Origin of the sequence: Paenibacillus sp. alder61 (assembly GCF_020179875.1) — a bacterium.
GTDB classification, from domain to species: domain Bacteria; phylum Bacillota; class Bacilli; order Paenibacillales; family Paenibacillaceae; genus Fontibacillus; species Fontibacillus faecis.
The window spans coordinates 115,344-230,686 of sequence record NZ_JAIUDG010000005.1 but is presented as its reverse complement, the minus strand read 5'-3'; the positions used below and the strand labels follow the sequence as shown (position 1 = coordinate 230,686).

Genomic DNA, 115,343 nt, shown 5'->3' with positions numbered 1-115,343 from the left:
TTTCTCGCCTCTCGGGTATCCAGCAAATCGTCCAAATCCGGCTTGACCGGAATGCCGTCATGGCAGTCCAGCATCGTAAACTGTTTATGCGGCCGAGTCTTCAAGTATTGCTTCAGCGGTTCGCCGGTTTTATCGATTAACGCCTCCAGTATGCGATAAGGCAAAATGAAATCGTAGATCCAATAGCCGTGTTCCGCCAGCTTATACTGGATGGAGTAATGAGCGTGTACTTCCGGAAGCAATTCAATGTCCAGGGAATCGGCAAGCTCCTTGATCCAATCGAGAAATTCGTAGATTTCCGGCTCCACGAAGAAGCAGCTCGTCCCCAACTTTTTAATGACATAACCGACAGCGTCGAGACGCACAATTTTTACATGATGCCTTTTAAAATGCATAAAGAAGTCGGTAAACAACTGCTTGACCTTCGGCGAGTTGATATCCAAATCGATTTGTTCGGAAGGATCGGTTTTTCCAAATGTCGTCCACACCTTTTCTTCCCGGCCGGTTTCTTCGATGGTAAACGTGGAATACGGCAGCCGTCTGCGCAAGAACATTTTTTCAATATCCGCTTGGACCGGTTCCCCGTCTCGCCAAATCTTATCCAGCGTAATAAAATAATCAGCGTACTCGGATTTCCGGCCTTTTTGGAGAAAATCCTGAAAATACTCCGACTGCCGCGAAATATGATTCACCATCAAATCGACCAATACGTCAGACTTCTCGCCAATCGCTTTCACATCGTCCCAGGTACCGAAATTCGGATCGATTTCCAGATACGTAAGCGGAGCAAACCCCCGGTCTCCCGAAGAAGGAAACGGCGGAAGGATATGAATCCCGCCTTTAAAAATATCCGAAAAATACGTGGAGAGAACGCGGTTGAGCGTCTTTAAATCACCTCCCAACGAATCCGGATACGTGATCAGCTGCACTTGGTTTTGGACTGTCACTTGTTTTCCTCCTATAATCCATACATGTTTTTAATAACTTCCAGCCTTGGCAAATCGACAATGGCGCCGGTATATTTCAACTTATAGGCGCTGACCGCAAACCCCAGGGCCAAGGCTTGTCTGATGGGATAACCTTTTATAGCCGCCGCGTAAAATCCCGACCAAAAAGCGTCTCCCGCGCCCGTCGTATCCGCCACCTCGGTAGCCAAGGTGTCGAAGCGGACGGTTTCCGTACCGTTGGAAACCACGGCGCCGTCTTTTCCCAAGGTTAGGATGACGAGTTTCGCGCCTAGCTTCAGAAACGTTTCCAGATAACGTTCTGGAGTTTGTTTTCCAAACAATCTTTCCGCATCGTCTTCGGACGGTTTTACAATATCCACCTTCCCGATGATCGACTTCACATATCGGACGCCATCCTCACCGTCTTCCCACAGCATCGGATGATAGTTCGGATCAAAACAGACCAATAAATTATTCATTTTGGCGGTGGCTATGATCTTTTCAATCGTGTCTCTCGCCGGTCTTCTGGATAGGGGCCAGCAGGAAAAATGTACGATTTTGGAGTTTTTCAAACCCTCTTCAAGCTCCGGGGTGTAAGACAGATGATAATCCGCGCCCCGGTAAAAAATAGGAATCGGTGTGGAGCGGCTTTTGGTTACGACAACCATGCTTGTGGAATAATCAGCCGCCCTTTGAACATATCCCGTATCGATTCCGGCGTTTTCTAATTCATGAATTAGATAAGAACCTAGCCCGTCTTCCCCCGTAGCCGAGGCAACAACCGCCCGTATCCCCAATTTCTTCGCGTTCATCGCGATATTGGAGGGCGACCCGCCAAAAAAACGATGATAAGTACCGCTTGTCGAATTATCATTATAATCCGCGGAGATCATATCGATCAGAATTTCTCCCGCCATGAACAGATCGTTTACGCTGTTTCTAAGCTCGATGCGATGATCAAAATTAAACATGCCAGTCCCCCCGGAATCCGATTACTTTGCCCATATTCTTGTTGAAGTTCTTACTTCTTGGTTCGGATTTTTAAGCGCCGTGTCCATCATCAAAGAAATATAAGTATCTTGCAGCGCTTCTTTTAAAGAATAAAAATCGGTCCCCGTGGCCAGGTATTCACCCATCCGATCCAGGCATGTGGACACGGCAATTTCATCATCGTTCAATCGGGCATTCGCAAACGGATTCCTGTACACGAACTCTTCGCCCAACATGATTCCGTTGTGGGACCATTCCTGATTATTGTATTTACCTAAGTCGATACGGTTTAATTCCTGAGTTACCGGCACGTTATCGGACGTGAGGTACCGAACGGTCAAGTCGTCGATCTCGCCTCTTACGCCTTGCACGGTCAGTTGGCGGGTACGGATAAACGAGTGGTATTGCGCCGGATCGGAAAAATCAAAAAACGCGACTTTCCCGTGGTCGAATTCCAAAGTCAAACGGTCCCTGGTACAGGAAAAAATCTTCCCGTCCAAGTCCATACCTTCACGTCCGTAGGTTTCCGTCACCTCGAAGGAAAACCTTTTCCCGTAGATCATGCAATTTTCAAATCCCGCGTCCAAAAACTTCCTGATGATGCTGACGCCGTGATATCCATGCAGGGACGATAGATTGATATTGCTGATTTCCCCGAGTTTACCGTCCCGGATCACTTTTAACCAAGCGGCATACAGCGGTTGTACGAAGTACTGTTCGGCGATCTGAATCCTAGCGTTATATTGATTGGCTTGTTCCCACAGTTCTTCCAAGGCCTCTACCGTTTCTCCCGGCGGGGTCTCGCACAAGACGGGGATTCTCTTTTTAAATATATCGATTAAATAATCGGTAACAATCCCTCTTTTGACGGATAACACCACAAAATCAGGCTCGCCCTTCATTAGCTCGTCCAGCGACTGGACGACGTTAACTCCAAACTTCCGCGCGAATGCTTCCCCTTTTTCCCGGCTGCGGATCAGCACCCCGGTTAATTCGAACCTCTCGGGAAGGGCCTTTGCGATCCGAATGTAAAATTCGGCTCTCCATCCTGAACCGATAAGACCAAATTTAATTTTACTCATCCTCATTCTCCCTTTGCTGTTTTATCCTTTGATTCCCCCGGAGGTTAAGCCGGCGATGATTTTCTGCTGGAAGATTAAAACCAACACGATAAGCGGAACCGTGACCACAATCGATGCCGCCGCCATGTCACCCCATGGCAGTTCATAATTGCTGGGAAACAACGCAATCCCCACCGGTACCGTGCGCATGCTGTCATCCGTCATGAAAGTCAAACTATAAATATACTCATTCCAGGAATTGATAAAAACCAACAGGCCTACCGAAAAGGTGGCGGGTTTAATGAGCGGCAGCATAATTCTGAAAAAAGTTTGCAGTCTGGAACAACCATCGATGGTCGCCGCTTCTTCGAACCCCTTCGGCAGTTGGCTGAAGAAGTTCGTTAATAACCAGATCGCCATTGGCAAGGCAAATGTGGTATAAGGGATAACTAGCCCGGCATAAGTATTTAGCAGATTCATATTTTTCAAGATTAAAAATAATGGGCTGACTGTGGAGATCGTCGGAAACATGGAAATCGTCAGGATCGACAGCAGGATGACTTTTTTTCCTTTAAAGCGCAGTCTCGCCAAAGCATAGGATGCCGATGCGCCGATTAAAATGCTTACAACCGTGGTGATCGTCGCAACAACCGCACTGTTCAATAAATACCTGGCAAACGGATGTTTCTGGAATACATTAAAATAGTAATCTACGTTCATTGTGCTGGGTATCCATTTGGCGGGAATAGCCGATATCTCCGCAAGCGGTTTGATTGACGTTAAAAATTGCCAGATATAGGGCAGCAAAATAAAGGCTAAAAACAATAAAACCAGCACATATAACAAGCTTGACTTAAACGTTCTCGATACCTTAAGATCCACCGTAACCTTCCCCCTTTCCGAATATATTTTAGGCAAGATTTTTGCCGATCGATTTCATATAAATTAAGCTAATGGCAAACACAACTAAGAAGATCAGAACGGACAGCGCCGAACCATAGCCGAAATTCAGGAACTTCATGAGGTGGGTGTAAGCATATAAAGATACGCTTTCCGAACCGTTTGCCCCGCCGGTCATGACGGAAACCAAATCGAATACCCTGAACGCGTCGATCGTTCTGAAAAGAAGAGCGACGAGCACGGTGCTCTTGACCATCGGTAAAGTAATTTTTACGAATGCCTGAAAAGAATTGGCGCCGTCGATTTTTGCCGATTCATACAAATCGCCGGGAATCATTTGCAGCCCCGCCAAGATAAGCAACGCCATAAACGGAGCCGTCTTCCAGACATCCGCTATCACCAGCGCCATAAATGTACCGCTTTCCGTGCTTAACCAAGCTCGGTAGCCATCGATCAGCCCGAGTCTGTAAAGCACATCATTAAACAAACCGTACTGGTCGTTATATATAAATTTCCACATCAGGGCCGATACGGTAGTCGGAATCGCCCATGGAATAAGAATCGCCGCTCTAACCAGCCCTCTGCCTTTAAACGTTTTGTTCATAATCATCGCCGCAGCAAAGCCGACGACTAATTCAAAAAAAACGGTCGCTATCGTAAATTTAAAGGTGAAAAAAATCGATGCTCCCGCTCTCCCATCCCGAAATATATCCGAATAATTTTTTAAACCGACGAATGGATATCCTGAGCCCGGATCTGTTAACACCATTTCATGCAGACTTAACCAAAATGTCCTTAAAATCGGATAAACCGCAATGACCAATAAAATAATTAGCGCAGGGAACATCATCAGCCAGGCATCTCTAGTTTCCTTTCTTTGCTGTAAACTCTTCATTCCCTCATTAACTCCTTCTGATGACATGGGCTGCGGAACATCCGGTGCCATCCCGCAGCCCATGCAGGTTTAATTTCTTTATTTGCTCAATGCTTCAAGATCGCTTTGAATGTTGTCCAATGCCGTTTTTATATCGATATGATCCGACAATGCCGCATGGATGTTAGTTTGAATCGAATCGGAAACTCTGGAATATTGAGGAGACATCGGTCTTGCCTTCCCATTCATAATAATGTTATAGAAATCCGCGTAGAATGGATTCGCTTTCAAAACTTCGGGATCTTGATAAACCGCTTTCAATACCGGTGGTTGGGCAGCGATCAAATTCATCTTCTTCTGTACGCTTTCGCTGGACAGATATTTGATAAAGTCGACGGCGGCTTCTTTATGTTCATCATCAATGTACTTATTGATCACCAGATTCAGACCGCCCAAAGTGGAATGCCCCTCTGTACCCTTAGGACCAACCGGTAAAGCGGCAACGCCCACTTTATCCTTGACTTTGGAACCTTCCTTGTTGGCTTGGCTCCAGAATCCGGACCAATCCCGGATAAACAGCGCTTTGCCGTCCAGGAATACCTGTTCGCTTTCCGGCTCCGTATAAGTCGTTACCCCTTCGGGAGCATACTTTTTGACCATATCAAGCATGATTTGGGTCGCTTCGATATTATTCTCCGAATTGACAACCGGTTTGCCTGATGCGTCCAGGACCTCTCCGCCGTTGTTGGCTATATATTCAACCCAGTTGCATACCAACGCTTCGGACAGCGCCGCTTGAAAAACCCCTGTGTATTGAATATCGTTCTTGCCCTGCACTTTGCTTTGCAGATCCATCCAACCTTGATACGTAGTAGGCGGTTCTACCCCCAATTGATCGAGTACGTCTTTACGGTAAAAGAGAGCGCTTGCATTTGTAAACCACGGAAAAGCGACAAGCTTGTCGTTGTACGTCGCCGTTTCAATCGTACCCGGCAAATATTTATCCTGCGTTGCCTGATCAAAATACGGGGTTAGATCGGTTAACCACTCGGCAGCCGCAAACTCCGCCACAAAGACCACGTCCAAAGCCATCACGTCCACGCTTTTATCGCCCGAGGCCAGCTTATTGACAAAATCATCGTGGACCACATTGGCGTCCTGCGGCAAGATTTTCGTTTTGACGACGTATTTATCTTGGCTTGCGTTATATTCATCAACAAGCGTTTGCGCCGGCTTTCCGATTCCTTGGTCAAATGAAAAAGTGATGGTCACCGGTTCCTTGGTGTTTGTTGATTCCGACTCCGACTCAGCCGAATTCCCACCGCAACCCGCCAATGAAAAAACGAGAGAAGCTGCAATCAACGGCATCCATATTTTTTTTCCTTTTAACAATGTCATGAAAAAACCCCCATTGAAGTAAAATTGTTAGTTTCCAACAAATAGAGCGCTTTCTTAAACGTTTAAAAAAATTAGCCCCCTTTAAATCATTGTTCAGGAAAACCTTTTCCCGTTAGACAAAAAAATCACCACACATTTTTACCTCTAATTCCCCCTTGTTTTAGTTAAAGTCTAGCTTTTTAATCCACATCAGGAAAACCTTTTCCTGATGTGGATATATTATACCCCGGATTTTTACTAAAAATCAATAGAAATTATCCATTATATTTTTCGCACACTAATTCTTCTAATGATTTTATGGGGAACAAATTGGGTTTTCGGTATGGCTTGCTGGTTATGATGAATCAGCTTGAACAGGGTCTTGATCGCTTTAAGGCCCTCATCAAAATAAGAAATCCGTACCGTTGTCAATTCGGGACTGAAGTATTTTCCGAACTCCAGGTCGTCAAACCCCATAATGGAAATATCGGCAGGGACCGAAACTTTTGCCGTTTTTAGAAATCGTATGGCCCCGATCGCCATCACATCGTTGCAGGCCATTACCGCGGTTGGCAGGGTACTATTTTCTTCATATATTTTTCTCATGCAATCGTACCCGGAATCGAAGGAAAAGTTCCCATGTTCGATATAAGAAGCCGGAACTTCAATGTTGTGTTCTTTTAGGGCCTGCCTATATCCCTTTAAACGTTTCTGTCCGGAGGAATAGTCGTTTTCCGGCCCGCCTATAAACGCTATTTTTTGATGTCCGTTTTCAATTAAAAAGGAAACCGCATCATACACGGCCTTCACATTGTCATGAGTGACCGTATGAATGATATCTTCACCTTCCGAAGCTTCTTGTGTCACCAATACGATAGGGTATCCTTGCCTTTTCATCTCTCCTACCAAAGCAGAATTAACATCAACTCCCGCAAACAAAACGCCATCTACTTTTTTATCGGCCAAAACGCCTAATAATTCAACCTCCTTTTCCTGCTGCCCCCCCGATTCACAAACCATTAAGGTATACCCTTTCTGTTGGCAAAAGCTGTTGATCCCCCTGGTCAATGCCCCGAATACCGGATTCGAAATGTCGGGAACGATAATCCCGATAATGTTTGTTTGATTCGTGATTAACCCTCTTGCCAAAGAATTAGGCTTGAAATTTCTTTTTTGAATCACATCATTGACTCTTTTTTTCAGCTCCGGACTGACCGCCTTGGAATTATTGATGACCCTTGAAACGGTCGCGACCGAAACCTGCGCCTCTTTGGCGATATCTTCAATCGTAACTGACATGACACCACTCCTAAAAACTCGCTTATCGTCTTGTCGCCCGGATAATTCCGAACGCCATCTAAACCTAATCTTGACAATATTTTAACATTAAATCAACTTTAATTCTCCCCCCCTTCAAAACCACTGCCGAATGATTCATTTGCGTTTCCCGCCGTCTCTTATATGATTTGCGGAACGCAGAGAAATCGTGCCTTGAAAAGTAAAAGAACCTCAAACGCCGGTTCAACTCAAACGTTTGGGGTTCTTTTATGTGATAGCTTAAAGCCTGCGCAGCTTAAACAATCTCAGAAAAATGATTATTACTTGGACTCCAAAGCCTCCACATCACTGCTGAACGCCTCGCTGTACTGTTTAAACGGACCGGTATCGAACTCATAGCTCGGATCCTCGGCTTTAGGCGGGTTCTCTTTCAGCTTGGCATACAGCGTGTCGATTTCGCCGGAAAGCTTGGTCCATACCTGTTTAACATCGTCATACTTGGCGTCCAGCCCTTGCACATAGGTGTCGTACTCCGCTTTTTTCTCCATGGCCTTGCCGAGACGCTCAATGACGAAGTCGATGTCCAACGTCTCCCCGGTGCTGCCTGTCCCGCTGTTCGCATACCAGCTTATGTTGACGAAACCTTCATTCCAGATATCGGAGGTAACAAAGTTCTGAATCTCGCCGAGTTTGGACTCCACGCTAGGCGGCTCCTCCGCGGTTGCGGCCCCTTCGGCCAGCGAAGTTTCAAGCGATTTCTGAATCGCTTCTTTCAGTTTTTCTTCATCGGTCTTTTCCTTACCCGCACATCCGGTAAATACCAGAGACATGGCCAAGACCAGACCGATCCATAGACTCCCTTTTGCCATTTTGAACACGTTTGACTACTCCCTCTCTGTTATATATTTCCTTAGTTATATCGGGTTTGGTTTCCAAATTTTGAAGATGCGCTGGCCAAATAACGCAAAAAAGCAGCTTTCCCAGCGGCCCCGCCATCCCTCTGGCCGCTCGTCGAAATAGCGGCCGTTTGGGGCGCTATTTCGGTCGAATTCCGCTCCGCGGGGGAAATAGCGGCCAAAAACGGCCTTATTTTGCGGCGGCGGGGCCCAAAAGCGGGTTTCTGCCCGCTTTTCGCAAAAATAAGGCCTCAAAAGACCGCTATTTCCTGGCGAATGGCCAAATTCGACAAAATAAGGCCGTTTTGGGCCCTTATCCCGAGGGCGACCAACCGCCCCCGCATTTTTCCCACCCCGCACCTCGCATTCCCACGCCACACATTCACATCCCACATCCCACATCCCGCAAAAAGAACCCCGGACGGATTCCAAAAGAATCAGCCGGGGTTCAACCCTCCCTTATTCAGCTACAACTTTACGCAAATTGAATCTCGCGGATCGCGACCGCTCCCGACAGAACCAGATACACGTCCTGCCGCCCGGCAACACCGTTCAGCTCGCAAGTGTACTCCTTCCACTCCCGGGAACCGCTAGCGTTCGCGTTCGAGTGCCACGCCAGCTTGCCCGCAAGCACTCCTTCCGGTGAGCCGAGGCGCACCTCGACGGCGGAGTCCGCCGCGCCCACTGCCGCGCGCACGCGCAGCGTCCCTGCGCCGCTTCCGAATTCCGCGTCCGCGAATGCGATCCATCCGCCGGTGCCTTTCAGCTCGACCGCGCTGCCGCCTTCCGCGCACTCCCCGATCCATACGCCTTCGTAGTCGTCGTAATTGATCGCTTGGGTCGGCTGCTTCAAATCACGCGGCGGGATCGTCTCGCCGTCCACCGTCAAGCCGGCCGACAGCGGCAGGTTCTCCGAGGATGCACCGGCCAGGAACGTGTAAGTGCCGCTTTCAACGCAATAGCGCTCGCGCGTCACGTCCCAAATCGCCAGCTGCGAAACCGGGACGGCGAATTCGACTTCGGCCGTCTCACCCGGCTGCAGCATCACCCGGCGGAACCCGAGCAGCTGCTTGCGCGGGCGTTTGACCCGGGATTGGTTCGCACTTCCGTAGATCTGCACGACTTCCTCACCCGCCAGCTTGCCGGTATTCGTGACGCGGCAGGTCAGGCGGACCTCCGCTTCCGGAAAGCCGGTCGCATCCAACCGCTCCTCGGCAAGACGAAGCCCGTCGTACCGAAACGTCGTGTAAGACAGACCATGGCCGAACGGATACAATACGTCGCCCTCAAAATACTGATAAGTTCTTCCGCCCTTGATGATGTCGTAGTCCATAAACTCCGGCAACTGGTCCACGGATCTGTACCAGGTCATATTCAGGCGGCCCGCCGGATTGGTATCGCCGAACAGTACGTCGGCCAGCGCATGGCCAAGCTCTTGTCCGGCATGGGACGTGTACAGAATCGCCGGCACGTTGGCGTCCGCCCAGTTCAGCGCGTACGGATAACTGCCGACCACGACGACGACCGTATTCGGGTTCGCCGCGTAAACTTCCCGGATCAGCTGCTCCTGCGATTCCGGCAGCGTAATATCCGGACGGTCGATCGTTTCCTTCCCGTTGATCAGCGGATGGTTCCCGACGAACACGACCGCCAGCTCGGCATCCGCCGCGGCTTCCTTCGCCGCTTGTAGCTTATCCGTCACGATCTCCAGTTCGAACTCGTCGGCGTGGATGACTTTGGCTTCCGCCCCGGAGACTTCGGCCGCTCCCGCGACATTGATCTCATTCGCCGTTTCCGCCGCCTGGCCGTCCCCGACCAGCAGTTCGCCCGTCGCTTCGTTCACCGTCACCGGGGTGCCGTTCCAGGTCGAGAACGTGACGCGATCCGGCGCATGTTCCTTCGGCTGCACCAGGAATACTTCCTTCGTGAACCACTCCCAAATCTGCTCGGCCGAGGCTTTGACGATCTTGTCATCCGTGGTCCAGTAGCGGCCGTTCTCTTCCGCGATCAGGGTATGGCTGCCCCAGCCCCAATCCGTCATCTCGAATACGGCGGCTTCTTCCGCCCGCTCGGCCGTGGCCGCCAGCGCCGCAGACTCGCCGGCCTGGATCACGACGTAGCGGCCGGTCTTCTTCGATTTCAGGCGGACGCGGTCCGTTCCGGCGGCAAACCGGGTCTCCGCCTGCTTGCCGGCCGCCGACAATTTCTCGCGGATGCCCTGCAGCGGCGTAATCGCGTAAGGCAGCGATCCGCTGTACCAGTCCCGGTAGACGATGTCGCCGAGCGGTCCGATCACGGCGACCTTACGCAGCGCGTCCGCCTGAAGCGGGAGCAGGCCGCGGTCGTTCTTCAGCAGCACGGCCGCTTTCGCGGCGGCTTCCCGCGACAGCTCCGCATGCTCGGGCCGCAAAATGACGGACTCGTCGATCGCCGCGTACGGATTGCCCTCTTCCGGATCGAACTCGCCGAGCCGGAAGCGAACGCGGAACGTGTTGCGCAGCGCGGTGTCCAGGTCGCTTTCCGCCAGCAGCCCTTCTTCGAGCGCTTCGCGCAGCGCCTGCTTGATCACGACCGAGTCGTCCGTAATGCTGTCGATGCCGCCCTCCTTGACGGAGCGGGCGACCGCTTCTTTGTACGTGTCGAGGTAGCCATGATCACGGACGGTCCCCGTCACATCAAAGGCGTCGCTTACGACAAAGCCGTCCATCCCCCACTCCTGCTTCACGATCGCTTTGACGTCCGGACTCAAATTGGCCGGCACGCCGTTGATGGCATTATAAGCCGTCATCATCGACTGGGCGCCGCCTTCTTTAAACGGAATTTCAAACGCTTTCAAGTAATATTCCCGCATGTTGCGCGGATCAATGCTGACCGAAGCGTCCCCCCGGCCCACCTCATTGTTGTTGGCGATAAAATGCTTCAACGTGGCAACCGCTTTCAAATAAACGGGGTGATCCCCTTGTATCCCCTGAATGAGTGCGGACGCCAGCTTCCCGGTCAGAATCGGGTCCTCTCCATAGGCTTCCTCCGTGCGTCCCCAGCGCGGATCGCGCTCCAGATCCACCGTCGGCGCCCACAGCGTCAAGCCGTTGATTTCGGGATTCCGCCGATAGAAGCCTCTGGCTTCGTCGCCGATCACGCTGCCGATCCGTTTCATCAGCTCCGTGTCCCAGGTACAGCCGAGACCGATCGGCTGCGGGAACCCGGTGGCCTCCCCAAGCCAGGCCATGCCGTGCGCCGCTTCCGTTCCGTGTTTATACGCTTTCACACCAAGCCGCTCGACAGCTGCCTGATACTGAACCATCAGTTCCACTTTTTCTTCCAAAGTAAAGCGGGAAACCAGATCATTTACCCGTTCCTCTAACGGTAAGGATGTATCTTGAAATGGATAGCCGGTTTGTGCTGACATCGTTATCATCTCCTTCAGGCGTATTTTAAGCCAGATCCGAATGGGGGGATACCCGTAAAATTAGAGGCGTTTTCATATAGAATTCATTGGTGTTGATTGGAGAAAAGATAGGTTTGGCAATACTGAGATCTATGCGCGAGAGGAGGTGAACCCGGTGGACGATCAGACCGAGAAAGCCAAGGAACGGCTCGAACAGGCGCGGGCCAAAGATTCGACCGATGAAGGGCGGAAAGGCGCGTTTATGACAAAAGACGCGTGGAACCAGGACGGCAATCCCGCCGCGGCCGAAGACGAATTCGGTCCCGAGATGGAGCAGGAGGCCCCGCCCACGCTCAACGGCAAACCGCTGTAAAGCGCTGTAAAGCGCACGAAAGAGGGGCATCCCGCCCCTTTTCCCCGTATTTTCACCTCCCCTTCCAAACCTCCTTCCCCGCCATGTTGACAAAATGAAAGCGACATTCTAAGATGTGGGGTAATCGTTTACGCTGTATGCAGCGTAAGAACTATTCCATCGTCTACGGAGGCAGCAGGAATGAAGCCAACCATTAAAGACGTCGCGTCCAAAGCCAACGTCTCTATTGCGACGGTGTCCCGAGTTTTGAACAATTTGCCCGGGTACTCCGATAAGACCAAGCAAAAAGTATATCAAGCCATTGAAGAGCTCGGGTATCAGCCGAACGCGATCGCCCGCGGTCTCATAAATAAACGTACCCATACCCTCGGCGTGATGTTTCCCAACGTTTCCAGCGATTTTTCTTCCGAGCTTCTGCGAGGGGTGGAGGATTTCGCACAGGATAACGGATATAGCGTGATCGTGTGCAATACGGATTTCGACGGCAAAAGAACGCTGAAATATTTGCAGGTCCTGCGGGAAAAGCAGATCGACGGGCTGATTTTTTCAAGTGAAGTGCTGAAACAAGCGTATTACGAAGTCCTGGAGGACATGCAAATTCCCGTCGTCCTGGTCTCCACCGAGAGCAAGTATCCCGTCCCGTATATCAAAGTCGATGACTTCCAGGCGTCCTTTGATGCCGTGGAGTACCTGATTCATTTGGGGCACCGAAACATCGCCCTGATCAGCGGGACAAAAAGCGATACCCTCGCCGGTATTCCAAGGGTGGAAGGATACAAGAAAGCCCTGGAGAAGCATGGAATTCCGCTAAATCCATCCTATATCGCCTACGGTGATTTCATGTTTGAGAAGGGCTGCGAGGCGATGGAGACTCTTTTGCACAACAACTCCGACTTTACCGCGGTTTTCGCCACCAGCGACGAGATGGCCGTGGCCGCCCTTGCGACCGCTGCCAAGCATGGCATCAAGGTCCCCGAGGATTTGTCCATTATGGGCTATGACGATCTGAAGCTGGCCCGGATGGTCGTCCCTCCCTTGACCACGGTTCGCCAGCCGCTGTACGACATGGGCACCATCGCCGCCCGGAAATTGATTCGGATGATCGAAACCGGAGAAAGGGAAGACAGCCAAATCATTGCTCATTCCATTGTGGAGCGACGGACGGTGAAACCTTTTCTATAGAAGACGGGGGCTGAGTTTCCTCGGCATAAGCGATACATCGGTCTACAAACTCCAATGCCTCTTGGGAAACCGGGTATAGCCCGGTTTCTTCGGCAGGCCGCTTGCGGACTTCCCAGAATTTCTCCTCCAGCTCGGCATCTCCCTGAAACGTTTCCTTCGTGAGATGTATGACATCACGGCCAATCTCATACCCTTCTTCCGATTCCGGAGGGATCCGGTGTTTCATGCACCGCTCGATTCGCCGCAGCAAAGCCATATACCGCCGGGTGGTCTCATTATTTTGGCTGATATTGGGGAGAGCCTCTTGCAGAAGCGCCTTTTCCTCCTCTTGAAAATAATCCGTCCATTTCTTCGCACCGGTCTGCGTCGACACTCGCACCAGTTGCGCCACCTGTTCCCAAGACAACGATTCTTCCAAATCGATCATATTGATTAGCGATGTGGTATTCGAAATGCTGGTTTGCAGTTTGGAGAGTTGCTCCTGCAAGTAATTATAATGCGAAACCAGAATTTGTTTATAAGTCAGCTTATCCAGCAAATCGCGCATGTCCTCCAAGGGGAGAGAGAGCGATTTGAGAATCATGATTTTCTCCAAATGAAACAAATCTTCTTCGGTATAGAGCCGGCGGCCGGAATCATCCTTAAAACTCGGCTTCAGGAGATCGATCTGATCATAGTAACGGAGCGTGCGAACCGAAATATTGCGCTGCTTAGCCACCTGGCCTGTCGTCCATCGTTTCATTTTTCTCCTCCTTCTGAAAAAAAGGCATTGAAGGTGACGTAACGTCATCCAATATGCTTAGTTTATAACATCCGCAGAAAGAGGGGAAAGAAGCAAATGAATGTCCAAAAAATAAGTTGGAAGGAACAGGATGCTTGGGGCCGGAAAGAATTTGTACTGCTAATGCTCCTTGAGTTTGGATTCGTCATAGGCTGCATTAAATTCGTCCTTCACCCCATGTATTCCCGGTGGCTGCATAATGATCTGTATGCCGGAACTTTAATGGGGCTGACCATAGCGGTTGTCCTTATTTTAGGGGTCTATGCGGTGGCCCTCCGCCCCAAAGGGCTCTCCTGGACGGAAGTGGGGCTGAAGCCGTTTGACCGGAAAAATTGGAAACTGATTGCTCTATCGAGTGTTGCCCTTTTGGTCGGTGCCGTGATCATTATGGAGCTTACCAGCTTTTTGGGGAATACGTATGAGAACAGCAAAACCGTGGCCTTACGGGAAAATACCACCTTCTTGGCGGTTCTCATCGCTTTCATCACCGGGGCCGTAATCTCGCCGCTTTACGAGGAGATCTTTTATCGAGGTTTTTTGTACCGCTGGCTGCGGACGCGGGTAGGTTTAACCGGCGCTCTGCTGCTAAGCGCATCGATCTTCACCCTTATTCACATTCCGACCTATAATGTCATGCCGGCGAATTTCTGGAGCGGCGTTATTTTTGCGTATGCCTACGAGCGTACGGGTTCCATCTGGCCTTCCGTGATCATTCACGGGGTAACCAATGGAATTATGGTTTTGTTGACGGTTATGGTGGGGTAGGGCGAAAAAGATGCAAATCTGCAGGTATTTTAGACCGGTAATCGAGCGGATGCGAAAAAAGATGCAAATCTGCAGGCATTTCTAGCGATTTCAGAGAAACGAGCCGGTTTCGTCGATAATTCCTGCAGATTTGCAGGAATTTTCAAATTTGGGGCCCGAACAAGAAAAAAACATGCAGATTTGCAGGAATTCGATGTTATCCAGGTTGTTGATGGGCACCAGCCCAAAAAAAAGCCTATTAGACAGAGGCTTGTCTAATAGGCTTTTGATTAATAGAACAAACAATCATTTTACGAGCCACCATGCTGTGTAAAAGCCGTCACTATTGTAGATGAGTTTTGAACCACATTACTTATGCTTGGATTAAAAATTATTAAGGATGCAAGTAAAGTCGCTACAATAACTAATTTTTTCTTCATACTAACAACGCACCTCACTAATTATATTTCTGTACTGTAAACACGTTTCTTCCGTGGCCATGTGTCTGGCCTGTTCAAAAAGCAACATAAACTTAATAATACTGCCTTCGTTATTAATCGATACTGAATTTCTCAGACCGGGTATAATATAATTAAAAGCATTACTGTAGTCTCTTTTACGCACATAGTAATTGGAAAACTCATACAAAAACTTGTCATAGTGGTCGGGGATTACCTGATACAGATAGAAATCCTTGGACTGACTCTCATAAGCTTCTATTTCCAAACTAAATTGTTGAAGGATATGATCCACATCAAGTTGGTATCTGTTAGCGGCAAACAGAATATTAAGTATACCCTGCAAGATCTCCTCCGGGTGTTCCCGGAGATAATCTACATATTCGGTGAGAACACTAATATCTCCTCCCAAAAGTTTATTAACATAGATATTAGCCTGCGACCACTTTTTGTACTGACTCAACCAGTGTTTGGTATCCTCGTCCGTTTCCCTCACCCAGCTTAAATCCGCGTATTCATAGGTGTATTGCAATGCCCCTTCATAGTCGTACCTCGAATCACAGGCATCCGCACATAACAGTTTTGCGTACGCAATGTAGACAAATAACGGCCTGCTTAGTTTGCTCTGTATTTCCTGGAATTCCCTATCAGACCTCTTATCACTATAATATATTATTTTTGCCTTATGTTCCATCTCTTTTGCTAATGTCTCCACCCGGTCCCATTCCCGCAGAGCGCGATACAAGTTAGCCAGATCCTTAAGCGCATCCAATTGCAGAATTTCGTCCAACCGGTCAACGAAGGGCTCAAATTGATGCGCATATTTTAGATTTCTCGCTTGATCTTCACCGATTCGAATTTTGAACAGCCTGTACTGACATAAGGCCAAACGCTCGGAATACTGCTTCTTCTCGCTCATCGCCACATTTTCATACAGGATTTCCGCTGCTTCGAAGTTGCCATTCTTAAATAGCTCTTCCGCCAGCTCAAATAAAGGGGTGGAATACATTAAATCATCCAACAGCAAATTTACGATTTGCCGAACACAATCCAACTTTCCCAGCGTAGCGCATTTATGAAGGAAGGGGCCAATTCGGCGCCAATCCGGGTTTATATCCTGCAAATATTCTTTGATATATCTTTCATAGAAATGTCCTTTAGGAAGTCCTAATACCTCTGTCATTCGATCCAGATGATCCACGGTTAGCGTCCGGTTTCCGTTGATCAGGTAGCTGACCGTTCCGACGTTTATCTCCAGCTTCTTGGCGAACTGGCTGATGTTCAAGTCATTCTGTCTGATGTATTGCGTAACTTCTGCAAGTATCGTAGATGAACTCAACCCAACCACCCCATATAAATTCTAATTAATAGCTTCAGGATTACATCTACAATATTGTATATGATGGTATTTTCTGTATATTAAAGACTATATCCTTTTTTTGTACTCCGGTCAATTTATTGAAGCCAAAGTTCCCTCGCAAGAAACAATTTTTGAGCGAGGGCGTTTATATATACAGGAAACTGAAACAACAACAGACTTTATAATGAGGTGAATGATGAAAATACTAGACGGCCTCTAGCTTCCCGTAAGGAGGTTAGAGAATACAATGAGCAGAAGTGTCAAGAAATCCCCCGTATGGACGGATCACCGTACTCCCGGTACGCGATGGAGTAAGCGACAGGCCAGCAAGGCCGTACGCCGATTTGCGGGCGATATTAAAAAAGGAAAGTGGTACCGAAAGGTGTATTGCTCCTGGAATATTTGCGACTATCGTTTTTTTAAAACGCGACAGCAGGCGATCGACGAATGGGAAACATCACCATGGCGTCAAAATCGCTATTTGACCCGGGCCGAAGTTATCCAAGATTGGGAAAGGGTATATAGAAGAAAATAAGCTCACGCGTCGGTAAGGGAAGCCCGGCGCTTGAGCTTTTTATTCTAGGATGTTCCGGAGCTCGGGATTGCAATCATACTTTATCTCATCCCTTATAGATGTGGGCAGGATGTGATTAGCGATCATGATCGCTACACAGCGCCTACGGCAAATAGAACATAAGCCTCTTTGGTACAACGCAATTAGAATCTTTTGACATGAAGGAGTCGGATTCTTCTCAAAGATCTCCAATATACTGAAGCCAACGGTATGAAACGAGTCCTTGTTACGTCTTTTAAATACAACGCGCTCCAATAACTGTAGATCGCTTTCTATAAAATTATGAATAAAAAGAACCAACGCTTCAATTTCGGTGCTTTGTTGACCCATAAGCTGGATAGCAAGCCTATGAATGCGCTCATCCTTCATATTATGAAGCGCACGAATAGCCGCCGATCGAATACGGGGATGCCTCGATTGTACCAATTCCATTATTTTTTGCGGGTCAAGCGGGAATGCCCTTTTACCAAATATAGTTAAATACACTTCGAGCTTTTTGAGACTTCTCTCTTTCAGCAGATCACGGGCCGCTCTCAATAAGTCTTCTTCCGAGGCCTTCATGCCCCATTTAAGATAAGAGTACAGGGGGCGCTTTAAGTTTTCCAGAGATACCTTCAGCTCATCATAGGACATGTCGTAAAGCGGCTTTGAGGACAAGTCCTCCTTTGATTCCCGGGTTGCCGAACGCAAAAAAGCCTGTATATTCGCATCTTTCCGGCTCCCCAATAACCTATTTACGTTGTCTTTTCCCAAGTGCTCATAAGCAAAATCCAAAAGAAATTTATCCGCGATATAGTCTGAGGACATGACTTCCTTACCGATTTGTTCCGCAATAAATATTAAGCCTTGTTCACCGCCAGCTTCAATAATCTCCTCCCCGCCAAGGAAATCATTCCAGTCTTCGCGGTAACGGAACGCATTTTTCATGGTCGCCAGAGCCGTCGGGTTGCCATTTAAAGCAAAAAGCTTTGCTAACCGAAACACCTGCAAGAAGTCCCAATCGTCTTCTTCAATATCGCTCTCCAACGTTCCGAGAATTCTTACTTGCAAGGAATCGGACGCATTGGATAGCTGCATGACCTCCCAGAGATAGCTCTCCCTGCTTACATCACATTGAGGATCGTAGGCCGTATTTTTTATGCAAGCCTCATATATAGCCTCAACGTACTTATCGGAAAGTTCCGGTGATTGCTTCAGATAAAGGATAATACTCCCCAGGCCTCGGGCTAAATCATGGCGAAATTGTTTGATATTCATAGACTCCCCCTAAAAGCAAAAACCCCTCTATTCCTTGTAATCGTCTTCATCCCAAATGGAATGTTCCCCGTACCCCAGAAACTCCCGTACCTCGAGCACTTCCTGGCCCTTGAGGATGATTTCAATTCCATCTTCATAATCCCATTCCATTCCGGCGGAAAGGACAGCTCCAAACCGGGGATCCTGTGGATCATAGGGATTTCTATAGATATGAATGTCGCTTATAGAAATAAAGGGTAAAATACTCCTCCCCTTGGCCTCCAACAATCCCTCGGCTCTCCCCAAATTGGGATAAGTCTCGGTCAGGACTTCATCTTTCCAGGCACACATCTTATCGCACAATTGATCAACCGCCTCATCAGGCAGGGCATTTAAACCATGTTCGATATATGACTCCGCTTCCTCTAGGCACATGTCCTCCTCTCTGAAATGATACTCCACTCGATCATTCGTCAAAGCAAACAGGCCAAAGCCTGAAATGGCCTCGCCATTTGGCGCGTAAATGTCTACCTCTTTTCCGACACTCTCTAAATGAAATTTGCTGATGATGGATATTCCCTCCCAAAAAGTTGATTTGCAGTGAGGTGCACGATAAGTATGAGGCTTCGCCCCCATAGGCATTCCTTTGGTATTTAGCCCAAGCCAATCTAGGTGCCTAGCTCATACTTCCAACACTTCAAATTGCAAAAAGATGCAAATCTGCAGGTATTTGAGCCGGTTCACGAGCAATATACGAAAAAAGATGCAAATCTGCAGGTATTTCTAGCGATTTTAGAGAAACGAGCCGGTTTCGTCGAAAATTCCTGCAGATTTGCAGGCATTTAGAAATTTTGGTCTCGAACAAGAAAAAAACATGCAGATTTGCAGGAATTCGTGATAATCAAGTCGTCTGATGGGGCATCCGTTACCGCAACCTCCCCTTTTGGCTTTGATGATTTCAGAACGGGCAGTGGTTACTTACTTTTCGACTGGACGAAGTTTTTTGCTCGGCTGCCACTTTCCCCATGCCTTAAGCTTCTGCTCAATAAGACCTCCATGCCAATAATCGACCTTAAATTGTTCCGCTTCCTTCTTGGCCGGGGCGGTCAAATCGGATGTAGTGACGAGCAAGGATAAAATACAGTCGTGGTTACGCTTGGCCGCCACCAGTTCCCGTACAGTCATCACCTGAACAAGATTATGGTCGGCATAACATTTGGCTTGGACTGCCGTTTTTTCGCCGCGACGGTTGATGATTACAAGATCCACCCCGCCGTCATTGCCACCTACGCCTACTTCTTTAACTGTATAGCCCTGATCCCGGAAATAAAGAGCAAGCAATCGCTCAAACTCCGCTCCCGATAAATCATCCAGTCGGCTTGTCAAAATAATCTCATCGGATCTAACTGATTTGCTTGAGCGTCTTGAAGACGGCGGGGTTGTTTTTTTTCGTGTTGTCGCGGGTTTCATCTGCTTTTTCTGATTACGTCTTTTCTTTGTCCACAACATACCGGCGATCTCTGCCACAAGAACGGAACCAACTACAATCCCGATGAAGAACCCCCAATGCAAACCAGGAAAACTAAAATACAGAGAAAATCCTCCAATAAGAATTAAGCCTCTTAGGATGCAGGCTATTTGCCTGCCTTCAGCCTTATAAGTTCTAGCCATGCCGATTTTTCATCCTTCCTGTTATGTATCCATTCCAATTTTCGACAATTATCCCTACTTTCCTCTTTTGAGGTAAAAGAAAAGTCCCGCTATGGCCTAACTCTTACTGAAATGTCCCGCAAATCCTGTTCATTCATAGCAGTGGATACGCTGGCCTATCAAAAAAAGAAGGGCTGAACCCAGCCCTTTAACTACATAAATACCCCATGGCTACGCGCTCTTTATCCGCAATCTCGAGCAAAAGCTTGGAAGCCTGGTTTAACTCCTGCTTGTTTCCCGTTCTACCCGCAAAGTCGATCAATGAAGAAACGTTAACCCACATTGGAGCGATTTCAGTAAACATCAGGTATGCCTGTTCTACTTTTGGGTCTCCAAACAGATCGACGCATTCTTTAAGAAAATCCCGATACAGATTTCGAAACAAAGCGCCGCCCGTTCCCGCTCTTTCCATCAATAACGCAGTCAAGCATAGATCATGCTCAAAATTTTTGCTGCGCGAAGGCCACTTCAGGATTTCTTTGCTCATTTTCACAATGCCTTTATTCCCGATATTGCGAATGGGCGGATTCAAGTAGTCTTGGGCATTCCGGGTTAAGGATGACCGGATGGCGGGGATAAGCGGTGGAAAGGTGCCGATCGGCTCGATCGTAAAGGAACGATTCCTGGAGCTCATGGGTCCCTTTGCGTTTCTAGCCATCGCCAAATGGGCCAAACTCGTCTTCACAAGTCCTCCCTGTTGTCTGGTATCCGCCATGTAGGCGTATTCGTCATCCATGCCATAAATCACTGCATAGTGGCCGGCGAAGTGCACTTTGTTCGTGAAATAATCCAAATAATAGGAGTCCAGCTTAAGCCCCACGGGAATTCCGCTTTCGATGAAGCTCCGTACGTTCCGCCACGCTTTTTCGACGGACGAGGTTTCTTGCGTCTTGACGGTGATGTTGAGCCGGGATGCTAGGCAAGCAGTGATTTCATCCGGCTTCACCCTTCCCCCAATAAAAGGAAAGTCCATTCCCTTCGAATCCCAATAAATGAAGCCCAACCCTTGCCCAAGACCAAATAACATCGGCTCCGATAGTCGGACTCCTGCAAATTGAAGTAAATTGCCCATGGTTGTCGTCTCGCAATGTTCCCCTTGAAAAGGGCTGAAGCCTTCAATGATCTTAGTCATGATCCCTCGTCTCCTCCAACAATTCGTTGATTATTTTTGCAACGAACGCTTGCTCGCTCTCGATAAGACTCATCGGATGAAGGAATAGCGCCCTTACGTACAGCGGTAATCGAATCGAGCCTTGCGATTCGTACTTCTGTCTTATATGTTGTAAAGCCTCCCCAAGCACAACCTGCCGTTTCCGCAAAGCTTCAATCGCTTCATCCTTATCGATAAAAGGTAAAGCGGCAAGCCCGAGATCGAATCGGTTATCGCGCTCTCGCGAAGAAGATAGGCCGTTGATGATTTCATTTCTCAGCGTTGCCATCCCGGCTTCCGTGATGACAAATCGGATCGGCATAGGTCCCTTGCCGGACTTCTCACCTGAATCCTCGGACTCGATCAATCCTTTATGGTTCAATTTCTTCAATCCAGCGTAAACCGAAGTCGTGCCGATATTCGCCCATTCCCGAAAGCCGCGTTGATCGATTAACTTGTTAATGTCGTAACCTGACGCTTGATTGCATTCCGCGATAAGTTGCAACAGCATAAATTCAACATTCGAAAGTTGGTTCATTGCGAGACCCCTCATAATTAATACTTCATATCTGTAATATAACATTAGTGTAATATAAGAGCAATCACGTCGCTTCCATATCGTGGACTTTATCATGGACTTATTTAGACGAGGATATTTGCTTGGAAAGGCCACAAGACATGTCCTGCCACAATCCTGTAAAATAAGAACTTAGAATATATACATAGGAGCGAATAAAAACCATGAGGAATCATTTTAAAGGCCTATTCCGCAAAAACGCCGAACCGCCGCAGCCGAGCGAATTTATCCAAACCGTCAACAAGCTGCTGGATGAGTATAAGGGCTTGTACCAAGGGGAGTTCCCCTATGTGCTTCATGAAAGATTATCGGAAAGCCAGGTGGAACAGTTTGAGGCGGCGGCCGGCACCCCGCTCCCGCAGGACTATCGGGATTTTCTGATCTATATTGGAGACGGAGCCGCCAAGAAGCGGCAATTTCCCTTATCCCTGTCTCATGCCAAGGCTTGCTTGGAATATTGCTTGCAGGAGGAAACGGAACCGGATTATATAAGCCGCCCTTTCAGCGCGGACAGCTGCAACCGGGCGTTTCATGAGGATTACGAGGATGGGGACAGCGACATGGATGAGGATGCGGCGGACGAGCACTATAACCGGCTCTATAGCGAAGCGCTGCAAGGGACGATTACCCTGCACCATGACGGATGCGGATATTATATCGTGATGATTGTTACCGGTGAATTGGCCGGTCAACTCTATTACATAGACACCTGTCATGGACAAGGTATACGTAAAGTCAGCGATTCCTTTGCCGAGTATTACCTGAAATGGCTGGAGCGCCGGATATTGGAGAGACGAGCGGAGCTGGAGCGGAATGATCCATTCGATTGCGTCATCACCAAGGTCAAGCTGGGCGGCAATGTGAGGGATTTGACGGTAAAAAAAGCGGAGCCCCCTTTTGAATTTCAGTTTGAGTATTTCTGTCCCGGCGATTTTGCCCTTGAAGGGGGACATACGGAGCTGACCCAGGTTCATGACCGATTGGTCGTCTCCTTGTATATGGAGGATAGGTCGTTTAGTCCTGTGGTGTACAAAAAGCTGGAGGAAAGCGCTAGTCCGGTAAGTCCGACAAGTCCGGCGCCACCCCAGACCGGTAACTCCTCCGGTCCGCCTATGAATCTCATCGGAGACCGGTCCGAGCATATCGTGATTGGCCAAGTCCGGAGATTATTCAAGTATGATACGGGCGAGCTCGCCTTCCCTTTGTATGTGGAGGGGCTGGAACAAGAAATTCTGATCCGGGGGCTGGACATTCCCGATTTGGCGGTAGGAGACCGACTGCAAATTCAAGGCAGATTGTGCGGAGAGGTGTATCGGATTCGACGCTAGGCCCGTTGAAAAGAAACGGGGGAACGAGCCCTGCTCGTCCCCCTCCTCTGCATTGAACAGGCGTAGGGAGAGACCCTGCCCCCTAACACCGTACATATTTTCGTTTAAATCCAAGCTTTCCCCGGTCCAAGGTCTTCTGTATGTTTTCGGAAGCCTTCAGGAAGCTGCTCTTTTTGTTGTCCTTCTTAAGTTCCACCGGTCCGACGGCCTTGGCGGTCTCGACCGCCTGATGGTGGAGCGGCAAATACGATACAGCTACGGTGTAGATAAAGTTGTTCATCGCGGACTTCGTTCGTTCGGGAGCCCCGTGAATCGTTTTTTCCACAGTTTCAAGCATATGGGCAAGTTTGCTCTCGGAAAATTCATCATCCGGCCGGCTTCCCAACAGCCAGCAGTAACAGCTCCACCCCGCCGACATTCTCAGCTCTTCGCCGCTGGCGATCCACTTGTCGGCCACTTCTTGGGCGATCTCCGTTTCCGCCAAGGTTACCGCCACCACATAATCGGACAGCATATAGAAATAAGCCCCGTCCATCCAGCGCTCAAAGTCCGCCTCCGTCATCGCCTTGGGATCGGCAATGATGCCGGCAAAATACATCGCGTCGTAATTCCCCGTCGCGTACAACTGCTCGGCCAACGGCTGGTTGATTTTGATTTTCCTGAAGAGAGGCTTCATCTCTCCGGTCGCCACGCCAAACAGCGGTTCACGGGCGCCATTGGATACGTACATTTTTTTGAGCCGTTCCTTGCCGAGCGCTTCGAGCTCCTGCATCACCGATTCCAGATCCATGGTTTGATCTCAAGCCTCCCTAGAATTCATTTGAGTCTTCATTAAGCTTACTACGCGGAGCACCCAAGGCTCAAGCTCGGATCAGGTCCAGAACTTAAGGGTAAACATGACACCGCCGTCCTTGTTCTCCACCTGGTATTCACACTCGTGCAGCTCCAGAATCCGTCTGACGATGGCGAGTCCGAGGCCCGTCCCACCGCTTTTGCGATCCCTCGACGGTTCTGCCCGGAAGAATCGCTCCCAAATTCGTTTCAGGTAAGCGTCGGGAAGCGCCTCGCCTTGGTTATGGATGGAGTAGACACAAGCCTCGCCTTCAGCCGAAACGCGGATCCGAATCGTGCTGCCCTCTTCGGCATGGCGGATGGCATTGGTCATCAAATTCATCACGACCTGTTCCATTTTGGCGGCATCCGCCATAATTTCCCGTTCTCCATCCCGAATGACCCGGGCGGTAAGCCTCTTTTCCCGCAACTGATAGACGAGCTTCTCCAGCATATCCTCCGTAAGTTCGCCGAGCAGGATCGGAGATTTGTAGAGTTTAACGGTAGGCGACTCCAGCCGCAGCAGATCCAGCATATCCTGAACGAGCCGCTCCATTTTCCCGCTTTCCTCCAGAATGACGCCGACATAATGATCCTGCCGCCCCGCGCTGATTCCGTCCCGCAGGCCTTCCGCGAATCCCCGCACAATGCTGATCGGCGTCTTGAGTTCATGCGAGGCGTTGGCGAAAAAGTCTTTCTGCAGCTGTTCCAGCTCCTTGTTCTGCTCGATCTCCCTCCTTAAGCGGGCATTCGTTTCATTCAGCTCGCCCAGCGTCCTCTCCAGCTTGCTGGACAATTCAAACAAGGTATTCGACAGGCTGCCCAATTCGTCTTTCCGTTGAACGGGCTGTCCCCCGGAAAAATTCAAATGCTTCATTTCCTCGGCGCGCTTGTTCAGCAGCAAAAGAGGACGCGTGAGCATGCGGGAATAAAAAATGGAAAGCAGCATGATCAATATGAAACCGCCGAGGCCCAGATACCCGTAGAACAGGCGCAGCGCGCTATTCGTCTCCTTGATTTCCTGCAGTGAGGTCACGAGAAACAGCACTTCAATCCCGCCGTTCCGGCTGAGCACCGGCTGCATGATAATCCCGTTGCGGCTTCCGGTCCACGGATCGGTCCACCTCTGCTCGATCGGCTCCATTTGCTTTAACCGTTCCGTATAGGCTGTCGACAGCGGGAAAAATTCGTCCATCGCCGAATACAGCACACCGAGACGTATCCCCGCTTTGCTAAGATTGGGGACGCTGATCTTCTCCACTTTGCCTCTCACCACATCGGATTCCGTCCCCCCCGCCTCGATCCTTCCGATTTCTTGGAAGGCGCCCGGATGGGTCCCGTCGATTTTTTTGAGATAATGCGGATAAAAGGTGACGCTGCCCGTACTCACGCTGCCAGCACCCTCGGCGAACTCTCCTCGCACTTCCACTTCTTGTCCGACCTTAATATTCATGCGCTTGAAATCCCGCCGGTAAGCACTGACGAAATAAGACAGCGAGACATCAATCACCTTGCCGTCTTCGCGGAGGATCCGCATCCGAAAAGGATCATTGATCGACACATTGCCCGCAAAATCCGTCAGCGCGAAGTCGGCTTCATTCTTGTGCATCTGCAGCCAGGTCTTCGAGTACGGTTCGCGGGCCGCTTCCGGGTCCTTTTGATATATGGACGCTAACGCCGTCGCCGCCCGTTCCAGCTTGTTCATCTTCCGATGCTCATAAAACTCGGGAAAAACCAGCAGCTGACACAGGAGCACGATCACATAAAAAAGAATAAAGATGACGGCCGTAGCGATAAAAAGCTTGGTCGTAACGCCGAACCGCTTCATGGCGCCTCCTCATAGATGTACCCGATGCCGAAAACGGTCCTGACGCAGTCTGCCGCCGGCCCCAGCTTGCTTCTCAGCTTCTTGATGTGCGTATCCACGACTCGGATATCCCCTTCGTAATCCGGCCCCCAAGTGTGGCTTAATATCGTTTCCCGCGGCATTACGATCCCCCGGTTGCGCAGCAGTAACTGGAGGAGTTCATACTCCTTGGGCGTCAGGTCGATCGACTCCCCCTCCCTTTCCAACCGCCGATTACGGATATGCAGCATCACGCCGCATCCCACCGGCGCATAGGGATTGGGCGTGAGTTGACCGTCAATCCGCCTCATCAGCACTTCCGCTTTCGAGACGAGCACTTTGGGGCTGAAAGGCTTCGTTACATAATCATCCGCCCCCAACTCATAACCTTCAATCTGACGCTCATCCCCGGACACCGCGGTCAGAATAATGATCGGGACCCCGGAACGCCGGCGAATCCGGCGGCACAATTCCCAGCCATCCATTTCGGGCATCATCAAGTCGAGTATCACCAGGTCCGGCACTTCCGTTTCGAACACGTAAAGGCCTTCTTCGCCATCCGCCGCCTGGCATACCTCCCAGTTTTGCGCAGCAAAATAATCCGAGATCAGCTCCCGGATGCGATGTTCGTCCTCAACAATCAATACTTTTCTCGTCAAAACCGCGCCTCCTTCCCGACGGCCCTTCATTTTTCGTTGGCAACGCCGTTGATTCTTAAATAAAGATACCAACTGTCCGTTAGTGTGCATACCCCAGAATTCTTCCCGCCATGATAAAAATCAAACACCAAACAAAGGCGCCGATGGACGCAAACAGACAGTATTTCCGCAGCGGCATTCGGCTTATTCCGCACAGGTAGCAGGTGACATGCCGAAGTCCGGGAATAAAATAGCCGATCACGATGGAGAAAGGGCCGTATTTATTCATCCATCTTTCGACCTTGGCGATCCGGTGCTGCTTTAACCCCACCCATCTCCCGAAACGGTCCAGAAAGGGACGTCCGGCTCTTTTGCCGATCAAGTAGCTGATGAGCATGCCGCTCAGCGCGCCGACAAAGCTAAAGAACAGCGCATAGGGCAGCTTCATTGTACCGATCAAGGTCAAATACCCGACCGCGGTCATCAGCAGTTCATCCGGTATAGGCAAGCCGACGATCCCCAGCGTTAAGAGAAAGAGTATAGCAACGTACCCGTAATCCGACAGAAATTGAAGCGCCGATGCCATCAGCAGTCCTCTGCCACTTCGGGCTTTATTTTTTTCAAACTGGGAAAAGAAATTCTGCTGACCATCAGCAAACTAAGCAGCAGCGTTCCGAACGCCACGAACAGCGGCGGCAAAGACACGCTCAACAGCAGAACGAGCAGAGCCGCCAGCGGGATCGGCATCCCGACAAAGCCCGGCATATGGCTCTGCGCAGCATTAAAGCGCGCTAGACGCAGGGCACCGCAGCAGACGTAAGCCAAGCAGCTGACCGCTCCCCATACGCGAATCTCTTGCAGCGAAGTGACGTAGGCCAGTGCGGCGGGTGCGATCCCGAAGGTGACAAGATCGGCCAGCGAATCCAGCTCCTTGCCCAGCTCCGAGACGGCATTCAGCTTTCTGGCGCAAAAACCGTCGAAAAAATCACAGAACAACCCCAGCAAAATCAGCATCATGGAGGCTGCGGTTTGGCCCTGATATACGAATAAAATAGCGGAAAAGCCCAACAATAAATTGCCCAGCGTCAATACGGACGGAAACACTTTTTTCATTATAAATCACTCCACATCATTCGGCTTGATCTCCGGCCTGTCCAATTTCTTCCGACCGTTTGACAAGTATAGACAAAAGTTGTGTTCTTCTTGTGTTTTCCGCGAGGCATGCAAAAAGCCCTTCTCCGTCAGAGGAAGAAAGGCCTCAATATTACTATAAAACACCTATTTCAAAAACTTCGGAGCCCGTCTACTTGCTGCGACTTACCCGAAAACCCTGATCGGGGCCAAAGCCGCTCGCTTCGAACTTGCCCCGGAAAGACAGCTCGCTGCTGCTAACGTCGCCGATCCAACCGCCGCCCTTCACCACGCGGAACGCACCGCCGCTGCTTGCCGAATCTTCTCCATACCAATCCCAGCACCATTCCCTGACATTGCCCGACATATCATAAAGTCCCAGCTCATTGGGTTTCTTGAGACCGACGGATCGGGGTTGGCTGTTGTTGCTTTCGATGCTGGACCAGTTCCAATCTCCGGATAGGTATCGCTCTCCGGCGTTCCGCCAATACCATGCCGCTTCCTCCGCCCGATCGCTTCCGCTGTAGGTGTAGCTTTTGCTCATCTGCCCCCCGCCGGCGGCATATTCCCACTCCGCTTCCGTCGGCAGCCGGTAACCGTTGGCCCCCTCATGGATCGTTACCGTCCATTTCAAAGGGTCGTATTCGCTCTTGTTGTTCGGGTCCTTCGTCTGCTTATCTATATCGTAAACCGGGGTTAACCCCTCTTTTAGACTCCTTTGATTGCAATACTCGATAACGTCGTACCAACTTACCATTTCCACCGGCAAATCGTCGCCTCTGAATTGGGAGGGATTGCTTCCCATAATCTCCACCCACTCTTGCTGCGTCACCTCATATTTGCCGATATAGAAGTCGGCAAGGGTTATATTTTTCCCATAGAAACTGGACTTTGTGTTTTTAAAAGCCCCGCCTTTGACGAAAACCAAGTCACCCTTCTTCTCGGCCGGTTTTTCCGATGAACAGGCGCTTATGACAACCAAGATGACCAGCAATGGAAAAATCAATAGCTTTCTCATCGATAGATCTCCTTTAGAACTAGGAATAGCCCTCTTTCCGCAGTATGTAGTTTAATAAGGCCGCCCGGCTGAGAGGCCGAAGCGGCCTCAGCAAAATGAACTTCTATCCGGTTACAGCGATTACCACACCGTTACGTTGGAGCTGCCGCTGCTTTGGTACCCCTCCGTCGCCAGCACCTGGTAAGCCCAACTGCTTCCCAAGTTCATGCCTTTACTTCTCCACGCGTTGACATGGTTGCCAAAAGTGATGGCCACGTTGCTTCCGGTCGGTCTTTTCGACTGCCGGACGCTCCAGAACTGTTGGAACGTCTGCGTTCCGTCAATCGAAGGTGCGTTGTATCGCATCGTCGTATAGATGTCATAAGTACCACCATCACTGGTCACGGTGCCTTTATATGTTCCGGTTGGTCTGTAAGTCCCCCAGCTGTCAACGACGTAATATTCGATCAGCGAGTTCCGCGTCCATCCATAAAGCGTCAAATACGCATTCCCGGACGGGGCCCAGACGCCGGCGTTATAGTTGATCGTTCGATTTGGCGATCCGTTGGCCCAGCCTTTACCGACCACAAAATTCCCGGTATTTTGCCATGTCACACTGTAATTGCCGCCCGATCCGTTGACCGCGTTCACGGTCCCGCCGCCGTCGGTCCAATTTTGCCAATACGTATTCGCGCTGGCGGTAACCGAAAACAAGCTAAGACTCATGGCAGCCGCCATAAAAGTTGCCAGAACTTTCTTTTTAAACTTGAACATGCATTGTACCTCCTGAAATGTTTTGGTCTTCCCCCTGGCGTCTCCAGGGAGTAACTAACACGCACTGTCACCTCCTTTTACTTGAAATGTATAGGAAGGAAGCGCATACATTAAACTTCACAAATTAAAGGTGTTATCACCTAATATTTTACAATTGGCTGTTTGGAGTGATCTGGTCGCATGGGGGAAAAGTATAAAAAAGAGCTATCCAATGGATAGCCCTGCATGCGTATAACGCATAGTTCTTAATTGTCCCCGCTATTTGTCTTTCGGCAATACTTCCACCGCTATCTCCGCCCACTTCATCGAGCCGTACGGCGAAGTCATTCCCCCGACGAACACGTCCGGACTAAGTATATTAATCAAATAATTGCCAGGCTCATTGATCGTGACCGACCCGTTAAACTCCTTATTCTCGTTCATCTGAACGAGTGTTTTCTCGCCGCTTGTTTGATAGTCTCCATGCTGAAACTTCGTCAATTGAAATCCAAGAACCTGACTCTGAATATATTCCGTTATGACAGATCCGCTAATCTCTATGGCTTCTCCAGCCTGTACCCGCAGGTAGCCTTGTGTTGGCTTATTGAACACAATATCTTTCTTATACTCATCATAAACATATCGGATAGGAATCAAGGACGGATCCTTAACGATCCGATGGACGACGATGTCTGCAGATGGATTGTCATTGGAATGAACCTGCAGCGGATTCGGTCCTGGACGGAGATCAACGGTAAATTCAACCCGGCTAAACTCACGATTTCCCATTTTAATCGACTTGTCGATGGTCTCTGGCCCTTTTAAAACACTAACGGCGGTCATGCCGCCAAATCCCATGCTATGCATTAAATAAACGTCTCCGTACCCTTTTTCGACCAATGAACTGAACGTAATACGCCCCGCTTCTGTCGTATAGACAGGGTGCAGGACCTTCGCTGACATCTCATTCCACGTCAACTGCAAAGTTCCCCGGCTCCACTTGTAGTTGATGTTCATCTTCGGCAACATTGAAACCGGAATGTACAGCGTATTGTTTTTCATAAACGGCGGCAGAATTTTCTGGGCATCCTCAAGCACGGTAAGTTTGCCGTTCCCTTCAATATATAGCTTGGAGCTGTTAGCCCTGAAATGAAGGTTAGAAAAGGTGGTCGGATGACCTGGACTAAAATCGACCCAATAACTATTCGTTTTTGTACTTTTCATGATCTTTCCCACATGCGCTAGCTCCAGCCATTTGATCGGTAAGTAAAGGTTGCCGTTCTTCCTAAGCAGCGGAGATGCCTTGAAGGACTCCGAATCCAAGGTGATGGTGGACTTGTTCAATTTTGCTGATATTTTGTGCGGGTTCACTTGAAACACGGCTGCGTCACTTTCCATGATCGGCAGCTCGGATTTCGCTGCCTGCGCAGAGCCAACCTGTAACGGAAAAGCAACAGAAGCAAGCAACCCGGCACATAGCCATAATATCGTAATCATTCGTCGCACGACGCGATCACCACTTTCCATTTTTTTGTATAGACGTGCAATGTTGAAAAATGTTGTGGTGCAACTGAAATAGGAAAGAGCGCTCAAGAACATAAGCCCCTTGACTTTCCCATTGTAGGATAGTTTATGATCGCTTTGCATAACCAATAAGGGAGTGAAATCATTGGAAGCTATTACGGTGAGAGAACTAAATAAGACATTCAAAAACGGAAAAAAGGCTTTACACAATTTCAACTTAACGGTCTCTAAGGGAGAAATCTTTTCGCTGCTTGGTCAAAACGGGGCGGGGAAATCAACATTGATTAACATTTTGACCACTTACATCTTACCGACTTCCGGGGAAATCATAATTATGGGGTATCATTTGAAGAATGATAGCCAAAGCATCCGAAACTGCATCTCCTGTGTCGCACAACATACATCCATAGACAAACATATGTCGCTTAAGGAGAATTTGCAGTTTCAAGGCAGACTGTTCGGACTGGACTCTGCCACGATCCAAGCTCGCAGTGAAGAACTAATTCAAGCCTTTCACCTAACCGAATATTGTGATTATAATGTTTCCGAATATTCTGGAGGGGTGGCAAGACGGCTCGATATTGCCATGAGTATGATATCCCATCCCAAAGTTTTATTTTTGGATGAGCCAACCGTCGGTTTGGATATAGAATCAAGACAAATTTTGTGGCAAATGATGAAGACGATTCAAGAGAAGTTTAACACGACCATATTTTTGACAACTCATTATTTGGAAGAAGCCCAATTACTAAGCGATACCATTTGTATTATGAAAGACGGGCAACCACTAATTCAAGGTAGTATGGAAGAACTTAGGAAATATTTCAGCGAACCTGTTATTCGAGTTGAGCTTAATACCGTTGATGATATTGCTGCAATCGTAGAACGTTTGAATGCTCAGGACGTTATCAAACACGTAAGAGTCGAGGAAAAGACATTATACATCTCTGTAGATGACAGCTCCGAAGGCTTCGCCAAAACCAATTTATTATTAACCGAGAATCATGTTGGATTTTGTGCCATAGAGATTCAAAATCCTTCATTATCCGATATTTTCCTGAAATTCACTAGTCAGCCCATAAAGATGAACTTATAAATTGATTATACGGGGAGGAAGTAAAATGAGAACCTTCAGCATTGTCATGAGAAATGTAAAATGGCGGTTTAAAAATATGGAAACTATAATTATGACACTCATACAGCCGTTAATTTGGCTACTGTTATTTACTACGATGTTCCAATCGGAAACGTATGTTGGTGATAATTATACGGCTTATACACTTCCGGGAATTCTCATTCTCGTAACGCTAACTTCATCCGGTATGAGCGGAATTTCCAACTACTCCTGGAAATCCGACGGGATTTTTTATCGAATATTCATCTCTCCTGTGAAAAGAAGTTCTATCGTATTAGGGCATATTTTTGATGCGGCTATTTTAACTTTTGTCGAAGTTTTTATACTCTTTATTTTTTCTTTTTTCCTGTCCGTCAAAATAGCAACTGGAGTGCTCGGGTGCCTACTTATTATTGGTTTAATTTTCTTGTGCGTTTTTTTTGTAGCAAGCCTCTCCTATGCACTTAGTATGGTTTTTAAAACGGAAAACTCCTTTTTGGCCATTGTCAATACATTGATACTTCCCATCTTTTTCGTGAGCACCTCACTGATGTCTTATGAATATATCCCGGCCGCTTTTAAAATCCCGGTCTCGTTAAACCCTTTCACCTATGTTATAAATTGTATAAGGGAGTTAATTTTACATAACTCTATTAACTGGAGCTCTATAATAGGAACCTTCTTATTATTTCTGATCCTGGGCGTTTTGGCATTTCTGATCGCTTTACATGTATTGAAAACCAGAAATTAGACAATGTTAGGGAGGATTTCGGTGCTTAGAATTAGTGACTTTTCCATTCTATCGCAGTTAAGCACTAAGATGCTGAGGCATTATGCTGACATTGATTTACTTCCTCCAGGCTTTATTGATGAAAGTACAGGTTACCGATATTATTATGAACACCAGTTAGCAGTAGCTAACAAAATAAACATGTTGAAAACCATGGGATTCAGCCTGCATCTGATAAAAAAGATTTTATATGATTATGATGAGGACATTCATCTGATGAAGTTCTTGAATATGCAAGCGGCACAATTACAGGAGGAAATAAGTGAGAAGCAAGATAAAATATTGTTGATCAACTCTATGATTAAACATCTAAACGCTCAGAAAGACGCATCAAAATATACGGTTACGGCGAAGAAGATTCCGCAAAGACGGGTGATTTATTTTCGCGCACAACTCAAGCAGTATCAGGATGAAACCCTGTTATGGACAAAACTGTCCAGGATCATTCGCGCCCGGAATATACGGCTAAGCTACCCGCATTATAATACAGCGGTCTTTTACGAGGAAGATGTCCAAAATCAAAGAATTGATGTTGAAGTTCAAAAATCCATTTCAGGGGATTATGAAAATCTGCGGGAAGCAAATATTAAAACAGAAAATGAACAAACCGTAGCTTCATTTATTTACGAAGGACACTATAACAAACTTAGTGAAGTGAATGAAACCGTCGCTCATTGGATATTAGATAATGATTATGAACTGAACGGCCCCCAATTTAATATCTATCATATCTCCCCTGAAGAGGCTGACGAATCTGCCAATTTATTAACGGAGATTTGTTTTCCTATAAAGAAGAAGCTAATTCAGTAGGATGCACGGAGTTCGATTAAAGATCACCCAGTACCTTCCGAAACATATCGGAATGCACTTGGATAACATAGAATTCCTGCAAATCTGCATGTTTTTTCTTGTTCGGGCCCCAAATTTTGAGAATTCCTGCAAATCTGCAGGAATTTTTGACGAAACCGGCTCCTATCTCTAAATTCGCCAGAAATACCTGCAGATTTGCATCTTTTTTCGAATTCCCCTCTGGGATCGGCTTAAATACCTGCAGATTTGCATCTTTTTGAACTCTCGCCTAACCAAACATCTCGAATTTTCACATGATACACGGTGTCTTCACCATAACTAAATTTAACAGTTGAGGTCTTGTACGACCTGTATTTTATGGATTCTACTTCTTTTGCGGTCCTAACCCCAAGTTTGACGTCCTCCTGAAGCTCAGAGAGGCAATAATCAGCTGTCTCAATAACATGGTCCCATTTCCATTTTTGCAAGCCAGGTACTGCACCAAATTGTTGCACAGGAAATGCTTTTTGATCGTTACTCTCATGGAAAACATGATCGTAGTAGTTTAAGCTTTCGCGAAAAGCCACTACCACCTGTGTCTCTACCATTACGACCTAACTGTCCGATGTCCAAATCAATATGTCGCATTTTCCATTGTTCAATCTGCCTAATTTTACGCTTCCAACCGCGGATTTTCTTTTTATTACGCATTGGAGTTGCCAATCCCCCTCCTAGAGCGGGTCTCATTATTCTTGAGGTATAATTTTCTATATGCTAAGATAAAACTATATAAGGGACCGGCTGCAACCGGCCCCTCTGCACAACTTCCGCTATAAGAGCGGTCGGCATCGGAACGACGGAATAGACCGTGTCCTACCAGGGCGGTCTATTTCCTTTTATGGAACGAAAGTATCAACACAACCAATGTCGCAAATGAAATCATCAGCGTCAAAGCTTGGTATACTTCCATGGCATCACCTCCCTTCCGGGAGATTAGCCGACCGCCCTTACATCCGTTCAGTTGTACAACCTAAATATTACCATAAGTCGGATATTTCAAATAGTATGTGCATTTGATCTTTTGGCAAATTATTTATAGAGAATGAAAATCCCCCCTGTATATAACTGGATATTTTAAACACACTAAGATGACCGATTATATTCCACACGTACAAAGGAGCAGGGTGAATGAAAAATAAATGGTTCACGGCATGGTTGTTAACGTCCGTGCTTGTTTGCAGCATGGTGCAGCCCTTAACCGCGCACGCGATCACAAACACAAACGGGCAGAAAGAGGCGATATGCCTAAGCCCCAAAATGGTGCAGTTGAAAGGCGATATGCAAAAGGTTTGGATCGACCATACGATATGGACCCGGAGCTACATTGTCAGTGCGATGTCGAATCGTGCGGATCAGAAGGACGTGTTGGATCGGCTTTTGCGGAACCAGCAGGACATCGGCAATGTAATCAAGCCTTATTATGGGGAAGCCGCCGGCAATAAACTGGCGGACCTGTTAAGGGAGCACATTTTGATCGCGGGAAAAATTGTAGCGGCCGCCAAAGCGGGCAATCAAGCGGACATGGCAAAATTGGAGAAGGATTGGCACAGAAACGCCGACGATATCGCCAAATTTTTAAGCAACGCCAATCCCAACTGGCAGTTTAAGACGCTGCAGGATATGCTCTACACGCATCTTCAGTTAATTAATGAGATCGTCATTAACTGTCTCAAAGGAGATTGGAAAGCGGATATTGCCGCCACCGATAAAAATGAAATCCACGTGATTCATCTAGCGGATATCTTGACGGAAGGCATCGTCAAGCAATTTCCGGAGAAATTTTGACCGTGAATCGATATGCTGAACCGGGTAAACACCAACACAAAAAAGGGGCCGCTACGTCGGCCCTGAATTAACTCATCTTCGATCCCTCATCCAATAAAGCAAGAGCAAGCCGTGCTCGTTGGCTTTTTTCGCATAGTTGCATTCATGTGCCGGATTAAGCGTACGAAAAAGCTCAAAACGACTTAGGAAAAGATACCACCCCAATACAACCTCCCTAGAAACATCTAGAGGGGTTAAAATCAGTTATTTCAATCGATTTTTATTAATAAAATTGGTAAAGTCATCCTCTTGATTGTGTTGATTCTCAATTCGTTTCGCATTGTATTTCTCATATTGGCCAAGTGCCAATTTTTCGGCAACTTCTTGTGATATCTTCCCTGCATCTGTAAGAATTTCATGCTCATTAAATTTTAAGAAAGAGTTCAACTTTTCAATCCAATCCTTCATATACATTGGATTCTGTCGTTCCGCTTGATCTTCCGCATAGTCCAAATACATGGTTACAATACGATTCAAGGACTGCAATTCCTTGTCGGATAAATAATTTTTGGCAATAGTAACATCGGACTTTCTTACTTTATCGCCCTTCCAACTTGTTAGCCCCATATTCTCCTTCTCAGCATCGGCACGTTCTGCGATTAATTCAGCTGCTGTATGTCCATGAATAGCAAAATGCAGTTTATTCTGAACGGTTGCGAAGAACTCCTTAGACAACTCTGCTTGTGCATCATAATCGATTGATGTAGCATATATATCCGTAATTTTGCGATAAAACCTTTTCTCTGATGCACGGATATCTCGGATACGCTGGAGCAATTCATCAAAGTAGTCTTGTCCGAAATTACGTATATCCTTCAAGCGTTCATCATCCATTGTAAAACCTTTGACGAGGTATTCGTTGAGCCGTTCTGTTGCCCACCGCCTGAACTGCGTACCTCTATGTGAGCGGACACGGTATCCGATGGCGATGATCATTTCAAGGTTATAAAATGATACTTCTCGTTCTACTTGTCGTTGCCCTTCAGTTTGAACTATTCGTTTTTTCCGAATAGTTGCTTCTTCGTTCAATTCACGTTCTTCGTAAATGTTCTTTATATGTTCATTTATTGTGTTTACACCCTTCTGATACAATTCCGCAATCGCCTTTTGCGTCATCCAGACTGTGCCGTTTTCTAACTTGACATCAATCTTAGTATTTCCATCTTCTGTCTGGTATATTAAGATATCTGTATGGTTGTCCATTTCATTCACTCCTTTGCTATATCCATTTTACCACCCCCTACGGCCTGAGAGTCCAGGCCGCAGACCTCATCGGCAAAGAGAAAAAAGAGTACTCCCCATGTCCGATCATCACTCGATACTTCAGCGCATGCCGTAGATTCGTACGATTTCAGCAGCCTCCATTGAGACGTCTGTTCCAAAACTCACTCTGCCGTAAACTCCTCCGTTGACGGCATATTATCCCAAACCTTCCCGTCAGAACGGTAATACTTTCTCACATGCGAATCGTCTGTTTTTGTATAGTCTATAACAAAAACTTGCCCTGTTTCTATCAGCATCGGATAGTTGTCATAAGGCAATACATCGCCTGTTTTTGACTTATCTTTGAAATCATTGTACGCATTCTCCAAACGCCAAAACTCCCGGTATGCATAATCTTCAAATCCGGTCAAATCTTGTTTTCCAAAATACGAAGCCTCATATTTTTTTTCGTTAACTACTATAGTATCCACTCTGCTCGGTTCGATATCTTTCGCTAACCCAATTAAGTCTTCCGAATAAATGTTGTTGCCGTAAACTTTTTTCAACTGATTTGCCATGCTGGGAACGGAACGCGTAGTGTAATCCATGCCGTCAAACCCGGTATGCGCTCCACCGTAAATCCCCATCACGCTTTCGCCACTTAGATTGTTAAACTCGCGGATAAAGTTCTCCGCCATTTTGTTTTCGCGATACGCATCATCGGAATTTCCATAGTAATATTTACCTTGCTCAATAGCCTCCTGCGCCAGCAAGTATTGCTCAGAGCCTTGCATGTTGTTTTTTTCCAAATACTTTATAAATCGTTCTCCGATCGTATCGTACTGGTGGCCAACATCCGTACCATGAAAAATCGTTTTGGGACATTTGCTTTTTATCTTCTTATAGAACTCCTTAATATCAGGGTTATGCGACGCAGTATCAATCCAATCCTCATAGATCTCGTCTAAAATATCATCGCTATCCGACCGCATCCAAATGTTTAAATACTCCGCGGTATAGTACGGATTTTCAATAAATAAATGTCGCATATTTTTGTTGTTGTAGTAATCACTCCATAGCTCTAATTCTTTATCTAAAATTTTTTGTACGCCATGCTGTTCCCCATACAGATAAATCTGCCCTGATGGTTGCGATGAGGACGCAGGCTGATCAATCGGCGTAGGCTTATCTGAACAAGCAGCTAACACCGTCAGCAAGACCATCACCACGACAAGCGCAAAGTACCTTGTGCTTTTCACAAGCTATTCCTCCATTAATATGGTTTCCGATTCTCTTTAGTTCAAATTGTGTTGCTTCCAACATCAAGATAAGCCTTACTTCATCATTTTTGTTCAAACCTAGCACATCCATTTTGAATAATCTATAAAAAAAGTCCTCGTTATAGCATATCGCAGTAATATCAATGAGTGGTCTTAAGTTCATATTAGTAAACATCATACCGCAAAAACTTGGACCAAAAGACCGATCGCCTGTTTGAGCATACCTGTATGGGGAATTGCCTTTAAGTCCTCCGACCATCATCACTCAGCAACGCAATCGCAAGCCGCATTCCATCCTTTACGCCTTCCATATACAAGCCTTCATTCTCTGCAGCTCGTCTGCAATGAAGCTTGTCCTCCCAATCCAGAAACTCCGGTATCTGTGCCTTGTTCACACCAGGAAACATAGCATCAAGAGCCGCATGCTCTTCGGCCCTAAGCTTTCGTAACTCGGGCTGACGTTCGATTTGAACCATAACGCTGTTCACCCTCTCCTGAATCACACTATGAAACCATGACGGAATCTGCATTGCAGTTGCCCTCCTTCAATTCATGTCCTAACGCTTCAATGTTGCGCAGATCGGCCTTTTGCGTGTAGCAGCATTCATACGCCAGATCCTCTTGAGCCTATTATCAGTCTGTTGTACTAACTGCAACAGATAAAGTTTCCAACAATATGTAATTGTTTTACAAAATTAAAAAAAGAAAATCGAGATCTGTTGATGATTCCTTGTGGATCGATCTTATATTTCCATGATTGAAGTTGGCAGAAATGAACCCTCTGTAACCAAAATATTTGAACTTTGCAAAGGGTTAAAAATCAAGCCTTCCGACTTTTTTAAACTGGTAGAAAACGAATATGTAGAGCTGTAAAAGAAGGACAATGCGAACAAATAAGAGCGGGTATAGGCCTAAAGGCAGCCTTTCCCGCTCTTGTTGTTGTTAATAGGTTTTTTCATGCAATCCTCGTTATTCCAAAATACAGACACCCTATTACCCTCGTCTTTAAGGCCGGGTAACCAATCTTCTATAAACTCTTCTAAGGCAATGCTTTTAGGGGCTACCTTCTTGATAAGTACTCATACCTCTTATTAGCAGGTAATTTTATGACAGCTTCAAGTTCCTTAATGTCCATCGAGCCACCCTTGTTACTTTTCTATCAGTCATGCCCACTAGCTGTCAAAGTGCCTTGTGCACTCCCAACACTTCCAACTGCAAAAAGATGCAAATCTGCAGGTATTTCAGGCCGATCCACGACGGGATGCGAAAAAAGATGCAAATCTGCAGGCATTTTTAACGAGTTTAGCGATACGAGCCGATTTCGTCGAAAATTCCTGCAGAATTGCAGGAATTTTCGACGAAATTTGGGCCCCAAACAAGAAAAAAACATGCACTTTTGCAGGAATTCTCTGTGATCAACGTTTTCCCATAGGCTGCTGGTACTGGCAGATCGATGATGGCATGATACAGCCGCATTTAACTCCATCCTGTATACTCCTGTCCAGCGTTACGCCCACTCGAACCGGAACTCCCCCGACCTACAACGTCTCCGTATTCAGCGTAAATCCTTCAATCACGGCGTCTTCGTCTACCTCGATCAAAATACACCGTTTCCCTTGATAATTCACCTGTCTCACGTACTTCAGATCCTGCGGGCTGACCGAAATCGTGGCGACCTTCGTATCGATCTTAATCGATTTCGAGGTGAATTTCGGGACGACGCTGGTCGCTTTGATTTCGTAGTTCCTGTCATCGACGATCGTTTCGAACGCCCGTTCCACTTTTTCCGCCGTCACATTCTCCACGCCGCTGACGATCAGCATGCGTTCCACATCTTTATAGTCCAGCTTCGGCGGTTCTTCCTCTTCATGGGTCTCGATGACCTGATGAATTTCCTCGTACACGCTGGCGATCGTTGAGGCGTCGAGCTGTTCTCCCGCCACTTCCTTCACGATCTCCTCAAAAATCGCTCGCTCCTCCAACGCCGTCACGGTCTTCTCGGCATTCAGGACTTCCTCGATGAAATGCTGATTCGGTTCGTGCGCCCTTCCCGAGCAGTACAGCACCCGATTCACGTCGGAATAGCCGTCCGTTACGCTGGGGTAGAAAAAACCCTGCTCCGGCGAACTCAACTTAATGATCGGGTCCACGATCACATTGTATTTGAATTCCCGCTCGACGTAATCGAACATGAGCGTTTTCTTCTGCTGCTCTGTAGAATTGATGCTGCACAGAATGAACGGATTGGCGAACATCTCGTCGTTTTCGCTTTCCTCGGCCTCTTCGTTTCTGGCTTTGGTCGGCTGATAGTATTGCCCGCGGACGAAAGTAATCACCGTATCTTTTTCATAATGGGTATCCGTGAGCATCTTCTCCACCAGCAGGATCATCAGATCATGCCATTCTTCCGCATCCCCGGTCACCAGACCTTGATGGAGTAGCACCCGCGTCGGCGTCTCCGCTTCCTCGTGAAGTTTTAGCTCGAACAACTTTTGATCCAATTCGCCGGCCAGCAGCTTTTTGAAATTCCCCATATAAAGCTCCTGCTTTTCCCTGTCCACCAGCGCAAAAGGCTGCCGCTCGTAATGATAAATTTCGTTCGTTTCCTTCATAATATACACATTCAAAATATCGTAAATTTGGAGCTTTTCGTGATCCAGCTTAAACTGCTTGCGAATATATGCGACTTCTTTCTTTAGCATGTTCTATGGGACATCTCCTAAAAGTGAAATGGTCTTTCCGAAACCGAGGTGCCTCCCGTACTCAGACCCTCAGCGAGCCGCGGAACCCTCTGGCGGCATAGTAGGATTCCGCGCCATTGTGGTACACAAACACCGTCTCGTAGCGCCGGTCGCAAAAGAGAGCTCCGCCAAGTTTTCTAATATTGTCGGGGGTGACCACCCAACTCGATGTTTTCGTATCAAACTTTCCAAGCTTCTGCAATTCCCGGTATTGTTCTTCCGTTAAAAGCTCAATCCCCATGGCGGCCGCCATATCCAGCGCGCTATTCTGCGGCTTGTGTTCCTTCCGCGACTCCAGCGCTTCGCGGTCATAACAAACACTTCGGCGGCCTTTCGGGCTTTCCGCGGAACAATCGTAAAAGATGTATTCCCCTGTCGCTGGATCATGACCGACCACATCCGGTTCGCCGCCGGTTCTCTCCATTTCATAGAGCGACCACATTTTCTCGGCGTTCGCTTCGAGCTTGGCTTGAACTTCCGCCCATTCCAGGCCGTCATGGCGGTTCCTATTTTTCTCAAATCGGGCTTTCAATGCCGCGAGCAGTTCTTCCCCCTGTTCTGGGGACAGCACCTTGTTGTCGCTGGATTCATTCCTCTTGGTCATGGTCGATCCTCCCTCATTTCTGCCTCAGCTCTTTATACCACATTTTTATTATAGTTTAAATCATCCCAAACTTCGTTTATTTCTCTACAATCTTTTAGCCGGTGTACAATTTTTTGATGTCATCTAAACATGCTATAAATTTCTGAATGAGTTCTTCAGGATAAATAATACGGACTTTATTTCCAAAACCAATAATTTGCGCGATAGCTTTATCAACCGTGTAATAATTTTTCTTTACGAGGATTGTCCCGTCCGGATGATTCATGATTTCATCTTTCTGAAAATGATCTAATACTTGCGCCCTCATCTCTGGGCTAAATTGGAGGCCAACCGTGATTACGCCGCTATCCGCCTTCCCGTCATCCTTGCCATAGAGATCTTCAATCGTATAGGCACGCCTGGTAAAATAGCGATCTGTGTTATACGTTTCAATGATCCGGGTTAATTTAAAGACTCTGAGTTCCTTCCGCAGTAAACAATGCCCCCAAGTATACCAGTGATAATCTTTTAAAAAGATTCCCATCGGTTCTATATCCCGTACGGTTTCACTTCCTTTATGATCCACGTATCGAATCTTGATTACAGTACAATTCTGAATGGATTTGTATAGGGCTTGAATATGTTGCGAACTGTTATTCGAATGCGAAATTTGCAGTTGGATGCTTGGGTCTTGCACGGGGACTGTGTCCATTAATAGATTGATTTTTGAAATCAATTCGTGGATATCCTCGAACCCCGTAGCCTTTTCAACGCTTCTTAACGCCCATTGGATCGAGAGTAAATCCTCTAAAGTCAGATACGTCTTATCCCATTTGAACCCATCCATTAATTCATAACCGCCGTCTTGTCCGGAAAGCGATACGATGGGAATCCCTGCTCGATGAAGAGAATCGATATCCCGGTATATCGTTCTCTCGGATACTTCAAAATACCTCGATAGGTCCTCCGCCTTCATCCTTTTCCTGTGAATCAGCAGCACAATGATCCCTAATAACCGTTCGATTTTCAAGGTTCAGTCCCCCGGAATCTCATTTCTTAAATATTGTGCGGTTATCGAGTTGCATCGGGTCACCAAATCTTGCGGCGTGCCTGCGAACATGATCTCTCCTCCATGTTTTCCGCCATCGGGTCCAAGATCAATAATCCAATCCGCTTGTTTCATCACATCCAGATGGTGTTCGATCACAATGACGGTACTGCCGTTATCAACCAAGCGATTGAGAATGGATATTAAATGTCTCACATCGGACATGTGAAGCCCCGTCGTCGGCTCGTCCAACACATAGAAGTTCCCGGATCGGTGAAGCTCGCCCGCTAATTTAAGTCTTTGGCATTCCCCGCCCGATAACGTATTCAACGGTTGTCCCAACGTCATATAGTCTAATCCTACTTCCGATAATGCTTGTAAAGTAGAGACCACTTCTCTCTCCCGAAAAAATGATAGGGTCTCTAATACGGTCATGTCCAGAACATCCGATATGGATTTTCCATTTAACTTATACTGAAGAACTTCTTCTTTGAACCGTTTCCCATGGCATGTTTCGCAAGTCGTTCTAATACTTTCAAGAAATGCCAGGTCCGTAGTAATAAACCCGTTGCCTTGGCAGTCCGGGCACGCCCCTTCCGAATTAAAGCTAAAAAGCGACTTGCTTACCTTGTTCGCTGAGGCAAAGGCATCCCGAATCGCCTCCATCATGCCCGTATAAGTCGCCGGAGTTGATCTGGTCGAGGTACTCACTGACTTTTGATCGATCACAATACTATCCGGATGCTGCTCCAGAAAAACGTCAAAAATCAATGTACTTTTCCCCGAACCGGCCACTCCCGTAATGACAGTGAGCACACCACAAGGGATATGAGCAGTAACCTGCTTCAGATTATGTTTTGAGGCTCCAACAACGGAAAGATATCCGGTGGATTTCCGAGTTTCCTTTTTTAGGGATAGGGTATCCCTCATATACTTTCCGGTTAATGTATCGGCATCGCACAACCCCGGGAAATCTCCTTCATAGACAATTTCGCCACCACTTTCACCCGCGCCTGGTCCAATATCGACGACATGATCGGCAATCTGAATCACATCCTTGTCATGCTCGACCACGATCACGGTGTTTCCTTTGTCCCGGAGTCGCTCGAGCATCCGATTGAGGCGGTGTACATCACGGGGATGCAATCCGGTACTGGGTTCATCAAAAATATACATCATATCCGTAAGACTGCTGTTCAGATGCCGTATCATTTTTACGCGCTGCGATTCGCCGCCGGACAAGGTTGATGTTTCCCGGTTGAGCGAAAGATAGTAGAGTCCCATGTCTACAAGATGATGCAACCGAATGGACAGATTGGAAATGATCGGTTTGGCTATGGGATCTTTTATGGCTTCGATGACTTTTAACAACTCGCCTATTTCCATAGCAGCGAATTGGGCGATGTTATAGCCATTTATTTTGCAATTTAATACCTCGTGGCTTAACCGGGTTCCATTACATGCCGTGCAATGGGTTATGGTAATAAACTTCTTGACATTGTTTGATAATTGATGAATTTCTTTTTCCAAAAACATGCGTCTAAATCGGTCAATTACCCCTTCGAAATACTTGACAGGTTCGTTCTTTAAGGGGAGTACGATTTTCTTGTCTTTGCCATAAAGCAGCATTTGCCACTCGGTCTCCGTGTAATCCATTAACTTTTTGTCCGGATCAAAAAGGCCTGAGATGAGATGTTTCTGCCAATACCAGGTCCCCACGGAGAAGGTGGAGAACAAAATCGCGCCTTCATTCAGTGATTTTGTCTTATCAAACAGCTTCTCTATATCGGGCTCCACCCTCCGCCCAATTCCCTGACACCTCGGACACATCCCCTTCGGATTATTGAAGGAAAAAACATCCGATTCGCCTATGAAGGGCTGCCCGATCCGGGAAAATAATAATCGCAGCAAGGAGTAAGTGTCCGTGACCGTACCCAACGTTGAACGTACGTTTCCGCCTAATCGCTTTTGATCGATCACCACGGCCGGAGACAGGTTCTCGATGGACAATGCGTCCGGTTGACTGTAGGTGGGCAAGCGATTTTGAATATACGCCGTAAATGTTTGATTTAATTGACGCTGGGCTTCCTTGCTGATCGTGTCGAACACGATGGATGACTTTCCGGAACCGGAAACGCCCGTAAACACAGTGATTTTCTTCTTGGGAATAGAGAGTGTTATATTTTTTAAGTTATTTTCCTTTAAGCCTACAAGTTTGATATATTGATTCGGATCCATCGGATTTACCACTCCTGTATCGTTTTGACTTTTATTTAAAGCTCATTATACAGAAGTACCCTGACAGCATTATGTCAGGGTGAGTATAGATTATTTAACTTGGATATGCTCTTTCGCCCTAACAGAATCTCCTAACTTTCAAAATTTCTTAGCAGGCTAGCAACATTACCTCATTGATTCTGAAATACACGTTTGGCCGCTGCCACAGCGTTGAGCACTTTGGGGAATCCTGTATAGGGAATGCACTGCATAAAAGCTTCCACTATTTTTTCTTGCGGGATTCCCACGTTTAACGCGCCTTGAATGTGTACCTCTAATTGCGGCTCGCAACCGCCTGCGGTAAGCAGACTGGTGATGGTAATCAATTCTCTTTCCTGCAGGCTCAGCCCTTCACGGCTATAGATGTCGCCAAACGCAAATTCAATAATGTATCTTCCTAAGTCGGGAGCGATATGCTGCAGTGACTCGATGACATGCTTACCTCCCTCACCATCCACTTCCGTCAGCTTTTCCAGACCACGTGCATAACGTTCAGTTTCCATTGCATGACTCCTCCTCTGTGTTGTATAGTACCAGCATACAATCTGGAGTTCACTCCAGATCAAGCATATTTTTAGGAGGCGGTCCAAATTTGTTATTCCATCGGAGAATTTTCGGTCCTCACAGGTTTAAGCATAGATACGTTGCGCTATTATGAGAAGGAGCATCTTATTCGAGTTGCGCGAAATGCGGCTGGCAGACGCTGCTATACCGAAGACGATCAGAACTGGATTTTGTTTATTAAGCGTCTGAAGGAAACCGGTATGGCGATCAAGGAAATAAGGGACTATGCCGACCTTCGTTACCAGGGCGACATGACGATGCAGAGCAGATTAAGTATGCTGACAAAGCATCGCCTTTTCGTTCTCGCCGAAAAAAAGAAGTGGGAAGACAATTTGAAGCATTTGGACGATAAGATTCGAATCTATGAAGAAAAATTAAACGGCGGCTTCCTCCAGAGCAGTTCAAGCTGAAACGCCCTAAACAAAAGATCATTTCATAAACAAGGCACTGAAAATAACGACATCCTGCAAAAAATGAATCAACAGCGCCCAGAAGAATCCTTTCGTTTCCAACATCGATTTGGCCAAAAACCAGCCGATAAAAGCAGCCATCAATACACCCGGTATCCCGCCGGGGTTTCCAAAATAATGAACGAGTCCAAAGGTCGCCGCCGCTAACCCTTGCGCTGCATACGGAGAGAATCCATATTTACCAACAACGGCAACAAATGAATATCGAAAAATGACTTCTTCAGTAAAAGCATTCGTAAGCGCAAAACCGACAATGAGAAGAACCCCGGGAAACAGTTCCAGGCTTACGCCTCCCCCGTGAACCACTTGAAAATAGATGACAACCGCCGTTACCAACGTAATCACGATTGCAAAGTTTACACCCAGGTTTTTCCACGACTCCGTCTCTTTGGGTTTAATGCCGATCCACGGTTCGGGTCGTATTTGCCCATCCCGCCTCTTTAGGCTCAAATACGCAAGTCCCTTTTTGCCTGATAGCCCATATACCATGCCGATGACGATGACCGCCAGGAACAATGCCGCCATTTGATAGCTAATCTCTAAATTGTATACTTCACGATCGAATACTTTTAAGGCCAGAGGCGGACTGCTTCTCATCCACAGCAGGAGAGGGGCACAAGCGATCACCACGACCGCGATAAATAGGAGGGGAGCCAGGCTGCGCTGTTTTAAGTTCATTCTCGTTTCTCCTTTTCGGAAGGCTGCAACAATGCCAACGCATGTTCACACCACTCGATCGTCATTCGCAGGTATCGCTCACCGTAATCGAGCGTCAACAGCCATAGCTGTCCTTGTCTGCTGTTCCCGCTGGGAACACTCGCTTTAATTCCGGCAAGCACCGCTGTCATTCGCTCACTCGCTTCTAATTCTTCCTCCAGAAAAGCGACTAGCTGAGGGATATGACGTTCCTCGGAGACAAAAATCTTCATAAGCAATTCGTTCCTCATCACCGATTCCTCAGGCGGCAGGGCTAACCAGGCATCCAGTTGGTCACAACCCTGCTTGGTAATACTGTAGACGATTTTACGTCTTCCCGTCTCCGTTTCTTCCACAACCGACACAGCGCCCTCTAACTTCAACTGCTTAATGCTCTTGTGAATATGTCCATAGGATTCGTTCCAGAATAGACCAATGCTTTCCTTCGAGAACTTAACAAGCTCATAGGCGCTCATGGGCTTAATACGAAGCAAACCGAGAATGGCAAAATGAGTGGTATTGATTCTTTTCATACGTCCCCTCCCTCACGAACAATATATCTTTGAGATATATTTATATTTTGCATCATACCCCATTAAGCCACAGATTACAATCCAATCCCCTTATAAAGAAAAGCCCATGCTATCCTCAGCATGAGCTTTTTGACATATTTACAGGATCCACCCTTCACAACGTATTACGCCGCAGTTCATAAAAATACTGCACAATCGGATGCTTTAACTTCATCCCTTCGGACATGTTCAAGATCCGCTTTTTCCCGATCCTTCGATCCACCAAAGCCAGAACGTTCAATAGGATTTCATCGCTCTCCAGGCTCTCCTCGAAAGGGGTGGTTAGGAACTTATTGGCCACCACGATAAAATTGGATTTACTTAATGAAGCCTGTGCGGACAAAAGCGCTTTGGCATGCTCCGAACTTTTTCTGCTTCGCGCAATGACTGCTAAACGCTCCTCCGGCACGGGCCCTTTGGTATCTTTTCTGACCGCCTCAATGTCGTCACTGGTGATCGGAATTTGGATATCGGGATCATTCTTGATTTCCAGCTCCGTCTGGTACCATCTGATGGGGTTCGTCTTATCACTCATATTAAGGATGTTCTTCTTATCCACCGAGATATAGCAAATCCCTGATTTATCCGGCACATAACGGTAACCCGGTGCGCGGTATTCCACCCTTCCCTGTAACGCCGGACTGAGAAAGCTCTCCAACTGCTGCTTCAATTTGCTCCAGGACATATAAACTCCCCCTCTATATAAAAAAACAGAGGAAAGGCGTGTTGGTACGGGCTTGTCCCATCTCCATTTATCCGATCCCCCATCTTTTTAGTTCTCTCTTCTATTTTAACTCGGCAGCCTAATCCCCGCGCTCCTCCGCCCCGGCATGCTCCTTGTTTCTAAACTCATCCAGCAGCGCGCGTGCTTCACTTGTGGACTTGGTGTTCATCAAGCTGTTTCTTAACTCGCTCGCCCCGCGAAATCCCCGGACATAAACTTTAAAAAATCGGGGCAAAGGGCCGTACGAACGCGGCGGCCCGAGTGCCGAGTAGTGATCATGGAGATCCAGATGCAGCCTCAGCAAATCAAGCAATTCTTCACTGCTATGTTCTCGCGGCTCCTTCTCAAAGGCAAACGGATTTTGAAAAATACCGCGCCCGATCATAATCCCATCCACCCCGTACTGCTCGGCCAGCTTGAGGCCGGTCTGCCGATCAGGGATATCCCCGTTAATGGTCAGAAGAGTATCCGGCGCCACCTCATCACGAAGCTTCTTGATCTCCGGGATGAGCTCCCAATGCGCGGGTACCTTGCTCATTTCTTCCCTTGTCCGCAGATGAATGGACAGGTTCACAATGTCTTGTTGCAAAACATGGGTCAGCCAGTCACGCCATTCGTCGATTTCGCTAAAACCAAGCCTTGTTTTTACGCTGACGGGCAGCCCGCCGGCTTTGGCGGCCCGGATAAGCTCCGCTGCGGTTTCCGGACGGCAGATCAGGCCGCTGCCCTTCCCGTTCTCCGCTACATTCGCTACGGGACAACCCATATTAATATCGATGCCTTTGAAGCCTTCCTTCGCCATACCGATGCTCATTTGACGAAAATATTCCGGCTTATCTCCCCAAATATGCGCTACCATGGGCTGTTCATCCTCCGTAAACGTCAAACGCCCGCGCACACTATGGTTTCCCTCCGGGTGACAATAGCTTTCCGTATTCGCAAATTCCGTAAAAAACACATCCGGTCTGGCCGCCGCACTGACGACATGACGAAACACAACATCCGTCACATCCTCCATGGGCGCCAGAATAAAAAAGGGCCGTGGCAAATCACGCCAGAAATTATTGTTCATGTCAAAACCTCTCTATAGATACCGGGACAGTTCTTTATCCCGTAGTAGTAAAATCAACCTGTCTGCTAAAGGTAGACATCTAAACGAGTATATCATAACCCCAGGTGAAGTTCACTTACCCAATAACTTCAAAAAAACCATGAAAATCGAATCATGGAACTGCACGAACGAACCCTGAACAAATAAAAAGGCATGGGTTACGCAAGCAATGATCCGCTTGGTAACTCATACCCTTTACCTTAATGTTTTCCGCCATACCCCTTATAAGTAGCATAAACTGCATCTGCATAGAGATTAGCCAGAATAGGACGGCCATATGAATCCGTGGCTCCCGGATACCAGTTATCTCCTCCATTATAATGTAATAATCCGTTATATATATTTCCAAACTTCACAATCTTCTCGTCTAAAATCATTGCGCCCATACATACCTGATCCTGTTCACTGCTGTGATTATACGCACGGCCAAATTTTGAGCTGAATTGCGATAAATAGGCATTGCGTGTGTTTGGTTCTACTTGCATCAATCCGTCGCCGGCTGACGGACTACCTGGTAAGCCTGCTCCAAAACTGCTTTCTTTTTTGATAACCGCACTGAGCAATAAAGCAAAATCTCCGCCTTTACCAAATTTGTTGTCCACATTCATTACATATCTCCATATATGGCTTGGAACTTCGGACGGCTTTGTTACTGAAGGAGATGGCGAACCCGTATAAATTTTAACCGAGGACATTTTATCATTGATCGCGTTGCCAACCCAGGAAGAATCCGAAGTAAAGGTCCACTTGGTTCCTCCGAAATTATCATTCTCATATACTTCAACAGTCCAACCATTAGGAACCTTGAGAGAGGACATCCAGTCATTCGGAATTCCTTTTGCGTTCAACTGAGACAGTGTGTAATTGCCTGTTCCAACTGTTACTGCCTTCCCGCCATAGTTGATATCCGCATAGAATGTCACTCCGTTAGTCGGTGTTGTTGGTGTAGTCCCGCCACCGCCCTTCTTCCACAAAGCAGGAGCATTGGGCGGCTCCCAGCCTGCGAGGGAAGTGTGCGCCTGAAGACAGGTATAAGTACTTCCACTATAGGTTACCGTGTCATTTACCGCATATGCCGTATTCGGAGCCCATGCTCCTCTAGCTGCTGCGCTCGCCGATGGTGGGGCAGTGAACCATGTGGATAGAAATACAGCCAAAACTACCAAAAGTGATAAGGGGTTAAAAAGATACTTTTTTGTAGTCATTTCAAACCTCCTTGTTCAGTAATTATTCCAATTATATTTTATTTCCACTTTTCAAATTAATTCCTATGGCGTTCGGGTATTTTATCATTATTTTTACAGGTGCTAATAAAAAAAATCTCATCATATTTTAAAAAAGATTATTTTAACCAGGAGGAATTGAATTGAATCACGTTAAAGTCCGTCTACGGCCTATGGTTAGCGGGATAAACTTACCCACCGTATTAAAAACCACTTTCCTTCCGGGTGATTCCATCGAAAGTATTATGATTGCAACACAGGTCGGTGAGATCTTTTATATTAGAAACGGAACGATAGGGACTTTTTTAGATATTCGCCAGCGAATCTTAAAACTGGGAGGCTCCGGCGGCGGATACGATGAAAGGGGGCTGATAGGTCTAGCTTTTCATCCCGGATTTTACTACAACGGATTGTTTTATCTCCATTACTCACTAGCCGGAACCCAAGGTCCGGTCGCTTTTTCCGAATCCTTTAAGCCTAATCCGTGCGATCCCCGGACGTTAAACCTAAAGTGGACCGATAGAGAAACAAAATATGATCATATCGATACCGTTGAAGAATGGATTCTGCAATCGAACGGGCAACCTCAAAGGCGGCGTACATTACTGAATATAAGAAGGCCCTTTTTAAATCATAATGGGGTCAATAGCTTAAACTTTTCGCCTGAAACCGGAAAACTGGTTTTAACGACCGGAGATGGCGGATCCGCATATGACCCGTTTAATTTAAGCCAAGATTGGATGGAAATCGCGGGGAAGATCATCGAAATTGATGTAGGCATGAATTCATTTATTGATCACCCGCCTGTGGTTACACGGTTTAATGAACTGCCTGAATCTATTCAAAACATGCTTACGGTCACTGCAAAAGGAGTACGCAATATAACGGGCATTTCATATCAAAGACACTATAATTATTATATGAAGTACGTAGGGAATGTCGGACAAGATCTGGTGGAATCGATTTTTTCATTCGTTCAATATACGCCGATACCGGTTACCCAGCTTATTCAAGCATCAATGGCGGGGTCTGTGACCGGACAAAAAGGATTTATTAACTTCGGCTGGCGAGGGTGGGAAGGTGATTTACCTACCTCTGTAATAAGGGACTGCCCTGCAAATCCAGATTGGAGTGAAAAAAATATTTCATATTTCAATGAAACCCTGGAAACTTCAGTGCTGCGCCTTCCGCCGCTAACGAGTTATTATCATGAAGATCCCCGTCCCGACAAGTTTGGAGGGACTGCACTCACCGGGGTCCAGGCTTATAATGGAAACGATATCCCTGATTTATCTGGAAGCGTTGTGTTCACCGATCTCGCTCGATCTCATTCAAATCCTGTCAGGGGCGTTCTAGCCTATACCAGGGTAACATCCGACTGCAAACCAAACGATTACAATGTCATAGAAACGGATTATCATTTTGGGTCTAGTGCCGCGTATTACGTTAGTTTAGGAGCAAATCAGAATCAAACCCGGCTATTTTTAGGAGTTTATGGCTCTATAAAAGTGGCTGAGCCGAACCAAGGCACTGTATTTGAGATTGTTCCCTTATGAGCAGAATTGTTGACTATAATCATATTCTACCTAGTAAATACGGGATAATACCACTAATATACAGACAGTTACTTTTGAGGATTAAGGGAGAATACCATGCAGAAATTTATATTTACGAAGGATTATAAAAACAATGAAGCACTTCGAAAGAGTTTTTTCGAACTTGCTACCGACACTTTTGGTTTAAGTTTTGAAAATTGGTATCAAAAAGGATTTTGGAGCGAACGATATATTCCCTTTTCATTTGTTGAGGGAGATAAGATTATTGCAAATGTTTCAGTAAACATTCTTGAATTAATTATGAATGGAGAGAGGAAGAAAGCCATACAAATTGGAACCGTAATGACACATCCTGAATATCAAAGAAGAGGATTGTCTGCAAATTTAATGAACAAGGTTTTAGAGGAATATGAGAACAAGTATGATTTCATGTATCTCTTTGCTAATAATACGGTTCTTGACTTTTATCCCAAATTTGGGTTTAAGGCAGTAGAAGAGCATCTGTTTTCAATGGACTTTATACCAAGCCAATATGAGCATAAAGGCATTAGAAAACTAAATGTAAGTCAAGCAGACGATTTACGTTTAATTCATAAATTTGCATCAGAGAGAATGCCCGTTTCTCAACGTTTGGGAACGGATTATACGCAAGGAATATTAATGTATTATTGCTTGAACGTTTTTAGTGATGATATTTATTACTTGGAAAACGAGAACGTTATTGCTATTTATAAGAAAGAAAACAACCACATGGACATCTTCGATATTATCAACACAAAGGAAGTCAAAATTCATGATATTTTGGCTAAAATTGCAGGTCGGGATACCGAAAAAATAACTTTCCATTTTACTCCGGATTATAAAGGTATCGATATAGAAAGTAATACCTTTCATGGCGGCTTATTTGTAAGAACAAATGGCGAGAACCTCTATCCTGTCCACGTAAAACACCCAATTACATCAATAGCTTAAGGCTAGGTCGGACAAATTTTTTGTTATTTAAATTCCGACTAAATAACTTGGTTTTCATCAATAACAGAAGCATAGATGTAATAATACTTTCCCTAAGCAGTGGGTAGGGGCACAATAAAGGACGACTGTCAATAGCCGCTCCTAATCGAACATATGTTCAAAAAAAGAAGCGGGACTGTACCCGCTCCGTTACTGTATACGCCAATACACCTCAACTACAATTCTTCCTGACCATCAGTGAGCACTCCACAGGCACAATGCATCAACCACAAGCATTGATCATGCTACAAGAACAATATGAGTAGGATACCTTACTTTATGGAATTTCACTAAAACAACTCCAGTTGTTTTCCCTCACTCCCGATCCTGTCCATCGATTCCGGCGCGTGGTCACGGAAATACGCCTGTTGAACCTGCTGCTGGGGATCGACAATTTGCTTCCCTCCCCCGCCAGCTGCTGCACGCAAGCGACAGCTATACACGACTGGAAAATAATCCTGAAGGAACTTGCCCTCCACATGTGCGGTTAAAGCAATCATTTGGAAGCCTAATTGCTCAGCGATATAGAATACGGGGCTGAGAACATGCTCACTCGAAGCCTTGCCGAACGGATTATCCAAAATGACCGCACGGTGACGTTTCATCTGACTATGAATATGCTGGCGCTTTTCCGCCACATAATTCAGAATCCCAAGGAACAAGGTCATGTTCTTGCTCCACTTCTCACCACCTGACCAGCGGTTGGATTCCTCCCAGGAATAAGTAGCCCCTGTCACCTGTTGATCGTTATTCACTTTTCGGCAACTGATGCGTATAGCCGCGCCTTGCTGGAATACTTTCTGCAGCAACTGCTTGGCATCCAGCCACCTCTCGAGATCCTTGCGGATTGCCGCCGACTGCTCCATTCCATTCACATCCCGGTACTTGACGTGCTCCAACTGTGAGATGATCCATTCGATATAGGTACGGATTCGTTCCTTGCCCTCCTGCTCATCCCAATCCGGAACATGGAAAACATAAATCTCCTTATTACCGCTTTCGGTTCGGACCCGGGTCCTCTTGGGCAACTCACGTAGCTCTTGTGCAATCTGTCTTAAATGGGCTTGTATGTGCGTAATAAACTGTTGAAGCTTCTGGTCCTCTGTCTGCATCCGCAGTTCAGCGATCTGATTGGCCTTCTGAATACTTGCCCCCATCATCGCCTCGAACTCCTGCAGCTCTTCATAATTGTCCTTTGCTTCTACTCCCCGCTCGGCCATCTCCCGTAACTTTACATCCTGGACCTGTCGCTGACAGAATTCCCGGAATCTCTGACGGCTAGAAGTAACTCGGTCCCGCTCCTTCCCAATGGCTTCCCGCTGCTGTTCCAAGCGCCTGATCACGTCCTGACTGCCGATCTCCAGACGATATGCAATCTCTTGCGTAAGATCTCCATCCGAATCAGACAGCTTCAGAAAAGGATCATCCAACTTATGCACCCGGAGATAGCTGTTCCACAATTGCAAAACCCGGCGCGTCTCGCTCAATCTTTGTTCCACTACATTATGAAGTCGATCAAGTTCTTTGCGGGCTTCATCCTGTTGCCGTCGTTCATTTGCTTGCCTCTCGCGCACGCGGCTAAGCGGCTCCAAAAACATAACCGGTCGCTCGTTATCAAATTCCTTCTCATACTGCTCCTGCTGGATGCGGATCCTAACTTCTTGCTCGCTCAGTTCACGCTCCTTCCGATCCCACGCTTCACGGACCCTCTGAACCTGCTGCTCCAGTGTACGAAGCTCCGCCAATGCGGCCTTTATTTTCGACTCGACATGCAACGGAAGCTCTAGCTCCGTATCCAGATCGTCATATGCAGCCGCAAGGCGCTCCATCAGTCTGGAAGCCTCCACTTGCCGGTCACGTTGATGCTCAAGTGCCTGCTCTAGTTCCGACCGCTCCTTCATGATGCGGTGCCGCTTCAGGTTAAGCCCCTTATGTTCCTCGCGCAACTGAACAATCGATTCATCCGTGGGGAGCGGTAGACAATCCTGAATATCCGGATACAGTTCATCCTCCCGCAGCCGTTGCAGTTTCCCGTGAAGATCAGCATGGTGATTCTCCTGCAGATTCAGCTCCCGCTCAAGAGCTTCCAAACGCCGCTCCCAACTGTTTATCGAACGTTCGGCCTTTTCGAGAGTCTCACGAGCAGGCAGCAAATCTTCCTTAATCCTTGCCGACTTCTCGGAAAGCAGCATATAGAGCTGCCCTTGCTCCAGTTGATAAGCCACATGCTGCTGACGCTGGGAAAGCAATTGCTGGGCCTCACCTAACTCATCTTTCTTGCGTTCCAGTTGTTGCAGATCCTGCTCGATATCCGCGAGCTTCTGCTCCAGTCGCCTCAATATTTCCAATCGCTCCGCGTGCCTCTGTTCTTGCTCATGCACGACAGCCAAAGGATAACTGCGGAAGAACCTCTCCGCAAGCTTCTGAGCATCCCGCCATACCTCAAGCTCGTTCTCCTTCTCCCGTCTGTTCTGTTCGGCAGCCTTTGCCTCCCGGATGATCTCCTTCTTCCATTCCTGAAACCGGTCTAGGTCGTGAAGAGTTTTCCAATGGGCTGGCTCCACCCAAGCGCCATCCGCCTCCGCAGGGGATTCACCCACCGGGGTGCTACTGACCAATTCCTTCGCTTCCTGAGTCGATAGGATGCGGATCGGATACTGCAGTTGATCGGCCGTCTCGGCAAGCTTACGTATAAGAAGCGGCTTTTCCTGCGAAGTCGTCACAAGCGTCACAGCCCATAGCAGCTTGTCATCGGACGAATCCGGCACAGCAGAAGCATAGCGGAGCCCCGTCTCCAAAAGCGAAAATTGGTTGCTCCATTGCTCGGCTAGTCTTGCGGCTTGAGGATCTGCGAAAAACTCCTCTTGATCCTCGTAATCATCTACATAGCGGAATGCCAGCCGTTCCTTGTGAAGCAGTTGCTGCTTCTGCCGCATTCTCATCCCTAACCCGTCGGCCAACTTTTCACGAATCGAATCCGTTTTGTCATGTACAGAAGCCATCCGCTCCCAGGAGGAATGCAACTCAGCCAATGTCCCCTTTACCTGTTGATTCTCCTGCTCGTAGCGGTCCCGCCAAGCCTGTAGCTCAGTCAGCTCCTCTTTGATCCTAAGCTGATCTGAGGATGCCGCTTTACCTTCCAGTTGCAGTTCGCCTTTCCTGCGGTCTAGCTTCTGCAGTGCTTTCGTTTGCTCCAAGCCCTGCTGCTCCAGCAGTTGCTGTTCAGAGAGCCACAATGGCATCTGCTGCTCAACGGTTTGCGAGGACAGCTGGGACAATATTCTCCGAGCAATCCCGCCCTGCTGCTCTTGTATCATTTGAATCTGTGTATCCAAGCCACGAATCCGAAGGAGCTGCATTTCCCGCTCCTGAACAGCGGCATCCCGCTCGCGAAGGCCGTCCTGCCTCTGTTCCTTCAGTGTATCAAGCCCTTTCTGCACCTCCTGCATCAACTCGGACAGACGCTTTTCTTCCCGATCAAACCATGCTTTAAGCTTCCGGCCGTTAAGCTCCCACGCCTGCTCAAGCTCCTCCTCATCCTGCGACTGGGCCACCTTAGCCAGTTCCTGCTGCAGATAAGTAATCCGCTGCTCCGCTTCCCGAAGTTTCTCCCGTTGCTCCGCATATTCCAGAGAGTGGTAGTAACGCGACGCCGAAGCTGCTTGTTCCTCTAGTTGCTCTTTTTCATCTCCAATAGCCTGCAGCTCCGTCTCCAATCCCCCAGCTTTCAGTCTCTCATCGGCGATTGCAAGGGATGCTTCCCTTTTACGCCAATGCCTGAACTCTCGTTCCCAATCCTCCAATCGTGCTTGAAAACGGACCTGCTCCGCCTGCTGTTCCTGCTCGACATTCATCGCTACATCGAGATAAGCTTTGGCTTCCTTCCGCAGTGCCTCATACTTAAGCTGTTCCCGATGCAGGATCTCATAGCTGGCTACATACTTGTGCAACTCCGCAAGGATACGCCGATTTTCCTCGATTTTTTCCTTCAGCTCTTTATACTGCTTAAATCCCTCCCGCTGTACCTGGAACAAATCTGCAAATGTCCCCTGCTTGAAACCCTCCATCGATTCTTCTATCGTCGGTATAAGTAGCCGGTCTACCAATTGGGATGAAGTTTTACATTCATCGAAAAACGCCTCAACCCCACCCTCGCTGGAATTGACCTTTATAATCGCCTCCCATTCCGACTGGATGATATGAAAATGTTCTTCAATATATTTCTGAAACCCCGTAATCGTATCAAAGGTTTTGGCCACCAGCGGATTCTTCGACTGCATCGATTGATAATACTCCTGAATCTCACCTTTCTCCCTTACCCTCAGCTTCCCGCCGCCCATCTCTTTCGTGAAAGGTAGAAGTCCCAGCCGATGGTCGTCATTTTCGGAATACTCATACACATAACGCAACGAGTCCAGCCCGGTCGCGCTCATAAACAAACTCACGCAAGTAACAGCGTATCTGCGCCGGGGTTTATCTGCCAATATCCACTCAATCGCCACATGGGCCGGGCCATTCTCAAGCGAGAGCGTATCCTTCATCTTCCGTCCCGCTACATCACTGTGAGGCAGCACAGCCTGAATCGCAGTTTGAATGAATACCGTCTTCCCGCCCCCGTTCTCCAGAACAATCGCTCCGTTATGACCGTCAAAATAAAAAGTGGAATCATTGTAGCGCTTGGCTCCGCCCTCATAGATCACATTCGTAAATCGGATTTTCGAAATGACAGGCATCGGATCTAAGCCTCCTCTTTCCGTTTCGGCTCAAGGCCATATAGAAATTCCAGAATGCCACGATTATATTCCCTCTCCATAAAATAACGTTGCACGATCATTTTCGTTTTCTCCGTCAAATCCAACTCATCGGGTCCAACTTGTTTTACCAACTCCTGATCGAGCATGAATTTCCGGACCGTATCAAGAAAGCTCATCCGGCTGATGGTTGCACCGCTCTGCCGCTTGGCTGTCTCCTTCACATCATCCATAGCATCCCACTTCTCAATAATATCTGCCCAGTGGTAGGAATACTCTTGACTAAGCGCCTTTAATTCCTCTACGGAATGCTCCTTCAGCCCGTTGATCCGTTGCTGAACCATATTCATCCATTCTTCCATTTGAAGAAAATTACGCGTCGCTTCCGTAGTCTGATAACTATCATAAAACGCACCGATTAACACAATTATGGCCACATACATCAAGTACAAATCTGCATTCACCGCATTGCCGCGTAGATACATCCGCTTAAGTGATTCATTCGTAATATGAAAAGGAGACAGCCTGGCCAACGGAACCAGCATCAAGCGGTCACCCGCTCCCATCGCGACACATTCCACTTCAGCGGCAAACTGATCCAAAAGCCCTCGGACGTGGTCATCCGCCTCCACCTGTAGCAAACTTTCTTTATCGGCAACCCCGGTTCTGGCCAGCTGCGCATAGATGCGGAAGGCAGTCATGACCTCATCACCGGTGTAATTCATCCTGGTCCCCTCCCAACCGAATGATAAGTTCTTGGATAGAGTAACGCTCATTAACCCTAAGAATGCACTCTGTCTCCTGAATGATCAGCGTTCTCCCCTGCAATTGAGAACGGATCGCCTCATAAAGATTTTGGTCCGATTCCCCGGATTTCTCTTCATCCATAACCGGATGAATCGGGCTGCGTTGATGTAATATAATCCAGCAATCGTAAAAATCTCGTTCCTTCTTGAGATCAGCAGCTTCATCCTGATCCAAATACGCAATAAATTCACTCAACCGGACTTCATCCCGATTTAACTTCTCATAACAACGCAGAAGAGCTTCTACCACTTGGACTAGACGCTCTTTACGCTTCCGCAGATAAGAAAAATTCTCCTCTTCCTCATCCAGAGCAAGAAGACTTTCTTCAATAACAGACCCATCATCATGTCCCGAAAGCTGTTGTTTGGCAAATACCGTAAGAGGCGACCATACCCTGACCTGTTCCAAATGCAAGAACGGGGCTACCACTCCCTTCATCGCCTCAATTGGCAAGGGAGTGCCGAATAGGAATGATGCAATATCTTGCTCAAAGTTAAACGCATTCATCCCCGTGTAATAGAGTGACTCTTTGGCAGCGCGAAGAGCGCTGCTCTCCAGTTCCATACTTTGTTGTAGCAGTCTTGTATGTTCGTTGTGCACTTTTTCTAGTTCGATACCGATTCGAACAATAAACTCATAGGGCCGTTGGTTTTTCATAAGTTCCCGTTCAGCGTAAATTCGATCCTTCGTTTCCCTTACAAAATCCCTGAGCTCGTTAAACTCTTCATTTTCACGCTTCAGCCTGAGATAAATATCCTCTAAAAGAGAGCGATAGCGGGCAAATGTTTCTTCAGAAACAATGCTTCTCTTAATTTCATGCTCCAAAGAGACAATTCGGTCTTGTAAGGTTTCCACATCGATCATCATCTCATCGATTTGGCGCAGTGCTCCCTGGAATTCCCCCTTTTCCAACTGCTTGCGCAGCAAAAGCTGATGGATGGACAACTGAAACTCCAAGTAAAACTCCTTAGTAGCAAATACCAGTTCGAGACCATCCTCATCCAATGCGTAATATTGGGTATTGGTTGCTACATCATACGAATCAGTACGCAAAATCGACGTATAATGAACCCCTTCTTGCCCTGTTCCCAAATGAAAAAAAGAAAACTCCCGCTTCCGTCCGGAGGAAGGGCGAAACACATGGATGATTCTTCGTCCGATGTCATCCAGTTCTTCTTGGTCGAGATCATACTTGTCCTCCAGAACAGCGGCTAGAAAGCCGACCAGTTCCTTCACACTGGTCTTCCGGCTTCGCATCAGCTTTTTCTCAAAGAAGAACAGCAGCGTCAATAGCCCCAATTCCATCATCGCCACTTGTTTCCCACCACGATCTGTTTTCCTTTGCCGACTCAACTCGAACAGCGGATCAAACAGGGCAAGCTTGCCCATTCGTTCTTGGAAGCCAGACAGCATGTCATTCAATTCGATTGGTATCCCTTTTGACTCCATACGGTCTCCCTCCCAACTCGAATCAATTCCTCACTTTTCAGAGTTTCTTGCGGGATATAACATCCCTCACCCAGCATGGCATTGATCCGATTGGCTTCCTCTTGGTTGAAAAAACTTATAAAGGCGTGCAAAGCCTCTTCATTTAATCGGTGATTTTGCTTCCCTCTAGCCGAAGGCTTGTCTAAGCATGCCAGGTAGAAGGGCAACGCTAGCTTCACCCCGAACTTCACATGAAGGTCGTACCAGATCATAATTCCTTCCAGATCGATATCTCCAAAATAGTAAAGTTCATGGTCTGCGCTTTGAACCGGGTACTGCAGACTGAGCATCCCCAGGTTCCCTACAATTTTCCGGCCATAGCCTAAAATCAAGGAGGAGAAGGCCATCCCCGGAAGCTCTGGTACCAGCCCTTGGAATGTCGATTTGTTCTCAACAATAAGATGCAGGTGGTTCTTGCTGGTAAATCCGATGGAAGGATTGACCGCTAACATCAAGGGATCGCTAACCGGGACAATCTGGAGTTGCTCCCATATGCCTAGACGCTCCAACAAGGCTTGTCCTCCGTGGTCCGTAATCCACTTCTCGTCCTGAACAAGCTCATAACTGCGTTCGGGAGCCGGTGCTTGGCGTGTTGGCCTCGATCCCCGCTTCAAATACGCATCGATCTGTTCAATATAAGGCAGGTCCGCACGCCATATGTCCGGGCTGAGGCGATAGTAAGCATCCAGACTAATGTCAGGGTGCAGTCTTGTGCTCCACTGATGCAGTTCTCGAACATACTCTCCTTGTAGCAACCGTTTATTTATGCGGTAGTGATAGGCTAACGAAAGCGGCTTTCCATTCCGGCCGTGTGACTTGACCGCTTCAAGACTCCCCTCATTTTCAAGCTCCATTACGATTCCGGCAAATGTTTCGTAGTCAATCTGCTCACCTTGGAATGCTTGCTCCAACTCCGATAGGCTGATCATTACCTTGGAAAAAGTACATAAAAAGTCGATCAGTTTTTGTTTGTATCGCATCATTTTCCAGCCACCGTTCCGTACATTTAGACTTGCACTCGTTCACGTATCCACTTCCACTAATATGTGGGCTAATTTGTTCTCCAATCTTTGACCATTCCCGCCCGGCTTTAAACAATAAGCTCCCATCCGATATCGCTGGCGATATTCTTCTTTGAATAGGGCAAATTTTGTTGCCTCAGTGACACTGGAAGATTATGGTCAAGGCGATATCCTTTGCTCATGCTACTTCGAATGGTTATTTCCAGTATAAATCAGGATTTTTAACTTTGATCTCTTGAAGCTCATTTAATTTTTCCAGGAAGAACTTCTGAATCTCGTTGATGTGATCCTCATGATGAAGAAAATCGACTAGCCTACGGTCACAGGAAATCCCTTGCCATTCTGCGTCAGTGTTTAGATTGAAAGTTTTCCAGTCCGGATGTGCAGCCATAAAATTCTGCATGGCAGCCACTACTTTAGGAACGTCTGGGCAGCGTCGTGGACAGAATTCATAAACGATAGAAACGAAGGGATAATCTTCATCTGTTATATAAAACCCAACAACCACCTCGGTGGCTCGACCTTCCTGCTCGCTAGCTTTAACGTACCGTTCCATGTACTTTAACTGGGTGTGACGGTTGTTTTGCTGAATCGCCTTACCGAAATGTTCGGTCATCACACCGTCTATTACTCCATCCATGCACTCGTCCATCATGCGTTGCAGCCGATTCATATTTTGAATAGCATATACGTCAACAGGCGTGAACTGCCGATTATCTTCCAATCCGATCTCCTCCATATAATTCAAAACTTTGGACGCATAGATGTTCTTCTCCTCCAGCTGCTTAACCCACTTGAAAATTTGAAACCACCGCTTCTGCCTGAAAACTACGTTTTTTTGATTCGCTAATATGAGAGATACATCCTTTTCATCAAAATATTGAGTTAAGTAAATTAAGTAACAATTCGTTCCTTGATTAGTGAGTACGCCGAGATGATCAGCATATCTAGACAGTTGGTCTGTTCCTTCCGGAGAGCCTAGCTTGCTTTCGATGAACAATACATAAGATTCCTGTCCTTCGTAAAATCGAATTACCATATCCGGACGGCTATCCATCTGATGATGGGGCAAAGCCGGAAAAGTTACCTGCGTTTGAATGGATGAATACTTCACTTCCTGCACTGGAATTTCTAATACATTTCCGAGAAAATCTATCATCTTCTCCTGATCACAGAGAAGTTCAGCGAACACTTCTGTCAAAAAGTCCTCGTGAGGATGGCCGCTGCTGCTATTTAACACCCGAAATAGTCGTGAAAAAACGTTCTTCATCGTCTTCTCCTTTTAAAGAATTCAACGCTCTAAGTTTCTCTTGAAATGCAGACACACTTCGGACGAATACATGTTGAGCAACTGAACGGGGCAATCGCGATATTGTCCAGAATATCTTTCCCCTCTATGTCGAATCCAGGTAAAACTAATTTGTTTCACATTTTGGCTAATAAACAGAAGATCAACAACTCTTTACTGGAGCCAGTCTGACAATTTAATTCCGGCTGGCGAATATTTAAGTAGTCGCTGCTCCCCGATTTGGCTGGGAAATGTGAATTGCACTTAGCATATTGCTGCATTCCGAGCATTTCAGAACTGCCATACCTAATCACTCTATCGCTAATGTTTGTTGATCATATTTAAACATAGTGAATAGACAATAGGTTGTAATCAACTATACGATTATGGAATAAATCCCCTTTACTGATAATTCAACAATATAGGCAAGAAGTCCTGTAACTATGCGAAAAACCCAAACAAAGCATTAAATAACCGCTTTGTTTGGGTTGCAATAAAGAGTCTGTCAATAATAAGATTCTAATTCAAAACCAAAGAATACGAAAAGAAAAACCTGATTCTCTATTTGCTTATTAAGAGCGAGACCTTCCATAAATCAACAAACGTCGACTTGTATTTTACATTGCTTTCATTCTCGTTTCAATGTGATTGGTTTCTTCATCAGATAGCCCATATTTTTTATATAGTTGTTTATCAACCTCTTGAACTGAAACTGACCAATCAATATCCGAGTTGTTAGAGAAGTCTTGTATAGGCACAAATTTAAATGTTTTAGAAGTTGCATCTTGGCTGCCCTTCGCTAAACCATGAAGGTATCTGGCGAATTTTGTCTTAAAGTACTTTGAAAGGTTGTTGCACGAAATTTCATCTAGCCTTAAATCTGCCCCAATAACTAGGTAAGATTCCGTGCAAATTGTTTGCGGTGCCCCAACAAAAGTGTTTAAATTATCATCATTTAATTCAGTACCGACATTATTCGCCCTAGGAGTATATACTTTCCAAATATCAATCCATTGAGGCCGAACTACAATATCATTTCTTTCAACATAACCCACTATTTGTCCTTTTCCGTAACATTGGATTGGATTATACAAATCTGAATTTGTTTTTCGGAATTTGCTATCTTTAATAAAATTGCCTTCAAAACCAAATGGTTTACGAGTGGAAACATAATTCTGCATAGTATCTATATTTTCGTCAGCGAATACTTTGTTAAGTATACTTATTGCTTTTCCATCTCGAACAAAGATATCCACACCTTCAATTTTCATTGGTCTATTAACATCATCAATGACAACATTATTTTCGTGAGTAACAATTCTTGTAAACTCTTTACTGTTGTCATAATTTTCATCCCACAAGAAGTAGCATACACCACCACGAATATTAGTATTAGGGAAAATATCTTCAGGTGTCAGCCAGTCATGCAGTTCTTTAAGATGAACGTCATTTAACATTTCATCACGAAAATCGTCAAGACCTTTCCCTCCTGCATACCAACGTGTCGGCATTATGAATGAAATTAATTCTGGATTAAGTTCCTTTGCCAAACGTACAAAATGGTGGTAAATTGGGCTAGCACTTGCTTGCGCTCCACCATCCATTTCTTGATAAGGTGGATTTCCAATAATGACATCGAATTTCAAATTCTCATCTCCAAAAATTTCTGATATTTTCATTTTAGCATTATTATTTTTTGCATATTCGGCTAGATCACATTCAACTATATTTTTAAACGAGATGTTTTTGAAATCTGCAAAAATATAATTTTTTGCAATATTGTATATGATGTTACTTGGCGCACAAGCATAAACTTGATTTTCGAGAATCCACTTAATACGTTCTTCAGAATTAGGAATTTGATCTTTCAATCCTTCATTCAAGCGTTTAACGATTTCTGTGATATAAAGCCCACTTTTCGTATATAAATCAATAAATTTAATATTATAATTTCTAAAAATACCAGGTTTGTTCTCTGCAATTAAATCAACCATTAATTTCACTACTCTTCGAGGAGTGAAAATTTGGTTTGTTTGCTGCGGGGGAATGTAATCAAAAATATCCTCAACCAGTGTTTCATCAAAATAGTTCGATAATCTGTTCTTAGTGTTAAAAAATTCTTTAATACTAGCATTAAACACAACTTCGTTGAATAGACCCGGCACTTTACGGTTATTACCATTATCATCTACATAATCAAAACCATCACGCAGTTTCCTAAATTCATCAACTGTAATACTTGTTAATTCTTCAAAAGAAGGCTCATCAATGTTCTCTTCAAAATTATTCAAAGTGGTATTTTCGTTACCATAAGCCATGAGGAATGCTGGGATGGTTCTAGCAAATCCGCGCAAATGATCCCGAACATCATCCTCAGTGGTTTTTTTCTTTTTCTCTTCCACTTGGACAATCTGTTGTTCGACTGCAATTTCAATAGTTGTACTTAAATCTGTATTAAGATTTTCAGTGAATGTTTGATTAACCTCGACCTTTTTCTGTTCCATTTCTGTTACTAGTTGCTCTAATTTATCTTCGTCATTAGCTTGGTGAGCGTTTTGAATTTGGACATTATAATCTTGTTCAATTTCTTTAACTTGATTGTGATATTTATCTACATTTTTGTGAACTACGTCTTTAATTGCCGATGTTACTTCATTTTTTGCTTTATCTGCTTGAAAATTATTCAAGTTAAACGTCACTTTCAACTTGCTAAACCCTCTATCTAGAGTGTCTTTGATTCCTGTAGTAATACTTGTAATTTCGGGAATATTAGGAACATTGGGAATTTCCATAACTTTATAGATTGCTTCACCAAATATTTCTTTAGTTTGATTAATAACAATCTCTTTAGGAACATCAATATTTCCACCATCATCAATCATTGGGTTTGTTACATTGACTTCTCTACGATCTATCAGACGTTTATTTTTTTCCGGTTTGATTTTATCAAGTATCTCCTTGAATGGAGAATTCCCACCAAAAACACCTGAAATATTCGCGAATAATAGATTACTCATAAATCCACGCTTTACTACTTCTGTTGAAGTTATCTTCGTTGGAATAGTCAAGACCTCAGTTGCGTCCAACTCATGCATATTACCTTTATCATCTTCCCCAATTACTGGAAAAAAATTCAATAGCTTTTTAATCTTAATTAAACGTTCTTCACTTGTTTTTGAGTTACCACTCGATAAGTTATTGGCAAATTCATCAAAGAGTAGTAGCGTTCGTTCTGGCGCAAAATCAAAGATATATGCGTTTTCTTTTCTATAAAGTTTACCATCGTGAACAAATTCATAAGGGTTTTGAGCACGGAAAGCGGCTTGGAAATATAAACTCGGTGACTTAATATTGCTAAGCATAAACACCGCAGACCATTCTGGTATTGTTATACCCGTTGTAAGTTGACCAACAGATAAGGTTATGGTTTTTTCGTTCTCTGAGATTGTCTTTCTAACCCTATTGAAACTGTTCTCATTCTTTCTATAGTCTAGTCCTTCTTCTTCAAAATTTGAATCGCTGTTAACACTTACTCCGTCACCAGCCGCTAGTATTATTTTATACTCTCCAAAAACATGATGTGACTTCAACAATCTTTCAAGTGCTTTAGCAGAGTTAACACGAGGTAAAAGCCAAAAAGTATGATTTAATTGACTCCTATATTCATCTGTAGCAAAAGGAAACTTACCTGAAGATAGGTTATCCAGAAAGTTCTTCACGCTTGCTTCATATTCAAATTTTCCGTCCTCTTTAACTCTGAAAAATTCATTCAAATCAAAAGCATAATCAACATTTCTATCGTCATTTAATGTTAACCCTTTGGAGACTTGTTCCTCAATCATCTTACTCATTTGATAAGTGAATAGACTTAGAGTTGGTAGATTATCGTAAGGGTTACCTCCAATTGTGTAGTCCCAATGCAACTTGGCTTCTTGCTCGTCCACATACGACCAGTTGAATATCTGTTCTTCATTGAATTTATTGTTTGCCAATGCTTTAAAGGGAGTCCCCGACAAATGTAGGGTGAAGTTCCTTTTGATTTTGTCGAACGCCACGTCTGTTTTGGCAGTATCAACCCCCTCATGCGCCTCATCGATGATAAGTAAATCCCAGTTTAGCTGACCAACCCATTCAAGTTTTTCATAAACGCCACCTGCAAACTTTGCCCCTTTCAGGTCTTGGAGTGAAATGAAGGCGATTTGCGATGGGTTCTCTTGATCAGTAGAATTTAGAAATTCTATGAAATCCCTACGAGATAGTGCCTTATCCTTCAGCGAGTCTGTTTCAGAAATAAATTTCATTCCTGTTTCTTGCCAAGAGATAAATTTATTAAAATCGTCAAACCATGAATTGGCTATAGCGGGTCTATTGGTCACAATGAGTACATTTTTTGCATTGATTTTCCTTACAAAATCGTATGCAGTAATTGTTTTCCCAAAACGAGGTTTTGCATTCCAAAGAAACTCCCTTGGTTCTTGCCCACTATTGTAATAATCAAGAGTTAGCTGAACGGCTTTACTTTGTTCATTCCGAAGTTTGTAGGTCGAACGAGCTTCATCAATTTGAATTTCATCATAATCATTATTTATAAACTTATCCGTTAGAAATTCTGCCTTCTCGAGTGTCCCGTTGAAATAGAACCATTCGTCTGCATAGCCATTAAAGTCCCTCTTCTGAATCCCATTCTGTTGCAGAAAACGATGAAGATCTTTATCACGAAACCATTTACCATCAGACTTCTTAGCAACCCTTTCAAAAAGAATATTCGGGTTGAGACCGGCTGTTCCAACCTGTTCTAATATACGCTTTCTAACTTTTCTATTTGTTTCACCAATTTTGATGTAACCCTTATGAGAAGGAACTTCTGGCAGGATATAAGCATAAATTTTCAAATCCAATTCTTCATAAGGTTTAATCACAGTTCTATTCATCGATTTCCTCCATTTCTTCCTTGTATACATCAGTAATCTTTACAGGAACGTATTTCATTCGTTTTCCATATGTTTTAGAGATGTCATCATCCAATAAGTAAAACAAATCCAGTTGTTCCACTTTCACTTTCTGATCAGAAGGTTCTCCACTTTCTTTTTCTATGCCCAAAATAATATCATCAAGCGTATATTCAGTGCGTTGGATCATAATCGTCTTAACATACTTATTGAGGTTAACGGGTTTCCACTCACTAAAAACAATGGGATTACCATTTGAAGTTGACTTATTTAGGAAATCTCCCTGTACAATATTTTTAGAGATAATCAACTTTGCACTGTTTAAAACCTTGTTTTTTACTTTTGCTCCAACCACAATTGCTTGACGCTGATAGGCTTCATAATAGGCTTGATACAAATTCATAACACATTTTTGAGCGTTATCTTCAAGCAATTCAACACCATATAGCGTTGACAATATAAGAAGGGAATAGTTCTCGTACCTTGTTAAATCATCACCGTAATTTTTCACTACTATTTTCATCTTTCTATTTAAAACTTCAACAAGGAACGCACCTTCTCCAACAGCCGGCTCTAAAAAAGTGGAAGTTAAGTTTAAACATGCCTCCCGAAGGTTAGGCAAATCAAGAATTTTATTCACAATTCTTTTTGGTGTGAATACTTCACCGTGATTTTGAACACGTTTTTTATTTTTTATTATTTTTTCCTTGTCTATAGCTAATTCACTTGAACTTCTCATTATGTTCTATCTCCAATACAAGCAAATCGATTTGCAGTCAATACCTTTCCCCACCTATTCCTGAATTATATCTTAAGAGTTACTCAATATAATTATTCCCTTAATGTAGTTCTCATAGCCACATTTTAACCTGAACTGTAATTATTAAAAAGTACTTGTCATAAGATGATCATGTTTAAATAGGGTCTACCAAACAATTCGTCTATTGTTCATCAGATAGAAAATTCGTTTTGGAATATCCCCCAAGATCCTCCCACTCAACTACACTAGTGGCACGGCCCGTCGCCGTGTTACTGGACTCTCCGCCCTCATAACATATGTCTAAGTCATCGTATGTCTTGCGAAGCATATCTCGCCAATCAGAATGATTCTTGTTTGATAAGAGCCTTTCAGCCAATCTATCATCCAAAACAACTTCTATACCTATTTGTTCAGCCGATGGAGCTATGGTGCGGTAAGCCCTTTCAAAAGGGCTTGAGATGATAAAATCAATATCTTTATTTAAGAGAAATTTAGCAAGATTCTCAGCTTGATGAATCCCTAGTTCAGTTAGCTTAGCATCAGGCTCTTGCCCATCTGCTTTGCAATGTCGCACAACATAAACATTTTTCATCATTATGGTTATCCCCTTGCTAGTGCTACTCTTCATAAAGTTCTCGCTTTACAGTTCGTTCTAGGATTTCGAGTGCGTTACCTTCAACATCTACTTTTCCTCCCACAAGAGATAGAGTTCCCCCTGCATGTTCCTCTTTGGTACTTCGTGTAATAACAAGCCACTTATCATCCCTACAGATTGCACCTTCTACGTTTACTATGAACACGCTGTCTTGCTCCTCTCTAAGAGATTCTACTATATCAACTTTAACAATATTGCAGGGGGCCTAATCGGAAGCTCCTTTCCATTTAAGTAACACTGTACACTCCACATTAATCCTCGTCTATAAAAGCTTAAGGAAATCGTTATCTTTTTCCAACTAAATCTTAAATTTTGTGCTTTATCTTTGAAATATAAAACAAAGACCAGCACGAAATGAGGGAGTTGTAGTGAATACCAAAAGAGTGAGCAGCAGTATGGTGATCGCGGCAATGCTTGCCATTTATATGTATATTGTGGTTAAAGTGATTCTGTTTAAGTTCCACAGCATTGACCCGCATTTGATCAAGCAGCAGCTAAAGGCGCACTGGCACAGCCCTGAGATGATTATGGACCAGTTAACGTTCAGGGCGAATCTTGTTCCTTTCCATGTGATTTTCACGTATTTCGAACAAGCCACCCTGCACAGCTGGGTGAATTTTGCCGGAAACATCCTGATCTTTATGCCTTTCGGCATGCTGCTCCCGCTTCTGTTCAGAGGGATGTCGAATCCCTGGTCAAAGGTGTTCATACTGTCCTTCACCTTCAGCTTAGGACTTGAGACCTCTCAGTTGATCCTGGCAATCGGCATGTTTGATGTGGATGATCTGATTTTGAACACATTTGGGGGCTTGCTGGGGTATGGGATGTATCGGGTTTGGATGATGACAAGATCGCCGCTTCCTCGTAATAACGGCAAACCTGCTAGAAGTTGAAAATATACCTGCAGCAAGTGAGATCTGGATTTGTCTACCCACCCTTTAAGCAGAAAATACAACGTTAAACGATAAAAAGCGGACCACCAAATGTAAGGCGATCCGCTTCTGCTTGCTTCATTAGAAATTAAATTGTTCGACGTTTTCCTTCGTAAATTCGGTCGGCGGACCCATGATGACCGTTTTGTTGTCCGATTTCACTTGAATTTTGCTTACGCCCGGCACCTCTTGCCCGTCGGTCGGAAGCTTGCCGTCGACCAAGTCTTTCGCTAAGGAGACCGTCAAATAGCCGAGGCTTTCCGGGTTCCAGAGCAGCGCGGAAGACATCGAACCGTCCAAGATGTACGGCTTCGAGTCGGTCGGCAGCGACGCGCCGACGAGCGCCACTTGGCCTTGCAACCCTTTCTCTTGAATCGCTTGCGCCGCGCCGAGCGGAGCGACCGTCGAGAACGCCATAATTCCCTTCAAATTCGGATATGCTTTTAACAAGTCGAGCGTTTTCTGGTAAGCGACTTGCTGCTTCTCGTCGGTCGCGATTTTATCATTGACGAGCTTCAAATTCGGGTATTTTTCTTCCGCTTGCTTTTTCGCCCAGTCGATCCACGTATTGAGGTTCGCCGCCGACATGCCGCCGGTCAAGATGGCGATTTCGCCGGAATCGGTGCCCATTTTTTCGACCAATTTATCCGTTACCGTGCGTCCGAAAATTTCGTCGTCAATTTGATGAACGGACAAATCGACCACCGATTGATCCGCAGGCGTATCCCAGTCCATCACTTTGATGCCTTGTTCTTTGGCGCGCTTGAGCACCGGCGTGAGCGATGCCGGGTCGTTCGGCGCCACCGCGATGACGTCGACTTTTTGCGAAATCAAGTCTTCAATGATTTTGACTTGCTGTGCCGCGTCCGCTTGGGTCGGGCCCGTGTAGATCACTTTGACGCCGAGATCTTCGCCCGCTTTTTTCGCGCCGGTCTCCGATGCGTTAAAGTACGGGATACCAATCACTTTAGGCACGACCGCGATTTTGATCTCCCCGCCCTTCTCCTCTTGCCCGCCGCCAGACGTCGCCGAATTCGTGCCGCAGGCCGACAACACGAGCATGCTTGCCAATACTGTCGCAATAATACCGGAAAACTTCTTCATCTCTAATTGCCCCTTCCTTTTTCTTATAAAGAATGAATTTATGATTCATGCCCTTCGAGAGATGGACAGCATCAACTTAAACCGACACTTTCGAGCTTATCGCTTGCTTCAAAGCTTTTTTGCTTTCCTGTTTGGCCGAGAAGTAATTCAGCGTCAGTACGGCGATCAAAATGATGCCCATCAGAATGTCGACGATCGTCCGCGGCACTCCAAGCAAGTTTAGCCCGTTGGACATCACCTGGAAAATAGCAACAGCGTACACCGTGCCGACCACTTTCCCGTAACCGCCCGAAATTTCCGTTCCGCCGAGTACCGATGCAGAGATGGTGAGCAGCAAATACGAGGAACCCAGGTCGACCTTCGCCGAATTGTAGCGCGAGATCATAATCAGTCCGGCGATCGCCGCCATAAATGCCGAGAACAAATAGACGCCCATTAACACTTTCTTGACATTAATGCCGGAAAATTGGACGGCGATCGGATTAATGCCGACTTTATACACGCTGCGTCCCCATGGTGTCCGATTGAGCATCACCGACGTGATTACCGCAATCACCGCGAAAATAATGACTGGCAGCGGAATCGGGCCAACCGACAAGTTGCCGAGCAAGCTGAAAGATTCCGGAAAACCGGAGATGGCATTGCCCTTCGTAATCGTCAAAATAACGCCTTCGAACAATACCATGCTTCCGAGCGTGACCAAAATCGGCGAGATGCCGATGACCGAGACGAAAAATCCGTTAAGCAACCCGCACAATAGCGCGATCGCGACGCCGGCGGCGACCGCCAGCGCTATTGGCATGCCGGAAGCCAAACAAAGTGCGGTCATGACGCCGGCGAAGGCGGCGGTGTACGTGATCGATAAGTCGATGCCGGAAGTCACAATGACAACCATCATGCCGAGCGCCAGTATGCCGAGCTCAGGCAATTGGAACATCATGTTGCTCAAGTTGTACGGGTCCAGAAATCCCGGCGCAATAACCGCCATTAGGATGAACATGCCGAGCAAAATGACACCGAGTACCGATTCCTTGGAAAATTTGAATTTCATTCGCTCGCCTCCCTACTCTTGTACTTCGACTTTCATCAGTTTCGACTCGGCGCGTTTGCGCTGAATGACATCGTAGCTGACAGCCGTCAAGATAACGATCCCGACGACGATTTTTTGCCAGTACGTATCGATGTGCGTTAGAATGAGACCGTTCTGCATGACGCCAAGCAGCAACACGCCGAGAAACGTCCCCCACGCGGAGCCGCTGCCGCCGAGAATGTTCGCACCGCCGATGACGACTGCGGAAATAACGGTCATTTCAAACCCGAGCATACCGTTGGGGTCGACCGACTTCGTATACATCGTCTGCGCCATCGCCGCGACGCCCGCCATAAAACCTACGTAGCCATATACGAACATCTGCGTCCGCTCCAAGCTTATGCCGGCGCGCACCGCGGACACCGGGTTGCCCCCGATCGCGAAGACGGAGCGGCCGATTTTGGTATGCTTCATGACATACCAGGTCAAAACGGTGATGATCAGCATCAAATAAACCAATATCGAAATGCCGGCGATTTTTAGATCAGAGAACCGGATGAATGCTGCCGGGAAGTTGCTGCTGTTCATGTACATGCCGTTGGTGAAATACAAAATGCTGCCATTGATAACGCTCATCATGCCGAGCGTGGCCACGATCGGCGGAATTTTCACCCTCGAAATGAGTAAGCCATTGAGGAGCCCGAACACGATGCCGCACAAAATCGAAACCGCAAACGCGATGAGTACGGACCACGGCGAGTCCGGCAGCTTGGCCATCAAGTGCCCCGTAATGACGATGGATGCACTCGTGACGGCGGCCACCGACACGTCGATCCCGCCCGTAATAATTACCAGCGTCATTCCCATTGCCAAAATGGCAAGTACGACGTTCGCTTTAAAAATATCATGAAGATTGCCACCCGTTAAAAAGACGGGGTTGATGACGCTAAGCACGACGCATAAAAACAGCAGAACCGCGAGAATCCCCGTCTCCTTGGAACGAAATAACGATTTCACTTCTTCCACCTGCCTTTTATTCTCACAATCCTAAGCGTTTTGGGTTTGTTGGTGATGCGAGCCCAGGACCGCCAGATTCATAATTTTCTCTTGCGTCGCTTCTTTGATGTCGAGCTCACCGGATAGGCGTCCTTGCCGCATGACGAGGATACGGTCGCTTACCGCAAGCACTTCCGGCAGTTCGCTGGAAATGACGATGATGCCCATGCCTTTGTTGAGCAGCCGCCGCAGCAACCGGTGAATTTCCGTCTTGGCACCGATGTCGATGCCGTTGGTTGGTTCGTCGATAATCAATATTTTCGGTTCGGTTGTCAACCATTTGGCAATGACGATCTTCTGCTGGTTTCCGCCCGACAATTGCCCGGCGTTCATCGCCGGCAACGGCGGACGAATGTCGAGAATTTTAACGAAATTGTCCGCAAGCCTCTCTTCTTCCGCCCGATCGAGGAGGCCGAGCTTATTTTTCATTTGCCCTAACACCGTCACCGAAATATTGTCGATCATCGATTGGCGCAAAAACAGCCCTTGCGTTTGCCGGCTTTCGGGGATATAAGCCATCTTGTGCTTCACCGCGTCGCCCGACGATTTAATGTCGACTTGCTTGCCCGAGATGTAAACGACACCGGAGTCCGGCTTGTTCAGCCCGAACAACGCCTGAGCGAGCTCCGTCCGCCCCGAACCGACAAGACCAGTAATGCCGACGATTTCACCTTCGCGCAGCGTAAACGAAATGTCTTTGAAGTTGCCGCGCTTCGACAGCCCTTCGACGCGAAGCACTTCCGCGCCCGCTTGTGACACATCCGACCGTTCTACTATTTCGATTTTCCGGCCGACCATCAATCCGATCAATTTGTCCTCATCCAGCTCTTCTTTGTCGTAACTGCCTACGAATTTGCCGTCGCGCAGGACCGTGAACCGGTGTGCGACCTTGAACAACTCTTTCAATTTGTGGCTGATATAAATGATGGCGATGCCTTTCGCGCGTAAATTTTCGATGATTTTGTATAATTGTTCCACCTCGCCCGAAGAGAGAGAGGAAGTCGGCTCGTCCATAATGATCAGCTTCGAGTCGAAAACGAGGGATCTTGCGATCGCCACCAATTGCTGTTTCGCAATGCTCAGTTTTTCCAGCGGCATGGACACGTCAACCTCAAGTCCGAGCTCAGCCAGCGCCTCCTCCGCAAGTATTTTCATGCGGCTCCAAGGCACCCGCGACAATGCTTTGCTAGCGCTTTCACGACCGATACAAATGTTTTCGGAGATGGAAAGGTTCGGAAATAAACTCAAATCCTGATAAATCATGGCTATACCGCGAAGCGTCGCGTCGATCGGCTTTTGGAACTGCACCTTTTCACCCTCGAACACGATGTCCGCTCCGTCGTCCGGCCGCTCGGCTCCAACCAATATTTTCATTAGCGTCGATTTGCCCGCTCCGTTTTCGCCGATCAAGGCGTGCACTTCGCCGGGCTTAATGGCCAGCTGTACGTTGTCCAGCGCTTTGACCCCGGGATACGTCTTGCTTACGCCGCGCATTTGCAGCAAATATTCCATTTACGATACACCTCCCTCGTTTTTCCGCACGTCAAGGGGAATCCCGCGTTCTCGGCAAAACGCTTCCAATTCGCTCCGCGTCGGGAGGCCTTTTTGCGCCCCGAGCCGCGTCACTTTCAAAGCGCTCACCGCGGTCGCGAACCGTGCCGCTTCCAGAAGCGTCGCACCGTCGTCCAATGCAGCGGCTAAAGCGCCTGCAAACGAATCGCCCGCACCCACTGTACTTACCGCGTTGACCCGAATGCCTTCGATCCTGAAGGCTTTCCCTTCCGTGTATAGTACGGAACCTTGTTCCGCCATTTTAATGATGCTGCTCTTGACGCCCGCTTGTTCGAACCTTTTCGCCGCTTCGTTCGCCGTCGCTTCGTCGGTGACGTCGATGCCGGTCAAATGTCTCGTCTCTTGCCTGTTCGGCGTTATAAGATCCGCATGTTTCACCATGTCGAGCGTTAAGCCTTCCGCCGGCGCGGGATCCAGGATGATGTAAACTCCATGCTTTTTCGCTGTCTCCATCGCGTACAGGACGACGTCGTGCGGCACCTCCATTTGCACGAGCAGCACGCTGCTCGCTTTAATGCGTTCTTCGCATGCGTCGATGTGAGTCTTCGTCAGCCGCTCGTTCGCGCCTTTGATGACGATCATCGTGTTTTCCGCTGTCTCGTCGATCGTGACGATAACTGTGCCCGTCGAAGCTTCGTCCGTCCTGGCGAGCAGGGCGTCGCTGACGTTGTTTTCCTTTAACGACTGTACGAGCAGGTCGCCGGCCTGATCGTTTCCGACACAGCCGATCAGCGCTACACTCGCTCCCAGCTTGCCGCACGTGGCGGCTTGGTTCGCGCCTTTGCCGCCCGGCAGCATCTCGACCGATTTACCGATTTTCGTTTCGCCGTAGAGTGGGTATTTATCAACTACCGTAACGACATCCATATTGATGCTGCCGACCACTGTAATCATCGAATTATCCCCTTTTTTATCCGGGTAGCTCCATATTGAGCCGTTTTTGTTCACCCGCAATAAATTGTTTCAACGCAATCGTGTTTTTCTCTAAATCGTTGCCATAGAACAAACTGGATGTGCCGCACACGAGCATATCCGCCCCGCGCTCCATCACTTTCGGAATGGTATCGTAACTAATATTTCCATCCACTTGAATTTTTACGTCGACTTTCCGGCGGTCGATCAACGTTTTAAGGTCGGATATTTTTTGGTACATGCTCGGAATGAACTTTTGGCCTGCGAAACCCGGATTCACCGTCATGAGACAGACATAGTCCGTCACGTCCAGAACGTATTCCAACACCGCCAGCGGAGTCGATGGATTGAGCGCCACGCCAGCCTTGAGCCCGAGATTGCGAATTTGCTGCAGACCCCGTTGGAGATGAGTCTTCGTCTCTGCGTGAATCGAGATCATGTCGGCACCCGCACTCGCAAACAATTCGATGTATCTCTCCGGCGCTTCCACCATCATGTGAACGTCGAACGGTTTCTTCGTGAATCCACGCAACGATTTCACCATATCCGGCCCCATCGTAAAGTTCGGAACGAAATTCCCGTCCATGATGTCGAAATGATAATAATCCACTCCCCCAAGTTCCAACTGCTCGATATTTTCCTGCAGTTTGCCAAAGTTGGCGCACATGAGGGACGGCCCGATGAAAGCCATTTCTCCCACTCCCTTACTGACCTCTTCTTGATCCCAAAGAGTTTCTCTGTTTTTTATTTGAACCACATTGAAAACGCGTTCAATATCTGCATTTTACACTATAATAATCTTTGTTTTCAACATTTATTTTTTTGAATCAGACAAAAAGAGACCGGATGCCATGTTAGCACCCGGTCTCTTGCGCGTATTTTCAGCGATTCTAAGGAGTGTTTAAGATGTTCTTACGATGTTTATTCCTTTGTCTTTCAGCAATTGAACATCAGAGTTCGCCATTTTCGTGTCCGTAATCAACAAATCCACATCTTCGAGGCCAAGCAGGCGGATCAACGACTTTTTGCCAAACTTGCTGCTGTCCGCCACCAAAATATGTTGGTCCGAGATGTTCAATATTTTCTCTTTCAACCTGGCGTGCGCCTCGTAGGGTTCGCTCACGCCGCGCTGGTCGTCGAAACCTTGGCAGGAGAAGAAAAATTTGTCCACGTGATACGCTTCTACCATATTTTCCGCCGACATGCCGGTGATTGCCATCGAATCGCTGTCGAAGTTGCCGCCGATCAAAATGACGGAAATCTCTTTTTTCTTGATCAGCTCGTTGACAACGGCCAGCGAATAGGTCAACACCGTCAACGGCCTGTCCGGCAAATGCTTGACGAGCTGTAGACACGTCGTGCTGGCGTCCAGAGCGATAATTTCCCCTTCTTCGACAAGGGACGCGGCGTATTTGCCGATCGCTTCTTTTTGTTCCAAATGAATCGATTCCCTCTGCAATACCGGCGGTTCGAACCCTTTCTCCTTCGGTACGAGCACCGCACCGCCGTGCGTCCGCAAAATGACGCCATCCGCCTCCAGCCGGTCCAAGTCCCGCCGGATCGTTTCTTCCGTAACGCCAAATAACTTGCTCAAATCCGCCACTTTCGCATTCCCGTTTTGTTTGAGCAATTTTACAATCTCTTCTTTACGATTTATAGCCAAGGATGAACCTGCCTTTCCGCCCGAAACGTCCTGATCCTGGCGTCACCGGCACAAACATAAAATCTTCGTTTCATATAAAAAACCTGTGTTTAAAAAGAAATGGCTCTACCTCAATATACCAAAATTGTTCCATTTGTTCAATTTTATCTTCTTTTCTGAACTTCTTTCATTATCCCAAAGGTTTGCGCGCGGGTAACAACAAGATCTTTCCAGCAAAAAAGGCATTCCGCGCCCGTAACGGGGATACTTTCATGATCGGGATTTCGCAGATTTGTTCTTTTGTGTCGGCGTCAAGAAAAAAAGGAATTCCCCTTGTAGAATCCCTTCGCAATAAAGATTATAATGTTTGACTTACATCCTCTTTTTAGTTAGAAGCTGGGGCTGGGCCAGCACCTTCTGTTGGAGGTGTGTTTGGCATTTTTTCCTTTGCTTTCTCGATTTCTTCCTTCTTCAGAGGTGCACCAACCTTCGGGCTTTCAACAGTCAGGTTATATAACGGCTCGAACCTTTCCTCCACACAAGCGACACAGCACTCCACATGTGTCGTATGCTTAAGCCCTTCTTTGGACATTTAGCATCGCCGCCTCCACCTTCAACTCAATCCTCCGGCATTCTAAACTCTTGAAGAAGATTCAAGCTCCTCTGAATGCTGGCTCTGATAATCGATTAACAGTTGCTGCATCTTATCCACCGTGCCATCGGGATGAGGAACATGAATGGAAACGGTCAAATTAGAATCGTTCAAGTAATGAAACGAAACAAGATCAAAATTCAAGATCCCGAGATTCGGACAATGCAGCGTCTTAGGTGCATCAATAGCATCGAGCACCTCTTGGGAATCCCAAAATTCCCGAAACTCCCTGCTAGCTTGTGAAAGCGCCTCGAACTGCTCGGACCACCAAGGATCGTCGACGTGACAAGCATACCCGGCATGGAAATTAGCAACGATTCGCCGAGCATGCAGCTCCCATTGGTCTCCCTTCAGAAAGCGGAAACGGGGAGAAGTAAACGTCATCCATACCAAATTACGCTCCCTCTCCGACATCACCGTGAGATTCCCATTTAATGCGCAGTAAGCTTCATTCCAGGCAATGATGTTCATGCGCGCATCCATGACATTCGTAGGGGAAAGGTTCTGGCTATCCAAAAAACGTTGAAGCTCCGGCGTTACCTTAGAGGGTTGCTTCGTACCGATCAAGGGAAATTGTTTACGGGCAAGATGGTACAGATGCCTGCGTTCCGACTCATCTAACCGAAGCACCTTCGCTATTCGATCAAGGACCTCAGCGGATACGTTGATATGACGCCCTTGTTCCAAATAGGTATACCAATCCAATCCCACATCTGCCAGCAGAGCTACCTCGCTGCGGCGAAGTCCGGGTGTTCGTCTGCGTCCGGAATCCGGCACCCCTGCTTGCTCTGGGGTTATTCGTTCACGGCGTGAACGCAAAAAACGGGACAATTCCTCATAACGGTCCAATCTGTTTGCCATGTCCGCCATACCTCCTACCCATTCATGAACGTAGGACTCTTAATCCTACGATAACTAGATCTCTTCCTAGCCTCTTCGGGTCCATATAGACTAGTTTATGTCCTCCTTAGGAGGAATAGCAAGAATGGATAGACATGGGGGGATCCGCCCTACCTGTTCAACGCCATTCAGACCCTATGCATATGAGGTGATGAAAATGAAAGTAGCCGCCATAGTCGGAAGCATTCGCAAGGAATCATACAACCTGAAGTTAGCTCGTTATATTCAAAACCGTTATCAGCATCTTTTTCAGTTGGATGTGCTGAACATTCGGGACCTCCCCTTTTACGATCAGGATATCGAATCTGTTCCGCCGCAGCCGGTGATCGATTTTAAGGCAAAAGTCGCCGCTGCCGACGCGGTGTTGTGGATCACTCCGGAATATAATTCGACCATTCCCGGCGTCATGGCGAACGCGATTGACTGGTTATCCCGCGTGGATCGAGTCATGATCGGGAAGCCCTCATGGATCGTCGGATCTTCCATGGGATTATTGGGTTCGGTCAAAGCGCAGGGCCATCTGCGTGACATTCTGTTCGCATCCGGTATTTCCTCGCCGTTGTTGCCTGGAAATGAAGTGTACATTGGTCTTGTTCATGAGAAGTTTAACGAGAAGGGTGAGCTGGCTGATGATCCTATCATTCAGTACCTTGATCTTGTAACCGACAATTTCGTGAAATGGATGAAAGAGCTCTCCCAATTGAAGCAGCTCCAAAGTCAAAAATAACTAGAAACCTAGGAGGGAGTAAGATGTTTGAGCATATCGTGCTATTAAAATTCAAGCCCGATGTTTCTATTGAAGTAAAAGAAAGTGCAATAAAACGCGCATATGACTTTAAAGGGAATATTCCGGGGATTGTGGAACTTAGCGCCGGAATTAACGTTACGGAGGAAATAGAGCATATGCACGGGTTTACGTTGGGAATCAGAGTCACTTTCGAGGATCAACAGGCTTGCCGGGATTATATTCAGCACCCCCTGCATCAAGGATTATTGCAATCCATTGGCCCGTTTGTTGAAGGAATCGTCGTTATGGATTACCCGTTTGCTTAATGTTCCCCTTTAAAACAGATTAGAAAGGAGAGCTTGCTGAAATGGATAAAAAGCTTGCCGGCAAAGTTGCCTTGGTCACCGGAGCATCCAGAGGAATCGGCAGAACCATTGCCGAGTATTTAGCGAATCATGGCGCCAAGGTCGTTATCAACTTTGCGAATCGTGCAGATCAGGCGGCAGACGTTGTACAGAACATTCAAAGGAATGGCGGTGAAGCCGCAGCAATTCAGGCCGATATCAGCCGATTGAGCGAGTTGGAGAGACTCTATCAAGAAACCATGAAAACGTTCGGAAAGCTTGATATTGTGGTGAATAACGCGGGGATCATCATTACAAAACCTGTTGGCGATGTTACGGAAGCGGATTACGACCAGCTATTTGCGATTAATGTCAAAGGGACCTATTTCTCATGCCAGCTTGCTGCTAAGCATTTAAACGCGAATGGCCGCATTATCAACTTTTCCACTTCAGTGGCGGGTCAGATGTTCCCTGCATACAGTCTTTATGCGGGCTCCAAAGGAGCCGTTGAACAATTCACGCGGCAATTGGCCAAAGAGCTTGGAAATAAAAAAATTACGATTAATGCTGTAGCACCAGGCCCTATAAATACCGAGCTTTTCACGGTTGGCAAAACACCTGAACAAATCCAGGGACTAGCCAACATGAACGCCTTTGGACGTCTCGGAGAGACCGAGGACATTGCAGGTGTGATCCTCTTTCTTGCGAGCGAAGAATCGCAGTGGGTTACGGGACAAACCATCCGTGTTAATGGTGGATTCATTTAATCAATCCAATCTAAATACACTGTCTAGCAGATAATAAGAAAAGTACCACGGACCGCGGTCACTCCCTGACCCTGCATTATGTTGCCGCTCAGTTCCCCTGTCGGGAAACGAGCGGCTTTCTCTCGTCCTTGAAAGTACCTTTGGCCGGATCGATGGATTAACTAAAAGAGGAGTTTCAAAAAAGACTATTAGACAAGTTAAATCAGGTCAAGCGGCGTCTGGACGGAAGGTGAATGGCATGATCTGGTTCATAGCGGGGATGACTGTTGTTGACGTTTTAACACTTTTTTCAATGGTTGATGAGAACCCACGTAGAAGAAATGCTTGTTGCTTTTGAGGAATCGCTCTGACGGACAACATTGTTAAAAAGTTATCCTCTCTTTTATTAATATGACATAAGGTGACGTATTTGAGGTCTATAATAGGCGTTAGATTAACGAGAGGAGTAACAAATCATGAAACGAAGAATAATTTTAGATTTAGCGGTTACTTTAGATGGTTTTATTGAAGGGAAAAGTGGTGAAGTCGATTGGTGCATTATGGACTCTGAGATGGGGTTTAATAATTTTTTAAAACAAATTGATACAATTTTATATGGAAGAAAAAGCTATGAATTATGGGGACAATTTACTCCGGAAATTGAACATACGGATTCTGAAAAAGAGTTTTGGGAATTGGTTCATAATAAAGAGAAATATGTGTTTTCCAGGACGCAAAAGGGGACTGATAATAAAGCAATATTCATAAATGATAGTATTCTTGAGGAAGTAAATAAATTAAAGAATAAGCCTGGTAAAGACATCTGGCTATATGGTGGAGCAAGTCTTATTACAACTTTTATCAATTTAGGACTTGTTGATGAATTTAGATTATCTGTTCACCCTGTTGTTTTGGGAGAAGGGAAACCGCTTTTTGTGGATATAAAACAGAGGTTGAATTTAAAAATGGTTCATACAAGAACGTTCTCCTCAGGCGTTGTACAACTAATATATCATTTTGATGGGAACTAATAATATTGCACATTCCATTGATAAGATCGTTAGTTTCATATTAAAAGCGGCAAGTCTACGACTATATTTTCTGGTCTTCGACCGCCGTTTTTTCATTTCGCATCGTTAGCCTTCCGGGTGCCGAACAAACCTTATCTGTACTGAGAACATTCGTCTAATCATGACATCTGTCGTCGTGATTATTCCGTTATAAAAGCTAAGAAAATAGAAATCCGAGGTGAAGTCTATGGACGTCGAAGATATCATAATCAAAGGAGCACGCGAGAATAACCTGAAAAACGTGAATGTCCGTATACCGAAGCGAAAAATCACAATCTTCACCGGCGTCTCGGGCTCGGGCAAATCTTCATTGGTATTCGACACCGTAAGCGCAGAAGCTCAGAGGCAGCTTAATGAGACTTTTACCGCATTCATCCGCAATCGGCTGCCCCGGGTTCAACAACCGGATGCCGATCTCATCGAGAACTTGTCCACGGCGGTTGTTATCGACCAGAAACGACTCGGCGGAAACTCCCGTTCGACGGTCGGCACCATCACGGATATTTATGCCATGCTCCGGTTGCTTTTCTCCAGAATCGGCAAGCCTTTTGTCGGCTCTTCACATTGTTTCTCGTTTAACGACCCGGCCGGCATGTGCCCGGAATGCTCCGGAGTCGGACAGGTGGTGCAGTTTGATATGGACAAGCTGCTCGACAGGTCCAAGTCGCTGAATGAAGGCGCAATCCTGTTCCCCGTATTTAAAGTAGGAAGCTGGTACTTGAATACGTATACCCATTCCGGCTTGTTCGATAACGACAAGCGGCTTGCCGACTATACGCCGACAGAATGGGATACCCTCCTCCACGGTAAAGAAAGCAAGATCGTATACCGCACCAAAGGCGGAGATATCGAATCGGAATATGAAGGTCTGCTGCCCAAGCTCACCCGCCTGTATTTAAAGCGAGACAGCAGCGAGATGTCAGATGCCAAACGCGAAACTCTTGACCGCTTTTTAACCTATAGCGAGTGTAACCTTTGCATGGGAAGCCGGCTAAATCAAGCGGCCTTGGGCTGCCGGATTAACGGATACAACATTGCCCAATGCGCAGCGATGGAGATTAGCGAGCTAATACGTATGATTGAAAACATTCGGGATCCCGTTGCCGGTCCGATGATTGGCGGGATTCTGATCCGGTTAAACCATCTGGTCTCTATTGGGCTGGAGTATCTGAGTCTGGACCGCCCAACCGCAACCTTGTCGGGCGGGGAGTCGCAGCGCATTAAGATGGTCCGTCATTTGAGCAGCAGTCTTACCGACATGATCTACATTTTCGATGAACCGAGTGTCGGACTGCATCCGCGGGATGTCCATCGTCTGAACGGCATGCTGCGCCAGCTCCGGGACAAAGGGAATACCGTGCTCGTCGTCGAACACGACCGCGAAGTCATGGAGATCGCCGATTACATCATTGATGTTGGACCTCATGCGGGAACTCGAGGCGGAGAAATCGTCTACGAAGGCGACTTTACGGGCTTGCTGCGCGCGGATACCTTGACAGGACGATACTTGAAGCAAAGTCTGCCCTTGAAAACTTCAACCAGGGTGCCCAAGGGCTGGATGTCCGTAGCCGGCGCCAGCCTGCATAATCTGAAGGATGTGACAGTCGATATACCCGTCGGTGTGCTGACCGTGGTAACGGGAGTAGCCGGCTCAGGCAAAAGTACGTTGATTAATGGAGCATTCCTGCCATCGCATCCGGAAGCGATTGTCATTGATCAGACGGCCGTGGGCACGTCCATCCGCTCCACTCCGGCTACCTATACGGGGATAATGGACGAGATCCGCCGGCTATTCGCAGCCGCCAACAAGGTGAGCGCTTCCCTGTTCAGCTTCAATTCCAAGGGAGCCTGTTCAAACTGTCAGGGTCTTGGGATGATCTACACGGATTTGGCCTTTCTCGAGCCGGTAAGGACGACATGTGAAATTTGCTCGGGCAAGCGGTTTAGCGATGAAGTGCTACAGTATAAACTGAACGGTAAATCCATCAGCGACGTCCTCGCTATGACGGTACGGGAAGCTTCGGCGTTCTTCAGCGGGAAGAAACTGCTCCGTCAAATGCGGACGCTTGAGGATGTGGGGCTCGGATACATAACGCTGGGCCAGCCTCTGAGCACCTTGTCGGGCGGGGAATGCCAACGCATCAAACTGGCCGGGGAACTTCACAAGGAAGGCAGTCTCTATGTAATGGACGAGCCGACAACCGGACTGCATATGTCCGATATCTCCCGTCTGATGGACATTATGAATCGCTTGGTCGACGGGGGCAACACGGTGGTGGTCATCGAACACAACCTGGATGTGATCAAGAGCGCAGACTGGATCATTGACATGGGCCCCGAGGGCGGCCAACGGGGCGGCCGAATTGTATTCGAAGGCACTCCTGTCCAGCTTGCTGCTGCCGAGCATTCGATAACGGGGGCGTATTTGCGCAAGGCGGAAACCGGAGCCGATTGAGCTCCTTCGATAGTTAGATAACGACGGCAGCGGCCAAATCCGCTGTCCATTGAAGTATCGGGGACGTTAATTCAATGATTGTTCAATCTAGGCTAGAACAACAAATAGCGGGCTAGAACAAGAAACAAACGGCTGCCTAACTGAAGGCAGTCGTTTCTTTCTTGAGGTGGAAAGATCCACGAATGAATGTTCCATTATCGACAAATGGGGCAAGTTCTTATCGTTTATAGGGTCAAGTTCTTGTCGTCCGACAATAATCCCTCTATAAATAATATTTCCACGCAAGATCAAAATACTTTTCCTGCGTGGAAGTCCACTTCTGCGCTATTCTTGTTCTTCCCAGCTATCCTTAACTGCTTGGATATTTCTCTTTATTCGGTTTGCCCTACTTAGATAGATCGACCAATAATCCCCTACCACCCTATAATCATAGCTTTCAACTAAATAGCTCATAGGCCATGATGTATTAAAAGAATCAATACATTAAAATCGAAGACAAATCAATTTTAAAAACGAAGAAACGGCTAAATGGTTATTTCAATGATGAACTAGTTAAGTTCAAGATTGAAGTTGAAGCCGGAGAATACATCGCGCCAGAGAAGATGCGCTTCTCGGCCTTTGTCCAAGAATGGGAAAAGAAATATGCAATAAAACATCTTGAAGTCACCACTCTAAACACGTATAAGCGTTGTTTAAAAAAGCGGATTCTTCCTGTGTTCGGTCATCACAGGCTTGATCAGATCAAGCCTATTCATATCCTGAACTACTTGGATTCATTTGAACAGGATGGAAGTCGGTTAGATGGAAAACAGAGGAAGTTGTCGTCTGGCAGTGTGTTTATGATGTATCGGATTTTGAAGAATATCTTTAGTCGCGCTGTTGGAGAATTATTAAGAGCAATCCCGTAGCCGATTGTCGCGCGGCCTTGCGTTAAGTATAAAGAAACTAAGGTTTATAGCGAAGAGGAAGTTCGCCAGTTGTTTGAGGTTCTTCAAAATGAGCCATACCATTGGAGAATGATGATTACACTGGCGCTAACCACGGGGCTGCACCGAGGCAAATTGCTAGGATTAGAGTGGAAACACATTGATTTAAAAACCGGAGTCATTGATATTAGGCAGAGCATAACAGCATACAAAGATGGAGAACCCATCATTAAAGAACCTAAGACAAGGCACAGCCTTCGAAAAGTAGCCCTTCCGTCATCTGTTACTGACGAATTGAACGATTATTATCTACATTGCCGCAAAGAACGAATGAAGCTTAAAACTGTTTGGAAACGAGATGATCACTTCTTTTTATTCTTCAATGAAGAAGGTAAGCCGTTCTATCCAGAAACGCCCTACCTTCATTTCAGAAATCTATTATTGAAACATAAACTACCCTACATCACTTTCCACAGTCTTCGGCATACATCGGCAACCCTGTTGTTGAATCAGGGTGTCCATGCTAAAGTCATTTCCGAACGGTTAGGACATGCTAATATCGGTACGACCATGAATATATGGACATTTATTAAGATCAGCCGACCACGAAGCAGCAAACAAGTTTGACTTCATTTTGCCGACCACGAAGGCAAAATAACCTCCAACATTAATTCGTCACCATTTCGTCCCCAATAAAAACTTCACTCAAAACCCTTATAAATCAAGGAACAAACAGCTTCCACATGCACCGTATGCGGAAACATATCCACCGGCTGCACCTCGACCGTCCGGTACCCGCCGTCTTCCAGCACGCGCAAATCCCGGGCCAAAGTCGACGGATTGCAGCTCACGTACACCACGCGCTCCGGCTTCATCTGCAGGATCGTCTCCAAGAGACGAGGATCGCAGCCTTTGCGGGGCGGATCGACGACTATGACGTCGGCTTCAACGCCCTGCGCCTTCCAGCGCGGAATTACGTCCTCCGAGGCGCCGACCTCAAACTTCACGTTGGTCATCCCGTTCAGCTGCGCATTGCTGCACGCGTCCTCGATCGCTTCTTTGACGATTTCGACCCCGTACACCCGGTCGGCGTGCTGCGCCAAGAACAGCGAGATCGTACCAATGCCGCAGTAGGCGTCGATGACGGTCTCCTTGCCGGTCAACCCGGCGTACTCCACCGTCTTGTTATACAGCACTTCCGTTTGCACCGGATTCACCTGGTAAAAAGATCGCGCCGAGATCGCAAACTGCACCTCGCCGATATAATCATAAATCACGTCGCGCCCCCACAGGACGCGCGTTTCGTCCCCGAAGATGACGTTGGTCTGCTTCGGGTTCACGTTTTGGCAGATGCTGACCACCTGCGGGATTTGCTCCCGAATGAGGCCGATCCAGGCATCGGCATGCGGGATGTCCCGCCCGTTGGTGACGAGAACCAGCATCATCTCGCCCGTGCGGAACGCCTTCTTCACGACGACATGGCGCAGCAAGCCGCGCCCGGTCTCCTCGTTGTAGGCGGTGACGCCAAGCTGGCGGCCGATCGCTTTGACGCGGGAAACGACATCGTCGTTATGTTCGTGCTGAATCAGGCACGTTTCCATGTCGACGATGCGGTGACTGCCTCGCGCGTAAAAGCCGCCGACCAGGCCGCCGTCGGTGACGCCGATCGGCACCTGCGCCTTGTTGCGGTAGCGCCAAGGCTCGGCCATGCCGAGCGTCGGCAGCACCGTGACGCCCGGGCCGCCGGCGTCCCCGGCCACTGGCGCCGCCCCCGCCTCCGCGCCCGCGCCAGTCGTTGCACCGGCGCCGTCCGCACCGCCGCCGCGGGTCTCGCCCGCCACGCGCAGCTTGCCGATGCGCTCCAGCGCATCGACCACGTGCTGCCGCTTCCAGGCGAGCTGCCCGGCGTAGCTCCAGTGCTGCAGCTGGCAGCCGCCGCACTGGTCGTAGATCGGGCAGGGCGCAGCCACGCGGTCCGGGCTCGGCGTCAGCACGTCCAGCAGCTTGGCGTAGCCGTACTGCTTTTTGGTCTTGAGCACCTTGACCCGGACCTGCTCACCGGGCAGCGCTCCCTGCACAAAAAGCGTATACCCCTCCGCGCGGCCCACACCCTCCCCGTCATGGTTCATGCCGATGATGTCGATGACGGTCTCGTCGTTTTTGGCCACAGGAAGCCCGGCGATCGCCGCAGCAGCCGCCCCCGCGTTCCCGGCACTGCGCCCCCGGCCGCCCCGCTTGGCCCCGGTTTCCCGGCCTTGGCTCAACCCCGGCCCTGGACCATTTACACCGCCAGCGCCCTTTACCTTGGCCCCGCTCTCCCTGGCTTCGCTGCGCTTCCCTTGCCCATTTTGCGTCCCACGCTGCCTCTGCTGTTTCTTCATGCTCCATGCCTCATTTCCGCTTCTATTCCTGCATTCGCGAGCCGCCTCGCTTCGCGCGATTTACCTCGTCTAATCACCTGACACACTTACCGCAAACGGATCATGGCCGTTTCAGCTGCACGGATCACGCAGGGCCATCCTCCCGCCCGCAATCACGTCATCCCTGCATCCAACCGCTTCCATCCGCACAAAACCCCCGCCGCCAGGCAGGGGATTCTCCAACACTCGTCATGTTCTGTTCAAAATAACAGGATTTTATACCGCTAAATTCCCGCTTTATCGCCTCTTCCACACAATTAACTGGAAAAACTACCTCTATTTTTGGGGAAAATAGTACTTTTGCGCGTTTTGGCCTCAATTAGCGGTAAGTGCTCCATTTAATTCGCTCCCCTGCCCCGGAACTCGAAAATTAACTGGAGAAATTCCAGTTAATCGCCCCGGGGGGCTGGGCTTACAAGGTGGCCCGAGGTTGCCAGCGGCCGACCCGGAGGTTCGGCCCCTGATGCCCCCGCTTCGGGCCCGGCTTGTCAGCGGTCCGAGGCCCCGGTCCACCGCTCAGGCCGCGGCATCGCCGCCTAGGCCCCAGCCTGTCCCGAGCTCCCGGCTCTGGCCGCATAGGCCTCTCAGCCCATCCCGCGCTCCCAGGCCCAGCCCGTGTCCCGCCCCGGGCCCACGGCCCCTCGGCCACACATCTCCCGCAGCCTACGCAAAAATCCGCAAGTGCTGCGGCAGGATCTCGAACACGCCGGGCAGTTCGCCGCCGAGCTCGCCGTCCAGGTTGAGCAGCACGTTGCCCGGCGAGGTCACTTCCATCCGCCTCGTCTTGAAATAGACGACGTGCGGGTCGTTGAAGTGATCGCCGCGCAGCGCCATCGTGACCAGGCGGATGAACTCCGCCAGGTTGCATTTGCGCACGGCGATGACGTCGAGCATGCCGTCGTCGATCTCCGCGCCGGGGGCGAGCTTCTCGAAGCCGCCGACCGAATTGCTGTTCGCGATCAGGAACAGCATGAATTCGCCCTCCATCACCTCATGCCCCTCGGCGTTGATGATGAGTTGGGTCGGCGACAGGCTGGCCATCTTCTCGATGCCCTTCATATAATAAGCCAGCTGGCCGATCAGCGTCTTCAGCTTGCTGGGCACTTCATACGTCAACTCGGTCAGGGAGCCCCCGCCCGCGATGTTGATGAAGTGCCGCCCGTTCACCTTGCCGATGTCGATCGGCCGGGTTTTATTCTCGATCACCACATCGCAGTATTCTTCCCAGCGCTTGGGGATCTTCATCGCCCGGGCGAAATCGTTCGTCGTGCCGAGCGGAAAAATACCGAGCGGCGGCAAAAATTCCTTCCCCGCCTGCCCGGCCATGCCGTTGACGACCTCGTTGAGGGTCCCGTCCCCGCCGGCCGCGATGATAATGTCGTATCCGCGGGCGCAGGCCTCAGCGGCTTCGCGCGCGGCATCCCCTTCTCCCGTCGTCGCGTGACAGGAGGTTTCGATTCCGGCCAGATCCAGCCGGTCCAGCACATCGGGAAGCAGACGCCTCATTTCTTCACGCCCGGATGTCGGATTATATATTAACCTAGCTCTTTTCATGCCATGAACTCCACCTATTTGTCGTCTTGTATTGCACCTTCCGGCCAGCCATGCCACTTTCGGCTCCTATGATTGAAGTATACCCCATCTGAAGCCAAATGAAAGAAGGCTCCTACCCAAAGGAGAGCCTTTTCCCAGGAAATAGGGATCGGTCGGCAAAAAAGCCATGCCGCAGGCTATCTCTCCAATGATCCCATTATATTCAATATCTGCCCTAACATCCAGCGGGATAATAAGGGATGGGGCAGAAGGGCATCCCCCAAGTAGCGGAAAGTCAGTCCGGCGAGCCGTGACGGAATCGCCGTCTTCGTAAAATAGCCCGCGCTCAGGAACAGCGGAGCCACAAGGACCGTGAAGCCGCGTTCCTCGCTCCAGTAGCCGACCTTCCGGCGGACGCTGTCCGGATTCAGGAGCGCGTAGTCCGCATGGGCCAACCCGCTAACCTCGCCGGTGTGAAGCGCCAGCGACGAAATCCCTTGCTCCCAGCGCTGCCGGAAGCCGTCGTGGATGCTGCCGTGGCCGACCAAAAGCAGGACCTCCCGTGCGGGGTCCGTAGACAGCGGCTTGACCTTTTCCCAGACCAGTTCGGCAATGACCGGATCGTCGTCGATCGGATCGCCAAAAAACACGCGTGCGGAGCAGCGGAGACGTTCCATGTCGGTCTCCTTCTCCGGCGTGTTCTTCATACCTAAGGCATAAGCTATTTCATCGATATGCGTGCTTCCGGACGATACGAACAGCGGAAGGACGATTAAATCCGTGACTCCTTGCGCCTCCAGCCGGTCGATGCCATTCTGGATCAGCCGTCCTTCCACCGTTTCGAGAAAAGAGGCCTCGATCGGCAGTCCGTCCGGCAGCCCGGCCGCCGCGACTGCGACGGCCTCATCGACCAATTCAACCCAACGCGGGTCGGGAGAACCATGGCTGATGACCAGCACACCGGCCTGACATGGCTTGTCCCCCATCTCAGCGCCCCAAACGATCCAGCGTCATCTTGTAGCCGTCGTTTCCGTAGTTCAGGCAGCGCTTGACCCGGGAAATCGTAGCGGTGCTGGCGCCGGTCTCCGCTTCGATCTGGTTGTACGTATTTCCCTTGCCGAGCATTCTTGCCACTTCAAGACGCTGGGATAAAGATTGTATTTCGTTGACCGTGCATAAATCGTCAAAAAAGATATAACATTCCTCGATGTTCTTCAATGTAAGAATCGCTTCAAATAATTGATCAATCGTTTTATCGTTCAATTTCTTGAGCTGCACTAGATAATCATCCCCTACCGTTACTTAACCACAATCCCATTGTACCCGAGCGGAGTATCCCTTTTCAAGCATTAACGGTTTCACGCATCACAGAAAGAACGCCCAAATCCGGCGTCGTCTTGTTCCCCCGGGACATTCGTCTATACGCATTTGCCCCGGGGAACATACAGTGTACTATACAAACGCCTAAATCAGTGGAATTCACGGGCAAAAAACAATTCCATTTTCTCAAAAAGGAAAGTGATATCATGCCACATTATCAACCTCCCCGTCGGAGTGCGACGCCGCCAACCTATTCCCCTTATACCTCGTTTTATCCGGGAATCAATCCTTATGAAGAAGCCGAGCTGCCGGTCAAAGCCGAGTCCTCTGCGCTGGTGCCCTTGTCTTCCGGATCGGCCAGCCCGGTCCAAACGCTGCCCGCGGCGGCCGAATCGGCCTCCAAATCGTCCGGAGGCTTCTCCATACCCAATTTGGGCGATCTCAAAGGGATCATCGAAAAACTGGGCGGCATCGAGGGCATCGTCGCCACGATGGGCAAAGTTCAGAAGGTCATGCAGACGGTGCAGCAGTTCGCTCCCATGGCCAAATTGTTTACCGGCCTCCTGCCGGGGCTTAAGGGCTCCAAGGGCGGAGGGGGCGGGCTTGATGAATACAAGCCGACCCGCCGAAAGAGCCGCAGCAAGAAAAGCCGTAAAAGAGCGCCAAGCTCCCGCGGCCGTAAAAAAACCGGAAAACGCCGCCGCTAACCGCAGGCGGCGCTTTCCTTTTATTTGAACCAGCCGCGTTTGCGGAAGGCGAGAATCATCCAGACGGCCAGCATCACCATCAGGCCCAAAACGGCAAAGTAGCCGTAACGCCATTGCAGTTCGGGCATGTAAGCGAAGTTCATGCCATAGATGCCGACGATGAGCGTTAGCGGCATAAACACGGTGGTGATCACGGTCAGCGTCTTCATAATGCCGTTCATCCGGTTCGAATTCAGAGAGATGTAGGAATCCCTCAAATCTGCGGTCATTTCCCGGTCGGTTTCGATCATATCCGACAGCTTCAACAGGTGATCGTAAATATCGGCGAAATAAGCGCTCGGTTCCCGTTCTCCCTGGATATGCTCGGAGTTCAAAATCCGGTACATCAGGTCCCGCATCGGCACGATCGTCCTCCTCAGCTTGAGCAGCCGGCCTCGTAAGTCGAACACTTGATTCATCAGCAACTCTACGGATTCGCTGCTCCCCCGGTTCTCCAATTCATCCAGCTCGTCCTCCACGGCGTACACGCAGGGAAAATACTGGTCCACCAGCGCATCGATGATCATGTAGGCGGCCGCGTAAATCCCGCGGTCCCATTTTTTTCGATGCGCCAGCCGGCTGTCCATCTTCTCCCACACTTCATCGATCTCTTTAATAACGCGCTGGTGGAACGACACGAGACAGTTGCCGCCGAGGAACAAGTTCACTTCCACCGTCCCGAGCGTATCGGGATCGAGCGCGTGCAGCACAAGAAATTGCATGTCCTCATAATGATCCATTTTCGGGCGCTGCAGCACATGAAGGCAGTCCTCGATCGCCAGGGGATGAAAGTGAAAGAACGTATCCAGCTTTTCCGACTCCTCCGGAGACGGCGCGTTAAAATCCACCCAACTCCATACATAATTCAGGCTTTGGGTGTCCTCCAGCGACAGCCCTCTCTCCACCCGATGATCCCGTGTAATGCCCATTACTCGTATCAAATCGCTCCCCCCTCCCTCATCCGCTTGAATACAGAGAAAAGCCAACCTGGACAGATTGGCTTTTCTTGATCTTTTTTATAGAACAAGCCGTTAAAACAGCAGCTTATAAATCAATCCGGAAAGCACGGCCACGATCGGAATCGTAATGAACCAGGCGATGACGATTCGTCCCGCCAGCGACCAGCGGACCGCGGAGAAGCGCTTGGCCGAGCCGACGCCCAGGATTGCCGAGGTAATAGCGTGCGTGGTGCTGACCGGCAGATGAAGCATCGTCGCGCTAAAGATAACCGAAGCGCCCGTGATGTCCGCGGCGAATCCGTTGATCGGCTCGATTTTGAAAATCTTCGTGCCCATGGTCTTGATGATCTTCCAGCCGCCGATGGAGGTTCCCAGCGCCATGGCCGTGGCCGCCGAAAGCTTGACCCACAGCGGAACCTCCATATGGTTCTGGTATTCGGCGGTAACGAGCGCGAAAGTGATAATCCCCATCGCCTTTTGGGCGTCATTCGTCCCGTGGGTGAAGCTTTGAATCGCCGCCGTCACGATTTGCATTGTCCGAAAGCCTTTATTGACCGTATGCGGACTGCGTTTCGCAAAAATCCATTTCAAAAGCATCATAATGATGTAGCCGACAACAAACGCGATTACCGGCGATAGCAGCAGGCCTTCAATAATGGTCCGGAAACCGCTCCAATTCAGCTTCTCCGAGCCGGCTCCCACAAACACCGCTCCGGCAAGGGCGCCGATCAAAGCATGTGAGGATGAAGACGGAATCCCGAACCACCAGGTGATGAGGTTCCAGATAATCGCCGCCAGCAGCGTAGCGATCAGCACCTCCAACCCGTTATCCAGCTTGGCGGGATCCGCCACGCTACCGCCGATTGTCTTGGCTACCCCGGTGAACATAATCGCTCCCAAGAAGTTCATGACGGCCGCCAGCATAATCGCCGTCCGCGGCTTCAGCGCCCGGGTGGAGACAGAGGTCGCAATCGCATTTGCCGTATCGTGAAAGCCGTTTATGAAGTCAAACGCCAGCGCCAGTATGATAACGATGACAATAATAAGTAGACTCGTATCCATATCTTATTTGCACAGACCTTGGTTTCTCTATGTAAATCCGCGCAATTCCAACCTCCCGAAAATCGATTGTAAAACCAAAGCTTCTTATGAATTGCGCATAATGATGGATTCCAGCATATTCGCCACATGCTCGCAGGCATCCGTGGTCGTTTCCAGGCGTTCGTAGATCTCTTTTTTCTTGATTAATTCGATCGGATCCGAGACTTTCGCAAACAGTTCTTTGATACAGATCCGCAGCAATTCGTCGCCCTGGTTCTCCAGATCGTTCAAACGGATCGTATGCTCGCGGATGGCCAGCAGCTTCTTCTGCGACAGCAGATGAATCGCCTTTTGAATCTCATAAGCCGAATTGCGGAGCATTTCCGCAAATTGAATAATATACTCGTCAGGCTGGCTCAAATGGTACATAAAGAACCGGGATGTCGTCGCCTCCAGACCGTCAATCACGTCGTCCAGCTTCGTCGTCAGGTTCATGATATCGTCGCGTTCAATGGGGGTAATAAACGTCTTGTTCAGTTCGACAATAATCGTATGTGTGTAGCCGTCGCATTTGGATTCGAATTCTTTCATTTGCTTGGCAAATTGCTCAACATCCTTAAAGTCCGACACCTGTTGAGCGAAATAATCCGCCGAGTGCACGATCGTATCGGCCATGTTCTCCAAAGTTTGGAAAAAGATATCCTTTTTCTTCACTCGCATTTGGGTTCCCCTTTTCTCTTTTGTGTAATTTTTACACTCCTGAAACAATCCCTTAACACACTTGAATATATTATCACAACTGATACGGCTATAGTAAATTTTGTCGCAAACATTTCATCTTCATTCGCTTATATTTACCCAACAATCCCCATTCTTATCCTTCCTGTTCCAAAATCAGCCATAACCTGCAAAATTCCGGATATCACGCACCCTACTCCACCTTAAGATGACTGTCGAAATCCGGCTGATTCGGCACCACATTGAAATAGGTCGTCCCCGGCGCAAACGGAACCTCCTGATTGTCCTTCACGAATCGGATGACATCGTCCGGCCGGTGAATCCACTGCCCCCGAATCATTTTCCCGCGCTGAAACAGCACGGCCTGTCCTCCCAGCTCCAAATCGACGGACAACCGTCCCACGTCATCCAGCACTTTGTGATCCGCGCCGAGAACGACTACGTTCGCTGCGGTCAGGATTTCTCCCGTTTCCCGGTCGTTATGCGGGCTTCCGTTGACGTAACGCTGATATAGCTGGGTCGCCGCATCGTATTTATATGTAACTTTATAATTATCCAGTTGGAACTTGATCTCGACCGAGTTTGCGGAATCGCCCGCGACAAGGTCGCCCTCTTTCAGGAAGCTGTATGTCGGAACGGAGGTGTCTTCGGTCTTGTACTTGCGCTTAGCCGCCCCTTCCAGAAGCTTCTCCACGTTGGAGTACAGATTGTGCGGAGCCTTTCGCGACTTGTCCCGCCAGAAATAAGCACCCGCATTCGTAATCTCGTCGAGATCTTCCTTCTTCTGCCGCTGCAAAATCGCGTAAGCGTCATTGCTCGCGCCGGCGTGGACCAGCACCCCGTGGTAGCTCTCGCCCAGCTCGATCATATACGGGCGGATGCTGCGGATCGGCCCGATTTTGGCTTCATCCGCCCGGCTGTGGAAGATCGAGACGAGCCGGGTGACGCCGCCTTCGGCCAGCACTTCATATACGATATCGGCGCCGCCGAGCCCCGATTGCGGCCTGGCCGCGGGCGCATTATTGACCATGACCGCCAGCGGACGCCGGGTTAACGGCTCGTTGAGCGGCATCCCCGTCAACGGCGCCGTGTAGGCGGCCGCAGGCCGTTCCTCGGAAACGGGAGGCTCTTCTTCCACCGTAACCGTTTCAACCGCGGGTTCTTCCGCGGCGGGGGGATTTTTGGCGGTTCCGCAGGCGGGCAGGGCGATCAGACAAATCGACAACAGCAGGAGAACAAAACTGTTCCTTATCAGGTTTAAATTCATGATTCCTCCGTCAAAATATGTAATAAGTTCTATTATACGTCGAACAAAGTCGGAGCGAAAAGAATTTTAACCACTTCTGCCGTATTTGGTTATTGTTAAAATTTTTAATATCGGGTTTAATTAGGGGAAAAGGAGGGGACTTTATGGTTGTGAATTGGTTAAGAAACAGTCCGGTAGCTGCTTGGCTTTTGACTCTGGTCCGGATTTATGTCGGATATCAATGGTTGACTTCAGGGTGGGGAAAAATAACGGGCGGATTTGATGCCGGTGGATTTTTGCGCGCGGCCATCGAAAAAAGCGGCGGCGAGCATCCCGCCGTTCAAGGCTGGTGGGCTTCCTTCCTGGAAAGCTTTGCGCTTCCGGGGGTAGGGTTGTTTAACGTCCTCGTTCCTTGGGGCGAAGTACTGGTAGGTTTGGGCCTCGTCTTGGGGTTATTGACATGGGAAGCGGCCTTATTCGGGATGGTCATGAATTTCGCTTTCCTGTTCTCGGGCACGGTAAGCACCAACCCGCAGCTGGTGTTGCTGCAGATCTTTATCGTCGTCGCCGGATACAACGCGGGAAGAATCGGCCTCGACCACTACGTCACACCGTTTCTGCGCCGCCGTTTGGGCCGGAATCGGGATTTCGGCCACCTTTCGGGAGCCAGGTAATTCCGGCCGGCCCCCGAATTTCGCGGCAATCGGTCAGCGGTCCGGCCGGTTGCCGAACATCCAGCAGTTCAGGCTGAGGCTGCCGTATTGGTAGTCCTGGAACAGCTTGACGGCCTGGCGGTCGGAATCGGCAGCCCCCATCGCGTACAGTAAAGGAGCGAAGTGTTCCGTCGCGTAAGTAGGCACGGCTTCCCGGGCATGGGGGGCCTTTTTGTCGTACTCGAACAGGCTGCGGAGATTCCATGAGACCAGCTGTTCTCCGATCCAATCGTCAAATAGAACCGCCCACGCCGCGGGATCCGTTCCTTCGCCGGTGATTCGCCGCAAATTGTGCACCAGCCCTCCGCTTCCGATGATCAGCACATTGTCGCTGCGGAGCTCCCCCAGCATTTTACCGATCGCATATTGCTCCGCGGGAGAACGCTTCGCGTCTACGGAAAGCTCGACAACCGGGATATCCCCTTCCGGGAACATCGCCCTCAGCACGACCCAGGCCCCATGGTCCAGCCCCCGCCCCTCTACGGTCCGGGAGGGCAGGTTCCCCGCTTTAAACCTGGATATGATCTCATCGGCAAGCAGAGGATCGCCCGCCGCGGGGTAACGGATCCGGTACATCTCCTCCGGAAACCCGTAGTAATCATGCATCGTCTGATGACGATCGTCCGCGCTTACGAGTTGGACCGGCGATTCCCAATGCGCCGAGAAAATCACCGCGGCCCGCGGCCGATCCAGCGTCTCCTGCCCCAGCCGTCTGAGAAACTTCGTATAATCATTCTCCTCGATCGCCAGGGTCGGCGACCCGTGGGCTACAAACAATGCAGGCTGAACCATCTCTCTACCTCCCGTAACAAAGCCTTTCGCTTTAATTTCATTTTATCCCGAAAGGAAGTTATTTACCACTTTTACGGAAAAAGGAGATGGGTTCAGCCTGTATTTGCAGCCATCCTAGTTTTTATCTTCAGATCATCCAGTGCTTCCAATCGTTCTGCTCGGCTTCCCGTCCGCTCAGCCAATCGCGGGTCTTGCGGATCAAGGGCTCCCGGGTCTCGCCGGAAGAGTACGTATGATCCGCCTGAAAAATAATTTCCTTATCGCAGCGTCCTTCCGTACGCATCCAAAACACTTTCTGATACAAAAACGCGTAATCGGCAGGGATGACATCGTCGCTCGTCCCATGGACGACCAACACATCGCCGGTGAACTTCATCGCTTCCTGCAGCGGCTGGTACGCGCCCAGAGAATTGAAGAACGCCGGGGTCAGCGCGTAGCCCAGATAATCCGCCGAGCCATGCTCGATTGCCCGATCATACACTTTGCGCCCGGTGATGTTGACGATATCGTTGAAGGGATAACCGACGGCAGACCAAAGGATCAGATTCTTGACCCGCCGGTCCCGAACCGCCGTAAGCAGCGCGATCATGCCCCCCAGGCTGTGTCCGATTAAGGATACGCGGGTCGGGTCGATATCCCCCAGCCCAAACGCGTAATCCAATACGGCCCGCGTCTGGGCGATCAGGGAATCAACGCCTTCGCTTCCGTACTCCCCGCTGCTCTCGCCGCATCCGACATGATCGAAACGGACGACCAGAAATCCCGCTTCCGCCAAGGAACGGGCCGTCTTGACGAAGAGGCGGTCAACGCCGATCCGGCTGCCGACAAAGCCATGACAGATAACCACAAGCGGAACGCGTTCTTTGCAGCGGCTGCCCTGTACCTTCGCCTCCGCGTAGTGCACGCTTGCCGCAATCCGTTCTTCTCCATACGGTATGCTGATTTGCCGTTCCATTGCGATTCCCCCTGCCGATGAATTCAAATTAAATTATTCCGATAAGTTTAATATGAATAATAAACTTATCTTAGCATCGGGGAAAACCGGTGTCAATCGCTTTTTGCTACTGGTAATAAGACTGCAGGAAAAAGTCGCGGGTCTCATCCTTCCCTTCCCACCGGTCGGAAAAGTCGTCTCCCTTGCCCTCCTGCCCGGCCGTTTGCGCATCCACGACCAAATCCAGACTTTCATCCTCACTTACGACTTCTTCCAAGCTGCCTCTGGATTGGCTGTTTAATAAGTAACGGCGCGTCAGCTCCGATTCAAACTTGTCCATCCTTCCTGCCTCCTTTACCTTTTTGCTGTAGTTTCGGCGTAGGGAGCGTTTTTTTATTCCCGCTTCACCAAAACGTCAAACCTAGCGATCTCTTCTGTTGATTCTCCAGTCTCATCAGTCAGGTCACATCGGAAGGCCCTTGCATCCATGACAAAATTTGCGCTATACTTTTGCCGTACAAGACTGGGGAAAACCGGAAATTTAAATGCATAATGGGAGAAATTAGAGAAATGGACAGCATGGGAGGAGAGGAAGCCCTTGTATATTCATGAAATGATTCATGAAACGAAGACGCTGAGACAACAAATGACTCCGGAAAATGAAGCCTACTTCGGGGAAATGGTGAAGTACATCCGATCCGGCGGAAGTTCCTTGACCGAGGCCAAAGGGGAAGAGGTACTGCTTGGATTAGCAAGGGAAATCGTCAAAAACCAGTCTAAAGGCATTTCCGCGGAACAACTCTATGGCCCAGATGCAAAAGCATACTGCGAACAGGTCGTGGATGACGTCAACATGCGCAAGCCTCGCAGTACGAAAGAAAAAATTATGTATTACACGATGATTCCCTGGGTGGCACTGACTTGGGTATTCTTCATTTACATGATTACAGGCTTCTTCAGCAAATGGTTTGGCGGGGAGCTGGAGTATACCCTCATCAGCAGCGCGTCGCTGCTGTTGATCGCGGGGCTTTCGATCGTCCTGGTCGAATTGGTCATCCGTTTTCTTGGCCCGGGTTCCCGTAAAAACAAAGAGGAAGCGTCCCAGACGCCTCCCCGCAAGTTTGATATCAAGACACTCGGCACTTATCTTGCCATCGCGGTGGGGATCATCACCGTCGGCGTATTCTTGGGCCGCATCATGCCCTCGTTTACCGTATCGCCTTGGGATAGTCTGATCATCTTCGTCGTCGGCATTCTCGGACAGAAATTCATTTTCGGTCGCAGGCCGAAAGCATAACTAAATAAGGGCCGGAACGTCATGGAAATACTGACGCTCCCGGCCCTTTTACTTATGCCTTTTTAAACGCCCCGCTTCATTTCCCCGCCGGTTTGAGCGGGGTGGGGGCCTTCACTTTATCGATGACGATAATTCCGTCGTACTGCTCCTTCGGTATGAACCGCATGACATTCGGCAGAACCTGATACGTGGTCAGCCCGTCCTCGGAAGCGTAGATCGGCCGGAACATCCAGGCATTTTGCGCATTCTGCACTTTATGCTTGCTCAAATCGATAAAGGAATTCGCGTAACCGCTCTGCATAATCAAGTGCTCGAGACTTCCTTTTGTTGCCGGCTTGATCGTAAACGGCTTACCCGAATCGAGTGTCACCGAAGAACCACGGTTCATATACAGCCCGATCACATACATTTTATCTTTCAATTTGCGGTGCATCAGCTCGCCCATGCTTGTAAAGCTGTATATCCATTTTCCGCTTTCGTCCTTAACCCGCATTTTCGAAGTGTTTTTGGCCAAATGGTCATTATGGGCCCACAAAATCACCTTTTTTCCCGGGTACAGCGTCTTCATCACCCATTCCAGATTCTCCGTCATCAACCGGTCGCGGGAGGAATAGCCATCCTTGACGTCCTTCAACCCGCTCTCGAGAAAGGCGACATGATCTTTCAAGGCCTTGAGAATAATTTCATCGATATGGGGTTGATTAGGAACAACCGCTTTGATCTCGGCACGATGCTCCTCCACATATTTGATGGTTTCCTGATATTGCGGCACATATTTGTCGATCACGGCCCTTATTTCTTTTCTATAAACCGGATCCTTACTGAACATCGGGTATTTGTTAACCACCCCATACCAGTCAGCAATCGCCTGGAACTCCATTTGTGCGAAAGCTTTCCCTTTATCAAGATCCAGTTTGCCGATCACTCCGCCAATAAACTGGGTCAGATAATAGCTCGTAAATTGATTGTCATACCCCGCCAGATACAGGGGATCGTCGCCCTTTCCCTGCTCCTTGATATAATTGAACAGCTCCAGGGTTTCGCTGGAATGCCAGGCCCCATGGATCGAACCCCCCATCATCTCCTCCGGAGTAAGGTAATCCCGGGTTTCAAACACGGCGGCCGCATCCCCCATTCCCGATTCAAAAGCGATCACATCAAAGCCCATCTCTTCGTGTAAAAATTTAATCAGCCTTGTTTTTACACTGCTGTACTCGGCCACACGGTGATAATTTTCCCCGAGGCTGACAACGGTTTTGTCCTTCAGCAGCGGCTTTAAAAAGGCGAGATCGCTATAATCCTCGGACTCCAGCGAGTTCAGCTTATGCGCGTTTTGCTGCAGCCATTGCTTCTGGCTCCCGGAGGCAGCCGCCGAGGCGCTTGTGGGTACCAGAAGCAGCGAGCAAGCCACAATCGCGGAAAAAATAGCGGTGGCCGTCTTTTTCAAACTCATTTTCATAATTTACATCTCCCGTGGTTTTTTAAATTTCCATTTTCTTGCGCAGCAAATAAGTCATGGCGTAGAACATTACTCCCGCAAAAGCGGCTTCGTACAGGAAAGGAGCAAAGCTCAGAAATTCAATGCCGCCCGTAGCCTGAGCCCCCGAGGCATCCGCACCGGCGCCGAGATGAAAAACCCCGATCCGCAACCTTGGAGGGTCGTTGTCCCCGAACAGCAGCCCCTCCAGCCACCCCATCACGCTGCTGATCATGAAGAAGGAAAGGATGGAGATCCAGGTTCCCGCTTTTCCCCGTATACTGATGCTCGCACCGATCGTAGTCGCCGCAAAAATGATCAGCAGCAGTAAAATGTACCCCCATGCCGCAGTCAAAGCGATCAGGAACAAGTCCATTAGGCCTCGGCTTCCCGACCCCATGAAATTGTGATAGGAAATATGGTGATTGTTGAAATATATAAACGCGTGTACGAGCGCAACAGCGGCAACCACAGCCGCCGTCAGCACACCAAGCAGCAACGAGGAGAGCACGGTCCAGGCCGGATGAACCGGCAAAAGCCTGCGATGGTAAGCTTTGATATTCGATTCGAACGTTTTACAAACCAGGATCATTGTGATAATGCCCGCGGTTACATAAAAAATAAAGGAAGAAACTACGATCACACTCTCATCCCAGCCCCTGACTTTTCCGATCATCGACAGGATGATTTGAACAAGGACCAGTACCGCCAGCAAACCCGAGAAGGTATTGGCATTGCGTTTCCAGTCGTATTTCAGCAGCTTCATCATTCCGCAAACACCTCTTTAAACATGTCGTCCACACTTTTCCCGTGCTTGAGCCTCAAGTCTTCCACATCTTCCTGCAGCACGATCTCCCCATCCCGGATAAACATCACCTCATCAAAAATCCGTTCGATATCCCGCACCAGGTGGGTGGAAATCAGCAGGCTGCTATCTTCGCTGTAAAACTCGACGATCGCGTCCAAAATCTTCGTGCGCGCTACCGGATCGACCCCTCCGATCGGTTCGTCCATCAGGTAGAGCTTGGCTCTGCGGGACAGGGTGAGCGTAAGCTGCAGCCGTTCATTCATCCCTTTGGACAGTGAATTGACTTTGTCCCGTTCCTCCAGGTGCATAAACTCCAGCATTTTCCGCGCCTTCTCCTCATCGAAATCCTGGTAAAAATCGCGGTAAAAGGCCACCGCATCCCGTACCCGCATCCAGGGCTCCGATAAGGGACGGTCTGGCATAAAAGAGACGACCGCCTTGCTTGCCAGGCCCACCGGCTCGCCCGATACGGTCACCTTCCCGGCCGATGCGGGAATCAGGCCCGCGGCGATCTTCATCAACGTACTCTTCCCGCTTCCGTTGGTCCCGAGCAGGCCGATGATTTTTCCCGGCCCAACGGTAAAGGACACGTTTTTGAGCGCCGGCTTTGAGCGGTAAGACTTGGACACTCCTTCAAACTGCAGCAGATTTTCCACCATGTTCTGTATCTCCTTTTGACTTGCCCGTTATCGTCTTTCCTCGGCATCGACCGCTTCCGCAACGATCGCCGCAATATCCCGATTGGTGAAGCCAAGCTCCTGCATCCCGTGAATGAACCGGTCCAGCAGGTCGCCGGCCATCTCTTTTTTGATCGTCATAATCTTACCTTCCTCACTGGTTACATATCTCCCTAGACCCCGTTTGGTTTCCACGATTTCTTCACGCTCCAATTCCTGAAACGTCCTCTGTACCGTATTCGGATTGATTTGCAGCTCGGCCGCAAGTTCACGAACCGAAGGGATTTTATCCCCGGCCTTTAGCCGGCCGGTTACGATCTCCCGTTTGATGTAATTCATGATTTGTATATAAATCGGCAGATTATTGTCGAATTCCATTGTCACAATCGGCCCCATCCTTTCCGCCGGTATTCAGGCCTCCCATATTTCCGGCCGTAGAGGGATGCCGATGCCGGATCAGCATCAGGCAACATCCCGTTTTTTAAACGTAACAAAGCTTGCTCCAAGAAACAAGGCCAGATAGACGAAGATAACCCCCAGCGAAAAAGGTAAGGTGACTCCTTGCACCGGAGGAGTTCCCCCGTTCAGATACACCGACAAATCCGCATGGGTAAACAGCAGGTATTTGGTAAACGCGTACCTCGACAGGAGCTGCACCACCAGACCTTCCATCAGCACGATCATCATTCCGATACCGATGGAGGCTCCGGCCGAGCGGGTCAGCACCCCAAGCAGGAAGGTGATCGTTACATAAACGATCATATAGGCATAATGAATTCCGGCGGCCGCGAGGGCTCCGACCAGTCCAGTTTCTACGCCCTGAAACCCGAAGGCCGCTCCGCCCGCGGCAATGCCGACGAACAAAGTAACCAGGGACAAGGTCAAGCTATACAGCAGAACGGTTACATATTTCGAAGCCAGTATCTTGCTCCGGCCCTGTCCCCGGATCAGCAGCAGCTTGATCGTCCCCAAGCTGTGCTCCTTGGCGAGAATGCCGGCCGAACCGATGATCGCCATGAAGGTGAGCATCTGTCCCGTCCCGTTCTTATTGAACAACCATGCCGAGAACTCGTATCCGGACAGCATGCCTCCCTCATTCGCACCCATGGATTTGAACAGATAGACGATGAACAGCACCATGGCCGCGAGTACGGCATAAGGAACAAAAAAGCTGCGCTTTTTGTACAGCTTTAACCATTCATTTGTCAGCAACTTCCCGAAACTACGCAATCCGGTTCCCTCCCGTCCACTTCAAGAACTCATCTTCCAGCGATTCCTTGATCTCCTCAATCCGGTATAATTCGATCCCTTCCGCCCCCAAAGCGCCGACCACTCTCGGAATATACGCGTCGCGCACCGCAACCGCCACCTGCCGCTGTTCCTCCGACACGCGGAGAATTGTAATTTCCTCCATCCGCGCCAGCCTTGCCTGGGCCTTCAACGCGTCGTTGACCCGGAATATCACCTGAACCCGGCCTGCGTTGTCCACGTCGGCCGCCGAGCCGAGCGCTCTTTCCGTAACGAATCTCCCCTCCTGGATCACGACCACGCGGCTGCACATCAGTTCCATCTCCGACAGCAGATGGCTGGACACCAGGATCGAGATCCCCTCCTCCGCCGCAATCTTCTTCAAATAATCGCGCATTTCCCGGATCCCCGCGGGATCGAGTCCGTTTGTCGGCTCATCCAGGATCAGAATGGAAGGCTCATGCAGCAAGGCCTGGGCGATCCCGAGTCTCTGCCGCATCCCGAGGGAGTAGGCCTTCACCCGCTTATTCATCGCGCCTTCCAGCCCGACAAGCCTGGTCACCGTCTGGATTCGCTCCTCCGTAATCCCTTCCGTCATCCGCTGGTACTGCTTCAGATTATCGTACCCGGTCATATACGGATAGAACTCCGGATTCTCGATGATTCCTCCGATATGGGCAATCGCCTTGGCAAAATCGCGGCGGATGCTCTTCCCTTTTACCCGCACATCGCCTTCGCTCATGGAAATCAGTCCGACGATCATCCGGATCGTCGTCGTCTTCCCCGCCCCGTTCGGTCCCAACAGTCCGACGATTTCGCCGGGATACAATTCGAAAGAGAGCCGGTCTACAATTCTCCGGTTTCGAATGATCTTGCTTACGCCATCTACGGACAAAACGGCCGTCCCATTATCCGCTAAACGTCTCTCATTCATCGACTCCACACTCCTTGGTCAGTTTTGCGTCATTAGTCGGTTCTGCGTCTTAGTCAGTTTTGCGTCATTAGTCGGTTCTGCGTCTTAGTCAGTTTTGCGTCATTAGTCGGTTCTGCGTCTTAGTCAGTTTTGCGTCGTACTAGTGTTATAGTTGAATAGTACACTAATATATTAAGATTGTAAAGGGCGCTTTGGAAAAATAAAAAAAGCGTACACCCTCAGGACTTCTCGTCCTTGGGCATACGCTTTTTACTATATAGTTTGAATTATTGATTTGCTTACTTGTGCTCCGTCAGGCAACTTGATCGCATTGGGTGTCTCATGGGACTGTAGGTAGCGTGGAGTGAGTTCTTTTCACATTCTTCACCTGCAGCTCATTGAATTAAAAGGAATTCTTCCTGTTAATTTGGTGCATATGTTGCTGTAAAGGCGAATTAACTGGAGAATCTCCCGCTAATTCGCCTGAAATTGTGTATATCGGCAATAGGGCCGCGAAATAGATGGAGTTTTTCCAGCTAAATCCGAAAGAAGCGCCAAGAGCGGTGAATTAACGGGAGATTTTCCCGTTAATAATGTAACTCCGATATATCTACCATTGTGGATGTCGGTGACGTATCTCCAAAATCACTTCATATCGTCATCCAACGCCAATTCTTTAGTTCAATCTATATAGACTGCCGTTATTCGCATTAAATCAGCAAGTTAAACAAATTCAAATCACGGTTCAATTCGGTAAAGGCGATTCCCTTCGCCTGCATCCGCTCGACCAATGCTTGATAATCCTGCTTGTCGCTCAGTTCGATCCCGACCAGCGCCGGACCGTTCTCTTTGTTGTGCTTTTTCGTATACTCAAACCGGGTAATATCGTCGTTCGGCCCGAGCACCTGCTCCAGAAACTCGCGCAGGGCGCCGGCCCGCTGCGGGAAATTGATGAGGAAGTAATGCTTGAGCCCTTCGTAAATAAGCGAGCGCTCCTTCATCTCCTGCATCCGGTCGATGTCATTGTTGCCGCCGCTGATAATGCAGACGACCGTCTTGCCGCGAATTTGCTCGCGGTACATGTCCAGCGCCGACACCGGCAGCGCCCCCGCCGGCTCAACGACGATCGCACTGTCGTTATACAGCTCCAGAATCGTCGTACACGCCTTTCCTTCGGGAACCTTGACGATATCGTCAAGCAACCCCCGGCTGATCTCGAAATTCAGATCGCCTACCCGTTTAACCGCCGCTCCGTCCACAAACTTATCGATCGACTCCAGCGTGACCACCTTTTGCTGCCGGATCGACTCCGACATCGAAGCCGCCCCGGAAGGTTCGACCCCGATCAACTTCGTTTGCGGGCTTACCGTTTTAATGTACGTCCCCACGCCGGAAACCAGCCCCCCGCCGCCGATCGTCACAAAGACATAATCCGCCGGAGCATCCAGCGCCTCCATAACCTCCATCGCGACCGTCCCGTTGCCGGCGACGATTTTCGGATCGTCAAACGGATGGATAAACGTCATTCCGCCTTCGTTGCACGCCTTCATGGCCTCTTCGTAGGCATCATCGTAATTGTCTCCGGTCAGGATCACCTCCACGGAGGAACCCCCGAAACGCTTCACCTGCTTAATCTTCTGGTTCGGCGTAGTGCTCGGCATAAAGATCTTCCCCTGAATGCCCAGCGCATTGCAGGAAAACGCCACACCCTGCGCGTGGTTGCCGGCGCTTGCGCAGACGATGCCTTTCGCCAGCTCCTCCCGGGTCAAACTGCGGATCATATTGTAGGCCCCGCGAATTTTGAACGACCGGACCACCTGCAGATCCTCCCGCTTCAGGTACACCTTGCAGTCGTACTTGGCCGACAGTGTCGAATCGAGCTGCAGCGGCGTCCGCCGCACGACTTCCTTCAGAACATGGTGCGCCCGCACGATGTCCTCCATCGCTACCGTATGCTGTTCCGTATGGCTCATCCCTATCTCCTCGCTTCATAACGTATCTCTCATTCTTCTAACGTTACACCGGAACCGTCCGCGGTTCAAGAGGTAGATTTATGATAACCCTTCCAGCAGGCAAATCGCGCAAAAAACGCCCCTGAATTCGCCGCCAAAATATCGGCGGCGAATTCAGGGGCGTTCCGCCAGAGCTTATTCCTATTCCTTGTTCGGAGTCAGCCTCGGATTGGTGCGCCCTTCGGCATGCTTCACCTGGGCCAGCTCGGTCAACTTCCACTCGGTCGTGCCCAATACCAGGTCGGCGGGAAACTCGTCGCCCTTATGCAAATATTCCTCGCGGCCCGTCTCATCGGCGTAAACCCCTTCAACATCCACCTTCTCGTGCGAGACCGGCAGCATGTTCCTGTTCTTGTTGTTATTGCTCACCTTATCGCCTCCTCTTTGATAACATCTCCAAAGTGGCGGCTCTTATCCATAACGGCCTTTCGGGACGATCCAAATCGTCTGGGGCCCATGGCGATCAAGAAGCCAAGCGGCGCTTTCAACCAGTTTTCTAGGTCTCCAACTTGTCAAAACCTTTCTAACCTCTCTCCCCCCTCTACCCTCTCCAACCTCTCTAACCTCTCTAACCTCTCTAACCTCTCTAACCTCTCTAACCCTTCCAACCTCAACCTCTCCCACACTCCAACACTCCAACTCCAAAAAGATGCAAATCTGCAGGAATTCTAGGCCGATCTCCGAGCAGATGCGAAAAAAGATGCAAATCTGCAGGTATTTTTAGCGATTTTAGAAAAACGAACCGGTTTCGTCGAAAATTCCTGCAGATTTGCAGGAATTTGATGTTCTCAAGGTTCAGATGGAGCACAAGCAAGCTAGTTTCCAGACATAACTATATCCACACGCCATCCGCACGCCGATCCCATACACCGGAGAGTGGACCGAACTTATTTCAGTTATGCCTAAGCTTTGCTAGGCGCGAGCGGTTCAAAAAGACCTTATTCCCCTACCTGCCGAGACCCCGAAATCATGGGTTGACCGACTTATTCGCTTAATAAGACCCCAACGTCCAGCCCGCTATGCGCTCTGTTCCCTGCACCCGCCCCCATTCCCCCGCTAACAAAACACAAAAAGACCGCCCCCTCGGGCGGTCTTCCTTCAACCCCTCTAAACCAACGCCTTGGCGGCGATATCCGTGCGGTTGTGCTTGCCCTCGAAGCGGATTTTTTCCGCCGAGGCGTACGCCCGCTCCCGAGCTTCGGCGATATCGCGCCCGAGCCCGACGACGCCGAGCACGCGGCCGCCGTTCGTGACCCACTCGCCGGCTTCGTTCTTGGCCGTGCCGGCGTGGAACACGAGGCCTGCCGCGTCCGACTCGGCGGCGTCCAGCCCTGTAATCGGCAGGTCTTTCGGATAGGACGCCGGATACCCGCCCGACGCCAGAATGACGCAAACCGCCGCCTCGTCGCTCCACTCGATTTCCGCCTCGGCCAGCGTGCCGTTCACGGCCGCGAGGAAAATCTCCAGCAGATCGCTTTTCAGGCGCGGCAATACGACCTGGGTTTCGGGATCGCCGAAACGGGCGTTAAACTCGATCGTCTTCGGCTTGCCGTCCAACGTAATCATCAGCCCGGCGAACAGCACGCCGCGGAAAGGGCGGCCCTCCTGAACCATCGCTTTGGCCGTCGGCTTAATGATCGTCTCGATCGCTTCCTCGATAATCGAATCGGCGATATGCGGCAGCGGGGAGTACGTCCCCATCCCGCCTGTGTTCGGCCCTTTGTCGCCGTCGTACACCTGCTTGTGGTCCTGGGCCGCCGCCATCGGACGCACCGTTTCTCCGTCCACGAACGACAGAATCGACATCTCCTGGCCGGTCAAAAATTCCTCGATCACGACCTGGCTGCCGGACTCGCCGAAAACTTTGTCGACCATGATTTGCCGGAGAGCCTGCTCAGCCTCCTCCTGGGTGAAGGCCACGGTTACGCCTTTACCCGCCGCGAGTCCGTCCGCCTTGATCACGATCGGCACCGGCCGACTCCGCAAGTAGGCCAGCGCCTGCCCGTAATCGTCAAACTTTTCGTAGGCCGCCGTCGGAATGCCGTATTTTTTCAACAGATCCTTCATGAACGTTTTGCTGCCTTCGATCAAAGCCGCATTTTTTCTCGGTCCGAACACCGGAATGCCTTCCGCTTCAAAAGCGTCGACAATCCCGTCCACCAACGGATCATCCGGTCCGACGACCACCAGATCGATCTTGTTCTCGCGTGCGAACGACGTCAATCGCGCAAATTCATGGACTTGAATCGGTACGATTTCCGCAATTTGTCCGATCCCCGCATTTCCCGGCGCGCAATAAATCGTCCTCGCTTTCGGGCTCTTCGCCAACGCCCAGCAGATCGCATGCTCGCGTCCGCCGCCGCCAATCACCAAAATATCCATTTTCCTACCTCCCGGGTAACGAAGTCTCCGATAAAAAAATCGGCAGGGCCGCCGCAGCGGTCCTGCCGTCCAGGCCTTAGCCAAAGTATTAGTGTTTAAAGTGTCTTACGCCGGTGAATACCATCGCGATGCCATGTTCGTTGGCCACTTTGATGGATTCCTCGTCGCGGACCGAGCCGCCGGGCTGAATGACCGCCGTGATGCCGGCTTTCGCCGCCAGTTCGAGCGTATCGCCCATCGGGAAGAACGCGTCCGAAGCGAGCACGCTGCCCTTGGCTTTGTCGCCGGCCTGGTCGATCGCGATTTTCGCGGAACCGACGCGGTTCATTTGGCCGGCGCCCACGCCGACGGTCATATCATCCTTCGCCAGCACAATCGCGTTGGACTTCACATGCTTAACGACCTTCCAGCCGAACAGCAGTTGCTTCAGCTCTTCCTCGGTCGGCTTGCGGTCGGTAACTACCTGCAGATCGCTCTCTTTCAGGGAGTGAACATCGCTTTCCTGAACGACCATGCCGCCGTCGATCGAGGTGACGACAAACTGGCTGCTCCGGCTGCCGCCGGCCGCCAAATTGCCCAGCTTCAGCAGGCGGATATTTTTCTTCTGGGTCAGTACCTCAAGCGCTTCGGACGTGAAGCCCGGCGCCAGGATAATCTCCAGAAAAATCTCTTTCAAAAGCAGGGCCGTCGCTTCATCGACGATCCGGTTCGCCGCGACGATGCCGCCAAAAATCGAGACCGGGTCGGCTTCATACGCTTTCCGGTAAGCTTCATAGATACTTTCGCCGACGCCCACGCCGCAAGGATTCATGTGCTTAACGGCGACAACGGCCGGCTCTTCGAATTCCTTCACGATCTGCAGCGCGGCGTTCGCATCGTTGATGTTATTATAGGACAGCTCCTTGCCGTGCAGCTGTTCCGCCGTCGTCAGCGTATCCGCCGCAGCCAGCGGTTTGCGGTAGAACGCCGCTTTTTGATGCGGATTTTCGCCATAGCGGAGATCCTGGATCTTTTCATAGGTTACCGTGTAGCGTTCAGGCAGCGGGTCCCCGGTTACATTCGACAAATAATCGGAGATCAGCGCGTCGTAAGCCGCCGTATGGCGGAAGACTTTGGCCGCGAGCCGTTTGCGCGTTTCCAGCGTCGTATCGCCGCCCGTCCGTACCTCCTCCAGCACGCTGGCGTAATCGGCCGCGTCCACGACCACACTGACAAAAGCGTGGTTTTTGGCCGCCGAACGAAGCATGGTCGGTCCGCCGATGTCGATATTTTCAATGGCGTCTTCGTAGGTGACATCCGGTTTGTCGATCGTCTCTTGGAACGGATACAGGTTCACGACAACCAGGTCGATATAATCCAGACCGAGTTCTTTCATTTGCGCCTGATGTTCCGCGCTGTCCCTAACGGCCAACAATCCGCTGTGCACCGCGGGGTGCAAGGTTTTGACGCGCCCGTCCAAAATTTCCGGAAAGCCCGTCACCTCGGAAATCCCGATGACCGGAACCCCCTCCTTCGACAAGAGACTCTTGGTCCCGCCTGTCGAAATAATCTCCACACCCAGCTTTGACAGCTCGCGGCAAAACTCCACGATGCCTGTTTTGTCCGAAACGCTAACCAGCGCTCTTTTGATACCCACGATTTGGCTCCTCCTTTATGATGGCGAATGATTGACCCGATATTTCTCGGGAAATATCGAAACGAACAACACGACTCCGGCTGAAAAAGACTTCTTTCGCAGCAAAGGCAAAATGGCTCCCATAGTTCGCTATATCGCAAGCGGGTAGAGACGAGCACGAATCCGCCCGTTATACCTATACCGACTTAACCGTCACTTTTCGGCCTTCCACCGCGATTCGGCCTTCGGCAAACCACGTAACGACTTGCGGATAAAGCTCTTTTTCCGCTTGGTGAATCCGCTCTTCCAGCGACTCGATCCTGTCGCCGGGAAGCAAGGGCACCGCGGTTTGAGCAACAACCGCTCCGGTGTCCATGCCTCCATCGACCAGATGAACGGTAACGCCGGTTACTTTTACCCCGTACTCCCGGGCCTGGCCGATCGCGTCTTTTCCCGGAAAAGCCGGCAAAAGCGAGGGATGGATGTTGATCATCCGTCCGGCGTAGCGATCGACCAGCACCGCGGTCAGCAGCCGCATATACCCTGCCAGAACGACCAGGTCCACCTGCCGTTCTTCCAGTTCCGCGGCAATTTCGGCTTCGTAGTCCTCCCGCCGCGCATAGGCCTTGGGCTGGAACACAAACGCGTCCACGCCCGCGGTCCGCGCGCGTTCGACAACAGGCGCCTGCGGTTTGTCGCTGACGAGCAGCACGATTTCGGCCCCGCCAAGCCCGCCGGCGCGGGAAGCATCCAGCAGCGCCTGGAAGTTGCTGCCCTGCCCGGAGGCGAATACGGCGATCCGGTAAGGGGACGGCATTAGACGTCCGCCCCTTTAAAAGTCACGATCCGCTCGCCCTCCGTCACGCGTCCGATCACGTACGGCGTTTCTCCCGCCGCACGGAGAGCTTCCAGCGCGGCCGCGGCGTCCTGTTCCGCCACGACGATCACAAGGCCGACGCCCATGTTGAAGGTCGTGAACATGTCGCGGTTGCTGACGCCGCCTTTCTCCTGCAGCAGCGAGAAAATCGGCAGAACCGGCCAGGAACCGTAGTCGATCTCGACGTTCACGCCTTCCGGCAGAACGCGCGGGATGTTCTCGATGAAGCCGCCGCCGGTAATGTGAGCCATGCCCTTCACCTGCACCTGCTCCAGCAGGGACAGTACCGGCTTCACATACAACTTGGTCGGCGTCAGCAGCACTTCGCCCAGCACGGCGTCGCCCAGCTCGGGCAAACGGTCCTGCAGCGCGTAGCCGGCTTGCTCCAGCAGCAGCTTGCGCACCAGCGAGAAGCCGTTGCTGTGCACGCCGCTCGATGCGAGGCCGATCACCGTATCCCCTGCGGCGATCGTGCTGCCGTTTACGATTTTGCGCTTATCGACGACGCCGACGGTGAAGCCGGCGATGTCGTACTCGCCCTCGGCGTACATGCCCGGCATTTCCGCCGTTTCGCCGCCGATCAGCGCGCAGCCCGACTCGTGGCAGCCTTCGGCGATGCCGGAGACGATGGCCTCGATTTTTTCCGGCACGACTTTGTCGCAGGCCAAATAATCGAGGAAAAACAACGGCTCCGCGCCCTGCACGACGATGTCGTTCACGCACATCGCCACCGCGTCGATGCCGATCGTATCGTGCTTGTCCATCGCGAAGGCGATTTTCAGCTTGGTACCGACGCCATCGGTCCCCGAAACGAGCACCGGCTCCTCATATTTGTCTTTGTTCAAACCGAACAAAGCGCCGAAGCCGCCCAAATCCGTCATGACTTCCGGACGAAACGTCCGTTTGACGTGCTTCTTCATCCGCTCTACCGCTTCATTCCCGGCCGCGATGTCCACCCCGGCGTTTTTGTAAGCTTCAGACACGTAAGGACACTCTCCTTAAAAGTTATTGAGTTGAAAAAACTTGGTGCGACGCCAATCGGCACCGCATGAATTAGTGTCACATGAATCAGCACCATATGAACTAAAACCGCACAAATTAGTGCCGCATGAATCAGCTTAGTACTCGCCAATTTAACAGGAATAAATCCCGTTAATTTCGCCTGAATCAGTCCAAACGGAGAAATAGCTGGAAAACCTCCAGCTAATTTCGCAAAAATCGCACCAACTAGGCGAAAACCGCCAATTTAACTGGAGAAATTCCAGCTATTTCCCAAAAGCTCGCCTCTCTCGGCAAAATTAACGGGAGAAAATCCTGTTAATCCCACACTAAGGGATTAATCTCTTCCAAAGATTCACCTCATGAAATACCTATGAGGTGAACCCGCCGTCCCGTTTCAGCACGTGCAGCCGAACTTCTCCTCACCGTCAAAATCGGTCCGCGTCGGATAATCGTTGTCGAAGCAGGCCATGCACAGGCCGCCCTTGTAGTCGTCCCGGTTGTCGCCGCCCACGGCGCGGATCAGCCCTTCCGGACTCAAAAATTCCAGTGAGTCCGCATGGATCTCTTGGCGGATCTCCTCGACGGATTTGTACGAGGCGATCAGTTCTCCGCGATCCGGCGTGTCGATGCCGTAGAAGCACGGGTTTTTGAACGGCGGCGAGGTGATGCGGACATGCACCTCGGTCGCGCCCGCTTCGCGCAGCAGATTGACGATGCGCCGGGACGTGGTGCCGCGGACGATCGAGTCGTCGATCATGACGACACGCTTGCCTTCCACCACGCGGCGTACGGCGCTCAGCTTCATCTTCACGCCCTGCTCGCGAAGCTCCTGGCTCGGCTGGATGAACGTCCGGCCGGTGTATTTGTTTTTGATCAGACCGAGCTCATAAGGAATGCCGGTCTGCTCCGCGTAGCCGATGGCGGCGGAGATGCTGGAGTCGGGCACGCCGGTCACGACGTCCGCGTCGACGAACGACTCCTGCGCCATCACCTGGCCCATCCGCTTGCGCGAGGCGTGCAGATTGGAGCCGTTCAAATCGCTGTCGGGACGAGCGAAGTAAATGTACTCCATCGCGCACAGCGCCTTCCGTTCGGGAGCGGCGTACCGCTCCTCCCGCAGCCCGTTCTCGTCCAACACGAGCAGCTCGCCCGGCTGGATGTCGCGGATCGTCTCCGCACCGACCACCTCGAACGCGCAGGTCTCGGAAGAGAACAGGTACGCGTCGCCCAGGCGGCCCATCGTGATGGGCCGCAGGCCGTTCGGGTCGCTGGCGACGAGCAGCTTGTCGTTCGTCAGCAGCAGGAACGCGAACCCGCCAACCAACCGGCGTAGCGCATCCTTCGCCGCTTCGACGAAATCCTTCGGCGACCGCGCGATCAGATGCGCGATCACCTCGGTGTCGCTCGTCGTTTGAAAAATCGAGCCGCTCATCTCCAGCTCGCGGCGAATCTTCGGCGCGTTCACGATGTTGCCGTTCGTCGCTACCGCCAGGTCTCCGTCGCGGTACTTAAAAATCAAAGGCTGCGCGTTCGTGATCCGGCTGTCTCCGCTCGTCGAATACCGCACATGGCCGATCGAGCGATCGCCCCGCAGGGATTCCAGCTTGTCGCGGTCGAACACCTCTTTGACCAGCCCCATGCCGCGGTGGTAGTTGAAGGCTTCACCGTCCGTCACGCAAATCCCCGCGCTCTCTTCTCCCCGGTGCTGCAGCGCATGCAGACCGTAATAGGAAAGGGAGGCGGCTTCCGGATGGCCGTAAACCCCGAAAACGCCGCATTCTTCCTTAAGCTTGTCGAAAATATCGCTGCGCGTCGTTCCCTCGTTATAATAATCGCCTGTCCAAAGACCGCGCCCTTGCTCTTGCTGTCTTATTTCATCAGACATGGAATGGTGTCCTCCCAGACCCGCTTGAGTCCCTCCACCGGTCTGTTCAAAGCGGAAGCCCCGCCGACGCGGATGACCAAATCCCGGCCTCCGACCTGGCCGATCCGCTGCACAGGAACACCGCGCGAAGCGATGAACTCTTGCAGTTGGTCCGCCTGATCGGGAGAAGCCGAAAGCAGAATCCGCGACTGGGTTTCACTGAACAAGGCCACATCGGAACGCAGCGTAGTATCAAAATCAACCTGAGCGCCCAGTCCGCCGCTGATGCAGGATTCCGCCAGCGCAACAGCCAGGCCGCCTTCCGACAAGTCATGCGCGGAGCGGACCAGACCGCTTTGAATCGCGCCGAGCACCGCATCCAGCAGCTTCTTCTCCACAGCGAGATCCAGCTGCGGCGGACGTCCTTCCGTCAGGCCGTGCACCACGGCCTGGAACTCGCTGCCGCCAAGCTCCGCCTTCGTTTCGCCGAGCAGGAAGATCACATCGCCCTCCGCTTTGAAGCTTTGCGTCGTAATGTGGTCCGTGTCGTGCACGAGACCGACCATACCAACGACCGGCGTCGGATAGATCGCGCCTTTGGCGTTCTCGTTGTACAAGCTGACGTTCCCGCCGATGACCGGAGCATCCAGCACGCGGCACGCTTCGGCCATGCCGTCGACCGCTTTTTCCATCTGCCAGAAAATTTCCGGTTTCTCCGGGCTGCCGAAGTTCAGGTTGTCCGTAATCGCCAGCGGCTCCGCGCCCGAGCAGACGATGTTCCGCGCCGCTTCGCTGACCGCGATCCGGCCGCCGACCTCGGGGTCCAGATACACGAAGCGACCGTTGCAGTCCGTCGTCATCGCCAGCCCCTTGCGGGTGCCGCGAATCGTTACGACCGCCGCGTCCGAACCCGGACGAACCGCCGTGCTGGTGCGGACCATGTAGTCGTACTGGTCGTAAACCCAGGCTTTGCTTGCAACCGATGGCGATGCCAGCACCTGCTCCAGCGTCGCTCCCAAATCCGTGACTTCCTCATACCGGAGCGTGTCTACCGCTGCGTTTTGCTCATAATAGGCTGGTACTGTCGATGGCTTGTCGTAAATCGGGCACTCGTCCACCAGCGCCTTGACCGGCATGTCGCCGACCAGTTCGCCGTGATGGAACAGCTTCAAACGCCCGTCGTCCGTCACTTTGCCGACCTTCGCACAAATGACGCCCCAGCGCTCGAAGATTTCCATCGCCTGCGCCTCATCCTTCGGCTCGACGACGAACAGCATGCGTTCCTGGGATTCCGACAGCATCATTTCATAAGCCGTCATTCCGGACTCCCGCTGCGGCACCTGGTCCAGATACAGCTCCAGCCCGTTGCCGGCCTTGCTCGCCATCTCCGCGCTGGAGCAGGTCAGCCCCGCGGCGCCCATGTCCTGGATTCCAAGGACGATGCCCGTGTCGATCAATTCCAGGCACGCCTCCATGACCAGCTTCTCCATGAACGGATCGCCGACCTGAACCGCCGTCCGCTTCGCTTCCGACTCCTCCGTCAGTTCTTCGGAAGCGAACGTCGCGCCGTGAATCCCGTCGCGGCCGGTTGGCGGCCCTACGTAGAACACCGGGTTGCCGACGCCTTTGGCTACGCCGCGCTGGATTTTGTCGTGATCGATCAGACCGACGCACATCGCGTTAACCAAAGGATTCCCGTCATAGCTCTCGTCGAACACAACCTCGCCGCCGACCGTCGGAATCCCGATACAGTTGCCGTAGCCGGCGATGCCGGACACGACGTGCTCGAACAAGTACTTTACGCGCTCGCTTTCCAGCTTGCCGAAACGAAGCGAATTCAGCAGGGCCACAGGTCTTGCCCCCATGGAAAAAATATCGCGGATAATCCCGCCCACGCCCGTCGCCGCGCCTTGATAAGGCTCGACCGCCGAAGGGTGGTTATGGCTCTCGATCTTGAACACGACCGCCTGATTGTCGCCGATATCAACGATGCCGGCGCCTTCGCCGGGTCCCATCAACACGCGGGGACCGCTGGTCGGAAAGCGGCGCAGCAGCGGCTTGGAGTTTTTGTATGCGCAGTGTTCGGACCACATCACGCTAAACACGCCGATTTCCGTATAGTTGGGCTTGCGGCCAAGGAATCCGCAGATCAGCTCATATTCGCTGTCCGAAACGCCCATCTGTTTGTAAATTTGCTGCTCCGCGATTTGTTCCGCGGTCGGTTCCTTAGCGGACACTTGCTGACTCATGCCGATCCCTCCATGCCTTTAATATTGAAGTGAACATTTTCTTTCCGTCTTCGGAGCTGAGCAGACGGTCCACGGCGCGCTCCGGATGGGGCATCATGCCCACCACGTTGCCGCGTTCGTTGGAAACGCCGGCGATATCGTCCACCGAACCG

The 115,343-nt window shown here is 49.1% G+C and carries 107 protein-coding genes and 1 pseudogene (2 of these 108 cut by a window edge); 23 read left to right on the top strand and 85 right to left on the bottom strand.

All coding sequences use genetic code 11. From position 1 onward, the window contains the following. The 9 genes from gtfA to LBW89_RS07315 form a co-directional block, all read right to left on the bottom strand. Nucleotides 1-947 carry the 5' portion of a sucrose phosphorylase gene (gene gtfA / locus LBW89_RS07355; RefSeq protein ID WP_148456568.1) on the bottom strand. The gene continues 523 nt to the left of window position 1, outside the view, so the window shows 947 of its 1,470 coding nt (coding positions 1-947); the start codon lies at nt 945-947; its stop codon lies beyond the left edge, outside the window. 11 nt (nt 948-958) lie between these two features. Beyond that, the gene (locus LBW89_RS07350) at nt 959-1,918 is read right to left on the bottom strand and encodes a carbohydrate kinase family protein (protein ID WP_148456565.1); all 960 of its coding nucleotides are present in this window, start codon (nt 1,916-1,918) and stop codon (nt 959-961) included. Between the two features lie 21 nt (nt 1,919-1,939). Further along, entirely contained in the window at nt 1,940-3,019 is a 1,080-nt protein-coding gene (locus LBW89_RS07345) for a Gfo/Idh/MocA family protein (protein WP_225038871.1), read from the bottom strand. A gap of 21 nt (nt 3,020-3,040) precedes the next feature. Continuing rightward, nucleotides 3,041-3,880, bottom strand: a complete 840-nt coding sequence (locus tag LBW89_RS07340) for a carbohydrate ABC transporter permease (RefSeq protein ID WP_213508147.1) — start codon at nt 3,878-3,880, stop codon at nt 3,041-3,043. Nucleotides 3,881-3,908: 28 nt separating this feature from the next. Further along, nucleotides 3,909-4,793 (bottom strand): carbohydrate ABC transporter permease, encoded by an 885-nt coding sequence (locus LBW89_RS07335; RefSeq protein ID WP_225038870.1) that lies wholly within the window; start codon nt 4,791-4,793, stop codon nt 3,909-3,911. Nucleotides 4,794-4,871: 78 nt separating this feature from the next. Then, complete coding sequence (locus LBW89_RS07330; protein ID WP_213508145.1) at nt 4,872-6,170, bottom strand: ABC transporter substrate-binding protein; 1,299 nt, start codon at nt 6,168-6,170, stop codon at nt 4,872-4,874. 261 nt (nt 6,171-6,431) lie between these two features. Continuing rightward, nucleotides 6,432-7,448 (bottom strand): LacI family DNA-binding transcriptional regulator, encoded by a 1,017-nt coding sequence (locus LBW89_RS07325; protein ID WP_225038869.1) that lies wholly within the window; start codon nt 7,446-7,448, stop codon nt 6,432-6,434. A gap of 299 nt (nt 7,449-7,747) precedes the next feature. Beyond that, nucleotides 7,748-8,296: a hypothetical protein gene (locus LBW89_RS07320; protein ID WP_148457358.1), complete on the bottom strand. Its 549-nt coding sequence runs from the start codon at nt 8,294-8,296 to the stop codon at nt 7,748-7,750. A 502-nt stretch (nt 8,297-8,798) separates the two neighbouring features. Further along, nucleotides 8,799-11,732 (bottom strand): glycoside hydrolase family 3 protein, encoded by a 2,934-nt coding sequence (locus tag LBW89_RS07315; RefSeq protein WP_225038868.1) that lies wholly within the window; start codon nt 11,730-11,732, stop codon nt 8,799-8,801. Nucleotides 11,733-11,886: 154 nt separating this feature from the next. On the opposite strand from LBW89_RS07315, the gene LBW89_RS07310 reads away from it, so the two are divergent. Together LBW89_RS07310 and LBW89_RS07305 are read left to right on the top strand one after the other, a co-directional pair. Next, nucleotides 11,887-12,084, top strand: coding sequence for a hypothetical protein (locus LBW89_RS07310; RefSeq protein ID WP_225038867.1), 198 nt, complete (start codon nt 11,887-11,889; stop codon nt 12,082-12,084). A gap of 180 nt (nt 12,085-12,264) precedes the next feature. Continuing rightward, on the top strand, nt 12,265-13,266 hold the full coding sequence (locus LBW89_RS07305; RefSeq protein ID WP_148456546.1) for a LacI family DNA-binding transcriptional regulator: 1,002 nt from the start codon (nt 12,265-12,267) through the stop codon (nt 13,264-13,266). Here LBW89_RS07305 and LBW89_RS07300 read toward each other — a convergent pair. Continuing rightward, a complete protein-coding gene (locus LBW89_RS07300) occupies nt 13,217-14,008 on the bottom strand; it encodes a MerR family transcriptional regulator (protein ID WP_225038866.1) in 792 nt (263 codons plus the stop codon). The two genes, LBW89_RS07305 and LBW89_RS07300, sit on opposite strands and share 50 nt — an antisense overlap. A gap of 96 nt (nt 14,009-14,104) precedes the next feature. On the opposite strand from LBW89_RS07300, the gene LBW89_RS07295 reads away from it, so the two are divergent. After that, entirely contained in the window at nt 14,105-14,812 is a 708-nt protein-coding gene (locus LBW89_RS07295; protein ID WP_225038865.1) for a CPBP family intramembrane glutamic endopeptidase, read from the top strand. A gap of 420 nt (nt 14,813-15,232) precedes the next feature. Here LBW89_RS07295 and LBW89_RS07290 read toward each other — a convergent pair whose 3' ends face one another. The 6 genes from LBW89_RS07290 to LBW89_RS07265 all read right to left on the bottom strand — a co-directional run bounded on the left by LBW89_RS07290 (nt 15,233) and on the right by LBW89_RS07265 (nt 21,817). Next, nucleotides 15,233-16,588 (bottom strand): helix-turn-helix domain-containing protein, encoded by a 1,356-nt coding sequence (locus tag LBW89_RS07290; protein ID WP_263639055.1) that lies wholly within the window; start codon nt 16,586-16,588, stop codon nt 15,233-15,235. 595 nt (nt 16,589-17,183) lie between these two features. Then, nucleotides 17,184-18,440, bottom strand: a complete 1,257-nt coding sequence (locus LBW89_RS07285) for a hypothetical protein (RefSeq protein ID WP_225038863.1) — start codon at nt 18,438-18,440, stop codon at nt 17,184-17,186. 27 nt (nt 18,441-18,467) lie between these two features. Beyond that, nucleotides 18,468-19,055 carry a DUF6985 domain-containing protein gene (locus tag LBW89_RS07280; protein WP_225038862.1) on the bottom strand — a complete coding sequence of 196 codons (588 nt, stop codon included), beginning with the start codon at nt 19,053-19,055 and terminating at the stop codon, nt 18,468-18,470. A 342-nt stretch (nt 19,056-19,397) separates the two neighbouring features. Next, on the bottom strand, nt 19,398-20,090 hold the full coding sequence (locus LBW89_RS07275; protein WP_225038861.1) for a restriction endonuclease: 693 nt from the start codon (nt 20,088-20,090) through the stop codon (nt 19,398-19,400). 187 nt (nt 20,091-20,277) lie between these two features. Further along, nucleotides 20,278-21,261, bottom strand: a complete 984-nt coding sequence (locus LBW89_RS07270; protein WP_148456532.1) for a BtrH N-terminal domain-containing protein — start codon at nt 21,259-21,261, stop codon at nt 20,278-20,280. Further along, complete coding sequence (locus LBW89_RS07265) at nt 21,254-21,817, bottom strand: PadR family transcriptional regulator (RefSeq protein ID WP_225038860.1); 564 nt, start codon at nt 21,815-21,817, stop codon at nt 21,254-21,256. The genes LBW89_RS07270 and LBW89_RS07265 overlap by 8 nt, the downstream gene beginning before the upstream one ends. A 203-nt stretch (nt 21,818-22,020) precedes the next feature. Here LBW89_RS07265 and LBW89_RS07260 point away from each other — a divergent pair, with 203 nt between their 5' ends. Further along, on the top strand, nt 22,021-23,184 hold the full coding sequence (locus tag LBW89_RS07260) for an SMI1/KNR4 family protein (protein WP_225038859.1): 1,164 nt from the start codon (nt 22,021-22,023) through the stop codon (nt 23,182-23,184). A gap of 82 nt (nt 23,185-23,266) precedes the next feature. Here LBW89_RS07260 and LBW89_RS07255 read toward each other — a convergent pair whose 3' ends face one another. From LBW89_RS07255 to LBW89_RS07220, 8 genes are all read right to left on the bottom strand, one after another. Next, complete coding sequence (locus LBW89_RS07255; protein ID WP_225038858.1) at nt 23,267-23,974, bottom strand: DNA alkylation repair protein; 708 nt, start codon at nt 23,972-23,974, stop codon at nt 23,267-23,269. Between the two features lie 81 nt (nt 23,975-24,055). Further along, nucleotides 24,056-25,843, bottom strand: coding sequence for a sensor histidine kinase (locus LBW89_RS07250; protein WP_225038857.1), 1,788 nt, complete (start codon nt 25,841-25,843; stop codon nt 24,056-24,058). Then, nucleotides 25,840-26,520, bottom strand: a complete 681-nt coding sequence (locus LBW89_RS07245; RefSeq protein ID WP_148456523.1) for a response regulator transcription factor — start codon at nt 26,518-26,520, stop codon at nt 25,840-25,842. The genes LBW89_RS07250 and LBW89_RS07245 overlap by 4 nt, the downstream gene beginning before the upstream one ends. Before the next feature lie 79 nt (nt 26,521-26,599). Then, the gene (locus LBW89_RS07240; RefSeq protein WP_148456520.1) at nt 26,600-27,085 is read right to left on the bottom strand and encodes a DedA family protein; all 486 of its coding nucleotides are present in this window, start codon (nt 27,083-27,085) and stop codon (nt 26,600-26,602) included. Further along, nucleotides 27,085-27,612, bottom strand: coding sequence for a CDP-diacylglycerol--serine O-phosphatidyltransferase (gene pssA / locus LBW89_RS07235; RefSeq protein ID WP_148456518.1), 528 nt, complete (start codon nt 27,610-27,612; stop codon nt 27,085-27,087). The genes LBW89_RS07240 and pssA overlap by 1 nt, the downstream gene beginning before the upstream one ends. Before the next feature lie 190 nt (nt 27,613-27,802). After that, on the bottom strand, nt 27,803-28,648 hold the full coding sequence (locus LBW89_RS07230; protein ID WP_225038856.1) for a formylglycine-generating enzyme family protein: 846 nt from the start codon (nt 28,646-28,648) through the stop codon (nt 27,803-27,805). 120 nt (nt 28,649-28,768) lie between these two features. Continuing rightward, nucleotides 28,769-29,401 carry a glycoside hydrolase family 11 protein gene (locus LBW89_RS07225; RefSeq protein WP_148456513.1) on the bottom strand — a complete coding sequence of 211 codons (633 nt, stop codon included), beginning with the start codon at nt 29,399-29,401 and terminating at the stop codon, nt 28,769-28,771. 258 nt (nt 29,402-29,659) lie between these two features. Further along, nucleotides 29,660-30,973, bottom strand: coding sequence for a hypothetical protein (locus tag LBW89_RS07220; RefSeq protein WP_225038855.1), 1,314 nt, complete (start codon nt 30,971-30,973; stop codon nt 29,660-29,662). 76 nt (nt 30,974-31,049) lie between these two features. On the opposite strand from LBW89_RS07220, the gene LBW89_RS07215 reads away from it, so the two are divergent. From LBW89_RS07215 to LBW89_RS07205, 3 genes are read left to right on the top strand one after another with little or no spacing between them, the layout of a single operon-like run. Further along, a complete protein-coding gene (locus LBW89_RS07215; protein ID WP_225038854.1) occupies nt 31,050-32,000 on the top strand; it encodes an ATP-binding cassette domain-containing protein in 951 nt (316 codons plus the stop codon). Between the two features lie 25 nt (nt 32,001-32,025). Then, nucleotides 32,026-32,769, top strand: coding sequence for an ABC transporter permease (locus LBW89_RS27880; protein ID WP_225038853.1), 744 nt, complete (start codon nt 32,026-32,028; stop codon nt 32,767-32,769). Nucleotides 32,770-32,790: 21 nt separating this feature from the next. Further along, nucleotides 32,791-33,618 (top strand): MerR family transcriptional regulator, encoded by an 828-nt coding sequence (locus LBW89_RS07205; RefSeq protein WP_225038852.1) that lies wholly within the window; start codon nt 32,791-32,793, stop codon nt 33,616-33,618. A gap of 230 nt (nt 33,619-33,848) precedes the next feature. Here the strand turns inward: LBW89_RS07205 and LBW89_RS07200 are convergent, their stop codons facing one another. Both LBW89_RS07200 and LBW89_RS27875 read right to left on the bottom strand, forming a co-directional pair. Further along, the gene (locus LBW89_RS07200; RefSeq protein WP_225038851.1) at nt 33,849-34,184 is read right to left on the bottom strand and encodes a hypothetical protein; all 336 of its coding nucleotides are present in this window, start codon (nt 34,182-34,184) and stop codon (nt 33,849-33,851) included. Nucleotides 34,185-34,483: 299 nt separating this feature from the next. Then, nucleotides 34,484-34,567 carry a putative holin-like toxin gene (locus LBW89_RS27875; RefSeq protein ID WP_225038886.1) on the bottom strand — a complete coding sequence of 28 codons (84 nt, stop codon included), beginning with the start codon at nt 34,565-34,567 and terminating at the stop codon, nt 34,484-34,486. Nucleotides 34,568-34,785: 218 nt separating this feature from the next. Here LBW89_RS27875 and LBW89_RS07190 point away from each other — a divergent pair, with 218 nt between their 5' ends. After that, entirely contained in the window at nt 34,786-35,442 is a 657-nt protein-coding gene (locus LBW89_RS07190) for a glycosyltransferase (RefSeq protein WP_148456500.1), read from the top strand. Between the two features lie 243 nt (nt 35,443-35,685). Here the strand turns inward: LBW89_RS07190 and LBW89_RS07185 are convergent, their stop codons facing one another. The 3 genes from LBW89_RS07185 to LBW89_RS07175 all read right to left on the bottom strand — a co-directional run bounded on the left by LBW89_RS07185 (nt 35,686) and on the right by LBW89_RS07175 (nt 38,494). Next, nucleotides 35,686-36,684, bottom strand: a complete 999-nt coding sequence (locus LBW89_RS07185; protein ID WP_225038850.1) for a virulence RhuM family protein — start codon at nt 36,682-36,684, stop codon at nt 35,686-35,688. Nucleotides 36,685-36,866: 182 nt separating this feature from the next. After that, nucleotides 36,867-37,943 (bottom strand): hypothetical protein, encoded by a 1,077-nt coding sequence (locus LBW89_RS07180; protein ID WP_225038849.1) that lies wholly within the window; start codon nt 37,941-37,943, stop codon nt 36,867-36,869. 263 nt (nt 37,944-38,206) lie between these two features. After that, nucleotides 38,207-38,494 carry a hypothetical protein gene (locus LBW89_RS07175; protein WP_225038848.1) on the bottom strand — a complete coding sequence of 96 codons (288 nt, stop codon included), beginning with the start codon at nt 38,492-38,494 and terminating at the stop codon, nt 38,207-38,209. A 202-nt stretch (nt 38,495-38,696) separates the two neighbouring features. Between LBW89_RS07175 and LBW89_RS27870 the strand changes: the two genes are divergently transcribed. Continuing rightward, nucleotides 38,697-38,837 (top strand): helix-turn-helix domain-containing protein, encoded by a 141-nt coding sequence (locus tag LBW89_RS27870; protein WP_148456491.1) that lies wholly within the window; start codon nt 38,697-38,699, stop codon nt 38,835-38,837. Nucleotides 38,838-38,875: 38 nt separating this feature from the next. Here the strand turns inward: LBW89_RS27870 and LBW89_RS07165 are convergent, their stop codons facing one another. From LBW89_RS07165 to LBW89_RS07140, 6 genes are all read right to left on the bottom strand, one after another. Beyond that, nucleotides 38,876-38,995, bottom strand: coding sequence for a DUF2750 domain-containing protein (locus LBW89_RS07165; protein WP_249043529.1), 120 nt, complete (start codon nt 38,993-38,995; stop codon nt 38,876-38,878). Nucleotides 38,996-39,502: 507 nt separating this feature from the next. Then, entirely contained in the window at nt 39,503-40,666 is a 1,164-nt protein-coding gene (locus LBW89_RS07160) for a DUF4317 domain-containing protein (protein WP_225038847.1), read from the bottom strand. Nucleotides 40,667-40,727: 61 nt separating this feature from the next. Further along, entirely contained in the window at nt 40,728-41,309 is a 582-nt protein-coding gene (locus LBW89_RS07155) for a DUF4256 domain-containing protein (protein ID WP_148456487.1), read from the bottom strand. Between the two features lie 94 nt (nt 41,310-41,403). After that, nucleotides 41,404-42,318, bottom strand: a complete 915-nt coding sequence (locus LBW89_RS07150) for a helix-turn-helix transcriptional regulator (RefSeq protein ID WP_225038846.1) — start codon at nt 42,316-42,318, stop codon at nt 41,404-41,406. A 3-nt stretch (nt 42,319-42,321) separates the two neighbouring features. Further along, complete coding sequence (locus LBW89_RS07145) at nt 42,322-44,574, bottom strand: ATP-binding cassette domain-containing protein (protein WP_225038845.1); 2,253 nt, start codon at nt 44,572-44,574, stop codon at nt 42,322-42,324. Between the two features lie 170 nt (nt 44,575-44,744). After that, nucleotides 44,745-45,116: a carboxymuconolactone decarboxylase family protein gene (locus tag LBW89_RS07140; protein WP_148456480.1), complete on the bottom strand. Its 372-nt coding sequence runs from the start codon at nt 45,114-45,116 to the stop codon at nt 44,745-44,747. 87 nt (nt 45,117-45,203) lie between these two features. Here LBW89_RS07140 and LBW89_RS07135 point away from each other — a divergent pair, with 87 nt between their 5' ends. After that, on the top strand, nt 45,204-45,587 hold the full coding sequence (locus LBW89_RS07135) for a MerR family transcriptional regulator (protein WP_148456478.1): 384 nt from the start codon (nt 45,204-45,206) through the stop codon (nt 45,585-45,587). 18 nt (nt 45,588-45,605) lie between these two features. Here the strand turns inward: LBW89_RS07135 and LBW89_RS07130 are convergent, their stop codons facing one another. From LBW89_RS07130 to LBW89_RS07110, 5 genes are all read right to left on the bottom strand, one after another. Continuing rightward, nucleotides 45,606-46,325: a type II CAAX prenyl endopeptidase Rce1 family protein gene (locus LBW89_RS07130; protein ID WP_148456476.1), complete on the bottom strand. Its 720-nt coding sequence runs from the start codon at nt 46,323-46,325 to the stop codon at nt 45,606-45,608. Next, the gene (locus tag LBW89_RS07125; protein WP_148456474.1) at nt 46,322-46,876 is read right to left on the bottom strand and encodes a PadR family transcriptional regulator; all 555 of its coding nucleotides are present in this window, start codon (nt 46,874-46,876) and stop codon (nt 46,322-46,324) included. Before LBW89_RS07125 ends, LBW89_RS07130 begins: the two co-directional genes overlap by 4 nt. Before the next feature lie 154 nt (nt 46,877-47,030). After that, the gene (locus LBW89_RS07120; RefSeq protein WP_148456472.1) at nt 47,031-47,600 is read right to left on the bottom strand and encodes a hypothetical protein; all 570 of its coding nucleotides are present in this window, start codon (nt 47,598-47,600) and stop codon (nt 47,031-47,033) included. A gap of 118 nt (nt 47,601-47,718) precedes the next feature. Then, nucleotides 47,719-48,711 carry a tRNA dihydrouridine synthase gene (locus LBW89_RS07115; RefSeq protein WP_148456470.1) on the bottom strand — a complete coding sequence of 331 codons (993 nt, stop codon included), beginning with the start codon at nt 48,709-48,711 and terminating at the stop codon, nt 47,719-47,721. A gap of 239 nt (nt 48,712-48,950) precedes the next feature. Then, the gene (locus LBW89_RS07110; RefSeq protein ID WP_148456468.1) at nt 48,951-49,955 is read right to left on the bottom strand and encodes a carbohydrate-binding protein; all 1,005 of its coding nucleotides are present in this window, start codon (nt 49,953-49,955) and stop codon (nt 48,951-48,953) included. A 191-nt stretch (nt 49,956-50,146) separates the two neighbouring features. Between LBW89_RS07110 and LBW89_RS07105 the strand changes: the two genes are divergently transcribed. Next, nucleotides 50,147-51,529, top strand: a complete 1,383-nt coding sequence (locus LBW89_RS07105) for a PQQ-dependent sugar dehydrogenase (RefSeq protein WP_412066992.1) — start codon at nt 50,147-50,149, stop codon at nt 51,527-51,529. 96 nt (nt 51,530-51,625) lie between these two features. Next, a complete protein-coding gene (locus LBW89_RS07100) occupies nt 51,626-52,501 on the top strand; it encodes a GNAT family N-acetyltransferase (RefSeq protein ID WP_148456464.1) in 876 nt (291 codons plus the stop codon). Nucleotides 52,502-52,830: 329 nt separating this feature from the next. Here the strand turns inward: LBW89_RS07100 and LBW89_RS07095 are convergent, their stop codons facing one another. The 9 genes and pseudogenes from LBW89_RS07095 to LBW89_RS07055 form a co-directional block, all read right to left on the bottom strand. Next, on the bottom strand, nt 52,831-57,273 hold the full coding sequence (locus LBW89_RS07095) for a chromosome segregation ATPase (protein WP_225038844.1): 4,443 nt from the start codon (nt 57,271-57,273) through the stop codon (nt 52,831-52,833). Nucleotides 57,274-57,278: 5 nt separating this feature from the next. Then, the gene (locus LBW89_RS07090) at nt 57,279-58,016 is read right to left on the bottom strand and encodes a DUF6063 family protein (RefSeq protein WP_225038843.1); all 738 of its coding nucleotides are present in this window, start codon (nt 58,014-58,016) and stop codon (nt 57,279-57,281) included. Continuing rightward, a complete protein-coding gene (locus tag LBW89_RS07085) occupies nt 58,000-59,547 on the bottom strand; it encodes a replicative DNA helicase (protein WP_225038842.1) in 1,548 nt (515 codons plus the stop codon). Before LBW89_RS07085 ends, LBW89_RS07090 begins: the two co-directional genes overlap by 17 nt. After that, on the bottom strand, nt 59,517-60,569 hold the full coding sequence (locus tag LBW89_RS07080; protein WP_225038841.1) for a Wadjet anti-phage system protein JetD domain-containing protein: 1,053 nt from the start codon (nt 60,567-60,569) through the stop codon (nt 59,517-59,519). Before LBW89_RS07080 ends, LBW89_RS07085 begins: the two co-directional genes overlap by 31 nt. 235 nt (nt 60,570-60,804) lie before the next feature. Then, the gene (locus LBW89_RS07075; RefSeq protein ID WP_225038840.1) at nt 60,805-61,878 is read right to left on the bottom strand and encodes a PD-(D/E)XK nuclease family protein; all 1,074 of its coding nucleotides are present in this window, start codon (nt 61,876-61,878) and stop codon (nt 60,805-60,807) included. 635 nt (nt 61,879-62,513) lie between these two features. Further along, a complete protein-coding gene (locus LBW89_RS07070) occupies nt 62,514-66,827 on the bottom strand; it encodes an Eco57I restriction-modification methylase domain-containing protein (RefSeq protein WP_225038839.1) in 4,314 nt (1,437 codons plus the stop codon). After that, nucleotides 66,820-67,584, bottom strand: a complete 765-nt coding sequence (locus LBW89_RS07065) for a methylase (protein WP_225038838.1) — start codon at nt 67,582-67,584, stop codon at nt 66,820-66,822. Before LBW89_RS07065 ends, LBW89_RS07070 begins: the two co-directional genes overlap by 8 nt. A 202-nt stretch (nt 67,585-67,786) precedes the next feature. Further along, a complete protein-coding gene (locus tag LBW89_RS07060) occupies nt 67,787-68,200 on the bottom strand; it encodes a histidine phosphatase family protein (RefSeq protein WP_225038837.1) in 414 nt (137 codons plus the stop codon). Between the two features lie 25 nt (nt 68,201-68,225). Beyond that, nucleotides 68,226-68,405, bottom strand: a pseudogene (locus LBW89_RS07055) (DNA mismatch repair protein MutT); the annotation flags it as partial. A gap of 223 nt (nt 68,406-68,628) precedes the next feature. On the opposite strand from LBW89_RS07055, the gene LBW89_RS07050 reads away from it, so the two are divergent. Continuing rightward, nucleotides 68,629-69,153, top strand: a complete 525-nt coding sequence (locus tag LBW89_RS07050) for a VanZ family protein (RefSeq protein ID WP_225038836.1) — start codon at nt 68,629-68,631, stop codon at nt 69,151-69,153. Nucleotides 69,154-69,273: 120 nt separating this feature from the next. Here LBW89_RS07050 and LBW89_RS07045 read toward each other — a convergent pair whose 3' ends face one another. The 9 genes from LBW89_RS07045 to LBW89_RS07005 all read right to left on the bottom strand — a co-directional run bounded on the left by LBW89_RS07045 (nt 69,274) and on the right by LBW89_RS07005 (nt 78,021). Next, nucleotides 69,274-70,296: an autoinducer 2 ABC transporter substrate-binding protein gene (locus LBW89_RS07045; protein WP_225038835.1), complete on the bottom strand. Its 1,023-nt coding sequence runs from the start codon at nt 70,294-70,296 to the stop codon at nt 69,274-69,276. 76 nt (nt 70,297-70,372) lie between these two features. Next, a complete protein-coding gene (locus LBW89_RS07040; RefSeq protein ID WP_225038834.1) occupies nt 70,373-71,347 on the bottom strand; it encodes an ABC transporter permease in 975 nt (324 codons plus the stop codon). A gap of 12 nt (nt 71,348-71,359) precedes the next feature. Further along, nucleotides 71,360-72,343, bottom strand: coding sequence for an ABC transporter permease (locus tag LBW89_RS07035; protein ID WP_213508107.1), 984 nt, complete (start codon nt 72,341-72,343; stop codon nt 71,360-71,362). Between the two features lie 30 nt (nt 72,344-72,373). Further along, nucleotides 72,374-73,894, bottom strand: coding sequence for a sugar ABC transporter ATP-binding protein (locus LBW89_RS07030; protein WP_225038833.1), 1,521 nt, complete (start codon nt 73,892-73,894; stop codon nt 72,374-72,376). Then, nucleotides 73,895-74,848 (bottom strand): ribokinase, encoded by a 954-nt coding sequence (gene rbsK, locus LBW89_RS07025; protein ID WP_225038832.1) that lies wholly within the window; start codon nt 74,846-74,848, stop codon nt 73,895-73,897. 16 nt (nt 74,849-74,864) lie between these two features. Beyond that, on the bottom strand, nt 74,865-75,557 hold the full coding sequence (rpe, locus tag LBW89_RS07020; RefSeq protein ID WP_225038831.1) for a ribulose-phosphate 3-epimerase: 693 nt from the start codon (nt 75,555-75,557) through the stop codon (nt 74,865-74,867). Between the two features lie 210 nt (nt 75,558-75,767). Then, nucleotides 75,768-76,529 carry a DeoR/GlpR family DNA-binding transcription regulator gene (locus tag LBW89_RS07015; RefSeq protein WP_225038830.1) on the bottom strand — a complete coding sequence of 254 codons (762 nt, stop codon included), beginning with the start codon at nt 76,527-76,529 and terminating at the stop codon, nt 75,768-75,770. A gap of 364 nt (nt 76,530-76,893) precedes the next feature. After that, entirely contained in the window at nt 76,894-77,100 is a 207-nt protein-coding gene (locus LBW89_RS07010) for a hypothetical protein (RefSeq protein ID WP_225038829.1), read from the bottom strand. A 42-nt stretch (nt 77,101-77,142) separates the two neighbouring features. Beyond that, the gene (locus LBW89_RS07005; RefSeq protein WP_225038828.1) at nt 77,143-78,021 is read right to left on the bottom strand and encodes a helix-turn-helix transcriptional regulator; all 879 of its coding nucleotides are present in this window, start codon (nt 78,019-78,021) and stop codon (nt 77,143-77,145) included. Between the two features lie 196 nt (nt 78,022-78,217). Here LBW89_RS07005 and LBW89_RS07000 point away from each other — a divergent pair, with 196 nt between their 5' ends. From LBW89_RS07000 to LBW89_RS06970, 7 genes are all read left to right on the top strand, one after another. After that, nucleotides 78,218-78,787 carry an NADPH-dependent FMN reductase gene (locus tag LBW89_RS07000; protein WP_225038884.1) on the top strand — a complete coding sequence of 190 codons (570 nt, stop codon included), beginning with the start codon at nt 78,218-78,220 and terminating at the stop codon, nt 78,785-78,787. A 23-nt stretch (nt 78,788-78,810) separates the two neighbouring features. Further along, nucleotides 78,811-79,113, top strand: a complete 303-nt coding sequence (locus LBW89_RS06995) for a Dabb family protein (protein WP_225038827.1) — start codon at nt 78,811-78,813, stop codon at nt 79,111-79,113. Between the two features lie 41 nt (nt 79,114-79,154). Beyond that, entirely contained in the window at nt 79,155-79,898 is a 744-nt protein-coding gene (locus LBW89_RS06990; RefSeq protein WP_225038826.1) for an SDR family oxidoreductase, read from the top strand. A gap of 455 nt (nt 79,899-80,353) precedes the next feature. Beyond that, nucleotides 80,354-80,908, top strand: coding sequence for a dihydrofolate reductase family protein (locus LBW89_RS06985; RefSeq protein ID WP_225038825.1), 555 nt, complete (start codon nt 80,354-80,356; stop codon nt 80,906-80,908). A 226-nt stretch (nt 80,909-81,134) separates the two neighbouring features. After that, entirely contained in the window at nt 81,135-83,402 is a 2,268-nt protein-coding gene (locus LBW89_RS06980; RefSeq protein ID WP_225038824.1) for an ATP-binding cassette domain-containing protein, read from the top strand. A 602-nt stretch (nt 83,403-84,004) separates the two neighbouring features. Further along, entirely contained in the window at nt 84,005-84,310 is a 306-nt protein-coding gene (locus tag LBW89_RS06975; protein WP_225038823.1) for an N-terminal phage integrase SAM-like domain-containing protein, read from the top strand. A gap of 69 nt (nt 84,311-84,379) precedes the next feature. Further along, entirely contained in the window at nt 84,380-84,955 is a 576-nt protein-coding gene (locus LBW89_RS06970; protein WP_263639053.1) for a site-specific integrase, read from the top strand. Nucleotides 84,956-85,029: 74 nt separating this feature from the next. On the opposite strand, the gene rlmD is transcribed toward LBW89_RS06970, so the two are convergent. The 4 genes from rlmD to LBW89_RS06950 form a co-directional block, all read right to left on the bottom strand. Next, nucleotides 85,030-86,709, bottom strand: coding sequence for a 23S rRNA (uracil(1939)-C(5))-methyltransferase RlmD (gene rlmD / locus LBW89_RS06965; RefSeq protein ID WP_225038822.1), 1,680 nt, complete (start codon nt 86,707-86,709; stop codon nt 85,030-85,032). Between the two features lie 702 nt (nt 86,710-87,411). Further along, nucleotides 87,412-88,302: a diacylglycerol kinase gene (locus tag LBW89_RS06960; protein ID WP_225038821.1), complete on the bottom strand. Its 891-nt coding sequence runs from the start codon at nt 88,300-88,302 to the stop codon at nt 87,412-87,414. Nucleotides 88,303-88,478: 176 nt separating this feature from the next. Next, nucleotides 88,479-89,267: a sirohydrochlorin chelatase gene (locus tag LBW89_RS06955; protein WP_225038820.1), complete on the bottom strand. Its 789-nt coding sequence runs from the start codon at nt 89,265-89,267 to the stop codon at nt 88,479-88,481. Between the two features lies 1 nt (nt 89,268). After that, nucleotides 89,269-89,559 (bottom strand): YerC/YecD family TrpR-related protein, encoded by a 291-nt coding sequence (locus LBW89_RS06950; RefSeq protein WP_148456330.1) that lies wholly within the window; start codon nt 89,557-89,559, stop codon nt 89,269-89,271. A 248-nt stretch (nt 89,560-89,807) separates the two neighbouring features. Here LBW89_RS06950 and LBW89_RS06945 point away from each other — a divergent pair, with 248 nt between their 5' ends. Beyond that, nucleotides 89,808-90,308 carry a hypothetical protein gene (locus tag LBW89_RS06945; protein ID WP_225038819.1) on the top strand — a complete coding sequence of 167 codons (501 nt, stop codon included), beginning with the start codon at nt 89,808-89,810 and terminating at the stop codon, nt 90,306-90,308. Nucleotides 90,309-90,328: 20 nt separating this feature from the next. Here LBW89_RS06945 and corA read toward each other — a convergent pair whose 3' ends face one another. From corA to LBW89_RS06925, 4 genes are all read right to left on the bottom strand, one after another. After that, nucleotides 90,329-91,288: a magnesium/cobalt transporter CorA gene (gene corA / locus LBW89_RS06940; protein ID WP_225038818.1), complete on the bottom strand. Its 960-nt coding sequence runs from the start codon at nt 91,286-91,288 to the stop codon at nt 90,329-90,331. A gap of 90 nt (nt 91,289-91,378) precedes the next feature. Continuing rightward, entirely contained in the window at nt 91,379-92,368 is a 990-nt protein-coding gene (locus LBW89_RS06935) for an inorganic phosphate transporter (protein WP_148456321.1), read from the bottom strand. Between the two features lie 84 nt (nt 92,369-92,452). Beyond that, nucleotides 92,453-93,067 carry a DUF47 domain-containing protein gene (locus LBW89_RS06930; protein WP_148456319.1) on the bottom strand — a complete coding sequence of 205 codons (615 nt, stop codon included), beginning with the start codon at nt 93,065-93,067 and terminating at the stop codon, nt 92,453-92,455. 211 nt (nt 93,068-93,278) lie between these two features. Next, nucleotides 93,279-94,352, bottom strand: coding sequence for a DUF3048 domain-containing protein (locus LBW89_RS06925; protein WP_225038817.1), 1,074 nt, complete (start codon nt 94,350-94,352; stop codon nt 93,279-93,281). 143 nt (nt 94,353-94,495) lie between these two features. Between LBW89_RS06925 and LBW89_RS06920 the strand changes: the two genes are divergently transcribed. Further along, entirely contained in the window at nt 94,496-95,005 is a 510-nt protein-coding gene (locus LBW89_RS06920; protein WP_225038816.1) for a DoxX family membrane protein, read from the top strand. A 33-nt stretch (nt 95,006-95,038) separates the two neighbouring features. Here LBW89_RS06920 and LBW89_RS06915 read toward each other — a convergent pair whose 3' ends face one another. The 3 genes from LBW89_RS06915 to LBW89_RS06905 form a co-directional block, all read right to left on the bottom strand. Next, complete coding sequence (locus LBW89_RS06915) at nt 95,039-95,836, bottom strand: DODA-type extradiol aromatic ring-opening family dioxygenase (protein WP_225038815.1); 798 nt, start codon at nt 95,834-95,836, stop codon at nt 95,039-95,041. A 127-nt stretch (nt 95,837-95,963) separates the two neighbouring features. Then, nucleotides 95,964-96,791, bottom strand: a complete 828-nt coding sequence (locus LBW89_RS06910; RefSeq protein ID WP_225038814.1) for an alpha/beta hydrolase family protein — start codon at nt 96,789-96,791, stop codon at nt 95,964-95,966. A gap of 106 nt (nt 96,792-96,897) precedes the next feature. Then, nucleotides 96,898-97,110: a hypothetical protein gene (locus tag LBW89_RS06905; RefSeq protein ID WP_148456304.1), complete on the bottom strand. Its 213-nt coding sequence runs from the start codon at nt 97,108-97,110 to the stop codon at nt 96,898-96,900. A gap of 258 nt (nt 97,111-97,368) precedes the next feature. Here LBW89_RS06905 and LBW89_RS06900 point away from each other — a divergent pair, with 258 nt between their 5' ends. After that, nucleotides 97,369-98,067, top strand: a complete 699-nt coding sequence (locus LBW89_RS06900) for a DUF1129 family protein (protein WP_148456302.1) — start codon at nt 97,369-97,371, stop codon at nt 98,065-98,067. A 76-nt stretch (nt 98,068-98,143) separates the two neighbouring features. Here the strand turns inward: LBW89_RS06900 and LBW89_RS06895 are convergent, their stop codons facing one another. The 16 genes from LBW89_RS06895 to purQ form a co-directional block, all read right to left on the bottom strand. Further along, a complete protein-coding gene (locus LBW89_RS06895) occupies nt 98,144-99,526 on the bottom strand; it encodes an erythromycin esterase family protein (protein WP_225038813.1) in 1,383 nt (460 codons plus the stop codon). A gap of 22 nt (nt 99,527-99,548) precedes the next feature. Beyond that, entirely contained in the window at nt 99,549-100,313 is a 765-nt protein-coding gene (locus LBW89_RS06890; protein ID WP_148456298.1) for a hypothetical protein, read from the bottom strand. Further along, a complete protein-coding gene (locus LBW89_RS06885) occupies nt 100,310-101,011 on the bottom strand; it encodes an ABC transporter ATP-binding protein (protein WP_148456295.1) in 702 nt (233 codons plus the stop codon). Before LBW89_RS06885 ends, LBW89_RS06890 begins: the two co-directional genes overlap by 4 nt. A gap of 27 nt (nt 101,012-101,038) precedes the next feature. Next, nucleotides 101,039-101,413 carry a GntR family transcriptional regulator gene (locus tag LBW89_RS06880; RefSeq protein ID WP_148456292.1) on the bottom strand — a complete coding sequence of 125 codons (375 nt, stop codon included), beginning with the start codon at nt 101,411-101,413 and terminating at the stop codon, nt 101,039-101,041. Nucleotides 101,414-101,491: 78 nt separating this feature from the next. Next, nucleotides 101,492-102,259 carry an ABC transporter permease gene (locus LBW89_RS06875; RefSeq protein ID WP_148456289.1) on the bottom strand — a complete coding sequence of 256 codons (768 nt, stop codon included), beginning with the start codon at nt 102,257-102,259 and terminating at the stop codon, nt 101,492-101,494. Next, nucleotides 102,252-103,211 (bottom strand): ABC transporter ATP-binding protein, encoded by a 960-nt coding sequence (locus LBW89_RS06870; protein WP_225038812.1) that lies wholly within the window; start codon nt 103,209-103,211, stop codon nt 102,252-102,254. Before LBW89_RS06870 ends, LBW89_RS06875 begins: the two co-directional genes overlap by 8 nt. A 689-nt stretch (nt 103,212-103,900) precedes the next feature. Further along, complete coding sequence (gene ilvA, locus LBW89_RS06865) at nt 103,901-105,163, bottom strand: threonine ammonia-lyase IlvA (RefSeq protein ID WP_148456283.1); 1,263 nt, start codon at nt 105,161-105,163, stop codon at nt 103,901-103,903. A gap of 180 nt (nt 105,164-105,343) precedes the next feature. Beyond that, the gene (locus tag LBW89_RS06860; RefSeq protein WP_225038811.1) at nt 105,344-105,571 is read right to left on the bottom strand and encodes a hypothetical protein; all 228 of its coding nucleotides are present in this window, start codon (nt 105,569-105,571) and stop codon (nt 105,344-105,346) included. A gap of 42 nt (nt 105,572-105,613) precedes the next feature. Next, a complete protein-coding gene (locus LBW89_RS06855; protein ID WP_170287158.1) occupies nt 105,614-105,826 on the bottom strand; it encodes a hypothetical protein in 213 nt (70 codons plus the stop codon). 483 nt (nt 105,827-106,309) lie between these two features. Continuing rightward, nucleotides 106,310-107,584 carry a phosphoribosylamine--glycine ligase gene (gene purD / locus LBW89_RS06850; RefSeq protein ID WP_148456280.1) on the bottom strand — a complete coding sequence of 425 codons (1,275 nt, stop codon included), beginning with the start codon at nt 107,582-107,584 and terminating at the stop codon, nt 106,310-106,312. Between the two features lie 88 nt (nt 107,585-107,672). Then, complete coding sequence (purH, locus tag LBW89_RS06845; protein WP_148456277.1) at nt 107,673-109,220, bottom strand: bifunctional phosphoribosylaminoimidazolecarboxamide formyltransferase/IMP cyclohydrolase; 1,548 nt, start codon at nt 109,218-109,220, stop codon at nt 107,673-107,675. A 175-nt stretch (nt 109,221-109,395) separates the two neighbouring features. Beyond that, the gene (gene purN / locus LBW89_RS06840; protein WP_148456273.1) at nt 109,396-110,016 is read right to left on the bottom strand and encodes a phosphoribosylglycinamide formyltransferase; all 621 of its coding nucleotides are present in this window, start codon (nt 110,014-110,016) and stop codon (nt 109,396-109,398) included. After that, nucleotides 110,016-111,059, bottom strand: a complete 1,044-nt coding sequence (gene purM, locus LBW89_RS06835) for a phosphoribosylformylglycinamidine cyclo-ligase (RefSeq protein ID WP_148456270.1) — start codon at nt 111,057-111,059, stop codon at nt 110,016-110,018. The genes purN and purM overlap by 1 nt, the downstream gene beginning before the upstream one ends. Nucleotides 111,060-111,472: 413 nt before the next feature. Then, the gene (gene purF, locus LBW89_RS06830; RefSeq protein ID WP_148456267.1) at nt 111,473-112,963 is read right to left on the bottom strand and encodes an amidophosphoribosyltransferase; all 1,491 of its coding nucleotides are present in this window, start codon (nt 112,961-112,963) and stop codon (nt 111,473-111,475) included. Next, the gene (gene purL / locus LBW89_RS06825; RefSeq protein ID WP_148456264.1) at nt 112,948-115,191 is read right to left on the bottom strand and encodes a phosphoribosylformylglycinamidine synthase subunit PurL; all 2,244 of its coding nucleotides are present in this window, start codon (nt 115,189-115,191) and stop codon (nt 112,948-112,950) included. Before purL ends, purF begins: the two co-directional genes overlap by 16 nt. Beyond that, nucleotides 115,169-115,343, bottom strand: the final stretch of a protein-coding gene (gene purQ / locus LBW89_RS06820; RefSeq protein WP_148456262.1) for a phosphoribosylformylglycinamidine synthase subunit PurQ. The gene runs 515 nt beyond the window's last position; the window shows 175 of its 690 coding nt (coding positions 516-690); its start codon lies off the right edge, out of view; it ends in the stop codon at nt 115,169-115,171. The genes purL and purQ overlap by 23 nt, the downstream gene beginning before the upstream one ends.

Excerpts from the sequence above, each read along its gene's own strand:
- LBW89_RS07350 (WP_148456565.1), bottom strand. The coding sequence starts at position 1,918 with ATGTTTAATTTTGATCATCGCATCGAGCTTAGAAACAGCGTAAACGAT.
- LBW89_RS07345 (WP_225038871.1), bottom strand. The coding sequence starts at position 3,019 with ATGAGTAAAATTAAATTTGGTCTTATCGGTTCAGGATGGAGAGCCGAA.
- LBW89_RS07335 (WP_225038870.1), bottom strand. The coding sequence starts at position 4,793 with ATGAAGAGTTTACAGCAAAGAAAGGAAACTAGAGATGCCTGGCTGATG.
- LBW89_RS07330 (WP_213508145.1), bottom strand. The coding sequence starts at position 6,170 with ATGACATTGTTAAAAGGAAAAAAAATATGGATGCCGTTGATTGCAGCT.
- LBW89_RS07325 (WP_225038869.1), bottom strand. The coding sequence starts at position 7,448 with ATGTCAGTTACGATTGAAGATATCGCCAAAGAGGCGCAGGTTTCGGTC.
- LBW89_RS07320 (WP_148457358.1), bottom strand. The coding sequence starts at position 8,296 with ATGGCAAAAGGGAGTCTATGGATCGGTCTGGTCTTGGCCATGTCTCTG.
- LBW89_RS07315 (WP_225038868.1), bottom strand. The coding sequence starts at position 11,732 with ATGTCAGCACAAACCGGCTATCCATTTCAAGATACATCCTTACCGTTA.
- LBW89_RS07305 (WP_148456546.1), top strand. The coding sequence starts at position 12,265 with ATGAAGCCAACCATTAAAGACGTCGCGTCCAAAGCCAACGTCTCTATT.
- LBW89_RS07300 (WP_225038866.1), bottom strand. The coding sequence starts at position 14,008 with ATGAAACGATGGACGACAGGCCAGGTGGCTAAGCAGCGCAATATTTCG.
- LBW89_RS07295 (WP_225038865.1), top strand. The coding sequence starts at position 14,105 with ATGAATGTCCAAAAAATAAGTTGGAAGGAACAGGATGCTTGGGGCCGG.
- LBW89_RS07285 (WP_225038863.1), bottom strand. The coding sequence starts at position 18,440 with ATGAATATCAAACAATTTCGCCATGATTTAGCCCGAGGCCTGGGGAGT.
- LBW89_RS07280 (WP_225038862.1), bottom strand. The coding sequence starts at position 19,055 with ATGGGGGCGAAGCCTCATACTTATCGTGCACCTCACTGCAAATCAACT.
- LBW89_RS07275 (WP_225038861.1), bottom strand. The coding sequence starts at position 20,090 with ATGGCTAGAACTTATAAGGCTGAAGGCAGGCAAATAGCCTGCATCCTA.
- LBW89_RS07270 (WP_148456532.1), bottom strand. The coding sequence starts at position 21,261 with ATGACTAAGATCATTGAAGGCTTCAGCCCTTTTCAAGGGGAACATTGC.
- LBW89_RS07265 (WP_225038860.1), bottom strand. The coding sequence starts at position 21,817 with ATGAACCAACTTTCGAATGTTGAATTTATGCTGTTGCAACTTATCGCG.
- LBW89_RS07260 (WP_225038859.1), top strand. The coding sequence starts at position 22,021 with ATGAGGAATCATTTTAAAGGCCTATTCCGCAAAAACGCCGAACCGCCG.
- LBW89_RS07255 (WP_225038858.1), bottom strand. The coding sequence starts at position 23,974 with ATGGATCTGGAATCGGTGATGCAGGAGCTCGAAGCGCTCGGCAAGGAA.
- LBW89_RS07250 (WP_225038857.1), bottom strand. The coding sequence starts at position 25,843 with ATGAAGCGGTTCGGCGTTACGACCAAGCTTTTTATCGCTACGGCCGTC.
- LBW89_RS07240 (WP_148456520.1), bottom strand. The coding sequence starts at position 27,085 with ATGGCATCGGCGCTTCAATTTCTGTCGGATTACGGGTACGTTGCTATA.
- pssA (WP_148456518.1), bottom strand. The coding sequence starts at position 27,612 with ATGAAAAAAGTGTTTCCGTCCGTATTGACGCTGGGCAATTTATTGTTG.
- LBW89_RS07230 (WP_225038856.1), bottom strand. The coding sequence starts at position 28,648 with ATGAGAAAGCTATTGATTTTTCCATTGCTGGTCATCTTGGTTGTCATA.
- LBW89_RS07225 (WP_148456513.1), bottom strand. The coding sequence starts at position 29,401 with ATGTTCAAGTTTAAAAAGAAAGTTCTGGCAACTTTTATGGCGGCTGCC.
- LBW89_RS27880 (WP_225038853.1), top strand. The coding sequence starts at position 32,026 with ATGAGAACCTTCAGCATTGTCATGAGAAATGTAAAATGGCGGTTTAAA.
- LBW89_RS27875 (WP_225038886.1), bottom strand. The coding sequence starts at position 34,567 with ATGGAAGTATACCAAGCTTTGACGCTGATGATTTCATTTGCGACATTG.
- LBW89_RS07190 (WP_148456500.1), top strand. The coding sequence starts at position 34,786 with ATGAAAAATAAATGGTTCACGGCATGGTTGTTAACGTCCGTGCTTGTT.
- LBW89_RS07185 (WP_225038850.1), bottom strand. The coding sequence starts at position 36,684 with ATGGACAACCATACAGATATCTTAATATACCAGACAGAAGATGGAAAT.
- LBW89_RS07175 (WP_225038848.1), bottom strand. The coding sequence starts at position 38,494 with ATGCAGATTCCGTCATGGTTTCATAGTGTGATTCAGGAGAGGGTGAAC.
- LBW89_RS07160 (WP_225038847.1), bottom strand. The coding sequence starts at position 40,666 with ATGCTAAAGAAAGAAGTCGCATATATTCGCAAGCAGTTTAAGCTGGAT.
- LBW89_RS07155 (WP_148456487.1), bottom strand. The coding sequence starts at position 41,309 with ATGACCAAGAGGAATGAATCCAGCGACAACAAGGTGCTGTCCCCAGAA.
- LBW89_RS07145 (WP_225038845.1), bottom strand. The coding sequence starts at position 44,574 with ATGGATCCGAATCAATATATCAAACTTGTAGGCTTAAAGGAAAATAAC.
- LBW89_RS07140 (WP_148456480.1), bottom strand. The coding sequence starts at position 45,116 with ATGGAAACTGAACGTTATGCACGTGGTCTGGAAAAGCTGACGGAAGTG.
- LBW89_RS07130 (WP_148456476.1), bottom strand. The coding sequence starts at position 46,325 with ATGAACTTAAAACAGCGCAGCCTGGCTCCCCTCCTATTTATCGCGGTC.
- LBW89_RS07125 (WP_148456474.1), bottom strand. The coding sequence starts at position 46,876 with ATGAAAAGAATCAATACCACTCATTTTGCCATTCTCGGTTTGCTTCGT.
- LBW89_RS07120 (WP_148456472.1), bottom strand. The coding sequence starts at position 47,600 with ATGTCCTGGAGCAAATTGAAGCAGCAGTTGGAGAGCTTTCTCAGTCCG.
- LBW89_RS07115 (WP_148456470.1), bottom strand. The coding sequence starts at position 48,711 with ATGAACAATAATTTCTGGCGTGATTTGCCACGGCCCTTTTTTATTCTG.
- LBW89_RS07110 (WP_148456468.1), bottom strand. The coding sequence starts at position 49,955 with ATGACTACAAAAAAGTATCTTTTTAACCCCTTATCACTTTTGGTAGTT.
- LBW89_RS07105 (WP_412066992.1), top strand. The coding sequence starts at position 50,147 with ATGGTTAGCGGGATAAACTTACCCACCGTATTAAAAACCACTTTCCTT.
- LBW89_RS07100 (WP_148456464.1), top strand. The coding sequence starts at position 51,626 with ATGCAGAAATTTATATTTACGAAGGATTATAAAAACAATGAAGCACTT.
- LBW89_RS07095 (WP_225038844.1), bottom strand. The coding sequence starts at position 57,273 with ATGCCTGTCATTTCGAAAATCCGATTTACGAATGTGATCTATGAGGGC.
- LBW89_RS07090 (WP_225038843.1), bottom strand. The coding sequence starts at position 58,016 with ATGAATTACACCGGTGATGAGGTCATGACTGCCTTCCGCATCTATGCG.
- LBW89_RS07085 (WP_225038842.1), bottom strand. The coding sequence starts at position 59,547 with ATGGAGTCAAAAGGGATACCAATCGAATTGAATGACATGCTGTCTGGC.
- LBW89_RS07080 (WP_225038841.1), bottom strand. The coding sequence starts at position 60,569 with ATGATGCGATACAAACAAAAACTGATCGACTTTTTATGTACTTTTTCC.
- LBW89_RS07075 (WP_225038840.1), bottom strand. The coding sequence starts at position 61,878 with ATGAAGAACGTTTTTTCACGACTATTTCGGGTGTTAAATAGCAGCAGC.
- LBW89_RS07070 (WP_225038839.1), bottom strand. The coding sequence starts at position 66,827 with ATGAATAGAACTGTGATTAAACCTTATGAAGAATTGGATTTGAAAATT.
- LBW89_RS07065 (WP_225038838.1), bottom strand. The coding sequence starts at position 67,584 with ATGAGAAGTTCAAGTGAATTAGCTATAGACAAGGAAAAAATAATAAAA.
- LBW89_RS07060 (WP_225038837.1), bottom strand. The coding sequence starts at position 68,200 with ATGATGAAAAATGTTTATGTTGTGCGACATTGCAAAGCAGATGGGCAA.
- LBW89_RS07045 (WP_225038835.1), bottom strand. The coding sequence starts at position 70,296 with ATGAAGAAGTTTTCCGGTATTATTGCGACAGTATTGGCAAGCATGCTC.
- LBW89_RS07040 (WP_225038834.1), bottom strand. The coding sequence starts at position 71,347 with ATGAAATTCAAATTTTCCAAGGAATCGGTACTCGGTGTCATTTTGCTC.
- LBW89_RS07030 (WP_225038833.1), bottom strand. The coding sequence starts at position 73,894 with ATGGAATATTTGCTGCAAATGCGCGGCGTAAGCAAGACGTATCCCGGG.
- rbsK (WP_225038832.1), bottom strand. The coding sequence starts at position 74,848 with ATGATTACAGTGGTCGGCAGCATCAATATGGATGTCGTTACGGTAGTT.
- rpe (WP_225038831.1), bottom strand. The coding sequence starts at position 75,557 with ATGGCTTTCATCGGGCCGTCCCTCATGTGCGCCAACTTTGGCAAACTG.
- LBW89_RS07010 (WP_225038829.1), bottom strand. The coding sequence starts at position 77,100 with ATGTCCAAAGAAGGGCTTAAGCATACGACACATGTGGAGTGCTGTGTC.
- LBW89_RS07005 (WP_225038828.1), bottom strand. The coding sequence starts at position 78,021 with ATGGCAAACAGATTGGACCGTTATGAGGAATTGTCCCGTTTTTTGCGT.
- LBW89_RS07000 (WP_225038884.1), top strand. The coding sequence starts at position 78,218 with ATGAAAGTAGCCGCCATAGTCGGAAGCATTCGCAAGGAATCATACAAC.
- LBW89_RS06995 (WP_225038827.1), top strand. The coding sequence starts at position 78,811 with ATGTTTGAGCATATCGTGCTATTAAAATTCAAGCCCGATGTTTCTATT.
- LBW89_RS06990 (WP_225038826.1), top strand. The coding sequence starts at position 79,155 with ATGGATAAAAAGCTTGCCGGCAAAGTTGCCTTGGTCACCGGAGCATCC.
- LBW89_RS06985 (WP_225038825.1), top strand. The coding sequence starts at position 80,354 with ATGAAACGAAGAATAATTTTAGATTTAGCGGTTACTTTAGATGGTTTT.
- LBW89_RS06980 (WP_225038824.1), top strand. The coding sequence starts at position 81,135 with ATGGACGTCGAAGATATCATAATCAAAGGAGCACGCGAGAATAACCTG.
- LBW89_RS06975 (WP_225038823.1), top strand. The coding sequence starts at position 84,005 with ATGCGCTTCTCGGCCTTTGTCCAAGAATGGGAAAAGAAATATGCAATA.
- rlmD (WP_225038822.1), bottom strand. The coding sequence starts at position 86,709 with ATGAAGAAACAGCAGAGGCAGCGTGGGACGCAAAATGGGCAAGGGAAG.
- LBW89_RS06960 (WP_225038821.1), bottom strand. The coding sequence starts at position 88,302 with ATGAAAAGAGCTAGGTTAATATATAATCCGACATCCGGGCGTGAAGAA.
- LBW89_RS06955 (WP_225038820.1), bottom strand. The coding sequence starts at position 89,267 with ATGGGGGACAAGCCATGTCAGGCCGGTGTGCTGGTCATCAGCCATGGT.
- LBW89_RS06945 (WP_225038819.1), top strand. The coding sequence starts at position 89,808 with ATGCCACATTATCAACCTCCCCGTCGGAGTGCGACGCCGCCAACCTAT.
- LBW89_RS06935 (WP_148456321.1), bottom strand. The coding sequence starts at position 92,368 with ATGGATACGAGTCTACTTATTATTGTCATCGTTATCATACTGGCGCTG.
- LBW89_RS06930 (WP_148456319.1), bottom strand. The coding sequence starts at position 93,067 with ATGCGAGTGAAGAAAAAGGATATCTTTTTCCAAACTTTGGAGAACATG.
- LBW89_RS06925 (WP_225038817.1), bottom strand. The coding sequence starts at position 94,352 with ATGAATTTAAACCTGATAAGGAACAGTTTTGTTCTCCTGCTGTTGTCG.
- LBW89_RS06920 (WP_225038816.1), top strand. The coding sequence starts at position 94,496 with ATGGTTGTGAATTGGTTAAGAAACAGTCCGGTAGCTGCTTGGCTTTTG.
- LBW89_RS06915 (WP_225038815.1), bottom strand. The coding sequence starts at position 95,836 with ATGGTTCAGCCTGCATTGTTTGTAGCCCACGGGTCGCCGACCCTGGCG.
- LBW89_RS06910 (WP_225038814.1), bottom strand. The coding sequence starts at position 96,791 with ATGGAACGGCAAATCAGCATACCGTATGGAGAAGAACGGATTGCGGCA.
- LBW89_RS06905 (WP_148456304.1), bottom strand. The coding sequence starts at position 97,110 with ATGGACAAGTTTGAATCGGAGCTGACGCGCCGTTACTTATTAAACAGC.
- LBW89_RS06895 (WP_225038813.1), bottom strand. The coding sequence starts at position 99,526 with ATGAAAATGAGTTTGAAAAAGACGGCCACCGCTATTTTTTCCGCGATT.
- LBW89_RS06890 (WP_148456298.1), bottom strand. The coding sequence starts at position 100,313 with ATGATGAAGCTGCTGAAATACGACTGGAAACGCAATGCCAATACCTTC.
- LBW89_RS06885 (WP_148456295.1), bottom strand. The coding sequence starts at position 101,011 with ATGGTGGAAAATCTGCTGCAGTTTGAAGGAGTGTCCAAGTCTTACCGC.
- LBW89_RS06870 (WP_225038812.1), bottom strand. The coding sequence starts at position 103,211 with ATGAATGAGAGACGTTTAGCGGATAATGGGACGGCCGTTTTGTCCGTA.
- ilvA (WP_148456283.1), bottom strand. The coding sequence starts at position 105,163 with ATGAGCCATACGGAACAGCATACGGTAGCGATGGAGGACATCGTGCGG.
- purD (WP_148456280.1), bottom strand. The coding sequence starts at position 107,584 with ATGGATATTTTGGTGATTGGCGGCGGCGGACGCGAGCATGCGATCTGC.
- purN (WP_148456273.1), bottom strand. The coding sequence starts at position 110,016 with ATGCCGTCCCCTTACCGGATCGCCGTATTCGCCTCCGGGCAGGGCAGC.
- purF (WP_148456267.1), bottom strand. The coding sequence starts at position 112,963 with ATGTCTGATGAAATAAGACAGCAAGAGCAAGGGCGCGGTCTTTGGACA.
- purL (WP_148456264.1), bottom strand. The coding sequence starts at position 115,191 with ATGAGTCAGCAAGTGTCCGCTAAGGAACCGACCGCGGAACAAATCGCG.